Origin of the sequence: Paraburkholderia podalyriae, from assembly GCF_014397785.1 — a bacterium.
Taxonomy (GTDB): Bacteria; Pseudomonadota; Gammaproteobacteria; order Burkholderiales; family Burkholderiaceae; genus Paraburkholderia; species Paraburkholderia podalyriae.
Genome location: NZ_VZQQ01000005.1, coordinates 1 through 115,343, shown reverse-complemented (window position 1 = coordinate 115,343; position 115,343 = coordinate 1). Strand labels below are relative to the sequence as shown.

Annotated in this window: 98 protein-coding genes and 4 pseudogenes (1 of these 102 running past the window's edge); 69 read left to right on the top strand and 33 right to left on the bottom strand. The window is 61.1% G+C overall.

Features of this window, described 5'->3' with window-relative positions; translation table 11 throughout:
- From F6X42_RS07545 to F6X42_RS07525, 5 genes are all read left to right on the top strand, one after another.
- Positions 1-660, top strand: partial view of an enoyl-CoA hydratase gene (locus F6X42_RS07545; protein WP_187633591.1) — the 3' portion only. 147 nt of this gene lie to the left of the window's left edge; the window shows 660 of its 807 coding nt (coding positions 148-807); its start codon lies off the left edge, out of view; the stop codon is at positions 658-660.
- 19 nt (positions 661-679) lie between these two features.
- Entirely contained in the window at positions 680-1,549 is an 870-nt protein-coding gene (locus F6X42_RS07540) for a MaoC/PaaZ C-terminal domain-containing protein (protein ID WP_187633590.1), read from the top strand.
- A gap of 54 nt (positions 1,550-1,603) precedes the next feature.
- Entirely contained in the window at positions 1,604-2,812 is a 1,209-nt protein-coding gene (locus F6X42_RS07535; protein WP_187633589.1) for an acyl-CoA dehydrogenase family protein, read from the top strand.
- Between the two features lie 9 nt (positions 2,813-2,821).
- Positions 2,822-3,955, top strand: a complete 1,134-nt coding sequence (locus F6X42_RS07530) for an acyl-CoA dehydrogenase family protein (protein ID WP_187633588.1) — start codon at positions 2,822-2,824, stop codon at positions 3,953-3,955.
- A 71-nt stretch (positions 3,956-4,026) separates the two neighbouring features.
- Positions 4,027-5,256, top strand: a complete 1,230-nt coding sequence (locus F6X42_RS07525; protein ID WP_187633587.1) for a cytochrome P450 — start codon at positions 4,027-4,029, stop codon at positions 5,254-5,256.
- Between the two features lie 143 nt (positions 5,257-5,399).
- Here the strand turns inward: F6X42_RS07525 and F6X42_RS07520 are convergent, their stop codons facing one another.
- Positions 5,400-6,059: a TetR/AcrR family transcriptional regulator gene (locus tag F6X42_RS07520; RefSeq protein WP_187633586.1), complete on the bottom strand. Its 660-nt coding sequence runs from the start codon at positions 6,057-6,059 to the stop codon at positions 5,400-5,402.
- Positions 6,060-7,367: 1,308 nt separating this feature from the next.
- Here F6X42_RS07520 and F6X42_RS07515 point away from each other — a divergent pair.
- The 4 genes from F6X42_RS07515 to F6X42_RS07500 all read left to right on the top strand — a co-directional run bounded on the left by F6X42_RS07515 (position 7,368) and on the right by F6X42_RS07500 (position 14,290).
- On the top strand, positions 7,368-9,065 hold the full coding sequence (locus F6X42_RS07515; protein ID WP_246530007.1) for a DUF1302 domain-containing protein: 1,698 nt from the start codon (positions 7,368-7,370) through the stop codon (positions 9,063-9,065).
- Between the two features lie 14 nt (positions 9,066-9,079).
- A complete protein-coding gene (locus tag F6X42_RS07510; protein ID WP_312892538.1) occupies positions 9,080-10,429 on the top strand; it encodes a DUF1329 domain-containing protein in 1,350 nt (449 codons plus the stop codon).
- A gap of 303 nt (positions 10,430-10,732) precedes the next feature.
- Positions 10,733-11,797, top strand: a complete 1,065-nt coding sequence (locus tag F6X42_RS07505; RefSeq protein ID WP_187633585.1) for a WD40/YVTN/BNR-like repeat-containing protein — start codon at positions 10,733-10,735, stop codon at positions 11,795-11,797.
- Positions 11,798-11,809: 12 nt separating this feature from the next.
- A complete protein-coding gene (locus F6X42_RS07500) occupies positions 11,810-14,290 on the top strand; it encodes an efflux RND transporter permease subunit (protein WP_187633584.1) in 2,481 nt (826 codons plus the stop codon).
- Between the two features lie 134 nt (positions 14,291-14,424).
- Here F6X42_RS07500 and F6X42_RS07495 read toward each other — a convergent pair whose 3' ends face one another.
- The gene (locus tag F6X42_RS07495) at positions 14,425-15,207 is read right to left on the bottom strand and encodes an SDR family oxidoreductase (RefSeq protein ID WP_187633583.1); all 783 of its coding nucleotides are present in this window, start codon (positions 15,205-15,207) and stop codon (positions 14,425-14,427) included.
- Positions 15,208-15,238: 31 nt separating this feature from the next.
- Positions 15,239-16,249: a zinc-dependent alcohol dehydrogenase family protein gene (locus tag F6X42_RS07490; RefSeq protein WP_187633582.1), complete on the bottom strand. Its 1,011-nt coding sequence runs from the start codon at positions 16,247-16,249 to the stop codon at positions 15,239-15,241.
- A 137-nt stretch (positions 16,250-16,386) separates the two neighbouring features.
- On the opposite strand from F6X42_RS07490, the gene F6X42_RS07485 reads away from it, so the two are divergent.
- The 15 genes from F6X42_RS07485 to F6X42_RS07415 all read left to right on the top strand — a co-directional run bounded on the left by F6X42_RS07485 (position 16,387) and on the right by F6X42_RS07415 (position 31,601).
- A complete protein-coding gene (locus F6X42_RS07485; protein ID WP_187633581.1) occupies positions 16,387-17,136 on the top strand; it encodes an electron transfer flavoprotein subunit beta/FixA family protein in 750 nt (249 codons plus the stop codon).
- Between the two features lie 2 nt (positions 17,137-17,138).
- A complete protein-coding gene (locus F6X42_RS07480; protein WP_187633580.1) occupies positions 17,139-18,071 on the top strand; it encodes an electron transfer flavoprotein subunit alpha/FixB family protein in 933 nt (310 codons plus the stop codon).
- 159 nt (positions 18,072-18,230) lie between these two features.
- Complete coding sequence (locus F6X42_RS07475) at positions 18,231-19,589, top strand: aromatic ring-hydroxylating oxygenase subunit alpha (protein WP_187633579.1); 1,359 nt, start codon at positions 18,231-18,233, stop codon at positions 19,587-19,589.
- On the top strand, positions 19,589-21,298 hold the full coding sequence (locus F6X42_RS07470) for an FAD-binding protein (RefSeq protein WP_187633578.1): 1,710 nt from the start codon (positions 19,589-19,591) through the stop codon (positions 21,296-21,298). Before F6X42_RS07475 ends, F6X42_RS07470 begins: the two co-directional genes overlap by 1 nt.
- A 16-nt stretch (positions 21,299-21,314) precedes the next feature.
- A complete protein-coding gene (locus F6X42_RS07465; protein WP_187633577.1) occupies positions 21,315-22,301 on the top strand; it encodes a thiamine pyrophosphate-dependent dehydrogenase E1 component subunit alpha in 987 nt (328 codons plus the stop codon).
- Entirely contained in the window at positions 22,298-23,290 is a 993-nt protein-coding gene (locus F6X42_RS07460) for an alpha-ketoacid dehydrogenase subunit beta (protein ID WP_187633576.1), read from the top strand. Before F6X42_RS07465 ends, F6X42_RS07460 begins: the two co-directional genes overlap by 4 nt.
- Positions 23,291-23,333: 43 nt before the next feature.
- Complete coding sequence (locus F6X42_RS07455; RefSeq protein ID WP_018425497.1) at positions 23,334-23,564, top strand: biotin/lipoyl-containing protein; 231 nt, start codon at positions 23,334-23,336, stop codon at positions 23,562-23,564.
- 51 nt (positions 23,565-23,615) lie between these two features.
- Complete coding sequence (locus F6X42_RS07450) at positions 23,616-24,431, top strand: 2-oxo acid dehydrogenase subunit E2 (protein ID WP_187633575.1); 816 nt, start codon at positions 23,616-23,618, stop codon at positions 24,429-24,431.
- Positions 24,432-24,464: 33 nt separating this feature from the next.
- Positions 24,465-25,997, top strand: a complete 1,533-nt coding sequence (locus F6X42_RS07445; protein WP_187633574.1) for a class I adenylate-forming enzyme family protein — start codon at positions 24,465-24,467, stop codon at positions 25,995-25,997.
- 32 nt (positions 25,998-26,029) lie between these two features.
- Positions 26,030-26,923 carry a crotonase/enoyl-CoA hydratase family protein gene (locus F6X42_RS07440; protein WP_187633573.1) on the top strand — a complete coding sequence of 298 codons (894 nt, stop codon included), beginning with the start codon at positions 26,030-26,032 and terminating at the stop codon, positions 26,921-26,923.
- A gap of 48 nt (positions 26,924-26,971) precedes the next feature.
- Positions 26,972-27,751, top strand: a complete 780-nt coding sequence (locus F6X42_RS07435; protein WP_187633572.1) for an enoyl-CoA hydratase/isomerase family protein — start codon at positions 26,972-26,974, stop codon at positions 27,749-27,751.
- A gap of 78 nt (positions 27,752-27,829) precedes the next feature.
- A complete protein-coding gene (locus tag F6X42_RS07430) occupies positions 27,830-29,032 on the top strand; it encodes an acyl-CoA dehydrogenase family protein (protein ID WP_187633571.1) in 1,203 nt (400 codons plus the stop codon).
- Positions 29,033-29,034: 2 nt separating this feature from the next.
- Complete coding sequence (locus tag F6X42_RS07425; protein ID WP_187633570.1) at positions 29,035-30,177, top strand: acyl-CoA dehydrogenase family protein; 1,143 nt, start codon at positions 29,035-29,037, stop codon at positions 30,175-30,177.
- 15 nt (positions 30,178-30,192) lie between these two features.
- The gene (locus tag F6X42_RS07420) at positions 30,193-31,026 is read left to right on the top strand and encodes an SDR family oxidoreductase (protein ID WP_187633569.1); all 834 of its coding nucleotides are present in this window, start codon (positions 30,193-30,195) and stop codon (positions 31,024-31,026) included.
- A complete protein-coding gene (locus F6X42_RS07415) occupies positions 31,023-31,601 on the top strand; it encodes a nuclear transport factor 2 family protein (RefSeq protein WP_187633568.1) in 579 nt (192 codons plus the stop codon). The genes F6X42_RS07420 and F6X42_RS07415 overlap by 4 nt, the downstream gene beginning before the upstream one ends.
- A gap of 28 nt (positions 31,602-31,629) precedes the next feature.
- On the opposite strand, the gene F6X42_RS07410 is transcribed toward F6X42_RS07415, so the two are convergent.
- The 4 genes from F6X42_RS07410 to F6X42_RS07395 all read right to left on the bottom strand — a co-directional run bounded on the left by F6X42_RS07410 (position 31,630) and on the right by F6X42_RS07395 (position 34,986).
- Complete coding sequence (locus F6X42_RS07410; RefSeq protein WP_187633567.1) at positions 31,630-32,406, bottom strand: SDR family oxidoreductase; 777 nt, start codon at positions 32,404-32,406, stop codon at positions 31,630-31,632.
- A 5-nt stretch (positions 32,407-32,411) separates the two neighbouring features.
- Positions 32,412-32,732 (bottom strand): 2Fe-2S iron-sulfur cluster-binding protein, encoded by a 321-nt coding sequence (locus F6X42_RS07405; RefSeq protein WP_187633566.1) that lies wholly within the window; start codon positions 32,730-32,732, stop codon positions 32,412-32,414.
- Positions 32,733-32,762: 30 nt separating this feature from the next.
- On the bottom strand, positions 32,763-34,016 hold the full coding sequence (locus F6X42_RS07400) for an NAD(P)/FAD-dependent oxidoreductase (RefSeq protein WP_187633565.1): 1,254 nt from the start codon (positions 34,014-34,016) through the stop codon (positions 32,763-32,765).
- Positions 34,017-34,116: 100 nt separating this feature from the next.
- Positions 34,117-34,986, bottom strand: coding sequence for a TetR/AcrR family transcriptional regulator (locus F6X42_RS07395; RefSeq protein ID WP_246530006.1), 870 nt, complete (start codon positions 34,984-34,986; stop codon positions 34,117-34,119).
- Positions 34,987-35,012: 26 nt separating this feature from the next.
- Between F6X42_RS07395 and F6X42_RS07390 the strand changes: the two genes are divergently transcribed.
- The 6 genes from F6X42_RS07390 to F6X42_RS07365 all read left to right on the top strand — a co-directional run bounded on the left by F6X42_RS07390 (position 35,013) and on the right by F6X42_RS07365 (position 41,620).
- Entirely contained in the window at positions 35,013-36,257 is a 1,245-nt protein-coding gene (locus F6X42_RS07390) for a cytochrome P450 (protein WP_187633754.1), read from the top strand.
- 41 nt (positions 36,258-36,298) lie between these two features.
- Complete coding sequence (locus F6X42_RS07385; protein WP_187633564.1) at positions 36,299-37,900, top strand: GMC family oxidoreductase; 1,602 nt, start codon at positions 36,299-36,301, stop codon at positions 37,898-37,900.
- Positions 37,897-38,667 (top strand): enoyl-CoA hydratase/isomerase family protein, encoded by a 771-nt coding sequence (locus tag F6X42_RS07380; protein WP_187633563.1) that lies wholly within the window; start codon positions 37,897-37,899, stop codon positions 38,665-38,667. Before F6X42_RS07385 ends, F6X42_RS07380 begins: the two co-directional genes overlap by 4 nt.
- A 37-nt stretch (positions 38,668-38,704) precedes the next feature.
- Entirely contained in the window at positions 38,705-39,871 is a 1,167-nt protein-coding gene (locus F6X42_RS07375) for a serine hydrolase domain-containing protein (RefSeq protein WP_187633562.1), read from the top strand.
- Between the two features lie 14 nt (positions 39,872-39,885).
- A complete protein-coding gene (locus F6X42_RS07370) occupies positions 39,886-40,737 on the top strand; it encodes an HTD2 family dehydratase (protein WP_187633561.1) in 852 nt (283 codons plus the stop codon).
- Positions 40,738-40,798: 61 nt separating this feature from the next.
- Positions 40,799-41,620: an HpcH/HpaI aldolase/citrate lyase family protein gene (locus F6X42_RS07365; RefSeq protein ID WP_187633560.1), complete on the top strand. Its 822-nt coding sequence runs from the start codon at positions 40,799-40,801 to the stop codon at positions 41,618-41,620.
- 74 nt (positions 41,621-41,694) lie between these two features.
- Here F6X42_RS07365 and F6X42_RS07360 read toward each other — a convergent pair whose 3' ends face one another.
- A complete protein-coding gene (locus F6X42_RS07360) occupies positions 41,695-42,600 on the bottom strand; it encodes an SDR family NAD(P)-dependent oxidoreductase (protein ID WP_187633559.1) in 906 nt (301 codons plus the stop codon).
- 152 nt (positions 42,601-42,752) lie between these two features.
- Here F6X42_RS07360 and F6X42_RS07355 point away from each other — a divergent pair, with 152 nt between their 5' ends.
- The 5 genes from F6X42_RS07355 to F6X42_RS07335 all read left to right on the top strand — a co-directional run bounded on the left by F6X42_RS07355 (position 42,753) and on the right by F6X42_RS07335 (position 47,712).
- A complete protein-coding gene (locus F6X42_RS07355) occupies positions 42,753-43,955 on the top strand; it encodes a cytochrome P450 (RefSeq protein ID WP_187633558.1) in 1,203 nt (400 codons plus the stop codon).
- Between the two features lie 34 nt (positions 43,956-43,989).
- Positions 43,990-44,160 carry a rubredoxin gene (locus F6X42_RS07350; protein ID WP_027194316.1) on the top strand — a complete coding sequence of 57 codons (171 nt, stop codon included), beginning with the start codon at positions 43,990-43,992 and terminating at the stop codon, positions 44,158-44,160.
- 515 nt (positions 44,161-44,675) lie between these two features.
- Positions 44,676-45,740 carry a hypothetical protein gene (locus F6X42_RS07345; protein WP_222945508.1) on the top strand — a complete coding sequence of 355 codons (1,065 nt, stop codon included), beginning with the start codon at positions 44,676-44,678 and terminating at the stop codon, positions 45,738-45,740.
- A gap of 29 nt (positions 45,741-45,769) precedes the next feature.
- Positions 45,770-46,825 carry an NAD(P)-dependent alcohol dehydrogenase gene (locus F6X42_RS07340; RefSeq protein WP_187633556.1) on the top strand — a complete coding sequence of 352 codons (1,056 nt, stop codon included), beginning with the start codon at positions 45,770-45,772 and terminating at the stop codon, positions 46,823-46,825.
- A 17-nt stretch (positions 46,826-46,842) separates the two neighbouring features.
- On the top strand, positions 46,843-47,712 hold the full coding sequence (locus tag F6X42_RS07335; protein ID WP_187633555.1) for a tyrosine-protein phosphatase: 870 nt from the start codon (positions 46,843-46,845) through the stop codon (positions 47,710-47,712).
- Positions 47,713-47,981: 269 nt separating this feature from the next.
- Here the strand turns inward: F6X42_RS07335 and F6X42_RS07330 are convergent, their stop codons facing one another.
- The 5 genes from F6X42_RS07330 to F6X42_RS07310 all read right to left on the bottom strand — a co-directional run bounded on the left by F6X42_RS07330 (position 47,982) and on the right by F6X42_RS07310 (position 53,591).
- Positions 47,982-49,178: an acetyl-CoA C-acetyltransferase gene (locus F6X42_RS07330; RefSeq protein WP_187633554.1), complete on the bottom strand. Its 1,197-nt coding sequence runs from the start codon at positions 49,176-49,178 to the stop codon at positions 47,982-47,984.
- Between the two features lie 50 nt (positions 49,179-49,228).
- Entirely contained in the window at positions 49,229-50,521 is a 1,293-nt protein-coding gene (locus tag F6X42_RS07325) for an acetyl-CoA hydrolase/transferase family protein (RefSeq protein ID WP_187633553.1), read from the bottom strand.
- Positions 50,522-50,535: 14 nt separating this feature from the next.
- Entirely contained in the window at positions 50,536-51,723 is a 1,188-nt protein-coding gene (locus F6X42_RS07320; RefSeq protein WP_187633552.1) for a CaiB/BaiF CoA transferase family protein, read from the bottom strand.
- Positions 51,720-52,706 carry an NAD(P)H-dependent flavin oxidoreductase gene (locus F6X42_RS07315; protein ID WP_187633551.1) on the bottom strand — a complete coding sequence of 329 codons (987 nt, stop codon included), beginning with the start codon at positions 52,704-52,706 and terminating at the stop codon, positions 51,720-51,722. The genes F6X42_RS07320 and F6X42_RS07315 overlap by 4 nt, the downstream gene beginning before the upstream one ends.
- Positions 52,707-52,814: 108 nt before the next feature.
- On the bottom strand, positions 52,815-53,591 hold the full coding sequence (locus tag F6X42_RS07310; RefSeq protein ID WP_187633550.1) for an enoyl-CoA hydratase: 777 nt from the start codon (positions 53,589-53,591) through the stop codon (positions 52,815-52,817).
- Between the two features lie 218 nt (positions 53,592-53,809).
- Here F6X42_RS07310 and F6X42_RS07305 point away from each other — a divergent pair, with 218 nt between their 5' ends.
- On the top strand, positions 53,810-54,604 hold the full coding sequence (locus F6X42_RS07305) for a crotonase/enoyl-CoA hydratase family protein (RefSeq protein ID WP_187633549.1): 795 nt from the start codon (positions 53,810-53,812) through the stop codon (positions 54,602-54,604).
- Between the two features lie 48 nt (positions 54,605-54,652).
- Positions 54,653-55,894, top strand: coding sequence for a CaiB/BaiF CoA transferase family protein (locus F6X42_RS07300; RefSeq protein ID WP_187633548.1), 1,242 nt, complete (start codon positions 54,653-54,655; stop codon positions 55,892-55,894).
- 566 nt (positions 55,895-56,460) lie between these two features.
- Here the strand turns inward: F6X42_RS07300 and F6X42_RS07295 are convergent.
- Positions 56,461-57,225: an SDR family NAD(P)-dependent oxidoreductase gene (locus tag F6X42_RS07295; RefSeq protein ID WP_187633547.1), complete on the bottom strand. Its 765-nt coding sequence runs from the start codon at positions 57,223-57,225 to the stop codon at positions 56,461-56,463.
- A 247-nt stretch (positions 57,226-57,472) separates the two neighbouring features.
- On the opposite strand from F6X42_RS07295, the gene F6X42_RS07290 reads away from it, so the two are divergent.
- The gene (locus tag F6X42_RS07290) at positions 57,473-58,267 is read left to right on the top strand and encodes an IclR family transcriptional regulator (protein WP_187633546.1); all 795 of its coding nucleotides are present in this window, start codon (positions 57,473-57,475) and stop codon (positions 58,265-58,267) included.
- A gap of 109 nt (positions 58,268-58,376) precedes the next feature.
- Here the strand turns inward: F6X42_RS07290 and F6X42_RS07285 are convergent, their stop codons facing one another.
- Positions 58,377-59,798 (bottom strand): MFS transporter, encoded by a 1,422-nt coding sequence (locus F6X42_RS07285; RefSeq protein ID WP_246530004.1) that lies wholly within the window; start codon positions 59,796-59,798, stop codon positions 58,377-58,379.
- 237 nt (positions 59,799-60,035) lie between these two features.
- Here F6X42_RS07285 and F6X42_RS07280 point away from each other — a divergent pair, with 237 nt between their 5' ends.
- The 3 genes from F6X42_RS07280 (at position 60,036) to F6X42_RS07270 (ending at position 62,860) form a co-directional block, all read left to right on the top strand.
- A complete protein-coding gene (locus F6X42_RS07280; protein ID WP_187633545.1) occupies positions 60,036-61,232 on the top strand; it encodes an amidohydrolase family protein in 1,197 nt (398 codons plus the stop codon).
- A gap of 74 nt (positions 61,233-61,306) precedes the next feature.
- Positions 61,307-62,101 (top strand): enoyl-CoA hydratase/isomerase family protein, encoded by a 795-nt coding sequence (locus tag F6X42_RS07275; RefSeq protein ID WP_187633544.1) that lies wholly within the window; start codon positions 61,307-61,309, stop codon positions 62,099-62,101.
- A gap of 63 nt (positions 62,102-62,164) precedes the next feature.
- A complete protein-coding gene (locus F6X42_RS07270) occupies positions 62,165-62,860 on the top strand; it encodes an SDR family NAD(P)-dependent oxidoreductase (RefSeq protein WP_187633543.1) in 696 nt (231 codons plus the stop codon).
- Positions 62,861-62,922: 62 nt separating this feature from the next.
- Here F6X42_RS07270 and F6X42_RS07265 read toward each other — a convergent pair whose 3' ends face one another.
- Complete coding sequence (locus F6X42_RS07265; protein WP_187633542.1) at positions 62,923-64,074, bottom strand: NADH:flavin oxidoreductase; 1,152 nt, start codon at positions 64,072-64,074, stop codon at positions 62,923-62,925.
- A gap of 110 nt (positions 64,075-64,184) precedes the next feature.
- Between F6X42_RS07265 and F6X42_RS07260 the strand changes: the two genes are divergently transcribed.
- The gene (locus F6X42_RS07260) at positions 64,185-64,649 is read left to right on the top strand and encodes a PaaI family thioesterase (protein ID WP_187633541.1); all 465 of its coding nucleotides are present in this window, start codon (positions 64,185-64,187) and stop codon (positions 64,647-64,649) included.
- A gap of 32 nt (positions 64,650-64,681) precedes the next feature.
- On the opposite strand, the gene F6X42_RS07255 is transcribed toward F6X42_RS07260, so the two are convergent.
- The 6 genes from F6X42_RS07255 to F6X42_RS07230 form a co-directional block, all read right to left on the bottom strand.
- The gene (locus F6X42_RS07255) at positions 64,682-65,287 is read right to left on the bottom strand and encodes a TetR/AcrR family transcriptional regulator (protein ID WP_246530003.1); all 606 of its coding nucleotides are present in this window, start codon (positions 65,285-65,287) and stop codon (positions 64,682-64,684) included.
- Positions 65,288-65,493: 206 nt separating this feature from the next.
- Positions 65,494-66,858 (bottom strand): hypothetical protein, encoded by a 1,365-nt coding sequence (locus tag F6X42_RS07250; protein ID WP_187633539.1) that lies wholly within the window; start codon positions 66,856-66,858, stop codon positions 65,494-65,496.
- 30 nt (positions 66,859-66,888) lie between these two features.
- Positions 66,889-67,740, bottom strand: coding sequence for an oxidoreductase (locus tag F6X42_RS07245; protein ID WP_187633538.1), 852 nt, complete (start codon positions 67,738-67,740; stop codon positions 66,889-66,891).
- A gap of 37 nt (positions 67,741-67,777) precedes the next feature.
- On the bottom strand, positions 67,778-69,163 hold the full coding sequence (locus tag F6X42_RS07240) for a hypothetical protein (protein WP_187633537.1): 1,386 nt from the start codon (positions 69,161-69,163) through the stop codon (positions 67,778-67,780).
- Positions 69,163-70,500, bottom strand: a complete 1,338-nt coding sequence (locus tag F6X42_RS07235) for an acyl-CoA reductase (RefSeq protein ID WP_312892532.1) — start codon at positions 70,498-70,500, stop codon at positions 69,163-69,165. Before F6X42_RS07235 ends, F6X42_RS07240 begins: the two co-directional genes overlap by 1 nt.
- 200 nt (positions 70,501-70,700) lie before the next feature.
- Positions 70,701-71,198, bottom strand: coding sequence for a MarR family winged helix-turn-helix transcriptional regulator (locus tag F6X42_RS07230; protein ID WP_187633535.1), 498 nt, complete (start codon positions 71,196-71,198; stop codon positions 70,701-70,703).
- Positions 71,199-71,361: 163 nt separating this feature from the next.
- Between F6X42_RS07230 and F6X42_RS07225 the strand changes: the two genes are divergently transcribed.
- From F6X42_RS07225 to F6X42_RS07175, 11 genes are all read left to right on the top strand, one after another.
- Positions 71,362-72,450 (top strand): phosphotransferase, encoded by a 1,089-nt coding sequence (locus F6X42_RS07225; protein ID WP_312892531.1) that lies wholly within the window; start codon positions 71,362-71,364, stop codon positions 72,448-72,450.
- 157 nt (positions 72,451-72,607) lie between these two features.
- Positions 72,608-73,426, top strand: coding sequence for an SDR family NAD(P)-dependent oxidoreductase (locus F6X42_RS07220; RefSeq protein ID WP_187633534.1), 819 nt, complete (start codon positions 72,608-72,610; stop codon positions 73,424-73,426).
- Positions 73,427-73,655: 229 nt separating this feature from the next.
- The gene (locus F6X42_RS07215; RefSeq protein WP_187633533.1) at positions 73,656-74,465 is read left to right on the top strand and encodes a MarR family transcriptional regulator; all 810 of its coding nucleotides are present in this window, start codon (positions 73,656-73,658) and stop codon (positions 74,463-74,465) included.
- 433 nt (positions 74,466-74,898) lie between these two features.
- Positions 74,899-75,837 carry an alcohol dehydrogenase catalytic domain-containing protein gene (locus tag F6X42_RS07210; RefSeq protein WP_312892530.1) on the top strand — a complete coding sequence of 313 codons (939 nt, stop codon included), beginning with the start codon at positions 74,899-74,901 and terminating at the stop codon, positions 75,835-75,837.
- Positions 75,825-76,991, top strand: a complete 1,167-nt coding sequence (locus tag F6X42_RS07205) for a DUF1214 domain-containing protein (RefSeq protein WP_187633531.1) — start codon at positions 75,825-75,827, stop codon at positions 76,989-76,991. The genes F6X42_RS07210 and F6X42_RS07205 overlap by 13 nt, the downstream gene beginning before the upstream one ends.
- Positions 76,992-77,140: 149 nt before the next feature.
- The gene (locus F6X42_RS07200) at positions 77,141-78,190 is read left to right on the top strand and encodes a sulfotransferase family protein (protein ID WP_246530002.1); all 1,050 of its coding nucleotides are present in this window, start codon (positions 77,141-77,143) and stop codon (positions 78,188-78,190) included.
- A complete protein-coding gene (locus F6X42_RS07195) occupies positions 78,190-78,699 on the top strand; it encodes a VOC family protein (protein ID WP_187633530.1) in 510 nt (169 codons plus the stop codon). The genes F6X42_RS07200 and F6X42_RS07195 overlap by 1 nt, the downstream gene beginning before the upstream one ends.
- Complete coding sequence (locus F6X42_RS07190; protein ID WP_187633529.1) at positions 78,696-79,469, top strand: 3'(2'),5'-bisphosphate nucleotidase CysQ; 774 nt, start codon at positions 78,696-78,698, stop codon at positions 79,467-79,469. Before F6X42_RS07195 ends, F6X42_RS07190 begins: the two co-directional genes overlap by 4 nt.
- Positions 79,470-79,493: 24 nt before the next feature.
- The gene (gene cysD / locus F6X42_RS07185) at positions 79,494-80,396 is read left to right on the top strand and encodes a sulfate adenylyltransferase subunit CysD (protein ID WP_187633528.1); all 903 of its coding nucleotides are present in this window, start codon (positions 79,494-79,496) and stop codon (positions 80,394-80,396) included.
- Positions 80,396-82,321 (top strand): sulfate adenylyltransferase subunit CysN, encoded by a 1,926-nt coding sequence (gene cysN / locus F6X42_RS07180; protein WP_187633527.1) that lies wholly within the window; start codon positions 80,396-80,398, stop codon positions 82,319-82,321. The genes cysD and cysN overlap by 1 nt, the downstream gene beginning before the upstream one ends.
- A 208-nt stretch (positions 82,322-82,529) precedes the next feature.
- The gene (locus tag F6X42_RS07175; protein ID WP_187633526.1) at positions 82,530-84,200 is read left to right on the top strand and encodes an electron transfer flavoprotein-ubiquinone oxidoreductase; all 1,671 of its coding nucleotides are present in this window, start codon (positions 82,530-82,532) and stop codon (positions 84,198-84,200) included.
- A 132-nt stretch (positions 84,201-84,332) separates the two neighbouring features.
- Here F6X42_RS07175 and F6X42_RS07170 read toward each other — a convergent pair.
- Positions 84,333-85,833, bottom strand: a pseudogene (locus tag F6X42_RS07170) (sensor domain-containing diguanylate cyclase).
- Between the two features lie 2 nt (positions 85,834-85,835).
- Entirely contained in the window at positions 85,836-86,459 is a 624-nt protein-coding gene (locus F6X42_RS07165; protein ID WP_187633525.1) for a recombinase family protein, read from the bottom strand.
- Between the two features lie 324 nt (positions 86,460-86,783).
- Between F6X42_RS07165 and F6X42_RS07160 the strand changes: the two genes are divergently transcribed.
- Positions 86,784-87,044, top strand: coding sequence for a hypothetical protein (locus tag F6X42_RS07160; RefSeq protein ID WP_187633524.1), 261 nt, complete (start codon positions 86,784-86,786; stop codon positions 87,042-87,044).
- A gap of 180 nt (positions 87,045-87,224) precedes the next feature.
- On the opposite strand, the gene F6X42_RS07155 is transcribed toward F6X42_RS07160, so the two are convergent.
- Entirely contained in the window at positions 87,225-88,508 is a 1,284-nt protein-coding gene (locus F6X42_RS07155) for an MFS transporter (RefSeq protein WP_246530001.1), read from the bottom strand.
- Positions 88,509-88,712: 204 nt separating this feature from the next.
- Between F6X42_RS07155 and F6X42_RS07150 the strand changes: the two genes are divergently transcribed.
- Positions 88,713-89,375 (top strand): dihydrofolate reductase family protein, encoded by a 663-nt coding sequence (locus tag F6X42_RS07150; RefSeq protein ID WP_187633522.1) that lies wholly within the window; start codon positions 88,713-88,715, stop codon positions 89,373-89,375.
- 85 nt (positions 89,376-89,460) lie between these two features.
- On the opposite strand, the gene F6X42_RS07145 is transcribed toward F6X42_RS07150, so the two are convergent.
- Positions 89,461-90,603: a branched-chain amino acid ABC transporter substrate-binding protein gene (locus F6X42_RS07145; RefSeq protein WP_187633521.1), complete on the bottom strand. Its 1,143-nt coding sequence runs from the start codon at positions 90,601-90,603 to the stop codon at positions 89,461-89,463.
- A 378-nt stretch (positions 90,604-90,981) separates the two neighbouring features.
- Here F6X42_RS07145 and F6X42_RS07140 point away from each other — a divergent pair, with 378 nt between their 5' ends.
- Both F6X42_RS07140 and F6X42_RS07135 read left to right on the top strand, forming a co-directional pair.
- Positions 90,982-92,310, top strand: a complete 1,329-nt coding sequence (locus F6X42_RS07140) for an ABC transporter substrate-binding protein (RefSeq protein WP_187633520.1) — start codon at positions 90,982-90,984, stop codon at positions 92,308-92,310.
- Complete coding sequence (locus F6X42_RS07135) at positions 92,307-95,249, top strand: bifunctional diguanylate cyclase/phosphodiesterase (RefSeq protein ID WP_187633519.1); 2,943 nt, start codon at positions 92,307-92,309, stop codon at positions 95,247-95,249. Before F6X42_RS07140 ends, F6X42_RS07135 begins: the two co-directional genes overlap by 4 nt.
- A 13-nt stretch (positions 95,250-95,262) precedes the next feature.
- Here the strand turns inward: F6X42_RS07135 and F6X42_RS07130 are convergent, their stop codons facing one another.
- Complete coding sequence (locus tag F6X42_RS07130) at positions 95,263-95,790, bottom strand: hypothetical protein (protein ID WP_187633518.1); 528 nt, start codon at positions 95,788-95,790, stop codon at positions 95,263-95,265.
- A 458-nt stretch (positions 95,791-96,248) separates the two neighbouring features.
- Here F6X42_RS07130 and F6X42_RS07125 point away from each other — a divergent pair, with 458 nt between their 5' ends.
- Both F6X42_RS07125 and F6X42_RS07120 read left to right on the top strand, forming a co-directional pair.
- Entirely contained in the window at positions 96,249-98,516 is a 2,268-nt protein-coding gene (locus F6X42_RS07125; protein WP_187633517.1) for a two-partner secretion domain-containing protein, read from the top strand.
- Positions 98,517-98,639: 123 nt separating this feature from the next.
- Positions 98,640-100,361 (top strand): ShlB/FhaC/HecB family hemolysin secretion/activation protein, encoded by a 1,722-nt coding sequence (locus F6X42_RS07120; RefSeq protein WP_187633516.1) that lies wholly within the window; start codon positions 98,640-98,642, stop codon positions 100,359-100,361.
- A gap of 100 nt (positions 100,362-100,461) precedes the next feature.
- On the opposite strand, the gene F6X42_RS07115 is transcribed toward F6X42_RS07120, so the two are convergent.
- A complete protein-coding gene (locus F6X42_RS07115; RefSeq protein WP_187633515.1) occupies positions 100,462-102,243 on the bottom strand; it encodes a Rieske (2Fe-2S) protein in 1,782 nt (593 codons plus the stop codon).
- Positions 102,244-102,620: 377 nt separating this feature from the next.
- Between F6X42_RS07115 and F6X42_RS07110 the strand changes: the two genes are divergently transcribed.
- Positions 102,621-103,688 carry a purine-nucleoside phosphorylase gene (locus tag F6X42_RS07110; protein WP_187633514.1) on the top strand — a complete coding sequence of 356 codons (1,068 nt, stop codon included), beginning with the start codon at positions 102,621-102,623 and terminating at the stop codon, positions 103,686-103,688.
- A gap of 14 nt (positions 103,689-103,702) precedes the next feature.
- Here the strand turns inward: F6X42_RS07110 and F6X42_RS07105 are convergent, their stop codons facing one another.
- Complete coding sequence (locus F6X42_RS07105) at positions 103,703-104,110, bottom strand: OsmC family protein (RefSeq protein WP_187633513.1); 408 nt, start codon at positions 104,108-104,110, stop codon at positions 103,703-103,705.
- 1,215 nt (positions 104,111-105,325) lie between these two features.
- Between F6X42_RS07105 and F6X42_RS07100 the strand changes: the two genes are divergently transcribed.
- The 7 genes from F6X42_RS07100 to F6X42_RS07070 all read left to right on the top strand — a co-directional run bounded on the left by F6X42_RS07100 (position 105,326) and on the right by F6X42_RS07070 (position 110,015).
- The gene (locus F6X42_RS07100) at positions 105,326-105,556 is read left to right on the top strand and encodes an NHL domain-containing protein (RefSeq protein WP_246530000.1); all 231 of its coding nucleotides are present in this window, start codon (positions 105,326-105,328) and stop codon (positions 105,554-105,556) included.
- Between the two features lie 8 nt (positions 105,557-105,564).
- Positions 105,565-105,879: a hypothetical protein gene (locus F6X42_RS07095; RefSeq protein ID WP_246529999.1), complete on the top strand. Its 315-nt coding sequence runs from the start codon at positions 105,565-105,567 to the stop codon at positions 105,877-105,879.
- Positions 105,880-106,089: 210 nt separating this feature from the next.
- Positions 106,090-107,355: a flippase gene (locus F6X42_RS07090; protein WP_187633512.1), complete on the top strand. Its 1,266-nt coding sequence runs from the start codon at positions 106,090-106,092 to the stop codon at positions 107,353-107,355.
- Complete coding sequence (glf, locus tag F6X42_RS07085; protein WP_187633511.1) at positions 107,345-108,457, top strand: UDP-galactopyranose mutase; 1,113 nt, start codon at positions 107,345-107,347, stop codon at positions 108,455-108,457. Before F6X42_RS07090 ends, glf begins: the two co-directional genes overlap by 11 nt.
- A 266-nt stretch (positions 108,458-108,723) precedes the next feature.
- Positions 108,724-108,987: a DUF707 domain-containing protein gene (locus F6X42_RS07080; protein WP_187633775.1), complete on the top strand. Its 264-nt coding sequence runs from the start codon at positions 108,724-108,726 to the stop codon at positions 108,985-108,987.
- 138 nt (positions 108,988-109,125) lie between these two features.
- Entirely contained in the window at positions 109,126-109,647 is a 522-nt protein-coding gene (locus F6X42_RS07075) for a trehalase family glycosidase (protein ID WP_187633750.1), read from the top strand.
- A gap of 41 nt (positions 109,648-109,688) precedes the next feature.
- Positions 109,689-110,015, top strand: coding sequence for a recombinase family protein (locus F6X42_RS07070; protein ID WP_187633510.1), 327 nt, complete (start codon positions 109,689-109,691; stop codon positions 110,013-110,015).
- Here the strand turns inward: F6X42_RS07070 and F6X42_RS07065 are convergent.
- The 4 genes and pseudogenes from F6X42_RS07065 to F6X42_RS07050 form a co-directional block, all read right to left on the bottom strand.
- A pseudogene (locus F6X42_RS07065) lies at positions 110,003-110,143 on the bottom strand (UDP-galactopyranose mutase); the annotation flags it as partial. The gene F6X42_RS07070 and the pseudogene F6X42_RS07065 sit on opposite strands and share 13 nt — an antisense overlap.
- 151 nt (positions 110,144-110,294) lie before the next feature.
- Positions 110,295-111,461: a hypothetical protein gene (locus F6X42_RS07060; protein WP_187633509.1), complete on the bottom strand. Its 1,167-nt coding sequence runs from the start codon at positions 111,459-111,461 to the stop codon at positions 110,295-110,297.
- Positions 111,462-111,902: 441 nt separating this feature from the next.
- Positions 111,903-112,244, bottom strand: a pseudogene (locus tag F6X42_RS07055) (alpha/beta fold hydrolase); the annotation flags it as partial.
- A gap of 362 nt (positions 112,245-112,606) precedes the next feature.
- Entirely contained in the window at positions 112,607-114,400 is a 1,794-nt protein-coding gene (locus F6X42_RS07050; RefSeq protein WP_187633508.1) for an outer membrane protein assembly factor BamB family protein, read from the bottom strand.
- 269 nt (positions 114,401-114,669) lie between these two features.
- Here F6X42_RS07050 and F6X42_RS07045 point away from each other — a divergent pair.
- Positions 114,670-114,894 (top strand): annotated as a pseudogene (locus F6X42_RS07045) (trehalase family glycosidase); the annotation flags it as partial.
- A 118-nt stretch (positions 114,895-115,012) separates the two neighbouring features.
- Positions 115,013-115,343 (top strand): MFS transporter (locus F6X42_RS07040; protein ID WP_376776332.1); only part of this gene is annotated, 331 nt, incomplete at its 3' end.

The window sequence follows — 115,343 nt, the reverse complement described above, 5'->3', positions numbered from 1 at the left end:
CGCGTGATCGTTTTCACCGGCGCGGGCAAGGCGTTTTGCGCGGGCGGCGATATCCACAGCTTCGGCGGCGACCCCGCCGCGCTGATGACGAAGTTGCCGCGCCCGTTCGACATGCGCAAGCGCGCCGACTGGCAGACGCGCTGCTCGTATTACCCGGCCATACCGAAGCCGGTGATCGCGATGCTCAACGGCGCGACCGTCGGCATTGGGCTGATTCACGCGCTCTTCTGCGACATCCGGTTTGCGTCGGAAGACGCCACCATGACGACAGCATTCGCGCGCCGCGGTCTGAGCGCGGAGTACGGCATGGCCTGGATACTCGCACGCCACGTAGGCCAGGCGCATGCGCTCGACCTGCTGCTGTCGGGACGCAAGATCAAGGGGCGCGAAGCCGAACGGATGGGACTCGTGAATCGGGCAATTCCGGCGGACAAACTGGCCGAGCAGACCTACGCCTACGCGCGAGAAATGGCCGAGTACTGCTCACCGCGCTCGATGCGCATCATGAAGGAACAGGTCTGGGAGGTGCCGTTCCAGACGCCCCATGAGGCGGTGATGCACGCCGGGTTGGACATGCCGATCGCCAACCAGGGCGATGACTACAAGGAAGGCATGGCGAGCTTCCTGGAGAAGCGCAAGCCCAACTTCACCGACTACTGAGCACATACAGGACTGCCTCATGCTGAACTACGAAGTCGTCAAGAACTGGCCTATCGAAGATGTCACGCAGACGTACAGCGAGCGCGACGTGATGCTGTACTCGCTGGGTCTCGGACTGGGCGCAGACCCGCTGGACGCCGAACAACTGCGCTACGTTTACGAAAAGGACCTGCAAGCGATGCCGACCTGCGCGGCCGCGTTCGCGTGGCCGAAATCGTGGATGCGCGATCCGCGCACGGGCATCGACTACCTGAAGCTCGTGCACGGTGAGCAGGACGTTCGTTTCGTGCGTCCGATGCCGGTTGCAGCGACCATCGTCAGCAAGACGCGCGTGAGCCGCATCTCGGACAAGGGCGCAGGCAAGGGCGCGATCGTCGAGCTCAAGCGTGACATCATCGACGCCTCGACGGGCGAGCAACTCGCCGAAGTGCGACAGGTGTCCTTTCTGCGCGGCGACGGCGGGTTCAGTGCGGAGTCGGGCACGAGCGATGCGCCGCCCGAAGCGCTTCCCGCTGTGCCGGAGCGCGCACCGGATGCGGAGTACGTCTTTTCGACCGGTGCCCACGCTGCGTTGATCTATCGCCTGTCGGGTGATGCCAACCCGCTGCATGCGGACCCGGAGGTGGCGTCGAAGGCCGGCTTCAGCCGGCCCATTCTTCACGGCCTCGCGACCTACGGTATGGCGGGTTATGCGGCGATCCGCACGTTCGCGGGCAACGATGCAGCGCGTCTGAAGCGACTCGCCTTGCGGTTGACTTCGCCGGTATACCCGGGCGAAGAAGTGCGTTTTCAGTTCTGGCGGGACAGTGACACGCGCCTGCATCTGCGCGCGCGCGTCGACGCACGCGATGTGGCAGTGCTGAACAACGGTATCGTGGAAATCGCCTGAATCCGCGCCCGGCGGCGCCAATGCGCTTTGCCGGGCCGCGACTGGAGCCTGACGATGGACCTGAAAGAGAGTCCCGCCGACAAGGAATTTCGCGCCACGGTGCGCGAATTCGTCGCGACACATTTGCCCGACGAGATTCGTGAACGGGTGCTGAACTTCCGCCATGTGCCACGCGAAGACTATGTGCGCTGGCAACGCATTCTGGCTGACAACGGATGGGGCGCCCCGGCGTGGCCGGCGCAGTTCGGCGGCGCCGCGTGGAACGCCGCGCAGCGCAACATTTTCGACGAGGAATGCTTCACCGCCGGCGCGCCGCGCCAGATGCCGTTCGGCCTTTCGATGGTTGGACCCGTGATCCAGAAATTCGGCACCGACGCACAGCGCGAACGGTTCCTGCCGCGCATCATCTCGATGGCAGACTGGTGGTGTCAGGGTTACTCCGAGCCGGGAGCGGGGTCCGATCTGGCGTCGCTCAAGACTCGTGCGGACCGGGTCGAGCGCGACAGTCAATCGTTTTACGTCGTCAACGGCCAGAAGATCTGGACCTCGTTCGCGCAATGGGCGAACTGGATTTTCTGCCTTGTCCGCACCGATGGCAGCGGCCGGCCACAGGAGGGTATCTCGTTCCTGCTGATCGATATGGCGACGCCGGGTATCACTGTCAGACCCATCCGCACGCTCGATGGCGGCCACGACGTCAACGAAGTGTTCTTCGACAATGTGGAAGTGCCGGTGAGCAATCTCGTCGGCGAAGAGCATCGCGGCTGGTCGATCGCCAAGTATCTGCTCGGGCACGAGCGAACCAACATCGCCGGGCTTGGCAACTGCAAGCGTTTCATGCGGCGTCTGAAGGAGATTGCCAGCACCGAGCGTAAGCACGGCAAGCCGCTCATCGAGGACCTCCGCTTTCGCGATCGCATTGCCAGGGTGGAAATCGATTTGATCGCTCACGAATGGTCGCTTCTGCGCGTCGTCTCGGCCGAGACCGCGGGACGTCCTATCGGACCGGAAGCTTCGGTGCTGAAGATCCGCGGGTCCGAGATTCAGCAGGAGTTGACGGAGCTGATCATGGAGTGCGCAGGCCCCTATGCGGTGCCCTTTGTGAGCGCAGCGCTGGAGGCCGACTGGCGCGGCGAAACCGCGAACGGCGAGCTGCTCAACGCGCTGGCCGCGCATTATCTGGACTGGCGGAAGATTTCGATCTACGGCGGTTCGACGGAAGTGCAGAAAAACATCATCGCCAAACAGGCGCTCGGCATCTGAGGACACGCCATGGACTTCACGCTGGTTGAAGAGCAACAGATGCTGGCCGACGTCGTCGGCCGTTTCGTCGAAAAGGAGTACGACTTCGAGGCGAGGCGCCGTCTCGCCGCCACTCCCGAGGGCTGGTCGACTGCGCACTGGTCTACGCTCGCCGAAATGGGCGTGTTGGCGCTGAACGTGCCGCAGGATCATGGCGGCCTCGACACGGGCCCGGTCGAGACCATGCTCGTGATGGAGGCCTTCGGGCGTGGACTCGTACTGGAGCCGTTCGTTTCGACGGCCGTAATCGGCGCGAAGCTGATCGGGCGCGCGGGACACGAGGCGCGCAAGGCGGCGTGGCTGGCTGGTATCGCGGACGGCAGCCTGAAGACCGCGCTGGCGACGCTTGAACCGGGCGCGCGTTTCGATTTGTGGAATGTTGCGATGAGGGCCGAGCCAACGCCCGACGGGTTCATCCTGAATGGGCGCAAAGGCGTCGTACTGCATGGCGATAGCGCGGACCTTCTGCTGGTTTCGGCGCGCACCGCAGGCGAGCAGACCGACAAGCACGGCATCACGCTGTTCGCGGTCGATGCGCGAACGCAAGGCGTCAGCGTCAAAGGTTTTCCGGCACTCGACGGGCAGCGTGTCGCCGAGGTGGTGCTGGACGGCGTGCGCGTCGATGCACAGGCTGTGATCGGCGCCATCGATCAGGGCTATCCCTTGCTCGAGTGGACCGTCGATCAAGGCATTTTCGCGCTGTGCGCGGAAGCGGTGGGCGCGATGTCGCGGCTGACCGATCTGACCTTTGAATACCTGCGCACGCGAAAGCAGTTCGGTTCGCCGATCGGCAAGTTCCAGGCGCTGCAGCATCGCGCCGCCGATATTTTGACGGCCGTAGAGCAGGCGAGATCGATGGTCTACTTTGCCGCGGCGAAACTTGGCGATGACGACGAGCTGGAAGCCCATCGTGCTGTGACTGCCGCAAAGGCGCTGATTGGCCGTAGTGCACGCTTCGTCGCGCAGCAAGCGGTGCAACTGCACGGCGGGATGGGCATGACGGACGAACTGGCGGTGGGGTGGTACGTGAAGCGGCTCACCTGCATCGACATGACTTGGGGAAACACCGAACACCATATCGAGCTGTACGGCGCGTTCCTCTAATTGCAGTTAAGCAAACCAGAACAACGGTTACGACGGCCCATACCGGTCGATTTGAAGAAAGGAGACAACTGATGTCAGTAGCTGATCATGGCGCGACTCCGGAGCTGACGCCGGTTCCCGCGCACGTATCGCCTGAGCGAGTGTTCGACATCGATATCTACAATCCGCCGGGTGCTGAAGACGACTACCATCTGTCGCTCAAGCGATTGCATGCCGAAGGCATTCCCGACATTCTGTGGACACCCCGCAACGGCGGACACTGGGTCGCGACGCGCGGTGATGACATCTATCACATCCTCAAGGACTACGAGAATTTCTCGTCGAAGCAGCTCACGGTGCCGCTGGTCGAGCATCAACCGTTGCCGCCGATCTTCTTCGATCCTCCGCAGCACACTGCCTATCGCGCGCTGATCGCGCCAGCGTTCATGCCGCAGGCGATCGGCAAGCTCGAGGAGAAGGCGCGCGAAATGGCGATCGAACTGATCGAGGGCTTTTATCCCAACGGCGAGGTGGAATTCGTATCGGGCTTTGCGCAGCATCTGCCGATCGGCATTTTCATGAACATGGTTGCGTTGCCCGTTGAGGATCGCGAGTACTTGCTCGGCCTCGCCGACAAGATGGTCCGACCGGTCGATGCCAACGAGAAGCTCCAGGCGCTGGGTGCGATTTTCCAGTACCTGGGAGTGAAGATTGCGGAACGCCGCGCGAACCCGGGTGACGACCTGATCAGCAAGATCGTCCATTCGAAAATAGACGGGCGCTCGCTCACCGACGAAGAAGTGCGCGGGCTTTGTGGTCTCGTGCTGATCGGCGGCCTCGACACGGTTGCCTCGGCAATGGGCTTTATCGCGCGGTTCCTCGCCGGCAGCCCGGCCCACCGCAAGCAGCTCATCGACAACCCTGATCTGACGCAGAAGGCCGTGGACGAGCTTCTGCGACGTTTCCCGGTGGTCAATCAAGGGCGGCGAATCACACACGATTTCGAGTACAAGGGCGTACCTATGAAGGCGGGCGACATGATCATCATGCCGACTACGCTGCACGGTCTGGACGACCGAAAGTTCGACGATCCGCTGAACGTCGATTTCACTCGCCCCACGCCGATTCATTCGACGTTCGGAAATGGTGCGCATCGTTGTCCCGGCTCGTTCCTTGCACGCGTGGAGTTGAAGGTTTTCCTTCAAGAGTGGCTCAAACGCATTCCGGATTTCCAGATCAAGCCTGGCGAGAAGGCGGGTGTGCACGGAGGTGTGAACGGCACGCTGTACCACTTGCCCCTTGTCTGGGAGGTGGTCCGCTGACGATCGGTCGCCATGGCCTGAGTGAGCCGTTGCGCCTACGTGCGGCGCTGGAAGGCGGTCAGCGGCTCGGTGCGCGCGTCAGATGGCGCGCGCCGACCGCTCCATTTGGGCGCGACCCTGGCCCAGGCACCTGCCCTGCAGTTTTATGGAGACGCTTTGCTCATCGCTCGCCAGACGACCTTCATGGCGTGACGGAACGAGTCCGCATTAACTGTGTCAGCGTCGGACCGGCGAAGAAAGACGACCAGACCTTGCAGATGTGAAAGGAGTAGGGCGCCGCGCAACGTGCATTCTCCCGAGGGCAAGGTTGGGTTGATCTGCGCGATCAGTTCCGCCAGGAGACCCTGAAAATCCGCAGTAGATTTCGCCATCAGGGCATGCAGAAAGGGCTCATGCTCTGCCAGACTCCAGGATTCCAGCACAAAGGCGCTAACGCGATTTCCGCCGTTTGCCGTCAGTACAGAGAACGCCTCGTCGACGATGACATCCAGTCGCGCCTCCGGTGGCCGGGATCTGTCTTCGGCGATCGTCCGATAGTGCTCGAAATAGCGGTCCGTGTATGCCTCGATCGTGGCCCGCAATAGTTCTTCGCGGGTGCTGAAGTAGTGCTGCAAGGTCCTCAGTCGAATCCCTGCCTCGCTGGCGATGCGGCGTTGAGTGAAACCAGCGTTACCTTCGGATGCGAAGACCTCGATCGCCACTTCGATGATGGCGGGCACGCGGGTCGTTCTGTTCCCGCGCCGTTTGGGCCCGTCTGCTGCGGTGTTGCCGAGGTCTGCCGATGAGATGGTCAGGTCTTTCATCTGTTGTGCTCTCCTTGGCGTCTGCTGTCCTCGCGCTTGTTTGCCAGTCCGGGATGTGTATCTGCGGGCTATGCCCTACGTGATACGAGCGACGTTCGATCCTGATCGGGCAGCGCCGGCATTAATCTGATGATAGTCAGATGACGAATAAATATGCGTCTTCCGACTAATTAGCTTTTAGATAAAGTCTGATCACGTCACTCGCGACATCACACATCCTACCGGAATAAAGGGTAGGTTTGTCCATACCAGCATTTCCCCTGGTGTCATCTGGGCTTGATAATGGGTCGGCTGACTACTAGTATTTAGTCAACCGACACATTACGTCGGAACCCGGCCATTCCCGCTGTGTCGCGAGCCGAAGCAGCAAATACGCAGGGTTTGGGGTTGGCTGGTTAGCGTCGCCAATATGCGTTCGCGGTTGTGATGTCAGCAGCGCGCACAGGGCGGTAGAAGGAGCTGGACATGAAGCTTGGGGAAAGTTCTTTGCGTTCGCTGATCGACAAGTGGATTGCGCCCACTGCAACCACCTCGGTGCACATCACCCGATGCACTTTCGCAAATTCAGGCCAGACGAAATGTGTACTTGCGCGGTCGTCCGCCGCTGAGAACGCTTTCGCGATATTCTTCTTTCGGCACGACGACGGGGCATGGCGCGTGTTCCCGCCTCCTCCCCGCAAACCAGAAAGGCACTTCTACGCAGCAACGGGATAAGGGATTCGTCTGATCGCGGTCCATGACCAGCCTGTACAAAAGGACTGCCAAGGAAACTGATCCGATCGCACAAGCGTTTTCGGCTGCTTCCGCGATTCGTCCTGCTTTCGCGCTGCGTCCTGCTTTCGCGCTGCGTCCGGCCTGCCTATCGATTCATCATCCGCTCTGACGGTTTTCCGAAAGCCATCCATGGTTTGCATCGCCAATCTGCGCAGTCGAAGCGGACACCTCGCCAATGGAAGCGTCACCACTGTCTCGTCAGCGTCACGCACTCTGCACGCATTGGGCACCAGTGCGATTCTGGCCATGCGCGGACCGCTTCGAGTTCATCAACGAACTCAAATCCACGTTTACCCCGCATTTAGAAAGTCGTTCGGAAAATTGCATCACTTAGGGGTGAGCGAGCGTTGACAGTCGAGTTTCGAGCGTTTATCTTTCCGAACAGCATTCGCATTCTGGTGACGCGGTTGGAAGGATCTGAGACGCGATGCTGACGAGGTAGGGAGGCCGGTTTCGCTTCATTGCAAAAGTCTGCGGCAGTCCAACGGCCTTGGGCCCTTCCTGCGGCAGCTCGACAAAGACAAGAGGAGACGCATGAAACAGAAGACTCTAAAGCCAAGTGCGATCAGCCTTGGCGTGCACGCGACCTGCATCGCTGCAGCGTGCGGGTTGTGGAGCGCGAACGCCAACGCCTTCCACTTCGATGTGCCGAACCCGGACATCGACATGGAATGGGACAACACGTTGCGTGCGGACTACGACATCCGGCTTCAGAACCCGAGCCACTTCTACACGAACAGCCCGACCTACGACGAAGGCGATCTGTCGACACCGAAGTTCAGCACGATCCAGTCGATGCTGAACCTCTACAGCGAATTCGATTTCAAGTACAAGGAAACGACCGGCTTCCGCATCAGTATGGACGCGTGGTACGACCCGACGTTCAAGAATCACAATACGAGCAATCCTGCATTTCCTCCGAACTATCCGAATAACGAGTACACCAGCTACGTCAAGAAGTACTACCAGGGGCCGAGCGCCGAGCTGCGTGATGCGTTCGTGTTCCACACGTTTGACCTCGGTGGTCACTCGGTCAACGTCAAGCTCGGCCGGACTGCGGTCACCTGGGGGCAGTCGGCGTTTGCCACGCTGGGGGGCGCGAACTCGGTGGCCATCGGTCAGCAGCCGCTCGACCTGATGAAACTGACGCAAAGCCCGAGCGCTTCGCTGAAGGAAATCGTGTTGCCGACGGCTCAGGCCAACGTGACGACGAACATTACCGACACGTTCTCCCTCGGCGCACAGTACACGTTCGAATGGAATCACGATCGGCTGCCTGAAGGCGGCACGTATTTCGGCGGCGCGGATCCTATTCTTTACGGCCCTCCGATCGCCAGCTACCAAAACATTCCGGGGCTGGGCACATTCGCGATTCCGCGCATCGCGCCGACCAAAGGCCAGATCGGCGATTTCGGCATCGACGGCAAGTGGCGCGTCGATTCGATCGCAACGACCTATGAATTCACGTACCGCCACTTCGCGATGAAGATGCCATGGGCGGCGGTGCTACTCCCGGGTGCCGGACCGGAACTCTTCCCAGGCACCAACCTTCCTGGTGTTACGGCGAAGTACGGCAACGACGTGAACCTGATCGGCGCTGGCTTCAACAGTGCGATCGGCAGCGCGGCAGTGGCAGGCGAGCTGTCGTATCGCTGGAATATGCCACTGAACGCCGTGAACACGACGACCGTCAATGATGCGCCGACGGGTCGCACGCTGCACGGCCTGCTGAACGTCACGCAGTCGTTCGGCAAGACGCCCGTGTGGGACAACATGTTCCTGCAGGCGGAATTCGCGTTCAACCAGCTGCTAAGCGTGCAATCGAATGCGCGGAACTTTGCCAATTCCAGCTATGACACCACGGGCCAATGTTCGGCATCGGGCAACTCCGCGTTTAACAACTGCTCGACGCGCTTCTGGGCCGGGATCGGCATTGGTGCGAGCCCGCAGTGGTATCAGGTTTTCCCTGGGGTTGATTTGACGATGCCACTGTTCGTTAATCTGAATCTGAAGGGCTACTCATCTGTCATCGCGCCAGCGGCCGAAGCACAGGGGCAGAACACCTTCGTGATCGGGCTTGATTTCACGATCTACAACAAGCATGAGGTGGACATTACCTACACCTACTACCTGAACAAGAAGGGGTACTCAACGGCGGGAGCCGCGACGGCGCTCGGTGCACCGTACAGCGACAAGTCGTGGATCGGCATCACCTATCAGACAACGTTTTGATGATGGAGGCACGTGTGAAAAGATTCCCAAAGCTTCTTAAGGCGCTGGCGATACTCGCCGCGGTTTGGGCCTCACCGTATACGCTGGCAATCGAGAGTGGGACCACGCCGTTCGGAGCGGAAATTGCCGGCAACAAGGACGGCACGATTCCCGCATACACGGGGGGCATCAAGGACTTTCCGACCGGGTTCAAGGCCGACTCCGGAAAATGGGCCGACCCGTTTCCTGGTGAAAAGCCGGTTCTGCAAATCACGGCTCAGAACTATCAGCAATACACCGACAAACTGAGCGCCGCCTCGATCGAGCTGTTCAAGCGCTATCCGACTTACCGGATGGACATTTACCCGACGCACCGCTCGGTTTCGTATCCGGACTGGTACCTTCAGAACTCGGAAAAGGACGCGGAAAGTGCCAAGCTCGAAAAAAATGGCCTTTATGTCGATGGGGCGTTCGGCGGCAAGCCGTTCCCGGTGCCGAAAAACGGACAGGAGGCGCTGTGGGACTGGGAAATGCGCTACGTCGGAACGGCCCAGAAAAACAACGTGAAGACGTGGCTCGTCGATTCGAGCGGCACGCCGATTCTTGCTGCGCAGTTCAAGAGCTCGCTGCAGTTTCCGTATTTCGAGCCGAAGTACGAAGCGGAGTTTCGCAAGAAGGGTCCCCTCGCGATCTGGTATCAGGTATATAACGACTACGCGTCACCGGCCCGCCTGATTGGCGACACGTCGCTCTTCTGGTACTTCACGGATTCGGCCGATCACGATCAGCAATCATGGGAATACAACCCAGGCCAACGCCGCGTGCGCGTGGCGCCCGATCTCGCCTACGACACGCCGAACCCCGGCTATTCCGGCGCGATCACGATGGACGACATCCAGTTGTTCTACGGCAAGATCGATCGCTGGAACGCGAAGCTGGTCGGCAAGAAGGAAATGTACATTCCGTACAACGACTACAAGCAGCAGTACGACACGCCGGCCAGCAAGATCACCACGCCGCATTTCGTGAATCCCGATTATGTCCGGTGGGAGCTGCACCGCGTATGGGTCGTGGAGTTGACGCTCAAGCCGGGTGCGCGTCACATCTACAGCAAGAAGACGCTGTACTTCGACGAGGATGGCGGCGGGGGAATGATGGATGCCTATGACCAGTCCGGCAAGCTCTATCGCGCCGGCTTTGAGACCACGGTTCCAGCGTATGACTACAAGGTGCCGTATTCGCTCGGCAACTGGTTCTACGACTTCAACAGCGGCATTTATATCTTCGGCAGCCATCCGGCGGACTCGCCCGGGATTTTCTTCAACGTGAACTTCTCGAACGACTACTTCACGCCGGAGCGTATGCAATCCGCGGGTGTGCGCTAATTGCGCGCCGAGTTGAGGATGAGGTATTGAGTGATGCGTCCCGCCCGGCTTGCCTGGCGGGACGCATCACCAGCAGGGGCGGGTTTGAGTCGTGCGCATCGAAAGTAGTGTTGTTCGCTTTTGGTATTGGATCAATCTGGAAACGGAGACAGTTTTGAAGAAGCACCGGATATTGATTAAGGGCACGAGGAAGGAGCGCAGCACGTGCGCCGTGCCGGCTATGGCACGGCGCACAAAGAAGTTTTCATAAAAAGCTCAGGACTGTTCGCGTGATCGATCGCCAGTTACTGTGAAGGAGACACAATGCGCAAGACCCTGTTTCGCTGGCTGGCACTCGCCGCCGCGGCATGCGCCGCGAGCGGGTCGGTCTATGCCGAATTCGCCGACCCGATGCGCTCGCCCGCCGTCATCAACCCGCAGGCCGCGCATGAACCGCTGATGGCGCTGGCGCAGGCCGGACAGCGCCTGGTCGCGGTGGGTCCGCGCGGAGCAATTCTCGTATCGGACGACGCGGCCATGCACTGGCGCCAGGTACAGGTGCCGGTGAGTTCCGATCTGGTGGCCGTTACGTTCAAGTCGGCCGCGCTGGGCTGGGCCGTCGGACACGACGGCGAGGTGCTCCATACCACCGACGGTGGCAATAGCTGGGCGCGACAGCTCGACGGCCAGCAGGCGGCCAGGCTGATGAGCGAGTACTACGCGAAGCAACAGGGCGATTCACCCGATCTCAAGGCATCGCGCGAAGAGGCCGAGCGCTTCGAAGCAGACCATGGAGGCCGTCCGTTCCTCGACGTCTGGTTCGATGACGAGCGTTCCGGCTGGGTCATCGGTTCGTTCAACATCATTTTTCACACCGACGACGGTGGCAAGAGCTGGGTGCCCTGGTTCGATCGAGTTGACAATCCCAACGCGTTGAACCTGCATGCGATGCGCCGTATCAACGGCACGCTTTATATCGCGGGCGAACAGGGGCTGCTGCTCAAGCTCGATGCCGACAAGCAGCGTTTCGTCGCGGTGCCTACACCGTCGAAGGGTAGCTTCTTCGGTCTCGCTTCCACGCACAACGCGATGATCGTCTACGGTCTGCTCGGCAACGCGTATCGCTCCACCGACGGCGGCGCGACCTGGGACAAGATCACGCTGCCGACCGGCGCGAGCATTCTCGCTTCGGCTGAACTGCCGAACGGTCACCTTATTCTCGCGACCCAGGCGGGCGAGCTGCTCGAGAGCGTCGACCAGGGGGCAACGTTTCATACACTCGGCGCGAGCCAGCCGGGCGGCATCTTCGCCATGGCGCTGCGCGGCGACACCGCGGTGCTGGCCGGCGCGGCCGGCCTGTCGCGGATCACATTGTCGAAGTCGCACTAAGGGGGAGCAGACATGGCTGGCGGTAACAATGCCCAATTCGACAAGATGCCCGTCGTGGCAGATCTTGCCCAGTTCGATTCACAGTCAGGCAACGCGCTTGAACGGTTGATCTTCAACCGCCGTCCCTGGCTCATCGTCATATGCGCGATCATCACCGCGGTGCTAGGGTTCCAGGCGCTGCGGCTCGAGGTGAATGCGAGCTTCGAGAAGATGATTCCGCTGTCGCATCCGTACATCAGGAACTATCTCGCCAACAAGGCGGACCTGAAAGGCCTCGGCAATTCGCTTCGGATCGTCGTCGAGAATCCCTCGGGCGACATTTATGATCCGAAGTATCTCGCCGCGCTGCGGCGTATCAATGATGCGTTGTTCCTGATTCCGGGCGTCGATCGTCCTGGCGTGAAGTCGATCTGGATGCCGATTGTTCGCTGGAATGTGGTCACCGAGCGCGGCTTTGCGGGCGGACCGGTGATGCCGGACGGGTTCGACGCGTCCGCGCAGGCTATCGGACAGCTACGAACGAACGTCGCGCGCGCCAACATCGTGGGCAGCATCGTATCGAATGATCTGCATTCGAGCATGATCCAGCTACCGCTGCTCGATCATTATGCCGATACCGGCAAACCGCTCGACTACGCCAAGCTTTCACACCAGATCGACGAGGTCATCAAGAACGAGGGTCACGGCGAGGTGCACGTGCACGTGGTGGGCTTCGCGAAGCTGATCGGCGACCTGATCGACGGTCTCAAGCTGGTGGCGATGTACTTCGGCGTGGCCGCGGCGATCGCCCTCGGCGTGATCTTTCTCTACACGCGCTGCTATCGCAGCACATTGCTAGTGGTGGCGTGTTCGCTGATTGCGGTGATCTGGCAGCTCGGCATCATTCGCACGCTCGGCTATGTGCTGGATCCCTATTCGGTGCTGGTGCCGTTCCTCGTTTTCGCTATCGGCGTGTCGCATGGCGCACAGAAGATGAACGGGATCACGCAGGACATTGGGCGCGGAACGCATCGCTATGTAGCGGCGCGCTACACGTTCCGGCGGCTCTTTCTCGCCGGTCTTACGGCGTTGCTCGCGGACGTGGTTGGCTTCGCCGTGCTGATGGTCATCGACATTCCGGTGATCAAGGATCTTGCGTTCACGGCGAGCGTTGGCGTGGGCGTGCTGGTGTTCACGAATCTGCTGCTACTGCCGGTACTACTCTCCTATGTTGGCGTAAGTCCCTCGGCTGCACGACGTAGTGTGCGCGGCGAACAGAACGACGCACGCGGCACCTCGTCGGCGGGCGCGCTGTGGAATCTGCTCGACCGCTTCACTGAACGGCGCTGGGCCGTGGGTGCGATCGTTTGCGCTGCGGCACTCACGGTGGCCGGCTGGTCGATCAGCCAGCATCTGCAGATCGGCGACCTCGATTCGGGCGCGCCGGAACTCAGGCCGGACTCGCGCTACAACCTCGACAACGCGTACACCAATGCGCATTTCGGCCTGTCGAGCGACCTTTTCGTCGTGGTCGGCAAGTCGTCGCACGGCACTTGCGACGCCAACAACTTCCCGCTCGTGCTCGAAGCCGACCGACTCGAAACCACACTACGCGGGGTACCGGGCGTGCAGACGACGACGTCGGTCGGCGGCCTCGCGCGCTGGGTAACGGCGGGCTTTTACGAGGGCTACCCGAAGTGGTACACGATAGACCGCGTGCCTTCGATCGTAAATAAGACGGTGTGGCAAATCCTGCTCGATCATCCCGATCTGCTGAGCCAAACTTGCGGCACGGCGCCCGTCATTGCCTATCTGACCGATCACAAAGCCGCGACGCTGTCGCGCGTCATGGAGGCCGCGGAAGCATTCGCGAAAGCCCACAGCGACGCCGATCACCAGTTCCTGATGGTTGCCGGCTCGGCGGGTATCGATGCGGTGACGAACGTGGTCGTCGCGAAAGCGAATCGCACCATGCTGTTCATGGTGTATGCGGCGGTGATTTTGCTGTGCTTCATCACATTCCGCAGCTGGCGCGCTGTCGTGGTCGCCGTCGTGCCGCTCGGGATCACTTCGGTGCTGTGCGAGGCGCTGATGGTCAAGCTCGGCATCGGCGTGAAAGTGGCGACGCTGCCTGTGATTGCATTGGGCGTGGGGATTGGCGTCGACTATGCACTCTATCTGCTGAGCGTGCAGCTCGCGTATCAGCGTGCCGGGCAACCGCTGCGCGTAGCTTATCGCCATGCGGTGCAGTTCACGGGCAAGGTCGTGGCGCTGGTCGGCGTAACGCTGGCTGCCGGCGTCGTGACATGGACGTTCTCCCCGATCAAGTTCCAGGCCGACATGGGCATCTTGCTCACGTTCATGTTCCTGTGGAACATGATCGGCGCGCTGATCCTCATTCCGGCGCTGTCGCATTTCCTGTTGCAAGGAATATCGCGTAAGGCGGTGGCGAAGAGCGCCGCGGCCGGTCCCGCGAACGTCGAAGCCCGTAACGGCGAGGTGACGCTGCGGTAGCGGTGCTGTAACGCGTGCCGCTTTGCGCGCGGCACCGTCCGCGGTACAAAAGAACTGGCCCGCGATCCGCCGGGATAGCGGGCCAGTCTGTGTTCAACTCAATCGGCGCGTTAGGGCGAGCGCCTCTCGCTTTTCTACACGACGGACATCGGGAAGCTCAGGATCTCCGAAACCCCGCCGTCGACCATCAGCATTTGCCCGTTCATGTAGGAGCTTGCCTCGGAGGCGAGAAACACGGCGACGCCACCGAGTTCTTCGGGGTTTCCCCAGCGGCCAACGGAGATATGCGAGCGCACGATCTCCTTCATTTGCGGATTCGACGTGACGGGCTCGGCCATATCGGTGAGGAAGTAGCCGGGGCAGATGCCGTTGCAACGAACGCCGTGCCGACCCAGCTCTGCGCCGAGCGATTTCGTGAGTCCGGCAACGGCGTGTTTGCTCGCCACATACGCTTGAAGCTTCTCGCGGCCGAGCACCGACACATAGGACCCGACGTTGATGATGCGTCCGTGTCCGCGTTCGATCATGGGGCGCGCCACTTCCTGCGCGAGCAGGTATGCGGCCGTGACGTTGGTATCCATCGTTCGTTGCCACATGTCTACGTTCGACTCGAAAAAATCGCTCCACTCGCAAATGCCCGCGTTGTTGAGCAGTACGTCGATGCGTCCGTGGCGCGCAAGGACGTTGCGAACGCCGTTTCGGATTGCGTTCTGATCGGTGAGGTCGAACGGTTCGATATCGACGTCGCCGCCCGCTTTGCGAATCGATTCCGCGGCGGTTTCGAGGCTTGTGCGCGAACGCGCGCAGAGGATGACGGTCGCACCGGCCGATGCCAACGCGGACGCCATGGCAAAGCCGAGACCGCGCGACGCGCCGGTGACGAGCGCAATCTGTCCTTCCAGTGAAAACAGTTTCATAGTCTGACTCCGTGGATCATGCGAAGGCTGGTTACTGGTGGCGAATGACGATCTTGCCGAAATGCTTCTGGCTTTCGAGGTGCCGCAGCGCATCCGGCACATGCGCAAAGTCGTAAGCAGAGTCGATGACCGGCCTGAGTTCGTGCAATGCGATTGCGCGATTCATCGATTCGAAATCCTGACGGGAGCCGACGCGGATCGGCGCGATCGATACTCCGCGTGTGAAGAACCCTTCGCCGGCAGAAGGGGCGCCGGTCAGCAGCCCCACGACGCTGATCCGCCCGCCGTCCCGTGTGGCGGCAATGGACTTGCCGAATGTTTGCGCGCCGCCCACCTCGACGACCAGATCGACTCCACGGCCATCGGTCAGGCTCAGCACGGCGTCGTCCCAATTCGGCGTGTCGCGGTAGTTGATCGTGGCGTCGGCACCGAGCTCGGTCAGGCGCTTGAGCTTCGTTTCGCTTGACGAGGTAGCGATCACGCGCGCGCCGAACAGTCGTGCCAGTTGCAGAGCGAAGATCGATACGCCGCCGGAGCCTTGCACGAGGACGGCTTGGCCCGGCAGCAGGGGCGCATGCTGGCATAGCGCGTTCCAGGCGGTGACGGCGGCGCAGGGCAGCGTTGCGGCTTCCTCGTCGGAAAGATGAGGCGGAACACCAACCAGCTCCTCCTCGCTTAGTACGACCTTGTCGCGGAGCATGCCTTCGACAATAGCGCCGCGGCCCAGGGTATCTGCGTGTTGCGGGCGCGCGCCGCCGTGCCAGTTCTCCGCGAAATTGCCGATCACCCGGTCGCCGGGCTTGAAGCGCCGTACGCCCGGACCGACGGCAAGCACGACGCCGGCGCCGTCCGAGGCCGGAATGAAGTTGGGTGCCATCCAGTCGCGAAACGCACCGTTCATCAGCAGCAACTCGCGAAAATTCAGCGAACTTGCATTGACCTGCACCAGTACCTGATGAGCGCCGGGCGGCGCCGGATCGGGTTCCTCGCATAACGCCAGGCCCGCAATGCCTTCAAAACGCTCGCATCGATAAAGCTTCATTTGTCGTCTCCATGGTTTTGAACGAGAGCGTCGAATTCGTTGTCGAGCGACGCTTTCCTCACTCTTCTCGTTGACAGGGGCAAAAAGATGAGTTCAGAATATGGAACATTGTTCAACAAAGCGTTCGGAGCGTCAAATTGAAGATACTGGTCGCGGTGAAGCGCGTGATCGACTACAACGTGAAACCCCGGGTGAAATCAGACGGCTCGGGCGTCGATCTGGCCAACGTGAAAATGGCCATGAACCCGTTCGACGAGATCGCGGTGGAGGAGGCGGTGCGCCTGAAGGAAGCGGGCGTGGCGAGTGAAGTCGTCGTGGTATCGGCGGGAACCGCGCAATCACAGGAGGTACTGCGTACCGCACTCGCCATGGGGGCGGATCGCGCCGTGCTCGTGGAGAGCAATGAAGGTCTGCAGCCGCTCGCAGTCGCCAAGCTGCTGGCCGCCGTGGCCGCACGGGAAACCCCGCAACTGGTGTTGCTCGGCAAGCAGGCCATCGACAACGACGCTGGCCAAACCGGGCAGAAGCTCGCCGCAATCCTCGGCTGGCCGCAAGCGACGTTCGCGTTCAAGACGGAAGTGGACGGTCAACAACTACTCGTCACGCGTGAGATCGATGGCGGGCTCGAACGCGTCGCGCTCGATCTGCCGGCCGTGGTCACGACGGATTTGCGCCTCAATAGTCCGCGCTATGTGACGCTGCCCAACATCATGAAAGCCAAGAAGAAGCCTCTGGAGACGCTGAGCCCCGAGGCGTTGGGCGTAGACGTCGCGCCTCGACTGAAAGTTCTCGAAGTGACCGAGCCGCCGGCGCGTAAGGGCGGCGTGATGGTTCCGGACGTTGCAGCGCTGATTGAAAAGCTTCGAAACGAAGCGAAGGTGATCTGATCATGACGACTCTCGTAATCGCCGAACACGACAACGCAACCCTCAAGCGCGCCACGCTCAACGCCATCACGGCGGCGGGCGCAGCGGGCGGCGAGATTCATGTACTGGTGGCGGGCCACGGCGCGTCGGCCGTCGCGCAACAAGCTGCGAACGTCGCCGGCGTCGCCGAAGTGCTCGTCGCGGATGCACCCGAATACGCGCACGGGTTGCCGGAAAATCTCGCCGCACTAGTCGTTTCACTGGCCCGCACCTATACACATGTGATCGCAGCGTCCACGGCCGTGGGCAAAAACTTCATGCCCCGGGTGGCCGCGTTGCTCGACAGCGCGCAGATTTCCGATGTCGTTTCGTTCAAGGCACCTGATATTTTCGTGCGCCCGATCTATGCCGGCAATGCACTCGCAACGGTGCAATCCTCCGACCCGATCAAGGTCATCACGATTCGTCCGACCGCGTTCGATGCCGCATCCACCGGCTCGGCCACCGCGCCGCTACGCGCGGTTGCGTCGGCACCGGCTTTCGACAAGGCCCGTTTTGTCGGGCAGGAACTCACGAAGTCGAGCCGGCCGGAGCTTGCCGCGGCGAACATTGTGGTGTCGGGCGGCCGCGGCATGCAGAACGGCGACAACTTCAGGCTGCTCGACGCGCTTGCGGACAAGCTTGGCGCCGCGGTCGGAGCGTCGCGTGCGGCGGTCGACGCGGGCTTCGTGCCGAACGACTATCAGGTCGGTCAGACGGGCAAGATCGTCGCGCCTCAGTTGTATATCGCGGTGGGCATATCGGGGGCCATTCAGCACCTCGCCGGCATGAAGGACTCGAAAGTCATCGTCGCGATCAACAAGGACGCCGAGGCACCGATCTTTCAGGTCGCCGACTACGGTCTCACCGCCGATCTCTTCGACGCTGTCCCGGCGCTGACCGCTGCGCTCGATTGACGTTCGCCCGGATTGACAGCAATCCGCGCGTCAGCCTAGCATCTGAACGCCGTTCATAGAAATTGAACATATAGTTGCATATAGACCGCCAACCGCGCGGCCGCCAGATAAAAAGCCGGAACCGGCGCCTACGCCGGCCACATCACGAAGGAGATATCAATGGGTAACAGAGGTCCCAATTCGGGTGAACACATTGTCCGCCTCGATTTTGTCCCGAAGGACAGTTACCTGTCGAAGCAATTTCTCGAGCGGGAGAACGAGCGCCTTTGGCCGCACGTGTGGCAGGTTGCCTGCCGGCTGGAAGAGATTCCCAACGCCGGCGACTACGTTACCTTCGACGTGGCCGGCGAGTCGATCATTGTGGTGCGAACGGCGGCGGACCAGATCAAGGCCTTTTTCAACGTCTGCCAGCATCGTGGCCGCCGCTTGACCAACGGCTGCGGCAAGGCCGCAAAATTTCACTGCGCCTATCACGGCTGGCAGTGGAATCTGGATGGCAGCGTGGCGCGCGTGCTCGATCGCGATGACTGGGCCGGCTGCCCGGAAATGACCGACGGCGATCTGCATCTCACCGATGTTCAGGTGGACACGTGGGGCGGTTTCGTTTTCATCAACATGGATCCGAACGCCGAGCCGCTCGCTAAATTTCTCGATCCGGTGCCGGAAATCACGAACTGCTTCGAGTTCGAGAAGATGCGCTACCGCTGGTACAAGTCGATTCGTCTGCCGTGTAACTGGAAGGTCGCACTCGAAGCGTTCAACGAGGGTTATCACGTAGCGGCAACCCATCCTCAACTGCTGGACGTCGCCGGAGACGACGTCACGCGCAGCTTCGCCTACGGCCGTCACGGCATGTTCGGCTACGCGACGGCCACGCGGATGATCGGCGCGCCTTCGCCGAGAACCGGCAAGCCGATGCCAGAGGACGTACGCCAAGGTCTCGTGAACTTTTTTCGTGTCATGGAAGAAACGCTGAAGGCGATCAATACCGCGCGCGACTACGAAGCGGCGAAGCGGCTGATGACCGAGATGTCTCCATCGGGTAACCAGTTCGAAGTCCTCGCAAAGGCGATGGATTTTCAGCGCGAAGCGGCCATCGCGGAAGGCGCGGGCTGGCCCGAGGTCTCTTTCGAGCAACTGGGTCGCGCGGGAGCGGACTGGCACGTCTTCCCGAACCTCATATTTCTGCCGTATCCAGACGGCGCGCTGTTTTACCGCGCACGGCCGGATGGCGATAACCCCGATTCGTGCATCTATGACATCTGGTCGCTGCAGCGCTTCGCGCCGGGCGCGGAGCCGCCGCTAAAGCGTGAGTTCTATTACGGCGTGGATGACTGGAAGGAGAACGCACATGAGAACTTCGGCCTGATCCTGTGGCAGGACTTCCAGAACATGACCAACGTGCAGCAGGGCATGAAGTCGCGCGGCTTCAAGGGTTCGCGCACGAATCCGCTGCAGGAAACGTCGGTATCGAACTTCCATCGCGCGCTGCGCGATTTCATCGCGCGGGAGGAGTGATGTCGACGAGCTGGGACGCAACCTACGACTTCGTGGTGGTCGGCAGCGGCGGCGGTTCGATGTGTGCGGCGCTTGCTTGCAGGTCGGTGGGCAAGGAAGTGCTCATCATCGAGAAGCAGGCGAAGGTCGGTGGCTCGACCGGATATTCGGGCGGCGTCTGGTGGCTCCCGAACAATCACGTGATGAAGCGCCACGGCGTAAGCGATTCATATGAGCGCGCACGCCAGTACTTCGACGCCGCGGTAACGTATCAAGGCCCGGGTACGTCGAATGCGCGACGCGAGGCTTACTTGCGCACCGGGCCGAAGATGGCTGAGTTTCTCGAACAGCAGGGGATGCAGTTCGTGTACGCGGACGGCTGGTCCGACTACTACGACACGCTGCCCGGCGGCGAGCCGCGTGGTCGTTCGCTGCTGGCAAAGCTGTTCGACGTGAAGGAGTTGGGCGAGTGGGCGCCGCGTTTGTCGCGCTACAAGGGCCCGTCGATGCCTGCCAGCTCGGACGAGTACCCGACACTGTTTCTGATGAAGCGGACGTGGGGCGGCAAGCGCAAGGCGATGCAACTGGGTGGCCGCATGCTCTACCAGAAGATCACCGGCAAGGAGCTCGTGGCCAACGGCGCGGCGATTCAGGGACGCATGCTCCAGATGGCGCTCCGCGCGAACGTGCCGATCTGGACGGACACGCCGGTGCGAGAGTTTATCGTTGAAGAAGGGCGCGTGGTCGGCATCGTCGCGGTGCGCAGCGGCCGCGAGTTGCGCGTGCGCGCTCGCCAGGGCGTGCTGCTCAATACCGGCGGCTTTTCACACAACGCAGAAATGCGCCGCAAGTACCAGCCGCAGCCGTCGTCCGCGGACTGGACCAATGCGAATCCGGGCGATACCGGTGAAATCCTGCAAGCCGCGATTGCGCTCGGCGGCGCAGTGGATTGCATGGAGGAAGCGTGGTGGGTCGTGACGTCGCTCGGTCCCAACGAGGAACTGCCCGAAGGTGCACGCGCGCCGGATGGCTCGCCGCTGCCGTTCATGCATCACCTCGACCTGTCGCTGCCGTTTTCGATCATGGTCGATCAGGACGGCGAGCGCTTTTGCGACGAAGCGGGAGCGTACATGGAAATCGGTCAACGCATGTACCAGCGTCACAGGCAGACGGGTAAGGCCGTTCCCGCGTGGGTCGTGATGGACAGCCGGCAGCGTAAGTACTACCCGTGGGGCACGGCGATGCCGGGCCAGATTCCGCAGAAGTGGCTCGACAGTGGATACATGATCAAGGCTGACACGCTCGAAGAACTGGCCGCGAAATGCAGTATCGACCGGGCTGGGCTGCTCGAGACCGTCAAGCGCTTCAACGGCTTCTGCGAAACGGGCGTCGACGAAGATTACGGTCGCGGCTCGCGCGCATTCGATCGCTGTCACGGGGACCCGACCATCAAACCGAACCCCAATCTCGGGCCGATCGAGGAAGGGCCGTTCTACGCCGTGCGCATGTATCCAGGGGATGTGGGCACGGCAGGCGGTCTCGTGACCGACGAGTTCGGACGTGTGCTGAAGGACGACGGTTCGCAAATCCCTGGGCTGTACGCCACCGGCAACTGCACGGCATCCGTGGTTGGCCGCTGTTATCCGGGCGCCGGCAGCAGCATCGGCGCATCGTTCGTGTTCGGTTACATCGCGGCGCTGCATGCGAGCGGCGCGCAAAAGATCTGGTGACACAGGAGAGTGACGAATGAATGCCTATCAGCCGCCCAGCAGCGAAGTCCTGGTCGACATCTACAGGCGCATGGCGCTCATCAAGCAAAACGATGAGCGCTTTCGTGCCGTTATCAAGGCCGGCAAGCTGGTGATGCCGTACTACTCGCCGCGCGGCCAGGAAGTGATTCCGTCGGCGATGTCGGTGTGTCTCACCGACGACGACTACATCTGCACGATCTACCGCGGCATTCACGACATGATCGCCAAGGGCGTGCCGCTCAAGGAACTCTGGGCTGAGCTCGGAGGGCGAGTAACGGGCACGTGCAAAGGCAAGGGCGGCCCGATGCACGTCACGCATCCCGCGTCGGGCGTCATGGTGACGACCGGCATTGTCGGCAGTTCGATGCCGATCGCAAATGGGCTTGCGCTCGCGGCGCAGATTCGTGGTGAGCCGCGCGTGACCGTGGCCTACTTCGGTGACGGCGCGTCGAACATTGGTGCCTTCCACGAGTCGCTGAACATGGCGTCCGTGTGGAAGTTGCCGGTGATTTTCGTCTGCCAGAACAACGGCTATGCCGAGCACACCAAATACGCGTATGGGACGTCCGCGCCGAACATCGCCCAGCGCGCCGTCGCGTACCAGATGCCGGGCATCACGGTGAACGGCAACGATCCGATTCAGATGCACAGGGCGGCGCATGAGGCGGTCGAGCGCGCGCGCAACGGCGGCGGCCCGACGCTGATCGAAGCGAACACGTTCCGCTTTCAGGGGCACGTGTTCGGCGACCCGGACGCCTATATGGACAAGCACGAAAAGGCCGCCTGGGTCGCGAAGGATCCCGTGCCGCTGTTCCGTCAGTGGCTCATCGATGCGAAGCATGCGACCGAGGAGCAACTGGTTGCGACGGAAGCCGAACACGAGGCGCAGATCGACGCTGCGGTCGAATTCACGCTGTCGAGCGAATATCCCGATGTCGCGGAGCTTCGGCGCGACATCTTCAAGGACGAGGTGCTTGCATGAGCCAGCAGCCAACCAACATCAACACCATCCAGGCGGTCAACTTCGCGCTCGACGACGCGATGGCCGCCGACGCCAACGTCATCGTGCTGGGTGAAGACGTTGCCGACGGCCAGGAGGGCGGCATTGTCGGCGTAACGAAGGGACTGTCGTCGAAATACGGCACGTCGCGGGTGCGTTCGACGCCGATTTCGGAGCAGGCCATCATCGGTGCGGCAATCGGCGCTTCGATCGTCGGGATGCGTCCTGTGGCGGAAATCATGCTGATGAACTTCACGACCGTCGCGATGGACATGATCGTGAATCACGCCGCGAAGCTGCGGTTCATGTCGGGCGGACAGACCCATGTGCCGATCGTCATCCGCACCATGACGGGTGCTGGCTTCGGCACGGGTGGCCAGCACGCCGACTACCTCGAGGCCTGGTTTGCGCACGTTGCCGGCATCAAGGTCGTCACACCGTCGAATCCTGCCGATGCGTATGGCCTGATGCTGTCCTGCATCCGCGATGACGACCCCTGCCTTTTCATCGAGAACATGCCGTCCTACTGGAACCCGGGCAGTGCGCCGGAGCGCGGCGTGGCGATTCCGCTTGGCAAAGCCAACGTCATTCGCGCGGGTACCGACGTGACGGTGATCAGCTACAGCCGCCGCGTGCAGGAAGCCATGGCTGCTGCCGAAGTGCTGGCGAAAGAGGGTGTCGCCTGCGAAGTGATCGATTTGCGCACTGTCTCTCCGTTGGATACCGACACTATCCTGACTTCGGTTGCAAAAACCGGGCGTGCCGTTGTCGTGCACGAAGCCGTCAAACCGTTCGGCGTGGGTGCGGAAATCGCATCCCGTATCTACGAAGCCCTCTTTCGCGAGCTCAAGGCGCCCGTGCAGCGAGTGGGCGCGCAATTCTGCCCGGTGCCGTTCTCGAAGCCACTCGAAGATGCGTTCGTACCGGGCGTGGCCGAAATCGAATCGGCGGTTCGCGCGACGCTGAAATGACAAGCACGAACACCCGGAATTCCATCATCAATAGAGCAAGGTCATGACCACACAAGTTCTGCTTCCCAAACTGGGCTTTTCCATGAACGAAGGCACGCTAGCCGAATGGCTGGCGGACGACGGCGCAACCGTGAGCGAAGGGCAGATTCTCTACGCGCTCGAGAGCGACAAATCGATTCAGGAAGTCGAGTCGCCCGCATCGGGCACGCTGCGCATCGTTGCCCAGGTTGGCGAGGTGTATCCCGTCGGCACGGTGCTGGCGGAAATCGTCTGATTGGCCGCAGGCCGTCACGCTATCCAACAGTCGTTCGAAGAGGCATCCGCGATGAGTGTCGAATCCGTTACTACGCGAGCGCAGTCCAATGTGAATACCGGCCCCGGCGAGGCCGCAGTCCCCGCGTTAGGCGCGAATCTGCCGCCTTGGCCGCAGGTCGATTTCGCCGAATTCGGCGAGGTGGAAATCAAGCCGGTGTCGCGCATGCAGAAGCTCACAGGAGCCTTCCTGTCGCGCAACTGGCTGACGATCCCGCATGTGACTCACCACGACGACGCTGATATTACGTCGCTCGAAACCTATCGCAAGGCCCGCAACGAGGCGGGCACGGCGGTTAAGCTGACGCCGCTCGTCTTCCTTATCAAAGCCGTGGTGCGGGCGTTGCAGGAGTTCCCGCAATTCAACGCGTCGCTCGACGGTGACGGCAAGAACATCGTTCTGAAGAAGTACTTCCACATCGGGGTCGCCGTGGACACGCGCTTCGGATTGCTCGTGCCGGTGCTGCGCGATTGCGACAGGAAAAGCGTCGAAGAAATCGCGGTGGAACTTGCAGCAATTTCGCAGAAGGCGCGCGAAAAGGGTTTATCGATGGCAGAGATGTCGGGCGGGTGCTTTTCCATTAGTTCGCTCGGCGGCTTTGGCGGGACTGGTTTTACGCCTATCGTCAATGCGCCGGAGGTGGCGATTCTCGGCGTGACTAAAACCCGGCTGGCAGCCGCGCCGGCGGACGACGGCGGCGTCAGCTGGCGCAAGATGCTGCCCCTGTCGCTCAGCTACGACCATCGCGTGATCAACGGAGCCGACGCGGCGCGGTTCGCCGCATTCATTGGAACCGTGCTGGCCGATCCGCAGACGCTCGCTGGCTAACAGTCGATCTGACAAAACAACGACGGGATTGAGATGAGAACCCTTGGCGAGATGATCGAGCGAAACGCTCGCTTGCATGCCGATCACACGGCGCTCGTATACGCCGACCGGCGTCTGACGCACAGTCAGTTGGCGGAGCGTGCACGCCGCTTTTCGGGAGCGCTATACCAGCGCGGCCTGCGGCGCCAGGACCGGGTTGCGATCCTCGCGATGAATTGCGCGGAGTACTACGAGAGTTACCGTGCATGCGAGTGGGCCGGCTTCATTCTGGCAACCGTCAATTTCAGGCTGGCTCCCGCGGAGATTCTTTATATTCTTCAGGATGCGGCGCCTAAAGCGCTCGTATTCGAAGCTCAGTATGCCGATGTCGTGAACGGACTGCGTTCGCAACTGCCGGAAATCGAGCAGTACATCTGCATTGGCGACGCGCCGGAATGGGCCGTTTCGTTCGAGGCGGTGATGAAAGCCGGCCCAGTGCAAGGGCCGCCGATCCGTTCGAAACCGGAAGACTACGCGTACCTGATGTACACGAGCGGCACCACGGGGCGTCCCAAGGGCGTCGTGCGCACGCACCATGCCATGTGCGTCACTGCGGAAAGCTGTGCGCTCGTGACGGAGTTTTCGGGCAATACCCGTGTGCTACAGACGACGCCGGCGTTCCACGTCGGTGGGATTGGCTTCGTTAATTCAGTGGCCTGGATGGGCGGCACGACGGTCGTACATCGCGCGTTCGAGCCGAAGCAAATGCTCGAGACGATCGCGGAAGAACGCATCACCTTCACGTTCATGGTTGCCGCGATGCTTCAGGCGGTCCTCGATGTGCCCGAACTGTCGAGCTATGACGTGTCCAGCATCGAGAATATCGTCACGGCGGCAGCGCCGGTGCCTGCGCCGCTGCTGTCGCGCGGAATTCAGGCGCTCGGCCCGGTGTTTTCGGTCCAGTACGGCATGACCGAGAGCAACGCCTGCTGGTTGCCCGCGCATGAGGTCAAGCCGCTCGGGTCCCCGGAACAGGTAAGGCGTCTCGCATCAGTGGGGCGCCCGTGCCCCGGCATCGACCTGCGCATCGTCGACGATCACGGCAACGATCTGCCGCAAGGCCAGACCGGCGAGGTCTGGCTGCGCTCGCAGACGCAGTTGAGTGGCTACTGGAACAACAGCGTGGCGACGGTGGAAGCACTGCGCGATGGCTGGTATCGCTCGGGCGACATGGGCTACCAGGACAAGGACGGCTACATTTTCCTCGTCGACCGCAAGAAGGACATGATCATTTCCGGCGGCGAGAACATCTACAGCCGTGAAGTCGAAGATGCGCTGCTCCAGCATCCGGCAGTCATCGACGTGGCGGTGATCGGCGCGCCGCACGAGAAGTGGGGAGAGTGCGTCAAGGCGATCGTCGTTTTACGCCGTGGCGAGCAAGCGGGCGAAGCCGAATTGATCGAGTTCTGCCGCGGCTTGATTGCGAGCTACAAATGTCCGAAAGCGATTGTATTCGTCGACGAATTGCCGAGGCTGCCGACGGGAAAGATCAGCAAGGTAAGTCTGCGCAAGCAGTTTGCCCAGTGAACGGCAATCGCCTCAATTGGAGAGAATCGACCATGGCCAAATGGCTGAAAACTTCGGAATGCGTGAAGTTTGAAGTGGCGGAACGCATTGCGCGTATCACGCTGAGTCGTCCGGACAAGCGCAACGCCATCAACAATCCGCTTCTGCAGGAACTCAAGGCGGCGTTGCTCGAAGCCGACGACCTCAAATCGGTGAACGTGATCGTGCTGTCGGGAGCTGGCCGCGATTTCTGCGCGGGCTACGATCTGGTGACGACGTATTCGGATCGGGTCGCGGACGCCGCTGATCCGGGGGACTATCGTGGAACGATTCGCAGCTTCGACGACGACTGCTGGTCGATGGAGCGGCAGTCGGAGACGGTCAATCTGATGGCCGATATCCACAAGCCGATCATCGCGCAGGTGCATGGCAACTGTCTTGCGGGCGGCACGGATCTCGCGCTGGCGTGCGACATGGTGATCGCCGCCGACAACGCGAGGATCGGCTTTCCCGCCACACGCGCGAACGGCTCGCCGCCTGCGCATATGTGGTTCTATCACGTCGGCCCGCAGTGGGCGAAGCGCCTGCTGCTGTCTGGCGACTCGCTGACGGGCCGCGACGCCGCGAAGGTCGGGCTCGTGATGGATGCGGTGCCGGCAGAGCAGCTTGAAGCGGAGGTGGGCGAGTTGGCACGCCGTCTGTCGTTTGTCGATGCCGATCTGCTTGCGGCCAACAAGCGCATTGTCAACATCGGGCTGGAGCTGGCCGGTTCGCGCACGCTTCAGCGGCTCGCGGTGGAAAACGACTCGCGGGCCCACCAGAGCCAGGGGCCGCGCCGCTCGCAGTTCAAGGCGGACATGGAAGCGGTTGGCCTGAAAGAAGCGCTCAAGCGCCGCGACGAGCCGTTCGGCGACGGGATGATCCGCCTGCATGCTCGGGGCAGCTGACCAGACCGTCGAACGGACGAACCAAACTCAAACGAAGATCCGAACATCATGGATGTTGAACTCACATTGAACGGCGCGGTTGCGACGCTGTGTCTGAACCGCCCAGAGAAGCTCAACGCGCTGACGCCGGAAATGCTTGATCTGATTTTCGGCCACCTCGATGGCATCGAAAACGATCCGGAGATTCGCGCGGTGATTCTCACGGGCGCAGGCCGCGCATTTTGCGCCGGCGCCGACATCAAGGGCAGCGGCGCCGCGCCACCGCAGATGAGCGTGGCGCACGCGCGCGCATCGATGGCGGTGTATCAGAAGATCGCGCTTCGGTTGTACAACCTGAACAAGCCAATGGTCGCGGCGGTGCGCGGGGTTGCCGTGGGAATTGCATGGAGCTTTGCGCTGTGCGCGGACCAGCTGATCGTTTCCGATACCGCGCAGTTCATTCCCGCCTTCCTGATGCGCGCCACCTTGCCTGAAGGGGGCATGGTGCATCTGCTTGCGCGTCATTGCGGCGAGTTTCGCGCCAAGGAAATCATGTATCTGAATCGCCGGCTGAGCGGCAAGGAAGCACTCGATATGGGTCTTGCCAGTCATCTCGTCGAGGACGGCGAGCTTGACGCGGCCGCCGAAAAGCTGGCTGGCGAGCTGGCCGCCGGCCCGACTTTCTCGCTCGGGCTGACCAAGCAGTTGTTCAGGTTGAACACCGGTGGCATGGAAGAGTTTCTTGCGCAGGAACTGAACGCGGTGGCGCTCGCGGTGAACTCCGAGGACGCGGCGGAGGGCCGGCTCGCCGCGAGAGAAAAACGCGCCCCAGCTTTCAGAGGCCGCTAGGCGGAGCACCCGCACGAGCGCGGCGCAGTGGCGCGACGGAGCAGACCAACGAAGGCGCATGAGATTCAGGAGTCAGGCATGCATTTCGGCTATAGCGAGGAAGACGAATCATTTCGTCGGGAAGTCAGAACGTTTTTCAGTGAGCATGCGCCGGCCGACATTTCACGCCGCTGGCGCGTTGGCGTGCATCCGCCTGCGCGCGATGACATCCGCAGATGGCAGCGCATTCTGTACGAGCGCGGCTGGGGTGCGCCCCATTGGCCCGTCGAACATGGCGGCACCGGCTGGAGCGCGCTTCGCAAGCATATCTTCATGGAAGAGCTGTACAACGCCGATGCCATGGACTATGGGTGGCAGTCGACGCAGATGGTGGCACCCGTCATCATCGCGTTCGGCTCGGACTGGCAGAGGGAGCGTTTTCTCGGGCCTATTCTGCGTGGCGACGAGTTCTGGTGCCAGGGCTTTTCGGAGCCGAACGCGGGCTCGGATCTGGCTGGACTGAAGACCACGGCCGTGCTCGACGGTGACGAGTACGTGATCAACGGCCAGAAGATCTGGACCAGCGACGCAACGATTGCCGATTGGGGATTCTTCCTCGTCAAGACCGATACGACCGTCAAGCCGCAACGAGGCATTTCCTTCCTGCTGGTCAAAATGGACACACCGGGTATCACGGTGCGTCCGATCGTTTCGATCGAGGGCGGCAAGGGCCTGAATGAAGTGTTCCTCGAGAACGTGCGCGTGCCGAAGTCGCATCTCGTGGGCGAGGCCGGCATGGGTTGGACCTATGCGAAGTATCTCCTCGAGAAGGAGCGCACGGCGAGCGCGTTCCTGTACTTCAACAAACGCGAGCTGCAACGCGCGAAAGACATCGCGGGGCAGGAGCGGGTGGACGGCGTGCGGCTCATCGATACACCGGGGTTCGCGCGCAAGGTCGCGGAGGTCGAAGCGGACCTGTTGGCGCTCGAATGGTCGGTGCTCCGCATCCTTGCGGAAGAGAAGAGCGAGCGCAATCTCGATGCGGTCGTCTCCGCGCTGAAGATCAGCGGCTCGGAAATGCAACAGCGCGTGACGCAGCTGCAAATGGACGCACTCGGTCCTCGCGTGATGCGTTTCGACGACCACGGCGAGCCGCAGGGTGATCTGGCGGTCGATGAAAGCTGGCCGGACTACATCGGCGGCCGCACGTCGGGCTATCTGATCGCTCGCGCGTCCACGATCTATGGCGGCGCGCGCGAAGTGCAGAAGAACATCATTGCCAAGCTGGTTTTTGGACTGTAGCCATGGACTTCAACTTCTCTGAAGAACAATTGATGCTGAAAGACGGCGCAGAGCGCTACGTTCAGCAGGAATATGGATTCGAGGCGCGCACGCGCATCGCGGCGGGGCAAGAGGGGTTCAGCCGCGAACATTGGCGCGCCTATGCCGAGCTTGGCTGGCTCGGGCTGACGATGCCGGAAGACGTCGGCGGTCTCGGGTGCTCGTTCGTTGAAACGGCGATCGTGATGGAGGCGCTCGGCCGCGGTATGGCGCTCGAGCCGGTCGTGCAGACGGCGCTGCTTTGCGCCACGACCGTCGAACGAGGCGATGCGCCGCGCCAGCGTGAGACGCTGCTGCCCGCCGTCATCGACGGCACGCTGCTGCTGTCGCTCGCGGACAGCGAAGCGGGCAGCCGATACAAGCTGGGATGCCACGCGCAAACGCACGCGCTCAAGAGCGCCTCGGGTTACCTGATCAGCGGCGCGAAGACGCTGGTGATCGCCGGCGCGTCGGCGGACCAGTTGCTCGTGACCGCGCGAGTCGAAGGCGCGTCGCAAGGCGTGGGCGTTTTTCTTGTCGATCGCCGGGCCGCGGGCGTGACGTGCCGGTCGTACCGCTTACTCGATGGATCGCGTGCCGCGGATATCGACCTGCACAACGTCGAGCTCAGCGAAGATGCATTGATCGTCGGACCTGAACGCTCGCTGCAGGTGCTCGCGCAGGCAACGGAACTCGCCAGTCTCGCGAGCGTGGCCGAGAGCCTTGGCATGATGGAAGCCGTGATGGCGATCACCTCGGAGTACATCAAGGGACGCTCGCAGTTCGGCCAGCCTATCGGCAAGTTCCAGGCGTTGCAGCATCGCATGGCTGAGATGTTCGTCGCCACGCAGGAGGCGCGTTCGATGCTGTACTGCGGGATCGCGCACCTGAACGGCCCGGCGGCCGAACGCAGCCGCGTCATCTCGGCGGCCAAAGCCGTTGCCGCGCGCGCCAATCGCTTCGTTTGCGCGCAGGGCATCCAGTTGCACGGTGGCATGGGGCTCACCGAGGAATACCCAATAGGCCACTACTTCCGCAAGATGACGATGATGGAGAAGATGTTCGGCGATATCGACTTTCATCTCGACCGCGTTGCGGCAGGCGGCCAGACACCGATAACGGGCTGAGACGGAGAGCAGATCATGCAACGCGTGAAGCAAAAGATTGCCATCGTGACGGGGGCCGCATCCGGTATCGGCGCTGCCTGTGCCGCCAGGCTCGCGCAGGAGGGCGCCTTGCTCGTCGTGGCGGACCTGAATCTCGAAGGCGCGCAGGAACAGGTTCGTCGTATTAACGAAGCGGGGGGCCACGCGGTCCCGGCGCAGGTCGATATCGGCGACGAAAGTTCGATCGATGCATTGTTCGATCTGACGCTCAAGACTTGGGGCGGGCTCGATATCCTGCATAACAACGCCGCGGCCACATCGCTTTCCAGTACTGCCGATGCGGCAGTCGAGGCACTCGACGTCGGGGTCTGGGACGACACGATGCGCATCAATCTTCGCGGCACCATGCTGGCTTCGCGGTGCGCGCTGCCGCTGATGCGCGCACGAGGCGGCGGTTCGATTATCAATACCTCTTCCGGTGCCGCTCAGGCGGGCGCGCTGGGGTATAGCGCATACGGCGTCTGCAAGGCCGGTATCGAGGCGCTGACGCGCTACGTCGCCGCGCAGCACGGCAAGGAAGGGATACGCTGCAACGCGATCGCTCCGGGCCTGATCGTCACGCCGGTGACCCAGGCGTACTACGCGGGGGAGACCGGCGAGATGATGCTGAGCCACCATCTCACGCCTCGCCTCGGGCAGCCCGAAGACATTGCACACGCGGTGGTGTATCTCGCTTCGGATGAGGCGGCGTTCGTCACGGGCCAGGTGTTCAACGTCGATGGCGGATTGCTTTCACACCAGCCTTACTATGCCGACGAAATCCGCGCGCGCGCGGCCGCGATGGCCAACGCTACGAAGGGGAAGCCATGACGACGGATTCAGCGCTGCTTGCGCGCATCGAGCGCATCGAGGCGCAGCTCGCCATCCAGCAGTTGCCGGTCCGATACGCGCTCGCGGTCGATTCGCGCGATCTGGACAGCCTGGTGCAACTGTTCGCCGAAGACGTCGATTGCGGCCGATGGGGCGTCGGGCGCGCGGCATTGAAGACGTTCTACGGGTCCGAGCATATTCTGCGCGGCTTTTATCGCAGCATTCACCAGATCTGCGGCCACGTCGTCGATTTCATCGATGCCGACCATGCGACGGGAAGCGTCTATTGTCGCGCGGAGCACGAGGACAACGGAGCGTGGGTGGTGATGGCGATCTGCTACTTCGATCACTATGTGCGGCGCGACGGCCAGTGGTGCTTCGAGCGTCGCGACGAACAGCATTGGTATTCGACGGACTGGCTCGCTCGCCCCGGTGCGCCGCGCTTCCAGCACTGGCCCGGCAAGTATGAAGGCGACCGGTATCAGCCGCGCCTTCCGCAGGGATTTCCGACATGGGCGGCGTTCTGGAGCACGAGCGAACAGCACGCGATCGACGCGTTGACGAAGGTGCCGTAAGCTCGGTCTCGTCTTTGACTCTTGCCTGCTACAGCGCCGCTTCCCCACGCAAGAGCACGTCGGCACCCCCATCGACGAACGGGACTTGGCCCACCATGTAGCCATTGGCGGAACTGGCGAGGAATGCGAGGAGCGGCACGATCTGCTCAGCGGTTGCATAGTCGTGCACGGCCGTGGGTACACCGGCGGCAAGCACCTCGCGTCCCTCGGCCGTTTCCAGCAGCGGTGCGACCATCGGCGTCTTCACGGTGCCCGGCGCGACGCCGTTTAGCAACACGCCCCCGTCGGCCCACCCGGGCAGCACCGCCGTGCGCCGTATCCATTGCGTCAGCGCGCGTTTGGATGACGCATAGCTTTGAGCGCCGATCTTTCCAGCCCGTTCGCGTGCGGCGGCTTCGTCGCCGTCGAGGCACAACTCGACGAGGCGCGCATCGACGGGATGAAGCGAGGCGAGCGATGAGATCACCACGACGCGTGGCTCGCTGGCGAGACGCAGGAGCGGCAACAGACGCGGCAGCAGATCGGTAACGCCGAAGTAATTTACCGACACCAGCGTGTCGCCGGACACGGGGGGCGACACTCCGGCGCAGGCGACCACCGCATCGATCGACGACGTGAGGCGCTGCACGCGCTCGACGAGCGCCGCGCGCTCCGCCGGGACAGTGAGGTCCGCGCAAACATCCGCATCGTGGAGATCGACGCCGATCACCCGTTCGCCGAGCGTCGTCAGATGCCGGGCCAGCGCCGCGCCCATGCCTGAGGCAGCGCCGGTGATCAGCGTCGTGCGGGGGGCATCTGTGCCCATTGCGCTCACCCCGCCGAACCGGGCAGACGCACCACCAGCCCGTCCAGTTCCGGCGTCATGAAGATCTGGCATGTCAGACGGCTGTTTTCGCGCACGTCCATCGCGCAGGTGAGCATGTCGACTTCATAGGATTCCGCCGCCGGCATGTGGCTGCTCCAGGTGTCGTCGACATACGCGTGACAGGTTGCGCAACTGCAGCTGCCGCCGCAATCGCCGAGAATGCCTGGGATCTGATTGTTCACCGCCGTTTGCATGACTGAATCGCCAACGTTGGCGCTTACCGCGGCCTCGCTGCCGTCAGGCTGGATGAATCGAATGAGCGGCATGGCTTCTGAACCTCTGAAAAATGGGTTGGACTAGGGAAGCAGACTTTTCAACGGGATCGATTCGTTGGCGAGATCGGCGGCGCGGACCGGTATTTTCTCGGCAACGAAACGCTTGGCCAGCACGAATTCGGGTACACGGCTGACCGTATCGGCTGCGAGCATGACGCCGTCCTTGAGATAAAACGCCGAGAAAGAGCGGGCTTTGGGGTCGCCGCGCAGCACGAACTCGTCGTAGCCGACGGACAAGCCGACCATCTTGAGCTTCAGATCGTATTGGTCGGACCAGAACCACGGCACGCTGTTGTAGACACGCTGCTTGCCGCACAACGACGCAGCGGCGGTGCGGGCCTGCTCCAGCGCGTTAGGGACCGACTCGAGACGCAGGCGCCGACCGAGCGAAGGGTTGGGGTGGTTGGTGCAATCCCCGACCGCAAAAATGTCCGGGTCGGACGTGCGCGTGTGTTCGTCGACCATGATGCCGTTGTCGACAGCAAGGCCGGCCGCTTGCGCGAGTTCGGTGGCGGGCTCCAGTCCCACGCCGACGATGACGAGATCCGCGGCGACGCGCGTGCCGTCAGCGCAGCACACGGCGGCAACGGCGTCGCCGGATGCGTCGAGTTCGAACTCACTCACGATCGCGTTGGTACGGATGTCGACTCCGGCTTCGCGGTGAACTTCCTCGTAGAACGTGGAAAGCTCGGGAGCCGTGACACGCGCGAGGACGCGCGGCAACGCTTCGAGCACGGTGACGCGCAAGCCGCGCTTCACGGCTACCGCAGCCACCTCCAGCCCGACATATCCACCGCCGATGATCACGAGGCGCGAGCCGGCATGAAACTGGTTCCGAATGCGCGCGACGTGATCGAGCGTGCGAAGGTAGTGAAAATTCTGCAGCTTCTCGATCGCTTCGATACCCGGCAACGCGAGGCGCCGCGCGCGGCCGCCGGTGGCCAGAACCAGTTTCGTATAGCTGATTTCGCTGCCGTTGGACAGCGTGACCCGTTTCGCGTCACGGTCGATGCGCTGCACGCGCGTGTTCGGGATGAACTCGACACGCGCTTTGTCGTACGTCGACAGCGGTTTCAGGTACAGCTGCTCGGCGGTCGATTCGCCCGACAGGAATGCCTTGGAGAGCGGCGGCCGTTGGTAGGGCAAATGCGGTTCTTCTCCTACCATCACGATGCGTCCCGTCCATCCCTGGTCGCGGATCGTGGTCGCGCATTCTCCCGCTGCGTGACCCGCCCCGACGATCAGCGCGGTGTTCTCTGCGTCTCCAGCTGTCATGAGGCTAACTCCATCTCGCACAGCCGCAGGCTCGCTGCGGCCACAGTAAGTCTGAATAATGTTCTAAATTGTGAACGACGGTCGCTGCGACTGTCAATGCTCATGAACCCCGTTGGGCCGAGGCCGAGCTGACCATCGCCTCGATGCCGCCAACCGCGAAACGAATCAAATAGGTGCGCATGCGCTCGATATGTGCTGTCGTGAGTGCCTTCGCTCCGGAGCGTGCTTCCTGCGCGTAAAGCTCGTTGAGCACCAGATGAAACACCGACTCGACGAAATGCTGCACCAGTTCGACGGTCTCCCGCGTGACGCGGGGAAGTGCGTTGGCGAAGGCGTCACCGTAGCGCGCGGCCGCAGGCGCGTATTGGTCATAAAACGGCGCCGTGAGATCGGGGCGCTCCAGAAGACAGCCAATCTGGGTTAGCAGGCGCAGGTAATTTCGCCACCCCGGATCGCCGCTCTCCAGATGCGCGAAGGCCGGTGCGGAAAGTGCGGTCACGATTGCTTCCACGTCGGGACGCTTGCCTTGCAGCGCTGCCAGTTCGGCCTCGAGCGATTCGATGACCTGCCGGCTGATCACCGCTGCGCGGCGGCCGATCGCCTGCTGAAACAGCGCGTCTTTGCTGCCGAAGTGGTACCGCGCGAGGCTCAGCTCCATGCCACAGCTTTGCATGATGTCGCGAATCGACGTGCCGAAGTAGCCGTGCATCGCGAACAGCCGCTCGGCGGTATCGAGAATGCGCTCTGGCGTCGTGCTGCGCGCCGTGGCGCGCGGTTCATTGATGGCAGTCGCCCGTCTGCTGGCGGCGTGCGTGGTGCTGGACGGCATGGTTTCCCTTTGATGGCGGGGCGCGAGCCAGAAAGCGCGCGACATCCCTTTCCGCGAATGATAGATCGATCTTGCACAGTTGTGCAAAATAGAACATAGTTCAAGTATTGGTACTTCGCGCAAAACCAGAGGTGCCTGCAAACAAACGATTGATGGAGACAGCAACCATGGCCGGCGCGCTGCAACTCGAGGACTTCGACGATGCTAAGTTCAACCCTTTTTTCGAGGATTCACTCGCTTACGGTGCCGATGCGGACCCTTATCCACGCATTGCGGAACTGCGGGAAAAGGCTGCGGTTCAGCAGGGTGACTACCGTGTGCTGATGGGCGGCGCCGCGGACCTGACGATGTCCGACGTCGCGCACTATTCCGTATTCGGATACGACGAGGTCTCGAAGGTGCTTGGCGACCCGGCAACGTTTTCGAACAAGTCGTACGAGCGCAATCTCGGCATCAGCTTCGGGCGCAGTATCTCGACGATGGATGCGCCCGAACACTCGCGCTACCGCCGCATCTTCCAGAAGGCCTTTTTGCCGAATACCGTCGCGGCATGGGGCGATACGCTGGTCGACCCAGTGGTGAGCGAGCTGATGTCGAAATTCATGGATCGCGGACATGCGGATCTCGTCAACGAGTTCACGCTTCACTACCCGTTCAATATCATCTATCGGCAACTGGCATTGCCGCCGGAGGATGTGAAGATCTTTCACAAGCTAGCAATCGCACAGACGCTGGTTTCGATCGATGTCGAGCATGGCGTGGAGGCATCGACGAAGCTGGGCACCTATTTCGCGCGGCTTGTCGACGAGCGCCGCAGTCATCCTGGCGACGATCTGGTGAGCTCGCTGGCCACCGCGGAGGTGGACGGCGAGCGGCTACCGGACGAGGTCGTCATTTCATTTCTTCGCCAGTTGGTGAATGCGGGCGGCGACACGACCTATCGCGCGACCAGCGTACTGTTGCTTGCGTTGCTGCGCGATCCGGTACAGCTCGAAGCGGTGCGCCAGGATCGCACGCTGGTCGCGGCGGCGATCGAAGAGGCTCTGCGCTGGGACGGCCCCGTGCTGATGCAGTCGCGTATGGCGACGCGTGATGTCACGCTCGGCGGTGTCGAGATTCCTGCCGGCGCATTTCTCGACGTGCTGGCGGGCAGCGCCAATCGCGACCCCAGCCGCTTCGCCGATCCGGACAGGTTCGACATCTATCGCAAGGCTGGTCACCGGCACTTTGCATTCGCCTATGGCCCGCACGTGTGCATCGGCCAGCACCTGGCGCGCGTGGAAATGACGCGTGCGCTCAACGCGATTCTCGATCGCCTGCCCAATCTTCGGCTCGATCCGGCCGCGCCAGCTCCACAGATCAACGGGATCATGATGCGCGTTCCGCATTCGATTCCCGTCATCTTCGGCTAATAAGGTAGCGCTGGTCTGCACGCACGGTGGAGAACGCATAGATGACCGAGTTTGACTTTATCGTGATTGGCGCGGGTGCGGCGGGTTGCGTGCTAGCCAATCGTATTTCGGAGAGCGGGCACCATACCGTGCTACTCATCGAGGCAGGTCCGGAAGATCGCAATCCGTTGATCCGGATGCCGAAAGGCTTTGGCAAGCTGCTGGGCGATCCAGCTCATGCCTGGTTCATTCCGGTGCAGCCCGATCACGGAAACGGGCATCGCAACGAAATCTGGCTTCGCGGCAAGATGCTCGGCGGTTCCAGCAGCATCAACGGCATGGTGTATATGCGAGGTCATCCCGAGGACTACGACGGCTGGGCCGAACTGGGTGTCGAGGGCTGGAGCTGGCAGAACCTGGCGCCTTGCTTCAGGCGGATCGAAGATCACGCGCTCGGCGCCGATGAGCTGCGTGGAGAGGGCGGCCCGCTGAAAGTGTCACCGTACCCGCAGCGCAATCGTATTGGCGACGCCGTACTCGAGGCGTGCCGGTCGCTCGGCGTGCGGCGCGTTGAAGATATCAACAGGCTCGATCATGAGGGCGTCGCCTACCTGATCTATACGATACGCAACGGTCGTCGGCAAAGCTCGGCCGAAGCCTTTCTGAAGCCCGCGAGGGCGCGCAAGAACCTCACGGTCGTGACCGGCACACAAGCCGCGCGAATCGTGTTTGACGGGACGCGCGCGGTCGGCGTGCAGTGCGAAAGCGCTGGGCAGCAGATCGCTTACCGTGCGCGCCGCGAGGTCGTGCTGTCGGCGGGCGCGATCGAGTCGCCGCGGCTTTTGCAGCTGTCGGGCGTTGGCGATCCCGGCCATCTGCAGTCGCTTGGCATTCCTGTCGTGGCGGCGAATCCGGGGGTCGGACGGAACCTGCGCGAGCACTATCTATATATGCTTCAAGCCCGCCTGCGGCATTGGCGCGATTCGCAGAACCGCCAGTTCGGCGGCATGCGCTTATGGCGCAACGCGATGCAGTATCTGCTGTTCCGCCGTGGCGTGATGTCGCTCGGCTCGTACCAGGTGGGCGGCTTCGTCAAGACCGCGGCGGATGCGATGCGTCCCGACGTTCAACTGATGATGGCGCCGTACTCGATGGATTTCGGCGCGGCCGGTTACGCGTTCGAGTCTTTCCCAGGCATGCAGCTCTTCAGCTATCCGCTGCGCCCGCGCAGCGAAGGGCACGTCAGGATCCAGTCCGCGGACCCCCGCGTGCCGCCCCAAGTCGTCGCGAACTACCTTGCCGATCCGTACGACCGGCAGATGGCTGTCAACGCCTTCCGGTTCATGCGCAGCGTGCTGGCCGCCGAGCCGCTTGCCAGCCTGCTGGCAGGGGAGACACGCCCAGGCCCCGCCGTCCAGACCGATGACGAGATTCTCGACCTCTACCGGCGTGAAGGCCAATCCGGCTATCACGCCTGCGGTACCTGCAAGATGGGATCGGACACGCTTGCCGTGCTCGATTCGCGGCTGCGCGTGCGCGGTGTCGAACGCCTGCGCGTGATGGATCTCTCCGTCACACCCACGATGATCTCCGGCAACACGAATGGCCCCATGATGGCGATGGCATGGAGCGCCGCCGGCCTGATCCTGGAGGACGCGCGATGAGCCGCCTCGAAGATTACAGCGGGCGTTTTACGAACATCGATTTCGAGCGACGCGACGGAGTTTTGCAAGTGCGCTTGCATACGGAGGGTGGCCCGCTCAAGTGGGGCGCGCTCGATCGCAGCATTCACAGCCAGCTAGGCGAGGCGTTCTACCAGATCGCACGCGACCTCGACAATCGCGTAGTGATCCTGACCGGCACCGGCGATTCGTTCTGCGACGCGATGAATTACGCCGAGTTGCCGACGGAGCCGCTTGCGCAAGCCTGGCCGCGCCTGCAGCGCGAAGGGCAGGACCTGCTGATGCAACTGCTGGACATTCCGGTTCCAGTTATCGGCGCGATCAACGGGCCGGCACTCATTCATGCCGAGTTGCTCGTGCTGTCGGATATCGTGCTGGCATCCAGTCGCGCCGAAATCTCGGACCAGGCGCACTTCGTTCACGGCGTCGTGCCGGCGGACGGCGTGCAGATCGTCTGGCCGATGCTGATTGGCCACAACCGCGCCCGCTACTTTCTTCTCAGCGGCGAGCGCATCACGGCGCAGCGTGCGTGGGAGCTTGGCGTCGTCGGCGAAGTCGTCGCGCACGACACGTTGCTCGAACGTGCGTGGCAAATGGCGCACGAACTCGCGGCGAAGCCGATCGAAACGCTGCGATACACGCGCGCGGTCTTCACGCAGCCGTTCAAGCGCCGCGTGCTCGACGAACTGGGCTACGGGCTCGCGCTAGAAGGGCTCGCCGGTATTGCCGCGCAGTCCGGCAAGACATAGTCGGTCAACGCGAATGTTCACGAATGGGAGACACGATATGACCTTGGTAGTGCAAGCATCGACGGAGCGCAACGCGATCGTTCAGCAGGCGCTCGACCGTGCCACACGGGAAGGCGGTGAGATCGGCGTGCAGGTGGCGGCCTATCTGAACGGCAAGCTTATGATCGACGCATGGAGCGGCGTGGCCGATCCGTCCACCGGCCGTCTGGTCGATGGCGAAACGCTGTTCAATGTGTATTCGGTGACGAAGGCCGTTGCTGCAACGGCGTTGCATATCCTGGCCGACCGCGGGCTGATCGAATACGACGCGCCGGTGACGCGCTACTGGCCAGAGTACGGTGCGCACGGCAAGCAGAACACGACGGTGCGCGATGTGCTGACGCATCGCGCGTGTGTGCCGCAAATGCCCGAAGGCGTCACGCCGGAGCTGATGTGTGACTGGCAGTGGATGACCGGCGCCATCGCCAACCTTGAGCCGCTTGCGGAGCCGGGGACGAAAACGCTGTACCTGTCGATGACGTTCGGCTGGATCGTTGGCGAGCTGGTGCGGCGCGCCGATCCGAAGAAGCGCTCGCTGGGCCGTTTTGTCCGGGAAGAGATTGCGATGCCGCTCGGCATCGACGATCTGTGGATCGGCATTCCCGACGAAGTCGAACCGCGCATCGCACGTCTGACCGATGCAATGGTGCCGGTTCCCGCGGCATACCTGCCGCCGCTGTTCTTGCGCTCGATGCCGCAACAGGTCGCATTGACGCCGCAAGTGTTCGAGCGCCCGGACGTGCGGCGCGCGGAAGTGGCGGGCGTTGGCGGGATCTTCAACGCGCGCAGCGAGGCGCGCTTCTGGGCAATGCTGGCATGCGGCGGCGAGTTGGACGGCGTGAGGATACTCTCGAAGGAACTCGTTGCCACGCTGAACACGCCACGCGCCAATAGCGAGGAGCCCGACCCGGTGATGTTCGGCTTTCCGATTCCCATCACGATCGGTGGCTTCTGGTTCGGCGGCAACCATCCGCCGGTGACGGCGGCACGTTCGCCGCGCGCTTTGTGCCATCCGGGGCAGGGCAATTCGATCGGCTGGGCCGATCCGGATACCGGGCTCGCCGTCGCGATCTGCCATAACAAGCTGTTCAACCCGGCCACGCCGGAAGAAGATCCGCTGCTTCCGATCGCTGCGGCGATTCGCGACGCACTGGATCTGAAGTGATTGGCACGACGCTCATGGATATCGAGTATTTGCAGCAATGGACCGGGCGCACTGAGCAAGTGCAGGACCAGGTCACCTCCACGCCGATGGCGGCTCTGAGCGCCATGCTTGACCACGATGACGCGCCTTCAGCACGTGGCGATGACTTGCCGCCATTGTGGCACTGGCTTTATTTTCTGCCGGTTCATCGCCAGTCGATGGTGGGGACGGACGGTCATCCGAAACGCGGCGGCTTTCTGCCGCCGGTCGATTTGCCTCGCCGCATGTGGGCGGGCAGTCAACTCGAGTTTCTACGGCCGCTGAAAGCGGGTAGCGCGGTCACGCGTCTTTCATGCATCGAGAGTGTTGCGCACAAGCATGGACGTACCGGCGATCTCGTGTTCGTGAAGGTCAAGCACGAGGTCAGCGACGCTGCTGGCCTTGCCATCGTCGAACGCCAGGATATCGTGTATCGCGATCATCCGGCTGCCAGCGAAAAGCCTGCAGCACTACAGGTCGCGACCATGGGCGCTCAATGGACACGCGAGATCAATCCTGATCCGGTGCTGCTGTTTCGCTACTCAGCGCTTACGTTGAATGGTCATCGCATTCACTACGATCGGCCTTACGCGATCGGCGAAGAGGGATACGAGGGACTCGTCGTGCATGGCCCGCTGCTCGCCACCCTTCTGATGGACTCGCTCGGATCGGAGCTGCCGGGCGCTCGCGTCGGAGCGTTTTCGTTCCGCGCGATCAAACCGGTGGTGGACACTGCGCCTTTCTATGTTTGCGGAAAGCAGGACGAATCGGACCAAAACAAGGTGAGCTTGTGGATCGCCGGCAGCGACGGATCGTTGCGCATGGAAGCCACGGCTACTCTGGTCTGATCGTCGAGCCGGTCCGCTGGCGGGGTCGCCGTAGCCGGACCGGACGCTGAATGGGAGACTTATGCGTTCGTTTCTTTTTGTGCCGGGCAGCAAGCCCGAACGATTCGCCAAGGCACTCGCGGCAGGCGCGGATGCGGTGATCGTGGACCTGGAGGACGCTGTCGCAGATTCGGACAAAGCGTCGGCGCGTGCACATGTTGCCGGTGCGGTACGAACATTTTCGGCATCGCCGGTTCGCGTACTGTTGCGCATCAATGGAGCGGGTACGCAGTGGTTCCAGCAGGACCTCTCACTCGCAGCGTTCGATGGTATCGATGGCGTCGTGTTGCCCAAGGCGGAGAAACCGGCTGCTTTGACCGCTGTCGCGGCGGCAACGGCGAAACCCATCTTGCCGATCATCGAATCTGCCGAGGGCGTCTGGAACGCACTGGACGTGGCGCGCATGCCCGGCGTCGAGCGACTCATATTCGGTTCGGTTGACTTCGAGCTTGATCTGGATTGTGACGGTTCATGGGACGCGTTGCTGCTCGCGCGTTCGCGTATCGTGCTGGCCTCGCGTGTAGCTGGAATCCTGTCCCCGGTGGACGGCGTTACGGTAGCGATCGATGACGAACAGCAACTCGCGGGGGATTCGTCGAAGGCGCGATCGCTGGGCTTTGGCGGGAAGCTGTGCATTCATCCGCGCCAGGTTGCAGCGGTCAATGCGACGTTCAGCCCGAGCGCGGATGAAATTGCCAAGGCGCAGCGAATCGTCGACGCGTATGAGCGGGCAGAAGGCGGGGCGGTGTCCGTAGATGGACGGATGGTGGACTTGCCGGTATTGCTCAAGGCAAGACGCATCGTTGGCGTGTCTGAGAGCGTGCGCGGTTCAGAGGAAGGGTAAGTGGTGTGGCGGGTGAGCGCCGCACCGCCCGCGCCACCACCGCATCAGGTGGCGCGGGCGTGACGAGGTATCGCTTACACCGGATCCCAGGGCGTGAGCGCCATCGAGGGCACGTTCGGGAAGAAGCTCGCTTCGAACGCCGGCATCACCTGCTCGGCAATCGCCTCGGGCGTCCAGCCGCCGTCGCGATGCAGCGAGCGGATCATGCGGATCTGGTTGAAGAAGTAGATCTCGTTGGCGCGCACGCCGAAGATCTGACCCGAAACCTTTGCGGCCTGGTCGGACGCGAGGTAGACCGCGAGCGGCGCGATCTTGCGCGATTCCATGCGCTTGAGAATTTCGACCCGTGCTTTTTGCTCAGGCGTCTCCGAGGGGATCGAGGCCGTCATCGCGGTCCATGCCCACGGCGCGATGCAGTTCGAGCGCACGTTGAATTTCGCCATGTCGAGGGCAATCGACTTCGACAGACCGACGACCCCCATCTTGGCGGCGGAGTAGTTGGCCTGTCCGATGTTGCCGATCAGACCCGAGGTGGAGGTCATATGAACGAAGCTGCCGCCGTTTTGTGCCTTGAAATGCGGAGCCGCCGCGCGTGCCACGAAAAACGATCCGTTCAGATGCACGTCGACGACGGCCTTCCACTCGTCGAGGCTCATGTTGAAGAACATGCGGTCACGCACGATGCCGGCGTTGTTGACCACACAGTCGATGCGGCCGAACGTGTCCAGCGCGGCCTGCACGATCTTCTGCGCGGAATCCCATTCAGCGACGCTATCCGTCGAAGCAAGCGCTTGCCCGCCGGTCTCCTTGATTTCTTCGACCACGCGCTCCGCGGCGAATTGGCCGGTTTCGGCGTTGCGACCAAGGTCGTTGACGATGACCTTTGCGCCGTTCGCCGCGAATTGCAACGCGAAATCGCGCCCGATGCCGGCACCCGCACCCGTTACCACTACCACCTTGTCCTTGACGAAATCGCTCACTCTTGTCTCCGTTCGATAGGCGTTGATGTAAAAAAGCTCGCTTCGGTATAATATCAAAACTGAACGGCGTTGCATAATATGAACGCTAGCACGTTGATGCAAACTGTGACGACTCATCCATTTGTAGACGACTAAATGATAGGAGACGCGAGATGAACCCTACGAAAGACTGGACCGTGCCGGACCATGTTCCCCGAGAACTCGTGGTCGATTTCGACTATATGAATCCGCCAGGCGTGCAAGACGATGTTCATATCGCGTGGATGACGCTGCACACCGGGCCCGATATCGTCTGGTCTCCGTACCATGGCGGCCACTGGATCGCGACGCGAGGAGAAGACATCGAGGCGATGCAGAGGGACCATACCCGCTTTTCGCATCGCAGCGTCAACATCCCGCCGCTCAACGAGACGCGGCTCGTGCCGCTCGAACTCGACCCGCCCGAACATACCGCGTACCGTAACCTGATCACGCCCGCTTTCCTGCCGCAAGCGATCGCCTCGCTGGAGAACGACGTGCGCAACCTCGCAATCGAGCTGATCGAAAAGCTCGCTCCGCGGGGCGAATGCGAGTTCGTGTCGGAGTTCTCGAAGATCCTGCCGATCGTGATTTTCCTGCGGCTGGCAGATCTTCCGTTGAGCGATCGCGAGCAACTGCTCGAATGGGCGGAGTGGGCCGTGCGTGGCAACGTCGAAGAGCGCAACGAATCGCAGCACCGGCTCATCGGGTATATCTCCACCTGGGTGGAAAAGCGTCAGGCAGAGGCGGGCGGCGATCTCGTCAGCCTCGTCGCCAACGCGCAGATCGAAGGCAAGCCGATCAGCCCCGAGCGCATGTTTGGGATGTTTATCGTCGTGCTGTTCGGCGGCCTCGATACCGTCGCATCGATGATGGGTTTCATCGCGCGCTTTCTCGCCGAGAATCCGGCGCATCGGAGGCAACTGATTGAGAATCCCGATCTGATGGTTTCGTCGGTCGACGAACTGATTCGGCGCTTTGGCGTGGCGAATACCGCGCGGCTCATCACACAGGACATGGAATACAAGGGCATCCAGTTCAGGAAGGGCGACCAGATCCAGTTGCCGAACTCCCTGTTCGGCCTCGACGACCGCAAGTTCAGCGATCCGCTCGCCGTTGACCTGACACGCAAGCCGGTGATTCACGCGGCTTTCGGCAACGGACCGCATCGCTGCCCCGGTTCGTTTCTCGCGCGCACGGAGATCAAGGTGTTCCTGCAGGAATGGCTCAAGCGCATTCCCGATTTCCGCATCCGCGAGGGCGAAAAGCCGCGCTGCGGTTCGGGCTCCGTCAACGGCATGCTTTATCTGCCGCTCGTCTGGGACGTAGCGCGCTGAAAGATCCCCCACCCTCAACGACTCATCGACGACTATGAAAAAGTGGCAATGCATTTTTTGCGGTTTCTACTACGACGAAGCAACGGGACTTCCCGCGGAGGGCATCGCGCCTGGCACTCGTTGGGAAGACATCCCGGATGACTGGGCATGCCCCGAGTGCGGTGCCACCAAGGCCGACTTCGTGATGGTCGAAGTGGCGGCCTGAGCGTGCGGGCAGGGTCTATCTACTCCAGCCACGTCCTGATGCCCGCAATATAGGTCGCCACTGCGTTCGGCGCGCCAGCAGGGTGCCTGTCTTCGAGATGCTTATTACGGCGCTGCGCCGCGAACTGGTTGAACAGGGCAACGTCGGCCGCGGGGACGACAACGGGACAACGTGACCATGCCCTGAGCTTTCTTGCGGGCACGATAGTCGGCAACTCGCTCAGCGGACGACTTCGGCATATCCCGACGCGGTCCGAGGTTAGAAATAGAACGATGTTCAGCATATCGCACAGACGGCGTTACAGGTAACGAACTTGCGCCACGCCAAAACGATGCAGGAATCCGCATCGAAAAGGATGCCGACAAATCAATGCATTAGCTGCCGATGGAGGTTTCTGGCTTCGTGGCAGGCATGCTTCTGTTCAAGCCCACGAATCGAGCGATTTTTCCTGGGAACGGGAGAGGCCTATAGTGAACCGCACCAACAATTCCATCATCGTGACGAGTACCTCCATCATGAGCGACACAAACCCCAAACTCCCGCGCCGTGGCGACTTCGGCTGGCAACCGCTGGTCAGCGCTTTCGAGCCAACCATCGAGGACATGATGTCCAACCGGGCCTACTTCGGCATGCCGCCCGAAGCGCTCTACCTGTGGGGAACCTTTCGAGACGAGGATGGCGAGATCTACTGTCCGATGCGCCGGATACCCGCAGGGCTGTCGACGGACGGCAAGGACACACGTCGTCGCTTTTATCTTTGCTCGACGCTTGGTCACGACGACGGTATGCATATGCACGCGGTCGGCAAGGAATCCGCGCCGAACGACGGCTTCTCGAGAACGTTGGAAGGCGAGCGCATCCACTGGCGAAGCCATCCGCAGGCACCTGGCAACGGCTTTCACGTGACATGGACGCCCGACGAATGCAGCTGGTACGAAGACAATGGCATCAACATCAAGGGCAAGCTCGTCAAGCCGGGTATGCATTGGTATCTGCCAGGGCGCGACGCCGGCATGTATTACGTCGCGAACATCTTCGAGATGGAAGGCACGATCCTCGGCAAGAAAGTACGCGGCATGATTGGGTTCGATCCGATCTATATGTACGAGGGCGGCGAGATCTACAAGACGAAAGACGCACTCGTGCAAGAGAAGCTGGAACTCGTCTGGTACACGTGGGCCACGCGTTACAAGGATGGCAGCATCGATTTTGGCCACTTCACACTCGGCAACGACATGTTCGGCTTTGCCATTCTTGGCAATGAGAAGGGCGAGGTGCGCTACACGTATGACGTGACCGGCGAGGTCGATTTCGGCGCCAACGGTTATTGGCAAGAAGGCATCAAGTACTCGGCCTTCGGTGAACAATGGGAGTTCATGCCCGATCCGAACGGACGTTTGGTCGGTCTCGGGACGCTGAAAAATCCACAGGTAGACGGTCGCTGGCGCCGAGTCGGCGACACGCGCGAGCCCGACGTTTGGTTCGCATGGGGCGAGGCGGCGCCTGAGCATGGAAGCCGTCCCGTGAATCGTCTGCCAGCAATGGGTGCGCGCATTGGCGTGAACTTCCGGAAATATTGAAGTGGACGAACGCCTCCCTCGGAGCTTTTATGACAGATGTGATCAATGGCTACGCGGCGGCGGCCTCAGACGCCGACCTCGCGCCCTTCCAGTTCACCCGGCGTCATCCGCGGGCCGACGACGTAGTGATCGATATCCAGTACTGCGGCGTGTGCCACTCGGATCTTCATCAGGCGCGTAATGACTGGGGCAATACGCGTTACCCGGTCGTACCGGGGCACGAGATCATTGGGCGGGTTATCAGTGTGGGCGAGTCCGTGACCCGTTTCAAAGCGGGAGATGTGGTCGGCGTCGGTTGCCTCGTCGATTCCTGCGGCGAATGCGCCCCGTGCTGTGAAGGCGAAGAGCAGTATTGCGTCAACCAACCGACGCCCACTTACAACGGCATCGACCGTCACGATGGATTAGCTACCTACGGCGGCTATTCGGAGCGTATCGTTGTCGCCGAGAGATTCGTTCTGCGCGTTCCCGACGGTCTGGACGCTAAAGCAGCGGCTCCTTTGCTCTGCGCTGGCATCACAAGCTATTCGCCGCTGCGGCACTGGAACGTAGGGCAGGGCGATAAGGTCGCGGTAGTGGGTCTTGGCGGCCTCGGCCATATGGGATTGAAATTCGCCAGGGCGATGGGAGCCGAAGTCACGCTGATTACGCGCAATCGGGACAAGGAACAGGAGGCGCGACGCCTCGGTGCCGAGCATGTGCTCGTATCCAGCGATGCAGCGCAGATGGCTGCGGCCGCCGGGCGATTCGATGTCATCCTCGATACAGTACCGACCGCGCACGATCTAAATCCTTATCTCGCGATGTTGCATTTGAATGGCACGCTGGTCCTGGTCGGGATGATTGGGCCCATCGCACCGCCTGTGCACAGCGGCGTGCTCGTCACCGGTCGCAGATCCATCGCAGGATCGGCGATTGGCGGGGTGGAGGAGATGCAGGAAATGCTGGATTTCTGCGCCGCCCACGGTATCTGCTGCGACGTCGAGATGATCGAGATGCAGGACATTAACGGCGCGTACGAGCGGTTGCTCAAAAGTGACGTCCGCTATCGCTTCGTGATCGATATGACAACGCTTAAGCGCTGATGATATTTGTACGGGCGATGGCACCGTTGCCCGTCGCACGAAGGTTCCATAATGCGATTCACAGACTCGCGGAACGCTGGCTCGCGGTTATCAAGCAATGCGTTTCCGCCTTCGATATGAATACCAACCTTATGCTCGACGGTGCTCCGAATTTTCGTCATTTGGGCGGAATGCCCACACGGGATGGTCGTCGCATCCGCAGCGGACGCCTCTTCCGTTCCGGCAGTCTTGCAGCGCTGACGGTGCGCGACCGCGACATTGTCGCCAAACTCGGGATCCGCCTGATTTGCGATCTGCGCAGCGATGGTGAGCGCACAGCGGCGCCGAACCGGTGGCGCCATGACCAAGGCGTGGAAGAGATGCACATGGACATCAGCGCCGATTTGCGTGCAGGCGACAGCACACTACTCGAAATTCTGAAGCGCGAGCCTAACGCGCAGGGCGCGCGTCGCATGATGCTGCAAACTTACCGAAACTTGCCCGCGGCGTTTGCGCGCCCACTGCGGGGACTGTTTACAAGGCTTGCCGATGACGACTGTTTGCCGGTGATCTTCCATTGCACGGCGGGCAAGGACCGAACCGGTTTTCTGGTGGCGATCATCCTTCATGCGCTGGGAGTCTCGCGCGAGACGATCTATCGCGACTACCTGTCGGGGGCTGGGAGCGAACGGCTGCGTGAATCCGCTGCGCAGGCGATGACGATCCATTTCGGCCTTATTCTCGATGCATCGATCATCGATGTGCTCGCCGGTGTCGACGAGCGCTACCTGGATGAGGCGTTCGCGGCGATGGCAGCAAGCCACGGCTCGGTCGATCGTTATCTCGAACATACGGCCGGGCTTGATCGGTCGCAACTATGCCGGTTGCGCGATATCTTGCTGGAATGAACCGAACGTCCGATCACTGATAGATGTCCGCTTGCCCTTCAACCTCGTTCCCGGCGCGTGCAGCCTCGATGGCTGGAAGGTTTGTCTCGGCCCCAAGAGGAAAGCATGTTCACGGTGGATCAACTCCGTGCCGGCTTGGCGCAAGCGGGTCTGCCGGAGCCGATCCTCGATGCGATGACGGAGATCAAAGACCGCCTTCATCGGATCGCCGAAACACGTTGTCCCTTGGGCGCGCGCACGGCGCAAGGCCGTGCGCTCATCGCTCAGGATCAGGCGCGCTCGAACACGGCGGCAATACCCTGGCCACCGCCGATGCACATGGTCTCGAGCGCATAACGTCCTTTCCGGCGCGTCAACTCGTGCAACAGCGTTGTCATGATGCGCACGCCCGTTGCGCCAATCGGGTGGCCGAGCGATATGCCAGAGCCGTTCACGTTGAGCCGGTCGGTATCGTGCCAGTTCCAGCCTTTGAGGACTGCCAGCACCTGACACGCGAAGGCTTCGTTTACTTCGACAAGATCCATCTGATCGAGCGTCCGACCGATTCGCGTCATCAGCTTCTGCACCGCGGGCACGGGCCCAATGCCCATGCGTGATGGCTCGCATCCGGCTGCGGCCCAGCCGGTCAGCCAGGCCATGGGTTCGAGTCCAAGCGCTTCGAGGCGGTCTTCCGCGACGACGAGGCAAGCGGCAGCGGCATCGTTTTGCTGGCTGGAGTTGCCTGCGGTGACTGTGCCGCCCGGCATCAACGCGCGAAGCTTGCCGAGGCTTTCCATGCTGGCGTCGGCGCGGAATCCTTCATCTTTGGAAAACAGAAGCGGCTGGCCTTTTTTCTGAGGAACGCTGACTGCCGCGACCTCTTCGGCCATATGGCCAGACTCCCATGCGGCGGCCGCGCGCTGATGGCTGCGCAGCGCGAACTCGTCGGCGGCCTCGCGGCTGATGCCATAGTCGGTGGCCAGATTTTCCGCGGTCTCGATCATGCCGGAGATAAGGCCGAAGCGCGATTCCGGCTGTGAGCGCTCGCGGCCTCGCGCGAGCCGGTCGTGAAACTGGACGGAACCCGACCGGGCGCCCCAGCGCATGTCCGTGCTGTAGTACTCGATATTGCTCATGCTTTCCACGCCTCCGGCCAACACCACGTCGGCGGCGCCGGTCTGCACCATCATCGCGGCGGTGACGAGCGCCTGCAGGCCGCCGCCGCAACGTCGGTCAAGCTGCATGCCCGGCACCTCCACCGGCAGGCCCGCCTGCAGCGCAATCCAGCGGCCCACGCAAGGTGTTTCGCTGTTCGCGTACGCTTGCGCGAAGACGACGTCGTCGATGCGAGCGGGATCGAGTCCTGCGCGCCGGATCGTTTCATTCGCGACGAGCGCGCCGAGGTCTTCGACGCAAACGCCGCGCAGACTACCGCCAAAGGTGCCGACGGGCGTTCGTACAGGGGAGACAATTGCCGCACGTTTCATCGGACGTTTCCTTGCAAAGTTTGAAAGTTCTGATTCGGGCGCGGTTGCACTCAGCCAATGAGCGTCGCGCTTGCGCAGCGATTGGAAGGCGGGATGCCCACCATCTGGTCGAGAGCGCTGCGATGATCCGGATGGGCGATTGCCAGCATGCGTTCGCGCCTTTGGCGCAGCGTCAGGCCGCGCAAATCGGCCACGCCGTATTCGGTCACCACGATGGCGGCGTCGCTGCGTGGCGTGCTGACCGGTCCGGTCAACGACGCGACGATGCGGGTCGCGCCCTTGCCCGCTGTGGACGGCAATGCGATGACAGGAACGCCGCCACGCGAGCGCCGCGCGCCGCGCAGGAAATCCAGCGCGCCGCCCACCGCGCCCACATACACGCCACCGGCGATCTCGGCGTTGATCTGGCCACTCAGATCGACTTCGACCGCCGAGTTGATGGCGACGAAGCGGTCGATGCTTGCGAGCACGTTCGGATCGTGCGTGTAGCGGGTCGAACGAAACTGCACGGCGTCGTTTCGATGCGCGAACTCGTGTATGCGGCGCCCCCCCATCATCACGCCAGCAATGGTCTTGCCTGCGTCGATGGTCTTGCGCACATTGTTGATCACGCCGCTTTCCATCAGATCGGCGACTTTGTCCCCGATCGTGCCGGAATGGATGCCAAGGTCTCGCCGATCGCCGAGGCAAGCGAGGATCGCTTCTGGAATCGCGCCGAGACCGAGTTGAATGGTGGCGCCGTCTTCGATCAAACCGGCCGTGTGCTGTGCAATCGCCAGCTCCGTCGGGTTGACGGCGCTGGGCGAACTCTCGGGCAAAGTGCGCGACGTCGGGACGATGAAGTCGATGTCGTTGTCGCGCAGATATCGCTCGCCGTAGGTCCAGGGTGCCTGTTCGTTGACTTCCGCAATGATGACGCCCGCGCGCCTGAGCGCCGGGATCAGATACTCATGCGCGACGGACAAGCTGTAGCGGCCATGCGCGTCGGGTGGCGCCAACTGCAGCAGCAGGACGTCGATCGATAGCTGACCCGACTCCATCATCTCTGGCAACTGCGAATAATGGCAGGGCAGGATATCAAGCGCGCCAGCCTTGGCCAGTGCGCGGTTGGAGCCGCTCCCGCAGTACGAAACGAAATCGATGCAGTCCGCGTGCTCAGGCCGGCACGTGTCGTAGTTGCTGGCGCCTAGAAAGACCCGGAACGCGCCGATGCTGTGCCGCTGCTGAAGTAGATTGCGCGTGAGCGCAAGGGGCTCTGCGTTCGATTGGCCCCATGCGACGGTATCGCCGGGGCGGATGATGGACGCGAAATCGACGGCGTCCGCCTCTAGCAGTAAGGGCATGATGTTTGTTTGCCTCAAGTGGCGGGTTGCGCAAGGGCCAGGGCTTCGTCGTGCTGCCCACGTACTGCGCCTGTCGCGACGAGTTCCGCAATCCGTTCGTCGCTGTAGCCGATGCTCCGCAGCACGAGTTCTGTGTGCTCACCAAGGTGCGGAACGGCGAGCGGTGGCGACCCAGGCTCCAAACGGAAGTGAATCGGGCTTGCAACGTGGTTGCGCCCGGACGGATCCGTCTGGACCATCCCGCGCTCGTGCGCATGCGGATGGTCGAGCGCTTCGGCGAGCGAGAGCACCGGCGCCACACTGATGTTTCGGCCTTCGAACCAGCAGAGCCATTCATCGAGTGTGCGAGTCAGGAAGATTTGCGTCAGGAACGTCCGGACGCGTAACTGGCCTTCACCGGCTGGGCCGATCGCGTCGGCGACGAGATCCGGACGGCCCAGTGGTGTAAGCAGGTTGGTTGCGAAGCTGTGTTCCCGGCCGCCAAGGCAGAGCCACTTCGAATCGGCGGTCTCATAAGTGTCGAGCAACGCGAGCCCGCTGTCGCCTTCAGTCGGCCCAGGCAATTGGCTATCCGGCGCGTTGAGCAAGCGGCCGCTCAGATACGGCTGCGATGTGAGTGCCGCATCGAAAAGCGCCATGTCGATGTAGTCGCCGCGCCCCGTTTCCCGCGCGCGCAGCAGCGCTATCAACACGGCGGACAACGCCGTCAATGAACCGGCCAGCGCGGCGAGCGACGGCCCCGTGGCAATTGGGATTCCCCGGCCGTCGCGCGGCAGCGTACCCGCAAGCGATTGAACTACCGGATCGTGTGCGGGCAATTGACAGAGCGGGCCGGTTTGGCCGAATGCGGTAATCGCACAATAAACGACTCCCGGGTTCGTCCGGCTGATCGTGTCGTAGTCGATGCCAAGGCGAGCGGCCACGCCCGGCCTCGACGATTCGATCACGACGTCGGCCTCGTTCATCAGCTTGAGCGCGACCTCGCGTCCGTCCGGATGCTTCAGATCGAGCGCGATGCTGCGCTTGCCGCGGTTGATCGCGGCGAAGAACGCGCCGTCGGTGCCCGGTGCGCCGCGGGTGGGGTCGCCGGTGACCGGTTCGATCTTGACGACGTGCGCGCCGTGCTCGGCGAGGTTGACGGCGAGGTACGGACCCGGCATGAATTGCGACAGGTCCACGACGCGAAGGCCGGTCAGTTTCATGCCAGAGCAGAGCTGAAGCCGAGCTGGCGTTGCGCAATCGCGGCGGCTTCCTTCACGATGCGGCCGATCAATTCCGCACAGGTCGGCAAGTCGTGAATGAGGCCGGTCACGATACCGGCGGGGAAGGCGCCGCCTTCCACTTCTCCTGTCACGAATGCGTCCATCCAGCGCTGTGCTCCGGTCAGCGCGTAGAGGTCCGAGCGCGTCACGTTGCCGGCGCGCTCGAGTTCAAGCGCGGCGAGACTCACGCTGTTCTTGACCACCCGGCTTGAATCGCCGATCGAGCGGCCAACCAGCAGCGTATCGCGCTCGCTCGCTTCCAGCAGCCGTTGCTTGATCGCAGGGTGGACGGGGGACTCCTGCGTGAGCATGAATCGGGTTCCCATGTTGATGCCGTCTGCGCCGAGCGCGAGAGCCGCCATCAGCCCGCGCCCATCGGCAAATCCGCCAGACGCGAGAATCGGCACCTTCAGCTTGTCGGCGGCCGCGGGAATCAGGATCAGTCCAGGGATGTCGTCTTCGCCGGGATGCCCCGCGCATTCGAATCCGTCGATGCTGACGGCGTCCGCGCCGAGCGATTCGGCCTTCACCGCGTGGCGAACCGTCACGCACTTGTGCACGACCTTGACGCCCTGCGCCTTGAACTCGGCGATGTACTTCGCCGGATTGCTGCCTGCTGTCTCGACGACCTGGACGCCTTGAGACACGATCGTGCGCACATACGCGTCATAGTCGAGACCGACATTGGCGCCGAGAACGGTCAGGTTGACTCCAAAGGGCTTGTCGGTGAGCGAACGCACCCTGTCGATTTCGCGCGCGAGTGCATCGGCGCTTGCATGGGTGTGCGCGGAGATGAAGCCGAGACCGCCCGCATTGCCCACGGCCGCCGCCAGTTCGGCTCGCGCCACCCAGCGCATGCCGCCTTGAATGATGGGATATTGAATGCCGAGTAATTCAGTAATGCGATTGACATACGGTTTCATCGCGCGCCTGTAGCCTGGATAGGAAGTATGGGTGCCAGAGAAATGCGCGTGACGCGCGTGACCTGGCGGGCTCTGTTCGCCACGACTGCGTGGCGCTTTTTTTGCAATTCAACAATCGCGAAACTGAGGTTTGCGCTTTTCGGCGAAGGCTGCCATGCCTTCCTTTCGATCTTCTGTGGCGAAGGTCGAATACGCCATACGCCGCTCGAACAGGATGCCTTCTGCCAGGCTCGATTCGTAGGCGCGGTTGACGCACTCTTTGGCCATCGCTACGACGGGTTGCGAGTATCGCGCGATCTCATCGGCCGTTTTCAGCGCTTCCTCGACGAGCGTGTCGACGGGCACGATGCGGCTCACGAGGCCGCATCGTTCGGCTTCGGTGGCGTCCATCCTGCGGCCGGTGAGGATCATTTCCATCGCCTTCGATTTGCCGAGCGCGCGCGTCAGGCGCTGCGTGCCGCCGGCGCCGGGAATGGTCGCCAGCGTGATTTCGGGCAGGGCGAAGCGGGCGTTGTCGGCGGCGAGAATGAAGTCGCACATCATGGCGAGTTCGCAGCCTCCGCCTAACGCAAGACCCGCGACCGCGGCGATGACCGGCTTGCGGCAACGCGCGGTGCGTTCCCAGTTCGACGTGATGAACTGATTCTTGTACACGTCCATGTACGTCCATTCGTTCATCATCTTGATGTCGGCTCCGGCGGCGAACGCCTTTTCGCTACCGGTCATCACGATGGCGCCGATGGCGGGGTCGGTTTCGAGGGCGTCGAGTGCCGCCGTTAGCTCGTCCATCAACTGGTTGTTCAGTGCGTTGTAGGCTTGCGGACGGTTCAACCTGATCAAGCCGGTCTTGCCGTGCGTTTCGACGATGATCGTCTCGTAGGCCATGGTTCTTCCTTGAACGAATGAGGGTGAACACCTAGGCCCGGATGGAGCCTGCTCGCCGATGATTTACGTGTCTGCGGTGCGCCGTTCGACAGCGTCAGAGCGGATCGTGCGTTGCCAATTTTGTGAACGACGTTTATGATTCTGAATGTGCGACCCGGCTTTGTCAATTGAGCGCGAGGTCAGAATTGCTAACGGAAAACACCGCGAGGAGACACTGCATGACCACTCGTCACGAGGATGGACAGATTCGCGTTGAGCAGCGTGGGAACCTGCTCTTGATGGGCATCGACCGGCCGGAAAAGCGCAATGGTTTCACGCCGAAAATGTTCAGCGAGCTTGCCATGGCTTACACGCAACTCGAGAAGAGCAGCGATATTTTTTGCGGGCTGGTATACGCCGAAGGCGATCACTTTACGGCGGGGCTCGACATGCCGAAGATCGCGCCGTTGCGGCGCGAAGGGAAACCGCTGCTTCCTGAAGGCGAGATCGATCCGTTCAACTTGCGCGCGCCGCTGCGTACCAAGCCGGTCGTCATTGCCCTGAAGGGAATCTGCTTCACGGTCGCGGTCGAATTGATGCTCGCATCGGAAGTGGCAGTTGCAGCCGATAACTGCCGTTTCTCCCAGCTTGAAGTCAAGCGGGGGATCATGGCAGGTTGTGGTGCGACGTTCCGCATGGTGCAGCGAGCCGGCTGGGGCAACGCCATGAAGGTACTGCTTACCGGTGACGAATTCACCGCAGACGAGGCGCGGCACATGAACTTCGTGCAGGATGTCGTGCCTGCGGGGCAGGAGTTCGACCAGGCGCTCGCGATCGCCGAGCGAATCGCGGCGCAGGCACCGCTAGCCGTGCAGGCCACGATGCAGAACGCGCGCGTTTCGCTGGGACAAGGCTGGCAGGATGCTTACGCGACGATTCAGTCGACCCAGCAGTTTCTGTACAACACCGAAGACGCGAAGGAAGGCGTTCAATCCTTCGTCGAAAAACGTACGGCGAAGTTCGTCGGACGCTGATGCAAGGCTTCCGGCGCAGCCGGTGCGAATTCAAAGGGACCGTTTGCTATGACAAAAGGCGCATTGGCGGGTGTTCGCGTACTCGACCTGAGCCGCATCCTCGCGGGGCCTTGGGGGGCTCAGATGCTGGCGGATCTCGGCGCGGAGGTCATCAAGGTCGAGCGTCCGGGCAAGGGCGACGATTCGCGGCAATTCGGCCCGCCGTTCCTGATGGATCGGGAGGGAAAGGTCACGCGCGAGTCGACGTTTTTTATCAGCGCGAACCGAGGCAAGAAGTCGATCACGTGCGATATCTCCACGGCCGAAGGCCAGGCGCTGATCCGCTCGTTGGCGGCGCACTGCGACGTGTTGATCGAGAACTATAAGGTTGGCGACCTCAAGCGTTACGGGCTCGACTACGACAGCCTCAAGCTGGTCAATCCGCGCCTGATCTACTGTTCGATAACCGGGTTCGGTCAGACCGGACCGTATAGCCCGCGTCCTGGCTACGACTCGATTTTCCAGGCGATGGGTGGCCTGATGAGCGTTACCGGAAACGGCGACGACGTGCCGGGCGGTGGTCCAATGAAAACCGGGCCCAGTCTTGCGGACATCCTTTGTGGCCAGTACGCCGCTTCGGCGATCATCGCAGCGCTTTATCATCGCGACGCGGCGCAAGGCAGTACCGGGCAGGGGCAGTACATCGACCTGGCGTTGCTGGACGCGATGATTGCTGCCACATCGCACTATGCAAGCCAGTATCTCGTTTCCGGCCAGATTCCCGTCCGGCGCGGTACCGAGGGTAACGGTGGTATGCCGTCCCGCATGTTCCGCTGCGCCGATCGCGACATCATGATCGTGGCGGGCAACAACGAGCAATACGCGCGGATGTGTAACGTTCTGGGGCACCCCGAGCTCGCCAGCGATCCACGATTCAGCGAGATTGCGCTGCGCGTGAAGAATCGTCGCGCGCTGGGCGAAGTGTTCGAACCGCTGATCGTTGAATGGCAGAGCGATGAACTGCTCGCGGCACTCGACGCCGCCGGGGTGCCGGCCGGACCGATCAATAATCTGGAGCAGGTGTTCGCAGATCCGCATGTGCAGGCACGCGCGATGTGCGTCGAAGTTGCCCACCCGCTCACAGATAAGGCGGTTCGAATGGTCGCCAATCCGGTCAAGATGTCGGGCACGCCTATCGATTCGTACGGGGCGCCGCCGATGCTCGGACAACATACGGACGACGTGCTGCGTGATGTGCTGGGTATGTCGCAGTCGGATATCGATATCCTGCGCGAAAAGAAAGTTCTCTAGAAAGGACATCAACAGCGAGTTCGGCCAGACCGACGTCGATGATGGTGTTCGGCGATGCGAAAAAGGTGATCGACGAGATGGTGAAAGTTGCAGCTAAGGGGGAGTCGTGACGACTGAGAGAAGCAACAGCCGTATCGTATGTACAGACCACGCAGAAGTCGGGTGTATCCACTCCGGTAGGGACGCCGCAAATATCTCGCGTCCGCATCAACGTTCGGACACTCCCGCGCGCAGCGGAAAGTCACCTCATTGGGCGTGGGCGAACTGCCGCAGCGAGTTCGACTGGATGGACGTGCACTTACCGTTCTTCACGTCTGAATGGTCTTAAGAAACTTCTGAACAGGCGCGATCGAGTCCCAAAGGTAACGACGAAAAAACGCCTTGGCTCGGTGTTCCGCAGCCAAGGCCAAACTCTACACGCTCTCGCGAAGTGTGTGAGAGGAGAAACACCTGATCGCTCTTCAAGCTTCGTGGTACGCGCCTGGCGGGAAGCTCACTCCTCGGATCGAGGCTCGCGAAAATGCAACTGACCGTTTCATATATCGCACCGTGTTCAAAAAGACGCACTAAAGCATTGACTGTCCGCCGTCCACACTGATAGTCTGCCCGGTTATGAAATTAGCGTCGTCACTACATAGAAATGCAACTGTTCGTCCAATATCGAGTTGAGGATCGCCGAAGCGGCCAAGCGCAATCTCAGAGAGATAGCGAGTGCGTTCCTGAGGATTGGCTTCGAGGTAGGCTTCGGCGGCAGGCGTGAGCGCTGCCGGGCAAATGACGTTGACGGTAATGCCGTAGACGCCCCATTCGCGCGCGGCAACACGCGAAAGCCCACGAATGCCCTCCTTGGTTGCGGCGTACGCGCCGAATCCCTTGAGGCCTTCGATGCCGGTGCGCGAGCCGAAGTTGATGATGGCGCCGCGGCCCTGCAACTTCATCCGCGGCAATGCGGCCTGCATGAAGTACAGCGTGCCGTACAAGCCCGATTCGAGCGTGTTGCTCCAGTCATCGTCGGTAACAGACTCGAGCGGCACCCCCGGGCTGCTGCTTTGTGCGTTGTTGATGAGTGCGTCCACACGTCCGAATCGCTCGACGGCAAGCTCGACTGTCCGCACGGCGTCGGCACGATTGCGCGTATCACCGGGCACGACCAGCACTTGCGAACCGAGGGCGCTCAATTCCTCAGCAGCCCGCGTGAGTTTGGCCTCCGTGCGACCAGTGAGGACCAGATTCGCCCCCTCGGTAGCAAGCGCAAGGGCGATGCCGAGTCCTACGCCTTGCCCGCCTCCGGTCACGATGGCGACCTTTTCTGCCAGTTTTTTCGTGTACATGAGTAAATCCAGAAGTGAAGGTTGATGTTGCTGTTCGACACGCGAGCGTATTGCGTAAATGGTCTGGAAGACGATGCTTCTTCATTGCAGATTTTCGAACGACGTTCAAATATATCGCAAGCTGTGTGAGAGAGCGCCCTGGCGTATTCCCGAATTCGGGGGTGCAAAGGTGTGCCAAACTACGATCGATGTAAAACTATGTGAATAGTTCCCGTATAATCGATACGGTCAATTCATGGGGAAAATCATGTTGAAAGAGACCTCAGCGCCGGCGGACCGGGACGTGAGCGGGCCACGCTCGCTGACCCGACTCCTCGGAATTTTCGATGTGCTGGCGAAGTCTCCGGACGGGATGTCGCTAGCAGAACTGAATGTCGCTCTCGAGTCACCGAAGAGCAGCCTGCTCAATCTGCTGCGACCTCTGGTGGCGGAAGGGTACTTGATGCACGACGTAGGCCGCTATCGCCTGGGGCCGTCGATCTTCCGGTTGTCGGCGGGCGTGATGGCCTCGTGGAATTTTTCGAAGGTGCTGCACCCATTCCTGGTGGATCTCTCGAAGAGCACCAATGAAACCGTGTATGTCGGTGTCCTTGACGCCGAACACAAAGAGATCACCTATGTCGACGTGATCGAGAGCGAGCAATCGGTGCGCTATTCAATGCACATCGGCTTGCGTCGCCCGCTCTACTGCACGGCTGCGGGCCGCGTGCTGCTCGCCCATGCACCGGACACTTTCGTTACCGACTACATGAAGACGGTCAAATTCGAGCGCCGCACGCCGCAAACGATCGCAACGAAGAAGGCGTTGCGTGACGAACTCGATCACATCCTCGAAAGCGGCCTGTCGGTGAGTCGCGGTGAACTACTGCCGGATTCGGCCGGCGTGTCGTCGCCGATCTTCGGGCCGAATGGCAGTGTCATCGCGGCGATGGCAATTGGTGCGCCGCTCGAACGCTTCGACCGCGAACGTCACCGGCTGGAAGAGAACATGGTCAGAGTCGCCCAGCGGGCGTCTGCGTTGGGTCAAGCAGAAGAGGAGTGACTCGCCAGTCGGTCGGCGGCGCAGTGAAGCGGGTGCTTCACTGCGCCGCGGTCGCGGTGCGGTCGAAGAAGCGTTGCACCCACGCGCAACGGATGGGTCGCAACGACCGTCAGTGTGTACGACGCTTCGGCAGCATGGAGGCGACCAGCAGTCCGGCGATCGAACTACAGGCGATGTAGACGAATACCGAAACATAGCCACTATCGGCCGGAAACGATGCGCCGTCGTGTGCGGCCGTCGCGCTGCGCAGCAGCGCGAATACCGCCTGGGCGCCTACCGCGAAGAAACACGAGAAGAAAACGTAGAGCATGCCCGTTGCCTCGCCTGTCCGATGCGCAGGCGTCGCCTCCACGATCTGGTTGTACAGCGCCGTGCTTGCGAAAGCGAGGCCGAACGAGCACAGCACCGCACCTGGAACGAAGAGCAGCAGGCTGCGATGAAGCACGATCAGCGAGGCCCAGCCCAAGGCCAGTATGAGCATGCCAATCAAGGCAGCGGGCCGGGCCTTGTAGCGGGCCGCAACCCGGCCGCTCCATGGGCTCGCGACCAACGCGACGATGTTGATGCTGAACATCAGTAATCCGGCTGCCGTCGCGCTCAACCCGAATCCGGCGTGCGTGCCGGCTGGTTGTTGGGCGAGCAGCGAGAAGACCTGTCCTAGTTGCATGCCGCCTGCCGCGAGGAATGCCATGCATGCATTGGCCAACACGACTTCGCGCGTCTTCAGCAGACGCACATTGATGAGCGGATGACGCGCCCCGTGTTGATGGCGTGCCCAGAGTCCGAGCACGATCATCCCGCCAGCGATCAAGCCCCACAGCCGCAGATCGCCGAGCCCCCACGTGCGGATTTGCTGCACGGCGAAGAGGATGGCGCAAAGTGCTGGAGCGAACGCGAGACCTCGAACGTAGTCGATCCGTACGCCGGGATTCGGTGGCGACGGCGGTGCCCACGCACGTACCGCCGCGACGGCCACGACGCAAAGCGCGACTTTGAACCAGAAGCCGCCCTGCCACGAATAGCGATCCACGACAACGCCCGCGCAGATGTAGATCAGCCCCGCCGACACCATTCCTGCCGCGCTGATCAACCCCACCGCGGCAGGCAGCCTGGCGGGTGGCAGATTCTCACGAACCAGACCGATGGAGAGTGGCGTAATGCCTGCCGCGATTGATTGCATCGCACACCCCGCGACGAGCATGCCGACATCGGTCGCGCATGCGGCCACGATTGCGCCCGCCGCAGCGACCGACATCACCGCGAGCAGGATGCGGCGATAGCCCAACAGGTCGCCGAGTCGCCCGCTCACCGCGGCAAAGACGGCCGAGCCGAGCCAGTACGCGGTGACGGTCCAACTCACCGAGTTCGACGCAGGAAAGGCCTTGTAGAGCGTGACCAGCACGGTGTAGATGACGGTGATGCCGGACGAGGCCGCTACCGCGGCAAGCAGGATCGCCATCGTGAACCCGCGCGGTGGACCCGCTACGGGGTGCGCCCGGTGTGCCGGCTGGGAGAGTACTTCGGCTTGCATAAACGTCTCCGGTTGCGTGTGTTCGTTTCAATTATACTTATATGCGAACGTCGTTCGTATAGATGTTTATTGAAGAATCCGATGCGGGTCGCTAGCGTCGCGAGGCCATCGCCCGATATCGAATCGATATCGACAGTTTCGAGTTCGATATGAAAGTTTTTGGGTCGATGGCTTGACCCGATACTTCTCTCGAGGGCGCACGCTTTGCAGCGCTCCCCCACAATCAGGAGACAGATCATGCAAACGTATCAAGGGAAGATCTACGACGCCGACACGCACTTCTACGAAGTCGAGGACGCATTCAACCGTCATTTGCCCGAGAAGTTCAGGAAGGACTGGTCTTTTACAAGCCGTATCACGGCAGACGGCAACCGCTGCATGTATGTGGGCGACCGGAAGGTGGAAATCAGCGAGGGATACACATCGGCCGAGGGGCACGTTCCGCCGCCGGGCAAGCTGCATGAATGGCTGCGCGCGATGAAGGATGGCAAGGATAACGTCGATATGCGGGTTTCGCCGACGCCGGACATGTTCAACCGCGACGCGCGCCTGAAGAAGATGGACGATTTCGGTGTTGAAGCCTGCACGATGTACATCGGCGAAATGGTCGCGTGTATTTCCTACCTCGACGAGCCCGTTGCGGCAAACGCGGTGTTACATGCGTATAACCAGTGGATGCTTGACGACTGGAGCTTCAACTACAAAGACCGCATCTACACGACGCCGGTCGTCACGCTCGACGATCTCGATGCGGCTGTCGCCGAGGCCAAGTGGCTGGTTGCGAACGGTGTGCGGGTGATCCTGATGCCGATGGGGCCGTTCAATGGCCGTGCACCTGCGGATCCGTACTTCGATCCGTTCTGGTCCATCCTCAACGAAGCGGGCGTACGTGTCACCTTCCATGTGTCGGAAGCGATCTACATGAAGGATCATATGGCGGTGTGGGGCGAGCCCGTGCAGCAGTCGCGCCAGCGTCAAACGGCCTTTGTCTGGATGCACGGTTACGGCGAGCGGCCGGTCATGGAAACGCTGTCGTCGTTCATCTTCTACAACTTCTTCGAGCGTTTCCCGCGCGTTAAGCTGTGCAGCGCCGAAAACGGTGCCGAGTGGGTGCCTTCGCTGCTCGTCAAAATGGACAAGTGCCGGGGAATGGCGAAGAATGGCTACTGGCCGTGCGGTCAGCTGAAGAAACGCCCGAGCCAGATCTTCAAGGAAAATGTCTTCGTGGTCGCGTATCCGGAGGACGACATCGCCCAGATCATCGCTCAAACGGGATCGTCGGACTTCCTGTTGATGGGCTCCGACTATCCGCACGCGGAAGGCGTGCCGGAACCGAAGGACTTCGCGTCGGAAGCATGCAATCGGCTCTCGGAAGAAGACACGCGCAAGATCATGTACGACAACGGCCGCCGGTTCATTCCGCTGCACGTGTAATCGGCCTTGCACCGGTCGACGCGGCAGACGGTCTTTCCGTCCCACGCGATTTCTTCATTATGAACAGGTTAGCCATGAATATTTCGGACTATAAGGCGCTATTGCTCGAACGCGAAGGCGGCGTCTTGACCGTTACGCTGAACCGCCCGGAAACGTTGAACGCGTTCGACGAGCAAATGGACATTGAGATGTCACGGCTCTTTCTCGATGTCGCCGAGGACGTCGAGACCCGCGTCGTGGTGTTGACGGGCGCAGGGCGGGCTTTTAGCGCGGGCGGCGATATCGAACATATGCAGCAGGTCATCGACAATCCCACGCTGTTTCTCGAAGGCATGCAGCGTGCAAAGAAAATTGTCTTCTCGATGCTGGATTGTCCGAAGCCGGTCATCGCCAAGATCAACGGTCATGCAATTGGTCTCGGCGCGACGATCGCGCTGTTCTCGGATCTGAGCTACGCGGCCAATCACGCAAAGATTGGCGATCCGCACGTGAAAGTCGGCTTCGTGGCGGGCGATGGCGGCGCGGTGATCTGGCCGCAGCTCGTGGGCTATGCGAAGGCCAAGGAATACCTGTTGACCGGGGATCTCGTCACCGCGGAAGAGGCGGCACGACTGGGTCTCATCAATCATGCCGTACCGGCCGACCAGCTGGATGCCGTGGTCGACGCGATGGCGAAGCGTCTCGCAAGCGGCGCTTCGCGCGCCATCCAGTGGACCAAGGCGTCGATCAACATCGGCCTGAAGCAACTTGCGCATTCCATTCTCGACGCGTCGATTGCATACGAGGCGCTGTCGAACCTGACGGAAGACCATCAAGAGGCGGTCAACGCGTTTCGCGAGAAACGCGAGCCGGTGTTCAACGGACGTTGAGCTTTTACAATGTCCGGCGCCAGCGGTACAGGCGGCGCCGGGCGCGGCGAGGGAGTGATGCACATGCAACGGGTAGTGGCGATAACGGGTGGATTCGGCTCGCTTGGGCGCACGGTTGGTCGCGTGTTTGCCGAGAACGGCTGGAAGGTCGCGCTGATCGACAAGGCGCTCGAGCCGGAGAACGCGAGCGCGGAGCAGCTGCACGCATCCTGGTGGCGAGGAGGCGTCGAGCTAACTGATCTCGATGCGGCGCGCTCGGCGCTCTCCGCGGTCGTCGAGCAGCTTGGCAAGCTCGACGCGATCGTCAACATAGCGGGAGGCTTCCGCTGGGAAACGCTGGCGGACGGCAGTCTCGACACATGGGATCTGATGTACCGGACGAACGTGCGCACGGCGGCGACTGCGTCGAAAGCGGCACTCGACCACATTGCCGGCAGCGCGGAGGGCGGCCGCATCATCAATATTGGAGCCGGCGCTGCGCTGAAGGCGGGCGCGGGCATGGGAGCGTATGCGGCCTCGAAGTCGGGGGTGATGCGTTTGACTGAGGCGCTGGCCGAAGAACTCAAAGGCCGTTCCATTACCGTCAACGCAATCTTGCCAGGCATCATCGATACGCCACAGAACCGCAAGGATATGCCCGACGCTGACTTTTCCCGCTGGGTGCGGCCTGAAGAAATCGCCGACGTGATTCTCTTTCTGGCGTCTGGCGCCGCGTCGGGGGTGACCGGTGCGTTGATTCCTGTCACCGGGCGTACGTAAAGATCCCGAACCGGAAATAGCAGTTGACGCCCGAGTCAAGGGCGCCAACTGCAAATCGCGTTTCAGGTGAGGTGTTCGAGAGAGTCGTTGCTGAACCCGAGGAACGGCTCGCCAAGCCGTACGCGCCGCGCCCAGTTCGGATCATGTAGAAGCGAGCGTCCCACGCCAATAAGATCGAACTCGCTGCGTGAGAAACGATCGAGCAGGGCAGTGAGGTCGGGCTGCGCCGATGTCGCGGCCCCGGCCATTGAATCGTAGTAGCCCTTGTTAATGCCGATCCCACCAACAGTCATCGAAAGCTTGCCGGTTACCTTCTTCACCCAACCGGCGAGATTCATCTCTGAACCCGCGAATTCCGCCCGGTTGAAATAGCGGGTGCTCGCCTCGAAGACGTCGACGCCAGCATCCGCGAGCGGCGCGAGAATGTGCTCGAGTTCGTGCGGGTCGTTGGCGAGACGCGCGCGGAAATCCTGCTGCTTCCACTGGGAGAAGCGGAACGTGATAGGCATCGTCGCGCCGATCGCTTCGCGGATTGCACGGACAACTTCTGCGGCGAAGCGGCTGCGCGCCGTGAGATCCTTACCCCATCGATCCGTGCGTTGATTGGTTTCTGCCCACAGAAAAGCGTCGATCAGATAGCCGTGAGCTCCGTGAATCGCGATGCCATCGAAGCCGGCGGCCGCCGCATAGCGCGCGCTTCGACCATAGGCTGCAATGACGTCCGCGATCTCGGCATCGGTCATCGGGCGCGTTGGCGGCATGACGCGCTCCATGTAACCTGCGTTGAGCGATGTCGTTCGTCCTTCCGGTCCCCACAGTCCCGATGGGCGCAGTGGCGAGGCGGCCGGGAAGGGGCCCGTATTCGCCTCTTTCATGGGTCCCATATGCCACAACTGAGGAAAGATGATTCCGCCGCTAGCGTGAACTTCGTCCGTCACGCGTCGCCACGCGGCAACTGATTCCTCTCCGGCAAGCACTGGAATCGAATTTTCTCCGAGTCCGGCTTCGCCGAGCGCCGCCGGATGATCGACGCCAACGCCTTCCGTGATGATCAGGCCTGTCTCGCCCTGCGCACGCCGCTTGTAGTAGGCGGCGACGTCAATACCGGGCAATCCGTTCGGCGAAAAGCCACGAGTCATGGGTGACATGACGATACGGTTGGCAAGCGTGACCCCGCGCACGGTGAGGGGCGAAAAGAGTGAAGCGGTATCCATAGTGGCATTCACATATTTGACTTGTGTGCGAATAATGATACGCTATGTTCTATCGATGAAAAAGCAATATTGGCGTCGTCGCGCAGGCGGCGTTGAACAGGAGGATTGCATTGGAGCAAGCAGACTCATTGGCGGTAGACGTGCTCGAAGACAGCGGCGCAAAGCTCATCCCGGAGGGCTTCGCATTGATGCCGGAGTTCGGTCCCTTCCATCGGATGTTCGGACCTACCTACTTTCGCAAGAGCGAGCGCGGACACGTCGTCGGCATGTACGTTCGCGAGGCGCATCGAAACCTTGGCCAGATGATGCACGGGGGCGCTGTTTGCATGCTGGCAGACACCGCCATCACGTGGGCGAGCAAGTATTCGCGTCAACCAGCCGTCAGGGTGTTGACGACGGGCTTGACGGTCAATTTCATGGGAAACGCGGAGCCGGGCGACTGGGTGGAAGCACACGTCGACGTTCTACGTTCGGGAAAGCGGGTGATTTTCTCCGACTGCCGGATCTGGGCGAATGCAAAATGCATCGCCCAGGCGTCGGGGCAATTCCAGGTGATGGGTGAAATTGACAGCTAGTGCGTCGACGATACCCGGATGCCGCGCGAACGTTACGGCATTGACCGGGCTCGAACCTTATCCAGTGCCGCACGGTACTTCCACGCTGTCAACAGAAGCCGATGAATCCGCTCAGCCCGGCGTTTCCGTTCGGAACGGGTGGTCTGAACCGCGAGATGCACTTCGGGCGCACCTGTGACCAATGTGAGAAGATCGCGCGCCGCGCTCGAGGGATCGTCGATGGCGATCACGCCGCTGACCGCGGCGGCTTCCAGAACGCCGGTTAGCGGCTCCAGCATCGTCACCACGAACCGCAGAAACTGCTTTGCGACATCGGGAAAGCGAATCGCCTCGCCAATGACCATGCGTGAAGTGTGCATGCTGTCCGGTATGGCCATGTGTTCGACGAGCGCATCGATAAGGGATGCCAGGTTCGTCGAGAAATCGCGGCCCGGTTCCAGGTGCTCCGAGATCTTGCCGCGTAGATCGGCCATCCCGCGCCAGACGATGGAGCGAAAAAGCTCCTCCTTCGTGCCGAACTGGCGATAGACGGTCGTTTTGCTGACGCCAGCCAGCGATGCGATCTCCTCGACCCTGGCGGCGCCGAAACCCTCTCTGATGAACACGGATTTGGCGGCCTCGAGCAGCCGCTCGCGCAACTGAACTGCATCGTCGTGGGTGGGCCGGCCAGCCGTTCGAGGTTTGTCCGCCGCAGCGAGCCGCGAGGCTCCGTTGGGAGCCTGAACTGACATAGATTTGTACATCGGGGAGTGTTTGATGACGGAATCAGGACATCAGTATACTCATGAGCCCCAGGGGGCGCCAGTGATGGCGCCCCTGGGGCTCGGACCGCGCGCAGCAGGGCTCAAACGTTGATCATGCCACGTACATACGACTCCATCGTGCCGGCGCACGAGAGCTTGTCTTCGCCTTCTTCGAGATCGGCGTAGCGGCCGACCTGACGAACCAGCGGCCCTTGCAGGCCGTCGGTGTTCCCCGCCGGTGAAAAGTCGACCACGACCTTGTCGCCAGTGATGAAGCCACCCCAGTAGCCTTCGGCCAGCAGGTCGAAAAACGCGAAGCGCCCCTCAACAACGCCCAGTCCATCCGAAGGATTCAGCAATTGCTCTCCCGCCTTGTCGAGGACGAACGGGACGATCCACGGGCAGATTGCATAGCCTTGCGCAACTTCCGACCAGGGGCCGGTTCCGATCATCTCGGACATGCCATAACTATTCTGGACGTTCTCGGCACGAATGCCGTAGAAGCGGATGATCTGCTCCCGATAGTCGGCGGGGGCCGAGGTGCCCTTCAATCCGCCACCGGTGGTGATCACTGTATCCGGATGGCAGATGCCATCGGCAATGCCGCGCTGGCGGGCGCGCTCCACGAGCGTCCAGTGCAACGACCAGTTGCCCTGGACGAGCACCGGAACTTCGCGCTGCGCGGTTAGCTTGTCGAGAAACCGGTCGATCATCCTGCCGGTATGGCGCTGGCGCGCCACCGCCTGCTCCTGAAACGCCGCGACCTCGCTCGGTTTCGCGGAGCCGTCGGCCATTGCGCGGCGCATGCGGCCCATCGAAATCGTTGCGGATGCGAGCACCGGTTCGTCGAACATCAGCGTGGTTTCCGCGCCGAGCCGTTGCGCTGCGTTCAGTACCGGTTCGATATGCCGATGCGCGCCGGCAGGCGGCATCATAAGGAAAGCCGGGCGCTTGCCGAAATCTCTTCGGATCATTGCGTTGCCGTAGACCCCCAGTTTCACGCACGACTCGGTGACATTGTCGAGATCGGCTTGCGTCTGACTGATGAAGCTGCACTTGCCGGATGTGCCGCTCGAGCTGAAAACATGGTGTCCTGCTGTGCGCAGACGGTCCATCCATGCGTCGACATTGTCCGCGCCGTCCAGATCGACTTCAGCCACCCGTTTGCTCGATAGCGTTTGCAGCCATGCCGAAAGATGCTTCCAGCGGCCGGCATCGATGAATGACTCGGGGTAGCTCTTGTAGATCTGATGCGCGAACAGCAGAGGCACCATATCTTGATGGCGGGCAACCTCGTTGACGCCGACATCTTCCGCTCTGCGGCGCAGTAGCCTGATCTGTTCGCGGCGCTCGGCGAAGCGCTCTTTCATGGCAACGAGCTGAAGGTCGCGAAGGTTCTCGGGGTGATCGCGAAACGGGTCGCTTTCACCGCGCAGCATTGCGTAGAACGGGTCCAAAGCGGACATGTCGTCTCCAGGGCTATGAGTTGCCAGGCGTCAGTGGTCGAAGCTGGTGGAACTCGACACGTCGAGCCACGCTTCGAGGTTCTCTTGCACGGACGAAAGTTTCTTCCGAACGACGTCGACGGCGTCCGGACCAAGTGGTAGCCGCAGCGGTGGGACGTCTGCGGAAACCGCGCGCACGATGGCGTCGGCAGCCTTGGCCGGATCGCCCGTCTGCGTGCCGTGGTAGCTGCTCATGTAACGGCGCATCTTGCCCACGGTCTCCGTATAGACGGGTGATTCGACCTCGCTCCACTTCAGCGATCCGCCTGCGAAATTGGTGCGGAAGCCACCCGGCTCGACCACGGTCACACGAATCCCGAACGGACTCAGTTCCTGAGCGAGCGATTCCGAAAGCCCTTCGATCGCGTGCTTCGAAGCGCAATAGAAACTGCAGCCCGCGATGCCGATCACGCCCGCGACCGACGAGAAGTTCACGATATGACCGCGATTGCGCTCGCGAAAATGAGGCAGTACGGCGCGTATCACGTTGACCGTTCCAAACACGTTGGTATCGAACAGCTGACGTGCTTGCGCGTCGGAGACCTCTTCGAGTGCGCCGAACAGACCGTAGCCGGCATTGTTGACGAGTACGTCGATGGCGCCCGCGCGCTCGATGGCCTGCGCGACGGCGCGAGGCACCGCTGCCGCGTCGGTCACGTCAAGCAGCACGCCGTGCGCGCGTCCGGGTGCGAGATTGTCGAACGGCGTGATCTGTGCGTCATTCCGAACGGTCCCGACCACTTTGTCCCCACCGGCGAGGACCGCCTGCGCAAGGGAACGGCCGAAGCCGGACGAAACGCCGGTAATGAACCACACGGCTGGGTGTGTCTTGGTTTCAGTCATTGTCGAATTGGGTTTCAGATCAGTAGGAAACATCGATTTAGTTGACGGTCCGGGCCTCGGTCATGTCGGCGATCTCTCCGCGGACGTAGGCGTCGATCGTTCCCGCGCAGGACAGCTTGTCGTCGCCGCCCGGCAAATCCTTGTAGCGCATCACGTCGCGAATGATGGGCGTGCGCACGCCGTCGATGCCGTGACCGAACTCCACGGTGACCTTGTCGCCGCTGATCACGCCGCCCCAGCGCCCATCCGCGAGCAGGTCGATCACGCCGAGCCGTCCCTCGACGATGCCTTTCCCGTCCGCAGGATTAAGCAGTTGTTCGCCGGTCGAGTCGAGCACCAGCGGGACGAGCCACGGCGGGACCGTCCACGCCTTCGCTTCATGAAACCACGGGCAAAAGCCCGATACTTCGCCCATGCCGTAGCCGTCGTTGAAGTTGGTCGCGTTGAAGTTGAAGAAGCGCTCGCACTGTTGCTGGAAGTCTTCCGGCAGGTTTGCACCTTTCTTGCCGCCGCCGATACTGATGATCGTGTCGGGGTGAAAGTCGGCGTCGGGAATGCCACGCTGGCGCGCCGTGGCGACGATCTGGTAAAGCATGCCCATCATGCCCATGATGAACATGGGCTCGTGACGGCGTTGGAGCAGTTGGTCGATGAACTGCCGGAAATCGGCTTGTACGCGTTCGCTGCGTTCTCGACTTTCATTCTGGAAGGCTTCGATTTCACTGGGGAGCGCGGTGCCGTCCGCGATGGCCCGCCGCATGCGTGCCATGCGCGTGGTGTGCGCGGCGCTTTGCGGCACATCCGACATGTAGTGAATGTCTCCCGGCATCGCAATCGATTCGGCGAATTTCGCCATGCGCTCCGTTCCGGTGTAAGAGCCGGAGGAGGGCGTCAGAAGGAACACGGGATAGCGACGCGACGGATCGCGCATGCCGCTCGCCGCCCAGCGAATGCCTTGGGAGAGGAGGCGCCAGCCGAGTTCGCGGTCGGCTTCGCTCTGGTAAATAAAGGACTGCTTGCCCGAGGTTCCGCTCGAGCTCATCACGTAGTGGCCGTTTCGACGCAGCGCATTGATCCAGTCGTCGAGATCGGCAATCGTGCCGTAGTCGACTCCGTCGATCTTGCGGGTTGTGAGCGTTTGAAGCCACGCTGTGAGGTGGCGCCATTTTCCCTGCTCGATGAACGAATCGGGATAGCTCTTGTAGACGGAGTCGGCAAAAAGCAATGGCACGGCGTCACTCATGCTCTTCACTTCCGTCACGCCGGCTTCGCTGGCCCGCCTGTCGAGAATGCGAATCTGCTGCCGACGCTGCATGAAGCGCTCGCGCACGGCTTGCAGTTGCGCGGCATGGAGGTTTTCCGGCGCGTTGCGGAAGGGGTCTCGAAGATCCGTGAGTTGGAGCAGCGCGGAAAGGGCTTGCATTATTGCGTCTCCTCCGGATTCGGGCCCGATTCCTCCGAGACCCATTTCATGAATCGATGGATCGGGAACATGCCGTCATGCGGATAGCCGCCAACCCCATCTGAAATAGACTCGCCCAGCGCCACGATGCGTTGCACGCCAGCGCACGCGAGCGCGTCGCGCACCTCTGTGACCCGGTGCGGCGGATAGATGCCGACCGTTTGCGTGGCGACGGTCGCATAGCGCGCACCGTCGCGCAGGCTTGCCACGGGAACGACGTTGACGGTCTTGCAAATGGGATGAAAATCGACCATTTCTTCCGACCGAATGACGAGCCCCTTGCCGTCGTATCCGCCGAACACCCGGTAGAGCGGCTCCATCTCACGCAGCACATCGACCGCTTCGCGAATATCGCTGGGCACCAGCGGGCCCTGACCGTCGCCATAGCGAAAGTCCTGGCCGAGTGCCAGCGCCAGTTGCTCGGCATAGCGGTCGGCGTCGTCCTCGTCGCCTTCGATGAATTGATACCGGCTCGCATTGCACGCGTCCTGGTTGAACGACAGCACATCGGCTGCGCCGGCACGCGCGACGTCGCGCAGTATCTCGTCGGATGCAAAGGCTTCACGGCCGACCAGCGAGATAGATACCTTCGGATCGAACGCGACCAGTTCGAGCCCGGGGCCAGCGTAGCGCATCACATGCCGAACCGCGCTGTCGCCGCCCCACACGACAATCTTGTCGAAGTACTGCGGACGATAAAGAATCGACTCGACATTTTCGTCTCCACCGCGCCAATACGCAGCCGAAAACGACTGGGTGACGGGATGATCCGGGTCGATGTCGGCCATCGTGCGCAGAATTGCCGTGGCCGTGAAAAGATCGTTCGAAGGCAGCTTGAGCAGATGGACGCCTTTCGTCAGCGCCGCGCGCATGACCGTCATGGCTGCGACCATCGGCGAGTTGCCTGCGAGAACATGTACGAGGCGCGGTGGAAACGCGCGTAGACGACTCGGGCGCCCGCGCAGCGTGCGTGCCACCCAACCGTCGACGAGGCGCGCGTCGCCAAGACTTACGCGCAGCTCGTCCTCGATCACCTCGCGTGCGAAAAGGTTGGGAATGTCGCGATAGCAGTTTTCGAGAATCCGTCGCCCGAGCGGACTCACTTTGATCATTGACTCGAGCGCGGCCTGCATCAGCGGATTGACGTCCAGATGCAAACGCGGCCCCAGTTCGACGAGAAAGTCGATGACCTTCGCAATCGGAATATCGAAAGCGGGACCGGGCTGGGCTCGCGGCCACACGAGGTCGTCAAGGTCGATCCTGGGGGTGCAGAAACCTTGGCCAAGATCACGCGACACGTGCCTGATGGCGCTTCCGTTGACAGTGCGACCGCGGTATACGTGAGGAACCGGCAGCGGCGCGAGGCCTGGCTCTTGCGCCGGATTCCCGTGTTGCCTTTCTGTTGTTTCGGGGTGCTCCATAAACGCTCCTTTTCAAATTTCGATACGCGTTGACTTGCGGCGCAGACGCTGGTCGATTCCGAGGTTGCTGTCGCTAGTCAGCTTAGGTTGACGATCATCCGATCGAGTAAATGTTTGACGGTTCGGACTTCTTCGACGGTGAAGCCGCGAAGCTGCCGATTACTTGCATCGACGATGTGCGGCAGGGTTCCGCGCAACAACTGGCGGCCGTTTGCAGTCAGTGTGAGCTCGACACAGCGTCGGTCGGAAGTGCTGCGAATTCGTTCAATCAATTCTCTTTTTTCAAGCGAATCGAGCTTGCGGGTCATGATGCTGCTGTCAGCGAGCAGCACCCGGCACAAGGCGGTAGGTGTGCGAACACGTCCGTCGTACAGTGCTTTCAGGATTCCCCACTGTATTGCTGAAAGCCCGCTCGCAGCGAGCTTTCCGTCGATCTCCGCGCCAAGCAGAAGACGAACCAGATTCATCTTGAACGCGACGCTCTCTTCAGTACGGTATTCCTCGGGGGCAAGCCTCTGTGCGAGTTCGGCGCCAGCCGGTTCTCGCTCGAGCGTGATGGAGTCGGGTAGATTCATCGATTTCCTGCCAAAAAAGTAGCTGCATTTGCAAGCAACTATATGCACGCCATTCGAAATATGCAACGATAGGCGAGGTGTGGTTTTCCCCATGTTGCGACGGGGAGCAGGTATGCGCGACGATGCGCACGCGTCTTTTTGTTTGCAATCTTCGGGAGGAACCGTGTCGGAATCTGGTGTGGTAAGTGACATGGCGTTGCCTGTCGCTGTTGAGGAAGTGACCGCAAAGTGGCTAACCTCCGCGATCGCGTTCCGCTTTCCCGGCGCCGAAGTAACTTCGTGCAGGCACGTGGAGGTATTGCCGGGTACGTCGACCAAGGTACGCGTCGCACTCGAGTACAACGACGCGGGACAGGCAATGGCGCTGCCGGCGCGCATGATCGTCAAGGGCGGTTTCGAGGATCACAGTCCTTCGATGAGCGACATGTATCGCAACGAAATGCGCTTTTATCGCGACGTACTACCGTTCATCAATATGAACGCGCCTAGATGCTTTTTTGCAGGCACGGATCCTGACGCCTGGCAATCGGTCGTAGTGATGGAAGACCTGAGCGAGCGTAACGTTCAGTTTTGCCGTGCCCAGCAATCGCAGGGCTACGAACAAGTCGCCCTGCGGTTGAGTGCGATGGCGCGCTATCACGCGCAAACATGGAACAGCCGGGAGTTCGACAAGGGCGGTCGGCTCGAATGGGTGGGAGAGCGCTTTTCGGACTGGTCGCTGGAATACCAGAACCGATACCTCGAACCGGACGTCTGGGCCCACTACATATCGCTGCCGAGAGGAGCGGCAGTAAGCCGGTATCTGCACGATCGGGACTGGATGATGGCATCTCTCGCGCGCATTGCGCGCGAACATAAGAGCAAACCGGTATGCCTTATTCACGGCGATACGCATCTGGGAAATCTGTACGTCGAAGCTGACGGGACGCCAGGTTTTTTCGATGCCCAGGTCAGTCGGGCGCCTTGGAGCCTCGAGGTCGCCTACCACATAGGGTGTGCACTCGATATCGAAGACCGTCGCTCATGGGAGCGGTCGCTGCTCGAACACTATCTTTCGCAGCTGGCGATTGGCGGGGTCGAGGCGCCCGATTTCGACGAAGCGTGGAACGACTATCGACGCGATCTCGCGTATGGATACTTCATCTTTGCGATTAACGAAACCCGCTTCCAGACCGAAGCAGTGAACACCGCGTATGCGGCACGCTTTGGCGCGGCATTGGTGGATCACCGCACGGTGGGCGAATCGACATGATCTAAGCCAATAATGCAACCGTATGTTGCATTATTGGCTTCGCGAGACTAAGCTCGACCATCGGCAGCCACCTGGCGAGTTATGGCTTGAACGTGAACGAGCAGGTGCTCGCTCGAACGTTCAAGATGACAATCGACTTTCATCAACCGATTACAGCATGCCTGCTCCGAAAATCTTTCATCAACGTTTGAGCGGCAAGATCGCGATCGTGACCGGCGCAGGATCGCTCGGTCAGGGTTTTGGCACAGGCAAGGCAATTGCCTGTCTTTTTGCGGCGGAGGGCGCGTCCGTCTGTCTCGTCGATCAGCAGTACGAGCGGGCGGCGCAAACGCTCGCGCTGATCACGGAAGCGGGCGGCAGAGCGTTCGTATCGACCGGCGATGTCACCGACGGCGCTGTCTGTGCGCGCATTGTCGAAGAGACCGTACAGCGGTACGGAGGCCTGGACATTCTCATCAACAACGTCGGTATCTCAGGCGCGCCGGGGCGATTGCAGGACGTCGACGAAGCGTCCTGGGACCGTGTGATCGACGTCAATCTGAAAAGTGCGTTCTTGATGAGCCGAAGTGCGGTGCCGAAGATCGTGGCGCGCGGGGGCGGGGCCATCGTCAACATCGGTTCGGTCGCAGGCATCCGCAGCCACGGGTCGGCCGCGTATGGCTCGTCAAAGGCGGCAATGGTCGGCTTTACGCGTGAACTCGCGGTGATGTACGGCCGCGACCATGTTCGTGCCAACGCGATTGCTCCGGGGCATATTTTCACGCCAATGGTGGAAAGCATGCTTGACGATAAGGCTCGCGAACGTCGCCGCAAGATCGCGCCCCTCCCATTGGAGGGAGATGCATGGGACGTCGCGGCCGCCGCGCTGTTTCTCGCCAGCGACGAATCGCGATTCATTACTGGCACGTGCTTACCCGTGGATGGTGGCGTGACGCAGGTTGCGGCGCTTGCGGCGTACGATCTGGTCCAGCAATAGCTACCGTATCGGGCGGGGTACCTCGGGCAGCAAAGCGTCACTTCCCGTTGTGCTTTGCTGGCCTGATTTTCTGGTAACTTAGCGTGGCCGAATTTGACCCGCGTTACAGGAAACGGCACCTGTCTGGCACTGGCATGGCCGTCGAATTGCGGTTCATGCCAATCGCCCCTTTGCTCGGCACGCGTTTTTGCTATCCGAGAGGCGAGGGTCTCCACCGATCGATGATGGCATGACTGCTCGCAAGGCCGCAGATTCGCTTTTTGCCGCGTTAGCGGACGCTTCCAGACGACAACTGTTGACGCTGCTGAGCAAGGGAGCGCAAAGTGCAGCCGCGTTGGCGCGTGAACTGAACATGTCACGTGCGGGGGTGACGGGTCACCTGAATGCGCTTGACGAGGCTGGCTGGATCGATGTTGCTGTCGATGACAATGGCGAGGCGTTCTATTCGAGACGTTCTCAGGCTGACGCACAATTCCTGACGGAATGCGTAGCGTTGCAGAGGTCAGCATGCTCCGAGGATGGCGATGCGTTGGACCAGCAGGCGGTAGTGTGGGCGCGCGAGTGGCCAGCGGAGGATGCGAACATTTATCTGATCGGGCAACGACTTCTACGGCTATCTGCGCACATCGACCGGGCGCTCAAGGAAGCCGCTGCGAGTCAGGGACTGCTGGCAGCCGAACTATTGCTACTGGACGCGCTCCTGGTTTCAGGGCCGCCTTACTCCCAGTCTCCAACGCAACTTCAAAAGCCGCTGGCGATGACGCTCGGCGGCATCACCAAGTGCGTCAGCAGACTTGAGCAGATCGGCTTGGTGGAGCGCTTGCCGGATCCGGCGGATGGGCGTGGAATTCTCGTGCGAATGAAGTCACGGGCGCGCAAGGTTTTAAGGAACATTCTCCATGAGGGGGCGTACGGCACCGACTGGGTGGCATCCAGTCATATGACGCCTGAGCGGCGAGCTGCACTGTCGATCTTGTTGCGGGAACTGCATCTCTTTGCAGATGCTGAGGCCGAACGTCGGAGTACCGAGCGCGGCTGACATGGTTGCGGTGGTCACCGCCTCGATAGCAACGCCTAACTCATCACCATCGCCATCTCGGCTGGCAACAAGCGCGCAAGGCGCAAGACGCAAGACCCGTCACAGGCGGGCGTTCTCAGCTGGCCTTCTCCTCCGTCTTTTGTTGCCTCCGACGCATCCGGTGGCAATCGACCACTGCCGCACAACGATATCTTCCCGATCGATAGCTCCGCAACAACGCATTGGAGCGCTCGCTTCTCGTGCCCGCTCGGTACAAACACCAGGATTAACCAAGATACTTTCCCAGTAAAGTACATTGACAGATGCTTGATGACGAGCAGGACATTCACGCCAAACGGAGATCCGAGCGATGAGGGCCGCGTATTTCACGAGGGTAGGTTTACCGCTGGAAGTTAGGAGTGTTGCCGATCCGAGTCCAGCATCCGGAGAAGTCGTGCTGAAGATTCACCGCTGCGGTATTTGCGGATCGGATCTTCACATGACGGATGGGCACGCTCCGCATTTCACGCTTCCAGAAAATTCGACACTTGGCCACGAATTCGCTGGCGAGGTGATTGCCGTGGGAAAGGGTGTAGAGAAGCTGAAGGTCGGCGATGCAGTTACCGCGCTGCCGTTTGTCGGATGCGGGCACTGCGCGACTTGTCTTTCCGGCAAGCCCAACTTTTGCGCGGATTTCAAGGGCGCCGCCGCTGGATTCGCTCAGTATGCAGTCGTGGCCGAGCGCGTAACGACCAGGCTCCCGAAGACGCTGAGCATGGAGGACGGCGCACTGATCGAGCCAATGGCGGTTGGCTTGCACGGCGTTGTGCTGGCAAAACTCACGCCGGGTGCGAACGCGCTCGTGATCGGCGCGGGTCCCGTCGGGCTTGCAGCGACGTTCTGGGCCCGCCGCCTCGGCGCCGGACGCATCGTCGTCACCGCTTCCTCACAGCGTCGCGAAGCGCTTGCACGGCACATGGGTGCGGACGAGTTTGTGGTTCCGGAGGACGGGCAGGATCTGGCGGCGCTGGCTGGCGATGCGCTTAAGGGTTCACCAGACGTCGTTTTCGAATGCGCAGGGCAAAAGGATCTGATTGCGAAGGCGATTCATTGCGTCAAGCCACGGGGCGACGTCGTAGTGCTCGGCTTTTGCACGGTGCCAGATCAATTTATCCCCGCGGTAGCGGTATGGAAGGAAGTGCGAATTCAGTTCGCTGTCACCTACAGTATGCAAGAGTTCACTCATGTTGCTAACGTGTTCGACGCGGGCTCTGTCGAACCGCGCGCGATGATCACGGATCGCGTCTCTCTCGACGCGTTACCCGAGATGTTCGAGACTCTGCGCAATCGCTCGACGCAATGCAAGGTAATGGTGAATCCATGGCTGAGCTGAAATCCTGGCGCGACTATCTGTCCCAGTTGGCAAGCGCAGACAGTCTGCTCGAATTGACTGAAACACCCAGCGATCCTCAAACACGCGCGGAGCTGTATCGGCAGTTGCAGATGAATCTTTCGCTGGCCTACTTCATCTACTTCCAATCCGATCCGCTTCATCCTGACTGGCTGCCCTTCCTTAACTCAGTTTTCATGCTGCAGCCGAATCCCGACGATACCTATTTCGTCGCACCGTTGCGAGGAGACTTGCGATACCGGATTGTCGGAGAGCGCGGCAGCGTGCATTTGCTGACGCTCGACATCGGCCGCGGGATCATGGGCACTACCGATGAAGTCCACCCGCCGCTCGGTCAGTTCGATCTCGACGACGTAGAAATTGGCGATGACGGCAGCTTCGAAATTTTGTTGAGCGCGCAGCGTCATGCCGGGTACGACGGCAACTGGATCGAGCTGCATAGCGAGGCTGACTTCGCGATGCTGCGCCAGCGCTCTTATGCATGGGGAAGGGAGCATGACGCGCGAATCGCTATCGAGTGCCTCGATGCCCCGCCGTTGAAGCCGTCGATGGGCCACGAGGAGATCGCCAGGCGTACCGGCGAGTTGATGGACTACGCGAAGCGCTTGTCACGTCGCTGGCTCACGCATATGCAGCAACTGCGCACGCGAATCAATGTGAACGAGTTCGAGTTTTTCGCTTTCAGTGGTGGGCTCGCGAAGCAGGCGTACTGGCAGGCGATTTTCGATTTCGGTGATGACGAAGCGCTCATTCTCGAAACCGTGCTGCCGCAGACGCGCCGCTACTGGAACGTGCAATTGAACGACACACTATTCAACGCGCTTGACTATATCGATCACCAAAGCAGCCTCAATGGGCATCAGGCACACGTCGACGACGACGGCCATTTTCGCGCGGTGATTGCTCATCGCGATCCCGGTGTCCTGAACTGGCTGGATACATGCGGCGTCAACCGTGGGACTGCGATAGGCAGATGGTATGGGTGCAGCTCGGAGCCGGTTCCGACGCTCAAACGTGCGCCGCTTTGCGAGTTGCGCAATCACTTGCCGGCAGGAACTCGATTCGTAGACGAAAGCGAGCGCCACAGACTTCTGCGCGACAGACGCATAGGTGCGCAGTTGAGACGGCGGTGGTAGGGACAGAAATGGATTTCGGGAGACAACAGATGTCAGTATCGAAACGATTCACGGGTGCGGAGGACGAACTTCACGCGAGCGCGAGTGCGGCCGCTGGCCTGACGGATTTCGGCTCCAGCGGTGAGTACAGGCCGGGCCTGACACAACTTTTGAACGCGCTCGACGAAGATGGTCCGCGCTTCGCGCCGGGTGGACGGGAATTTGCGTGGAACGCAGTGGTCGGTGCTTTGATTTCGCGCCTGACGCTGGTAGAGGGGCTGCGCAAGCATGCCGATGTGTTGTCGCGGACGCCGCGGCGCCCACTCGTCATCACCGGCATACCGAGAACCGGTACGACCGCGCTGCACAAGCTGCTTTCGGTTGATCCACAATTTCAGGGTTTGGAAAAATGGCTGACCGTCTTTCCGCAGCCGCGGCCTCCGCGCGATACGTGGACCAGCCATGTTCAGTTCCAGGCGACCGCGGCCGGGCTCGAGGCCTTTTTCAGGTCAGCGCCAGAGATGCGCGCGGCACACAATATCGTGGCTGACGAGGTAGATGAATGCCTCGAAATACTCAAGCAAGGCTTTTGCAGCAATCTGTGGGGCTCGTCGTTCCGTGTACCTCAATACGATCGCTGGTGGCGTCAACAGAGCGAATTGCCTGCATATCGTTACTTGGCAAAGACGATCAGCCTCATCGGTGCGCGCGACAGCGAAAAGACGTGGCTCTTGAAGAATCCAGGACACCTGATGCAGTTACCGGCGCTGTTCGAGGTCTTTCCGGATGCATGCGTGGTACAGACACATCGAGATCCAGTGGAGGCGCTGCCTTCGCTCGCGAGCGTGCTGGTGATGGCGCGTCGGATTTCTGAGGGCGAACAGGTCGACAGGCACGAGATCGGCAGGCGCGAACTGGATAACTGGGCGCACGCCAGCGAAGCGTCAATTGCGGCGCGCGCGTCCTTGCCCAACAGGCAGTTCCTCGATATCAGGCAGGCCGACTTCCACGCCGATCCGATTGGCGCAATCACGCGTATCTACGATCACTTCGGCTTCAGACTGACCGCCGAAACGGTGGAAGCGATGCGCCGACGCGTCAAGCAGAGTCCCGAACGCGCTTATGGCGCGCATCGATATACGCAGGATGAATTCGGCCTTGTACCGGCAGCGATCAGGGAGCGCTTCTCCCGCTATATGACCACTTATGGATTGCACTGATGAAAACGCCGTCGCTTTCCCCGTTTTCCGGCTTTCTGCAGATCGCGTACGTCACCACCGATGTGGACGAGGCCATTGAGCGCTTTCGCAGAGAACAGAAGGTGCCGACGTGGGCGCGCTTGCAGGGTATTGAAATAGAGTCCATCGCGGGACGTCGCTGCAAGCTGAACATCGCGCTCGCGTTCGTCGGGGCGGTTCAGCTGGAACTGATCGAGCCGCTGTGCGGCGACGACCGCGTGTATCGCGATGCCCTGCCTCGAGACGGCTTCGCGATTCGCCATCATCACATAGCGCAGCTGATCGAGAGCGAAGCGGCTTTCGAAACACAGCGTGAGGAAATGGCTGCCGCGGGCGTGCCTATCGTCATCGACGGCCAGTCGCATGGCGCCGCCCGGTACTTCTATACGGATCACCGGGGGACGCTCGGGCACTATATCGAGCATATCTGGTACACCCCTGCCGGTCTCGCTGTGATGGAACAGGTGCCTCGCAATGGAGTGGTCCAATGAACGCTGCCAGCACGGCGCTTTCGGTTGACGACGATCACCGTCTCGCAGTGCTCATCGCTACGGCGGCCGGCGGCGCCTTGAACGCGATGCGCGCGTCGGCCGTGCTTGCGGGCAAACCGTTGGGCGCAGCCGGCGATGCCACGGCGAACGAGCTGATTACAGAGATTCTCGCTCGCACCCGACCAGACGACGGCTTTCTGTCGGAAGAATCCGCGCCGGATCCAAAGCGGCTCGCTCTCGATCGTGTATGGATCATCGACCCGCTCGATGGCACGCGCGAGTATGGGGAACGACTCGAGGGGCGCGAGGACTGGGCGGTCCATGTGGCACTAACGGTTTGCGGCGAACCCCGCGCTTGCGCCGTGGCGCTTCCGGCTCGTGGGGTGACATTCGGAACGTTATCGCCGCCGGAGCTGCCGCCAGCGCCCGAAGGGCGGCTGAAAATTCTCGTGAGCCGTTCCCGCGCTCCGGAACTGGCGCTGAGGGTCGCCCAGCGACTGAACGCTGAACTGGTCCCCATGGGCTCGGCAGGCGCAAAGGCAATGGCGGTGCTGCGTGGCGAGGCTCACGCGTATCTGCACGCAGGCGGACAATACGAGTGGGATTCGTGCGCTCCAGTAGGCGTCGCGCTCGCGGCTGGACTTCACGCCAGCCGCATAGACGGGAGCCCGTGCATCTATAACGGAACGGACGTCTGGATGCCCGATTTACTCGTATGTCGGCACGAGATCGCCGAATCGATACTGACCGCCATCGCGGCCGCGCAGTGAATCTGCTTTGTAAAAGGATGTGCTATGCCGACGTTGACTCATCTGCGGCGACTTGAAGCCGAGAGCATTCATATCATGCGGGAAATCGTCGCTGAGGCACAGCGTCCAGTGATGCTTTACTCCATCGGCAAGGACAGCGCCTGCATGCTCCACCTGGCAAAAAAGGCCTTTTACCCGGCGCGCCCGCCGTTTCCGCTTCTGCATGTGGATACCACCTGGAAGTTCCGCGACATGTACGCGATGCGGGACCGGATGGCTCGCGAGACCGGAATGGAGCTGATCGTTCACCAGAATCCGGAAGCGAAAGAACTGGGCATCAACCCGTTCGATCATGGTTCGCAGGTTCACACCGACATGTGGAAGACGCAGGGCCTGAAGCAGGCGCTCGACAAGTACGGCTTCGATGCCGCTTTCGGGGGCGCTCGCAGAGACGAAGAGAAATCGCGTGCAAAAGAGCGAATCTTTTCATTCCGTACGGCTACCCACCAGTGGGACCCCAAGAATCAGCGACCCGAACTGTGGCGCCTATATAGCGCGCGAAAGAACAACGACGAGTCGATCCGCGTGTTTCCCCTCTCTAACTGGACCGAGCTGGACATCTGGCAGTACATCTACCTCGAGAATATCCCCATCGTGTCACTCTATTTCGCGGCGAGGCGACCCGTGGTGAATCGGGACGGCACGCTAGTGATGGTGGATGATGACCGCATGCCACTCAAGCCGCACGAGAAGGTAGAAGAGAAAATGGTGCGCTTTCGCACGCTTGGTTGCTATCCGCTTACCGGTGCAGTCGAGTCGAACGCCACGACATTGCCGCAAATCATTCAGGAAATGCTCTTGACGACGACCTCCGAGCGGCAGGGGCGCGTGATCGATCATGACGGCGCCGCATCCATGGAGAGGAAGAAACAGGAGGGGTACTTCTAATGGCACACGTCTCTGAGCTGATCGGGACCGATATTGAGCGGTACCTGAAGCAGCACGAAAGAAAGAGCCTTCTGCGTTTCATTACATGCGGGAGCGTGGATGACGGCAAGAGCACGTTGATCGGCCGATTACTTTACGAATCCAGGATGCTGTTCGAGGACCAGCTTGCCGCGCTCGAAGCCGATTCGAAGAAGGTCGGTACGCGTGGCGGGGAAATAGACTACGCGCTGCTGCTGGACGGTCTCGCTGCGGAGCGCGAGCAGGGCATCACCATCGACGTCGCCTACCGGTTTTTTTCGACCGACCGGCGCAAGTTCATCGTTGCTGATACGCCCGGGCATGAGCAGTACACCCGCAATATGATAACGGGTGCTTCTACGGCCGATCTCGCCATCATTCTGGTCGATGCTCGCAAGGGCATTTTGCGGCAAACGCGGCGGCACAGCTATCTTGTGTCGTTGATCGGCATTCGCAACGTTGTTCTCGCGGTCAATAAGATGGACCTGGTCGAGTACTCGCGTGAACGATTCGACGAAATTTCCCGCGAGTATTGCGAATTCGCCAGCAAGATTGGCATCCATAGTGTGACGGCAATGCCGATTTCGGGCGTAAATGGCGACAACATTGTTGAAAGGAGCACGAAGACGCCGTGGTATGAAGGGCCGTCCTTGATGCATCACCTCGAGACTGTCGAGATCGACGAAACGCATTTGCAGACGCAGCCATTTCGTTTCCCGGTGCAGTGGGTCAACCGTCCCAATCTTGATTTCCGTGGGTTTGCAGGCACTATTGCGTCCGGTGTGGTGCGGGTTGGTCAGCGTATACAGGTACAGCCATCAGGACGGGAAAGCACTGTCGCAAGAATCGTGACGGCGGATGGCGATCTCGACGAGGCGTTCGCGGAACAATCTGTGACGCTCCTGCTCGCCGACGAAGTGGATGTCTGTCGTGGAGATCTGATTTCAACGGCCGATTCGCCTGCGCAGGTTGCCGACCAGTTCGAAGCAACGCTCGTATGGATGAGCGACCAACCCATGCTACGGGGGCGCAGTTACTTGCTGAAAATTGGCACCCGGACCGTCACGGCAACGATATTGCCGCTCAAATACAAACTGAATGTCGATACGCTTGAACGGGTGGCGAGTGAGACTCTCGCGTTGAACGAGATCGGTGTCGCGGAACTGGAGTTTGATCGCGCGATTGCTTTCGATCCGTACGAGCAAAACCACGAGACGGGCGGTTTCATAGTCATTGACCGTATGACCAACAGTACGGTCGGTGCCGGTATGCTGCGCTTCGCACTGCGCCGTGCGAACAATATTCGCTGGCAGACGCTGGAGGTCGACAAACGCGCGCGGCGGGTGCTGAACGGGCACCAGAGCGGTGTCGTATGGCTGACAGGGCTTTCAGGTGCGGGAAAATCGGCAATTGCAAATCTGCTCGAGAAGCGTTTGCACGCGATGGGCAAGCGAACCTATCTGCTCGACGGGGACAATGTTCGTCACGGGTTGAACAAGGATCTCGGATTCACGGCCGAGGACCGGGTGGAAAATATCCGACGCATTGCCGAGGTGGCGAAATTGATGGCAGATGCGGGCGTGATCGTCATTACTGCGTTCATTTCTCCGTTTCGCGCAGAGCGCGCCCTGGCACGCGAGCTGATGGAGGAGGGTGAATTTATCGAGGTCTTCATCGACACGCCACTCGAAGTGGCCGAGGAGCGCGATCCGAAAGGACTTTATAAGAAAGCGCGTAGCGGCGAGTTAAAGAACTTCACAGGCATCGATTCGCCCTACGAGATGCCGCAGAATCCTGAGATCCATATCAACACTCTGACCGTTTCTCCTCAAATGGCCGTAGAGGTGATCTTCGAGAAACTCCAGACCGCGGGATTCCTTGACGTGTCGAGGGGTGCGCCGCTCTGAGAGGGCGCGGGGCGCTGCGCTTCGCCCGTTGGTGCCGTGCCATTGTTGGTCCTTTGCGTTCATATTGTTATACGACATTCATTTATGTATACTCCTCACTGTCGGCTACGGGAGATGCTGAACGCAATTCTCGTGTCGACGGCGCCCTCGACGGGCGACAGTCCAACGAGTGTGTCGGCGTTTCGAGGCGTCAGGGAGGCAGTGGGGGATGGCGGAAAACAATCAGCAAGATCATGGACCGCGCGAGTCGATGGAATACGACGTAGTGATCGTCGGCGGCGGTCCCGCGGGACTCTCCGCGGCGATCCGCCTGAAGCAGCTGGCAGCCGAAAAAAGCGTCGAGATTGGCGTCTGCGTGCTGGAAAAAGGCTCGGAGATCGGGGCGCATATCGTCTCCGGCGCTGTCATGGATCCGCGCGCGCTCAATGAACTGATGCCCGACTGGAAAGAGCGGGACGCGCCGTTGAACGTGCCCGTGACCGAAGACAGATTCCTTTTCCTTTCCGAAACGCGTGCGACGTCGGTGCCGAACTGGGCATTGCCGGACAACTTCAAGAACCACGGCAACTACGTGATCAGCCTCGCGAACGTGACGCGCTGGCTGGGTCAGCAGGCCGAGGCGCTGGGCGTGGAGATCTTCCCGGGCTTTCCGGCGGCCGAAGTGCTGTACAACGGCGACGGCTCTGTCAAGGGCGTCGCGACCGGCAACATGGGCATTGGCAAAGACGGCGAGCCCACCGGGAACTTCCAACTCGGGATGGAGCTGCACGCGAAGTACACGCTGTTCTGCGAAGGCTGCCGCGGTCACCTCGGCCGCCAGCTCAACGAAAATTTCAAACTCGGCAAGAACGCCGACCCGCAGGTCTACGGCATCGGCATCAAGGAGCTGTGGGAGATCGATCCTGCGAAACATCAGCCGGGTCTGGTGATCCACACTGCCGGCTGGCCTTTGCAGTCGGACACCTATGGTGGCTCATTTTTGTACCACATCGACAACAACCAGGTGATGGTGGGCTTCGTCGTTGGTCTCGCTTATCAGAACCCGTACCTTTCGCCGTTCGAGGAGTTCCAGCGCTACAAGACGCACCCGGAAATTCGCAAATTTCTGGAAGGCGGCAAGCGTGTGTCGTATGGTGCGCGCGCAATCACCGCCGGCGGCCTGATGTCATTGCCGAAGCTCGTGTTTCCGGGCGGCGCGCTGGTCGGCGACGACGCGGGCTTCCTGAACGCGTCGCGCATCAAGGGTTCGCACGCGGCGATCAAGACCGGGATGCTCGCGGCCGATGCCGCGTTCGATGCGCTGCACAATGGCCGCCAGCACGATGAACTGGCGGCCTACCCGGAAGCGTTCAAACAGTCGTGGCTCTACAGGGAACTGTACAAGGCGCGCAACTTCAAGCAGTGGATGAGCAAAGGCTTATATCTCGGCACGCTGATGGTGGGTATCGAGCAGAAGGTTCTCGCCGGCAATGTGCCTTGGACGCTGCGTCACCGGCATCGCGATCACGAAATGCTCAAGCCCGCGTCGCAGTGTAAGCCGATCGAGTATCCAAGGCCTGATGGCAAACTCACGTTCGATCGACTGTCGTCTGTTTTCATTTCGAATACAAACCACGAGGAGAATCAGCCGGCGCACCTCACGCTCAGGGACGCGAGTGTGCCGGTGAACGTGAACCTGCGAACGTATGCGGGCCCCGAATCCCGCTTCTGTCCAGCAGGCGTCTACGAGTATGTGAAAGACGATCAGCAGCAGGACCGTCTGCAAATCAACGCGCAGAATTGCGTGCACTGCAAGACCTGCGATATCAAGGACCCGACACAAAACATCGTGTGGGTCACGCCGGAAGGCGGCGGTGGGCCGAACTATCCAAACATGTGAGTAGATGATAGCTGCTGCGCGAGGATGCGATGTGGCGGTGCATTACCACGAGGCGAAACAGGCCGGCACGATGCGCGCCGTCGTTTCAGCAGCCTTACGTTTTCCGATCCGTCGCCGGCCCCTGGCCGCAACTTAGGCGAGGCTCGTCGCCACCTTGTTTCGGCCTGTCGCCTTGGCGTTGTACAAAGCCTCGTCGGCTGCCTTGATGATTGTCGTTACATCGACATCCTGCTCTGGAGCCCAGCTCGCGGAACCGATGCTGGCCGTTACGCGTCCGTATTCACTGCCTGCGTGTTCGATGGCGAGTTCACTAATGGCCGAACGGATCTTCTCGGCAATCACGGACGCGCCGTCCGGCGGAGTGTCGGGCAGGACAACGATGAACTCTTCGCCGCCGTAGCGGGCTGCGGTGTCGGCCGGTCGCCGAATGTTGTCGCCGATACAGCGGGCTACGGCAGCCAGTGCATCATCGCCTGCCTGGTGGCCGTATGTGTCGTTGTATGCCTTGAAACGGTCAATATCAACAAACAGCAGTGAGAACACGCTTCGCGTGCGCTTTGCCCTGCGCCACTCCTGTTCGAGAATCTCCCCCAAGGGTGCGCCGGTTGTTGAGACCGGTGAGGCTGTCAGTTCTAGCGAGCAACTGCAACTCCGACTCGGCACGCAGGCGACGCTGGAGCTGTGTACCGAGTAGGAATGAGAGCGCGATGAATCCTAACGCGAACGCGCCCATCAGTGAACCTATCGTGAGCGCCCGCCGGTGCCACGCGGCATAAATATCCGGCTCCGCTTCGGCAACCATGATGATCAGCGGCAGATGCGGGAAGTTCTTGAAATAGTAAAGGCGGCGCACCCCATCGATCGACGCGGTGTCGGAAAAACTGCCTTCCGGCGCGGACCTGAACTGCCTGAAGGTGCTGGCCCTGCTGATGTCGCGCCCGACAATCTTCGAATCGTAGGGCTGACGCATGATCATGAGGCCATTGCCGGCGATCAGCGAAATGGCTCCGTGAGAGCCAAGCGACAGTCCTCCGAACAGATCGTGAAAATACTCCAGGTTAATCGCCATCAGCACGATGCCGGCGAATGAGCCGTCCGGGTGCGATACCCGGCGACTCAACGCGATGCTTGGTGAACCGTTGCGCAGGCGGGAGCGGAACGGGGCGCTCACGTAGAGGCCGGCGTCTGGATTGTCGCGCTGGACCTTGAAGTAGTCCCGGTCGGCGAAGTTGCCCTTGCGCGGTGTATCGTTGCCGGCGTCGATGACGACGTTGCCCGACGCATCTAGCACCAGCATCGAACCCAGATTTTTTGCGGTCGCGGCCCGATCGAACAGGATCTGTCCTCGCAGATCAGGCGGCAAGGCCATCACCTTCCGATTGCCGAGCCCATCGACAACGGCCTGCAGTGAAAGCGCGTAAAGCTCGAAATTGCGCTCGATATCGCGTTCCGCGATGAGCGCGACGTTTCGCGAAGTTTCGCGCGCCCGGGCCAGTGCATCCTGCCGACTCTCGTATAGGGAGGTGGCGCATAGCGAGATCATAACAACAGCAATGATCAAGCCGCCCCAAAAAAGAGCGTGCGGTCCGATCAGCCATCCGAGCAAGTTTTTCTTATTGGGCAGTGACGGCATGTTTACCTTGTCTTTGCAGAGTCGGAGCGCTGCGACAGGAGGCGAAAGAGGGTAGATCGGTGAATGCCGAAGAATGCCGCGATTTCCTGCATACCGGTATTGCCCTCATCGGCCAGACGATAGATATGGTCAAGCTGCGTCGGCGTGAGCGTCGGCTTACGGCCGAACTTGGTGCCGCGCGCCTTAGCCGCGGCCCGACCGCTGCTCGTGCGCTCGACGATCAGGCTGCGCTCGAACTCGGCCATACCGCCGAACACCGTCAACACCATGCTGCCGGCCGGCGTCGTCGTGTCGGCCCACAGCTCGGCAAGACTGCGAAGACCGGCGCCGGCCTCGCGGATGCGTTCAACAATGTCGAGCAAGTCGCGGATGCTGCGCGCGAGCCGATCGAGGCGAGTTACAACGATAACGTCGCCGGACCGCAAGTGGTCGAGCATGCGATCGAGCTGCGGACGCGCGCGGCTGGTGCCGGTAATTTTCTCGGCAAAAATCCGGCCGCAGCCGGCTGCACGTAACTGCGCTTCCTGGTTGCCGAGGTCCTGGTCGTCCGTCGAGACGCGCGCATAACCAATCAGGAATGCGCCTGTCTCAATATCGCGCGTGGCGATGTCGGCCGGGTCTCTCACTGGCGCTCTCGCGATTCAAGCCACGACATGGCTTGGTTAAGGGCGTCATCGTGCGCGGACTGCTTCGTGAAGTCTTGGTGTTGATAGATCCTCACCATTCAATCCTCCCGTATCGTTGGTCAAAAACACTTGTCGATGGGCCGCTTATTGGGCGGCAGGGTGCACAGCGACGGCACGCCCATTTACCGCGCACTGCGTTGCAAATTATAGTCGCGTATGTGCACGTATACAAGACTATATTTTGCAACATATCCTCCGGGCACGCCGCGTGCGCCGGCATGCACGGAGGCAGTGCGCAAAGCGCTCCCCGAACCGGAGACGATCATGAAGTGGATAGTGGCAGTAACGAGCGCAATATTTGTCATTGCTGGCACCTGCGCATTCGCGCAGACCGGTGCCGGCAACGCGAACACGGGAAACCAGGCCACTCAAAGTCCGCAGCCGGGAACGGCCGGACAGAGCATGGGTCGCGCTGCAGACGTTGGCGGCAAGCCTGCGAGTGGGACCTTGATGCAGAAGCGCGAAAAAGGCATGTCGCCCCAAGGCGCGTCAGATACCAACGCAACGGGCAAGATCAAACAGTGACGGCCGAACGCCAGGAGTGTCATCGCGGGCCGGGCTTCTTGCCAGGTTTGTGGAGGATGAGGCCTTGCTCGCCAGGACGATCAGGAAGCGCGCGCAGCACGCCCAGTTTGTTGCGAAACTGGTGGAGTAGTCCGCCTAAAATCGCCAGCATCGACAAGATCCACGCCGCTCAAGACCGTCTCAACAAGAGCTGGAGCGAGCAATCCTGATACGCGAGACGAGCGACGCCGCCAGTACGAACCACCCAGCCGCGACGACGAACGCGGCGACGTAGGCGGGTCCGGCACCGGCAAACGACTTGACCCATGACAGCATCCACCCGGTTGCGGCAGGGCCGAGGATCTGCGGTAGCACCATCGACACCTGCCAGATGCCCATGTCCTTGCCGCTGGACGCACCGTCCGGCAGCACTTGCAATGCGAGCGCCCAGTCGACGGCTTGATAGCTGCCATACGCGGCGCAAAAGACGAGCCCGACCGTGATCACCAGCCATAGGTTCGGATACAACGCCAACAGCACAAAGCCGATTGCGGCACCGGCCATGATCCAGCTTGTCAGGCGGACGACTGGAACGACGCCGTGTTGGTCGGCAAGCCGTGCGCCGAGCAGGCTGGCCGGGATCGCGAGCACCACGCCGACACCAAGCAGCCCGTTCAGCAGACCGGTCGGATGACGAATGCCGATCACGTCCTGCAGGTAGTACAACAGGAAGGTGAAGATTGACCAGATTCCCATGTTCCCGAACAGGCGGGTCACGAGCACCCAGTAGAAGTTCTGGTGGAGGCGTGGATCGAGATAGAACGAGCGGACGAACGCGAACAGCTCGAACCGTTCGCGGAATCCGGCGGGCGTCGGCTCGCGCGAGCCGCTAATCGTCAGCCAGAGACACAGCAACATGATCGCAATGAACGTGGCCACCGTGGGATAAAGGTGGCCCGGAGAGTAAAGCGCTACCAGCACCACGTTGCCAGTGATGGTACCGAGTACGGTCATCACGTTGAGCCACGCGCTCGCGCGATTCGCTTGCTGTTTCGGCACGACATCGGGAACCAGCCCGGCGTACGGACCCGCTGCCCAGTTCCACCAGAATTGGAGATGCAGGAACGCGAGCGTATAGAGCCATACGCTCCCCGCGCCGTTGAATGAAGCAAGCCATAGTAGTGCGGCCGAGGTACCGAACACGCCGGTGATCAGAAACGGTCGCCTACGTCCATGCTTTGCGGAGCAGCGATCTGAAAGTGCCCCGGCCAGTGGCGCCACGACCATCGCAACGAATGCGCCGCACGCAATGACCGAGCCGGCCACAGCTTCCTTTAACGCGGCGTTGTGTCCGAGCATTTCCGCAACCTGTGCCGGCACGAGCACCGGGACGACCGTCATCCATTGGGTAAAGAGCGCAAACCACAGCGACGCGATCTGTACGTGACTGAGCGTCGACAGACGACGGGCCGGCCGTATGGTCAATCCGTTCCGGGCTGGACTGGATAGGGTCATGTCAGAAGTTGATGAGCTTCGCGGGCCGGTGCATGCTTTCTTCCTGGCGAGACTATCGAGAAAAATTAGAACACTGCAAGCAAAATAATCTGCTGCCAGAATATTTCACGTAGTTCGTGCAAACCATGCAGATTGCTGTCCACATTACGTTAGGCGTCTAAACGGAGGCAAACGATGACACGAGTTCGCGTTAACGGCTTCACCATTTCGCTCGACGGATACGGAGCAGGCCCGAGTCAGGACATCAACAATCCGCTCGGCGTTGGTGGGACGGAACTGCACCAGTGGCTAGTCCCAACACGCACGTTCCAGCGGGCCCTGTTCGGCAAGGACGGCGGAACGACCGGGGTTGACGATGATTTCGCCGCCCGTGGCTTTCAGAATGTTGGGGCCTGGATTCTTGGGAGGAATATGTTCGGACCCATTCGTGGGGACTGGCCGGACACAAACTGGAAAGGCTGGTGGGGAGACAATCCACCGTATCATGTTCCGGTCTTCATCTTGACCCATCATGCTCGTCCGTCCATCGAGATGGAAGGCGGCACGACGTTCCACTTCATAACAGCAGGCATTCGCGAGGCGCTCGACCGTGCACGCGAGGCCGCTGCCGGAATGGACGTGCGGATCGGCGGTGGTCCGGACACGATCAAGCAGTACCTTCGTGAGCGCCTCATTGATGAACTGCACATTGCTGTCGCGCCGGTCCTGCTCGGCCGGGGAGAATCGCTGTTCGACGGGGTCGACTTGCGGGCTCTGGGATACGAATGCGTTGAATCCGTAGCGTCGGAGAAGGCCACGCATGTGGTCCTACGGCGCCAAGGGCACACCGACGCCTAACCCCTCGCTGAAGGCCGACGTCTCACATTGAAAGCACGACGAGGACGGCGCACGTCCCGCCAGCAGAGGTGCGCCGCGCGCTCGATCAGAGGCCGCTTACAGTCTTGACCGTCACCCACTGGCCGTTCTTGACCTGATAGACAGTGGAGGAGCCGTTCTTAAGCGAGCCGTTCGGATTGAATTCGATATGGCCGGTGATGCCGTCAAAACTGATGCTTTGCAGCTTCGGGCGATAGTCGTCGGGCTTCGTCGAATTGGCTGCTTGCATCGCCTTGATGGCGGTCCATGCCGCGTCATAGCCGAACGGCGCGTATGACAGAACGTCCGCGCCATATTTCTGCTTGAAACGTTCGGCGAACTTCGCACCGACCGGCGTGCTGTCGAGCGGACGGCCGTATTCCCATGCCATCGCGCCCTCGGACACGTCGCCCGCGAGCTTGATGAAGTCGACGTCCTTGACGCCGCCGCCGCCCACGTATTGCGCTTTGAGGCCGAGCTGGCTCATCTGCTTCATGATGCCGGCCGCCTGCGGATTGAGGGCACCCACGAAAATGAGATCGGGGTTCTTGCCCTTGAGATTCGTGAGTTGCGTCTTGAAGTCCGATGCCTGATTAGTCGTGTATTCGCGATCGATGATGTCACCGCCGTGCGCTTTGACCGCCTTCACGAACTCGTCGGCTTCGCCTTGGCCGAACGCAGTCCGGTCGTCGATGACGGCGATGCGCTTGGCCTTCGTCGTCGTGACCGCATAGGCGCCCGCGGTGCCCGCGTTTTGCGCGTCGCTCGAGATCACCATGAAGATGTTCTTGAAGCCGCGGCCGCTGATGGTCGGATTGGTGGCGGCCGGATCGATGTCGGGCAGCCCTGCCTTCTCGTAGAGATCCGACGCGGGGATGGTCGTGCCAGAATTAAAGTGGCCGACGACGACCGACACGCCTTCGTCGACGAGTTTTTGCGCGACTTGCACGCCGACGCGCGGGTCAGCCTGGTCATCTTCGGCGACGAGTTCGAACGAGACGGGCTGTCCGTTGATTTTGACGCCTTGCGCCTTCGCGTCGTCGAGCGCCATCTTTACGCCGTTTTCCAGGTCTTTTCCGTAACTGGCGTTAGGTCCGGTGAGCGGCGCGGCAAAACCTATCTTGACCACCGTATCCGCGCGAGCGGCGAGCGGTGCGATAGCGAGAAGTGCACCAACTGCAATAGGACTTAGAGTTTTCGCAAAACGCATGTTGGTTTCCTTTGTCGGCAAGCGTGAGTTCACTACTATGGCGCGCGTGCCGGCCTTGCTCGCCCTGCGCGCTTCGGACGGCGGCCGGTGCAGCTCTGGGTTCGTATCGACTGCTTCAGGTTCCTCCTGAACGGGCTCGACATCGATAGCAGATCGCCGAAAGCCACTATAGGGAGCCGAAATTGCTCCGTCTTGTCGTTTCCCGACGAATCCCATGCGCATTTCGGCACAAAAGGGTCGATGGAGGCAATCAGGACAAATACGGCCGTCTGGGCGCGACACGCCAGTCAACGCGCGCGTCGTGACAATTAAAGGATTCATGATTTCTGCCGATAGGCAGAGTCAGGTCTATTGCGTTCAATCTCCCTATCCGTCGTCATGGCCAACTATCCGCGTTCTGGGTCTCACACGGGGTTCCCGGTTCGGTCCGCGGCTCGCTGGCTGCTATCCGGCCTGACCGGTTTGCTGCTGCTGTGTGGTTGCCACACGCAAGACGCCTCTGACGCCAGTGCGGCCCCGGCGCATCGAACCAGCATTACGGCATTGATATGGGCGCCGGACTGGCCCGAACAGATGCTTCAGATCGCTGCCGAGTTCAGCAAGCGCAATCCCGATGTGCACGTGGACGTTCAGTTCATGATCGGCAATTCGGTCGAAGAAAACATCAAACCCCGCGTCGCCGCCGGCACGCTGCCCGATCTGGTCAGCGTTAACCCCAACGCCTATTCGGCCGAGCTGGCCGATCAGGGCGTCCTCGCCGACGTCAGCCGGACATCGGCGTGGAGCAATATGCTCGCACCGCTCAAGCGGGACTGGACCAGCCGTGGCGGCAAAGGGTTCGGTATTTCGGGCGGGGTCGCGACAACCATGATCTATTACAACCGGGACATGTTCGCCAAGGCGGGGATCGACAAGCTGCCGACGAATTTCGACGAGTTCCTGCGCGTTTGCGCGCAGCTCAAGCGCGCGGGGTTCACGCCGATCATGTTGAACGGCGCTTTTCCGAACATGCTCGGAAATGGGCCGTTCGCTTCGGGCTTCGCCAACGGTGTGGTGGCGCACGAGCCGGACTGGAAAAGCAAACTGGCCGTCGGCACGCTGGATCTCGATACGCCCGAGGTCGCCGATATCTTCGCCAGGATCGCGCTGCTGCCTGAACGCGGCTACGTCCAGGCGGCGTTCATGACGACCGGCTACGACGACGGCATGCGTCTTTTCAAGGATGGCAAGGCGGCGATGGCTTTTCAAGGCAGCTGGTCGGCCGGTCTTCTGCTGCATGGCAATCGCTTTGCGGTCGGTGTGTTCATTCCGCCATGGAATGCGCGCGGCGAGCCGGTGGTGCCCGTGCTCGGCAGCGAGACGGGCTTTGCCGTATGCGAGACGCCCAACAAGGCGGCAGCGATGCGCTTTCTGGAATTCATCGCCGGTCAAGGCTTTCCAATTCTGCAGCGAAAGCGCCACAACATCTCCCCGTTTCGGAGCAATGCGGGAATGGCCGTCAGCGACCCGGAAATCGTCGGCTACACGAACGCAGTCAGCCGCTATTCGATAACCGCGAGCCCGTACTATTCGACGCTGCCCTCGAACACGCTCGAGTCGCTGCATGGCTTGATGCAGGACGTGCTGTTGAAAAAAATGACCGCCAGGGAGGCAGCGAAGCGCCTCGATAAATCGATCAAGAATGAAGCGAAGATGCACTACAAATGAACTCGATCCCGGCGTTGCTACGACGCGCTTCCGACTACTTGTCACAGGACTTGCTTCGCCGTATCGAGATCCGGTATCGGCTGATTGCCGCTTTCATTCTGCTCGCACTGCTGCCGATCTTCATTTCGGGTTGCATTTCTTATGTGAAGTCGATCGCGGCGATCAAGGAAAACGCGCAGATATTCTCGAAGGAAGTGGTCAAGCAGGTATCGAGAAACATCGAGCTACGCATGCAGCAGATCGAGACGGAAAGCAATCTGCTGGTGCTCTCCAACCGGGTTCAAGCCGCGCTGGCGAAGGCAGCGAGCGGCAACGCCAAGGAGCAAAGCGAGGCGCGCCAGGACATGGCGCGGCTACTCCTCGAGCATTATGGTTCGGTTGATTTCATTAACCAGAAATATCTGATCGACAGGAACAACCGGATCCTGGACACGCAGGCGTTCGCGCAATTGACCGGCGGCGTGACGAGCTTCGTCAAGCGGGCTCAGGGCGCGCATCAACGCGCTTACTGGGGTAGTTACGAGGACGGCGCCGGGCAACAGAACATCGGGATGGTGCGCGCCATCATCGACAAGAGCAGCAACGAGCAACTCGGTAACCTGGTTCTGATCGTTCGCCCAGAGTATTTCTCGACGATATTCACCGACGCGGCCACGGGCAGCGGCACGCAAATCTACATTCTCGATGCGAGCGGCGGCAGGGTGATCATCCGGGCCGACGACGCATCGGCCAGCGCCGACGCGACGCCCGAACCCGGCCTCATCGACAACATCGCGCACAACGCGGCATCGGACGAGGCGCGAAGCTTCGTCGCGTTCGTCGGGAAGCGGGGAGAACGTTACCTGGCCGCGTACGCGAGAATCCCCGGCACGACGTGGTTCGTGGTCAGCACCATTGCAGAAAGAAAACTGACGGTCGAGGCGCAAGCGGTACGAAACCAGATCGTGCTGGTCGGCATCTCGGGGTTCCTGCTGTCGATCTTCGTCGCCTACTTCATATCGCACAGCATTACTGCGCCGCTCAGGGAACTGGTGCGCAAGGTGCACGATACCGGCGACGATGCCGGCGCCCACCTGGAAGACGGGCAAGCGCAAGCAGCAGGCGGCGCCCAGGACGAATTGGGCCGGCTCGCGCAGCGCTTCGAAATCATGCGCGGCGCGATCGGGCAGAAGATTCAGAAGATCAATGAGATCAACGCTTCGCTGGAACAGACCGTCATCGAACGAACGGCGGAACTCGTCGCGCGGGAGCGCGAGTCGCGCACGCTGATCGAGAACTCGCCCGATACCATTGCCCGCTACGATCGCGAGTCTCGCCGCATTTACGCCAATCCCGCGTTCTGTGCCGCGGCGGGGTGCAGTGTCGCCGAAGCGCTCGGCAAGCGGCCCTCGGAGCTTCCGGGCGGCCCCAACGCGCTCGTCTACGAAAAGATCATCGGCGAAGTCATTGCCGGCGGGAAAAGCGCGCAATTCGAGCTGAAATGGGCCGGCAAGGACGGACAGCAACAATGCACGCACATCCGCATTACGCCGGAGGTCGATCGTTGCGGCAACGTGAGCTCCGTGTTGGCCGTCGGTCGCGATCTGTCCGACCGCATGGCGTTCGAGGCAACTATCTGGAAACAGGCCAATTTCGACGCACTGACCGGGCTTCCGAATCGCCAGATGTTCCATGAGCGTCTCGCTCGTGAAGCGAGGCAGTCGAGCCGCTGCAAGCAGCGCATGGCGTTGATGCTGATCGACCTCGACCGCTTCAAGGAGGTCAACGACTCCCTGGGTCACGACATGGGGGATATTTTGCTGATCGAGGCCGGCAAGCGGATCGGTTCGTGCGTGCGCCAATCGGATACGGTCGCCCGTCTTGGCGGCGATGAGTTCACGGTCATTTTTCCCAATCTGGACGACACCGCAACCATCGAACGGATCGCGAGGACCATCAACGGCAAACTGGCCGAGCCGTTCAAGCTGGGTGCGGACGAGGCTTTCATATCCGCCAGCGTCGGCGTCACAGTCTACCCGGACGACGCTAGCGATCTCGACGTGCTGTTCAAGAACGTCGATCAGGCGATGTATACGGCCAAGAACGCCGGGCGCGATGGCTTCAGCTACTTCACGCCCGATATGCAGGTGCAGGCCGAAAGGCGGCTGCGGCTGACCAACGATTTACGCATCGCGTTGCCCGGCAAGCAGTTTCAGCTCTGTTACCAGCCCATTGTCGACCTCGCGACGGGGCAGGTCTGCAAAGCCGAGGCGCTGATCCGCTGGCTGCATCCGGAGCGCGGCACGATCAGCCCGCTCGATTTCATTTCTCTCGCCGAAGACACGGGTCTCATCGTGCCTATCGGCGATTGGGTGTTCCGGCAAGCCGTGCAGCAAGCCCGGCAATGGCGCGAGCGTTTCCATCCGTCTTTCCAGATCAGCGTCAACATGTCTCCGGTCCAGGTTCGTCAAGACAGTCTGCTGTGCGCGCGGTGGTCCGACTACCTCGCACGCGAAGGAATGCCGGGTCAGAGCGTGGCGGTGGAAATCACGGAGGGGCTGCTATTGCAGGCCGAATCGAAGATCGACGAGAAGCTGCTGACCTTCCGCCGCTCGGGCATTGCGATCTCGATCGACGACTTCGGGACCGGTTACTCGTCGCTCGCCTACCTGAAGCGCTTCGATATCGATTACCTGAAGATCGATCGTTCATTCGTCCACAACCTGAGCTTTGACGAAGACAACCAGGCGCTTTGCGAGGCGATGGTCGTGCTCGCGCACAAACTGGGACTCCAGGTCATTGCCGAAGGGGTGGAGACCGCCGAGCAACGGGATTTTCTCAAGGCCGTGGGTTGCGATTATGCTCAGGGCTTTCTTTATTCGACGCCGCTTGCGCCGGATGACTTCGAACTGCTGGTGTGGCCGCTGATCGTGGAGGGAGCCGCTAATGCTCAAGCGTGAGGGCAGGGCTCGCCTATGGGTTCAGTTGCCATCGCAGGAGGGGATGCGTGGCACCAGCCGGTATGATCCACGCGTCGGTCGGGCTGAAGTCCCATGATGCGTCGAAGCTGGCAGGGTTGCCCATCTGCGCAGTCGTCAGGCCATTTGACGGGGGCAGTTGTGGCATATCGCCGGTGTCCACCGTCCGCGTCGTCGTTTGCTTGTCCCAATACACGTTCGGCGCAATCGTTCCGCCGCCGTTGTACGCCGCGATCCCGCCGTAAGTGCCGTAGTCGGGACCTCGAAACGACGGTCCTTGAACCAGGCCGGATTCGAATGACTGCTCGATCCGGCCGCCATTGACGTACACCAATCCACCAGCCGCAAACGGCCCGTAGACCGTACCGGCCGAGTACGACTGCGATATGGTGCCCCCGTTGATGCCAACGAGGCCACCACCGATGCCGTGCTCGTTGGGACTGACGCTCCCGGTGGCAAAGGACTGGCTGATGGTGCCGTTGTTAGTGCCGACGAGCCCGCCGAGCACGCCGCCGGTACCCACCGCCGCGCTGCTCCACGACCTTTCGATCAGACCGTCATTCGCCCCACGAGTCCGCCGACCGTCGCTCCCTCGAACGAGCTGGAGTTTCGTCCGCCAGTGGTGTAAGCGTAGACAATCAGGCCCTCGTTTGCCCCGGCGCGTATCAACAAGAGTAGCAGTTGATGTCGCGGCGGCGCGACCGCAAATCTCAATCTTTCGCACCCCTCCAATACCTGCAGCGGGTATGGCTGGCGAGCAACATCTCGTCGTGGCCATTAGCGTGGAACTTTAGACCGAAAGTGCTGATACGCGATGCGGCACAGCGGTGTTCGCCGGCTGTAAGCGTCTGCGACAATGCCTGTGACCGCGAGCGCACCGGCATGCCATCAATGACCGCCATCTGTGATTCAGCGACCACCCCACCGTACCAAGGCACGATTGACTGCGGACGGTACCGGCAGCCAATCACAGGAGTCGTCATGAAAAATAGCTGGCTGAGGTCGCAGCGTCGATGGCATGACTCGCGGGCAGTGGCGCGCTTCGCACTGCCTGCCGCCGCGCTCGTCATGTATTGCTTCACGCCATTGCGCGCGCATGCGCAAGCAGCGGGCGCGTTGCCGGGCGGTGGGCATTTCGTTGCCGGGAACGGCTCCATCGTCGCGAGCGGATCGACGCTGACGATCAACCAGTCGTCGGGGCGCGGCGTTATCAACTGGGACCGCTTTTCGATCGGCAGTAGCAATCGGGTCGTGTTCGCCAACGGCGGTGGCGCGACGCTGAACCGCGTCACCGGTGGCGTGCCGTCAGCCATTGCCGGTACGCTCACGGCAAGCGGGACGGTCTATCTGATCAACCCGCAAGGCATCGTGATAGGCCCCAGGGGCGTCGTTACCACCACGGGGCGCTTCGTCGCATCGACACTCGATGCCGATCCCGCCACGTTCATGAATGGCCAGCCGCTCGTGCTCGCGGGCAATTCGGATTCACGCGTCGTCAATCTCGGCAACATTGCGTCGACGGGCGGCGACGTGTTTCTGATTGCCCGCAACAGCGTCGTCAATGACGGCACGATCAGCGCGCCCGCCGGCACAGCCGAGCTGGCCGTGGGCAAGCAGGTATTGCTGCAGGATTCCGCGTCGGGCAAACAGGTATTCGTTCAGGCCGGAGCAGGGGGCGCTGTGACCAATCGTGGCGTGATTCAGGCAGCGCAGATCAGCCTGCAAGCCGTGGATGGCAACATCTATGCGCTCGCGGGCAACCACGACGCGATTCGCGCGACGGGCACGGCCACGCGCGACGGGCATGTGTGGCTCGTCGCCGACACAGGAAGTGTCGCGCAACGCGGCGCCATTGCCGCAAGCAATGCGGACGGCAGCGGCGCAACCGTGGAGACGCAAGCGGCGCAACTGAGCTTCGGCAAGCATGCAGTGGTTCGGGCGGCTCAGTGGAATCTGTCGACGCCCAAGTTCACGATCGATGGCGCCGCCGCGCGCGCATTGCGGCGCAGCCTGAATGCAGGCACGTCCGTGAACGTGCGGACGACGGGCGCTAACGGCAACACCGGCGACCTCGACGTCGCTTCGCCGATCAACTGGCAAGGCGGCGCATCGCTGACGCTCGCGGCGTTCCGCACGCTGACGGTGGGCCAGCATGTCACGCTCGCGAATCACGGCAGTGGCAACCTGACGTTGCGCGCGGATGCGTCGAGCGTCGACAACTCGGGCTCGATCACCAACGAGGGTGTGATCGACTGGTCGCACGGATCGGGCATCGTCAACGTGCTTTACGACATGAACGGCACCTATAGCGCCGGGACGATGCTGGTCAATCCATCATGGACGCCCGCGCCGGCGAGCGGCCAGCTCACGCAGATCACCGCGTACAGGCTCGTCAACAACGTGGCCGATCTGGAGAGTGTCCGCCAGGATCTCGGCGGCAATTACGCGCTTGGCACGGACATCGACGCCACTGGCCACGCACTGACGCCGATAGGCAACCATACGACGCCGTTCACGGGCCAGTTCGACGGCATGTGGCATACCGTGTCGAACGCCACGATCAATATCGACGATTTCAGCACGGATTACTCATCGGGACTCTTCGGCGTGGTCGGACATGGCGGTGTGCTGCGCGATGTCGGTGTCGACAACGCTTCGGTCTCGACGAGCTTGCAGGGCAGCGGCATTCTGGCTGGCGTCAATCAAGGCGTGATCGCGTACGCGCACACGACGGGTCTTGCCGGCGAACAGACCCAGGAGGGCACCACGTTCGGCGGACTTGTGGGCAGAAACGACGGGACCATCGAGCGCTCATCGAGCAGCGCGACGATTTCGGGCTCCGACGCGAACGGCGGTCTTGTCGGTCGCAACGTCGGCTCGATTTCGCAATCGTATGCGACGGGTGCCGTCGATCCGGTGTACTCGACGGGGTACGGCGGGGGCCTTATCGGCGTCAATGAGGGTATGGTCAGCCAGTCCTTTGCGACGGGGCCTGTGCAAACCCAATTGATGCCAACGCATGGCGTCATCGGCTTCGGCTCAGGCACGCTCGCGTCGGACGTGTACTGGAACACGCAGACGACCGGGCAGGCGATCAGCGGCGGAAATCTGCCGCTGGCGAACGGCCTGACCACCGCGCAGATGAGCGACCCTGCGAGCTTTGCCGGTTACGACTTCGGGCCGAACGGCGCATGGATTATGCCGGCGGGCGCGACGCATCCGGTGTTGAGGGGGCCTGCCGGTCAATAGTCTGCGACGGCCCGTGGCCACGTCGCAACCGAATAAAGAAGGCGCGATATGCGGAGATCAGACTCATCCGCAACCGCACCGTCACGCAGACGGCGCGCTGCGTTGGGCGGTATCGATTGCCTGATGATCGCGTCGTGCGCGGCGGCAGTGACGCTATCCGCGCCCGCCGGAGCCCAGGCATGGCGCGATGTCGCGCCGCAACCCGCGCCGCGGTCGCCGCCAGGCGCGCAGCCGAAGCCGCCCGCGCAGACGCAGGCCGACGCGACACGGATAGCGGTCGAGCGGCTCACCGGGCTGGTCTTCGAACCCAGTGGCGCGTCCACAGCGGTCTCGCCGGACGAGCAGCAACGCATCGTTGCGCAAGGGCTGCCCGTTCTCGATGCGAGCTTCCTGGGGATTTTCGCGGCGGACCTGGACAAGCCGCTGACCTTCGGACGGCTTGCCGAGATACGCCGCGCCGTCGTCGAGCGATATAGGGCGGCGGGAAAACCGCTCGTCGACGTGTATGTGCCGGAACAGGATGTCAGTTCGGGGGTTGTGCATATCGTCGTCGCGGAATTCAGGCTGGGCCGCGTTCGCACGAGCGGCAACCGTTATTTTTCCAGCGGACTGCTGGAGCGTGAGATGCCGCTCGAGCCAGGCGGACCGATCCCGCAATCGGCGGTTTCGTTGGGGCTCGCCGTGCTCAACGCGAATCCTTATCGAGCGGTCGATGCCGTCTTTGCCCCCGGCGAAGCAGCGAACACGACGGATGTCGTGTTGCAAACGGAGGACCGGCTGCCATTTCGCGCTACCGTGGGCTTCGACAATGCGGGCGTGCCGGACCTTGGGCGGGAACGATTTTTTGCGGGGCTTGGTTACGGCAACCTGTTCGGTCTCGATCAGCAAGTCGCCTATCAATTCACCGCCAGCAACGATTTTTTCAGCGGCAATCCGGATTCCGAAGGCCGCCCGAACCGTGCACGCTTCATCGCGCATGCGCTCAGCTACACGGCGCCGTTGCCCTGGCTCGACAGTATCGAGTTGTTTGGCGTCTATGCGCAGAGCACGCCGCGGCTGCCCGATACGTACGGGCAGACGGGCATTTCGGCGCAGATGAGTTTCCGCTACGACTGGCGTCTGCCGGCCATCAACGACACGACGCAGATGGTCCAGTTCGGATACGACTTCAAGCGAAGCAACAACGATCTGGAATTCGGCGGCTTTCAGGTATTCAATTCCAACACTCACATTCACCAGTTTCTGCTGGTCTACGACATCAGCAAGCCCATCGAGGCCGGCACGGCCCACGCATCGGCGACACTCGTCGCGAGTCCGGGCGGTCTGGACGGCAACAACGACGACGCCGCTTTCAATGCGGCGCGACAGGGCGCGACGGCTCGCTACGTGTACATGCAACTGACTGCGTCGCGCGCCTTCGCGCTCGGCAGCGGCTTCACGTTGGCGGCCAACGGCACGTTCCAGTGGACCCCGAACACATTGCTGCCGAGTGAGGAGATCGGCCTGGGCGGAGAATCCAGCGTGCGAGGCTACGACCCTTACGTCGTGCTGGGCGACCGAGGCTGGAACGTGCAGACCGAGCTACGCACGCCGGCGATTGCATTTGGCGCGAGCAATGCGCTCGTGCAACCCTTCGTTTTCTTCGATGCCGGACGTGTGTGGACTCGTATCGACCAGCCAGCGGAGAACAACCCGGGCCTGCTCGCTGCCATCGGTGCGGGCGTGCGCTTCAAATGGTCGCGTTTCGTCGATTTCCGTTGCTCGTATGCGGCGCCTTTGCGCGCCGCGACGCCGAACGGCTCGAAGGCGCCGATGGTGCTTGTGTACGTGTCGATCGGGACCTGAACCGTCGATGGTCGAGCGCACGGGGCCGTCGTCGTTCGTCCATGTGCTCAATGTAGAAGCCCTGGGTGCAGTTCAATCAACTCCATTGCACTGGCAGCCGTCACGTCGCTGCCGCTCCCTGATGTATTTCGCCGCCCCGCATCAAACGTTGCGCGATATCGGCCGTCTGCAGCGTCGCGCGTTCAGTCGGTGAATGGGCCGCGAGATAGCGGACGGCCGCAATCAGAATATGCCGGCCCTCGTCCGTATTGCCCCACACAGTAAACTGCCGGACGCCGGCCTCCAGCATCTGATAGGCATGGAACCCCGCATCTTCGCGCAGCACCGCCCGCGCAAGCGTGGCGATCAACGCCTGTGGCGGATAGCCGAGCGTGAGATGGCGCGCTACCAGCCTTGCCGCAAGATCGACCTGTCGCTGCCGGTCAAAGGCGTCGAGTAACGCGGTGTGGATCGACTTCTCATCGGTAGGGAGGTCGTCTAGCTGATCGTTGCCTTCGCCCGGGATGCAAGCCGGTGGCATATTCAGATAGCGAGCAAGGTAGAGCGCCATGGCGCCGTGCAAGATGCCGCGCGCGGTCGCGACGTTACCGTCGATGCCTTCGGTCCCGATCCGCCTGAACATCTGGTGGACCGCGTTGGCATGGGTGAAGACGTGGTGCGCCGTTTCCCAGTCGGCGTGCTCGTTAGCATTGCCGAACCGGGCCACGCGCAGCGCCGCGCCATAAGCAAGTGACTGTCCCAGGTCTGCAGGAGTGGCGCCGGCATGGATCGCTCCCTTCAACGCATCAATGATCTTCGCCGGGTCGTCGTCGAGCAGTTCCCGGGCGAGCGCTGCGTGGTTGGACCAGCTTTGCAAGGTGTGACTGTCAGCCAGAAGTTGCGCCATCTGGCCGGCTGATTCCTCACACAGCTCGACGAGATCAACGGGCTGGCGCCAGGCGGTCGACTCCTCGGCGCCACGGGCGCCGACCATCTGGGCGACGATCGTGGGCAGTAAAGCTGATGCGTGCTCCCAACCGATCCGGTCGAGGCACTCAAACGCCTTGTTGATGAAGTCGAGCGAATGACCCGTGTCGGCGAACGCCCGTTCTGTGCCGGCCGAAAGCAGGGCATCGGCGAGCACAGCGGGTGAAGCACCAGCGGCAATCGTCGTCAACAAAGTGCGCTCGGCCGCCTCGCGGTGCCGTACGGTCGTCCAAAGGCGTAGCCACCGCCGGAGCACGGCTGGCTCCGGCCGGCTGCCAAGCGGTGCACGTTCGCGCCGGGGCGCCTCGCCCTCGCAGTCCGCTGCCACACGGCGTGCGCCGTGGAACAGGGCGAGATAGACGTCGTCCGCGGGCAGCACAGGCAACAGGTTGGCGAGCGCCGTGAGTGTCGTGAGACCGACGCCCCAGCCGTCACGGTTTTGCACTCCGAACAGCGCCACCTGCCGAACGATATCGGTCACTGGTACGCCTGCCGTGAACTGACCATGCACGGCTTTCGCGATGACGAGTTCGAGGTCGTGTGCGAGACCGTCCGCAAGACGCTGACGCCAGTGCGCCGCGGGATCGGCGTGACCGAACTTGGTCGCCACCCAGACGTCGCCATTGCGCACCTCGACCGCGCAGCTCGGTACATCGTCCGCCCAGAGGTCGAAGGTGCAGCCGCTTTGCAGATCGAAGCGGGCATGGTGCCAGTGACAGGTCAGGATGCCATCCTCGACAGTGCCGCGCTCGAGCGGAAAGCCCATGTGCGGGCAACGATTGTCGAGCGCGAAGATGCGCCCGCGATCGTGGATGACGAGGATTGGACCATGGCCACCCTGCACAACGAGCCGCTCCTTCGCCCTCAGCTCTTCGAGGCTCCCCACGAGCACGAATTCGTTATTCGGCACATCCATGCGCGTCTCCCGCATTCGTCCCATCACGGGCGTGGCAGATACGCCCGCCCGCTAGAAACACCAGCATACTCCCGTGCAAGACACGAAGGCGCCGGTGGGGCGGCGATGCGCGCGTCGTTTCTTCGGCTTCGGTATTCGGCGGTTGTCCGTTGGTGGTCAGTCGCTGCACGTTGTCTCCGCCGTTGCCGTGTCGTGCGCGTCGAAATTCGCTGGCGCTTGCCCATTCACATTTTTCTCTGCCTATACTCACAGTCACCTGAACGGCTCACGCCCAGGTCCCACGCTGCACACCGACAAAAAGCCACGACGTCAGTCGAAAATTGGCACGCGAATCACATTCCGGAACCGCAGTTCTTACATATCAGGTGGGACCTCTTATGCTAAATCGTGCTTTTGGTGCTGCAATTTCATCGTTGCTCGTGGCAGGCGCAGCAGTTGCACCGGTCATCGCGCATGCCGACGACGGCTTCGCGCAGGACGACGGCGCGTCGCATGGCCGTCCGGTCAAGGTGATGATCATTTCGATGTTCGGTCCGGAAGGCCAGGTGTGGCTCGATCATCTCGGACCGTGGCAGGACATCTCGGTCGCGGGTCTGTCCCCTGACTACCCCGCCGTACACTGCAATCGCCAGGAGGTCTGCGTGATGACGACGGGCATGGGGCACGCGAATGCCGCCGCGTCGATCATGGCGCTGACGTTCTCGCCGCGTTTCGACTTGCGTCATACGTACTTCATGGTGGCGGGCATCGCTGGTATTGATCCGCTTCAGGGGACCGTCGGTTCGGCTGCATGGGCGAACTGGCTCGTCGACTTCGGGATTCAATGGGAGATCGACGGACGCGAAATTCCACCGGGCTGGAATACCGGCTATCTCGGCATCAACACGACGGGCCCGACGCAAAAGCCGCCGCTCGACTATCGCACCGAAGTATTCCAGCTCAATCCCGCGCTTTCGAACGCGGCATTCGCGCTGTCGCGCAACGTGACGCTCACCGACGACGCACAGGCGCAGGCTGCCCGTGCCAAATACAGCTATGCGCCCGCGAACCGTCCGCCGACCGTGATCCAGTGCGACACGCTGGCGGGTGATACCTGGTGGTCGGGCACCGAGCTCGGCGAGCGCGCGCGGCAATGGACGAAGATCCTGACCGACGGCAAGGGCACCTATTGCACGACGCAGCAGGAAGACAACGCCACCTTCGAGGCGCTGACGCGCGCGGCGAGCGCGCATCGCGTTGACCTGAAACGTGTAGCGGTGCTGCGCGCTGGCTCGGACTTCGACCGGCCGTATGCGGGCCAGTCGAGCGCGGACAATCTGCTCAACTACGCGTCGCAGGGCGGCTTCACCATCGCGATCAACAATCTGTTCCTCACAGGCAATCCGCTCGTGCAGGACATCGTCACGCATTGGGGCGAGTGGCGCGACCGCGTACCGCAGCGGTAGCGCGTTTTCGCCAGTCATGCAATGCGCAGTGTTGTGTCGATGCGCGTGCCGCGCTTGATGAAGAGCGTGACCGGCGTCTTTTCGCAGATTTCGGCAAGGCGCGCGCGTTGCGCCTCTTCAAGCGGTCCGTCGACGGCAACGCCGCGGCGGATGTACTGGGTCCCGTCGTGATCGGCATGCAGGCTGACCTCAACGGCGATCGTGGCGGCCGGCCACGTCTTGCGCTGCATGTACATGCGGAGTGTGGCGGCCGTGCACGCGGCAAGCCCGGACAGCACCAGAGCGAATGGCGCGGGACCGCGATCCTGGCCGCCTTCGTGCGGGCCTTCGTCGCCGGTCAGCGCGTGGTGGCCAGCCTCGATGGCGACGACGTAGTTGGGCGCGTCGGCGGCAAGGCGGGAAGTAGCGGAGGCGAGCGGCACAAGTTACTCCTCGGAGTGGTGCGATCTTGCGCGCGAAATCAGCGCGAAACGCCCATCAAGATCCGGCAGTTGAAGTTCTTGAACAATATCATCGAACAAGTCCACGCGCGATCAAGCTGCGTACTCCTGGCTGCTCGGGTTCAAGTATCTCGGGTGCGCGCAAGCCGGTGCCAATGGCATCTATCGGCGGTTCGATATTCACGCCCGGCGTATCGTTTTATACGGCATCGTGTTAGTCAGTATCACTGATGTAATGCTTATGGCGATCTTCGCGATACTCTCAGAGTGGCCGATTGTTCTCTTCTTTCTTGTGCAGCGGGACAATACACAACGTGCACATGCTTGCTCTGTGCGTTAGCCCACATGTGAACGCTTCGCTGTGAATAGGTTGCCGCACGTGTTGCGACACATCTACGCCGAACGTTTCAGAAGTGTTTTTGCGCACTCGTGCATCGAGATGTTCTGGCTTATTTCCGTTCAAGATCGATTTCATCCGGTTTTTTCGACCCGTAGAAATGGCGTCGAAGCGATGCGATGTTTTCGCCGTACGCATCATCATTGATACGTGGCTGGTGCGCTGTATCACCTTTGAAACACTCGGATCTCTATTTCAATTGCATAAGCAGGCCATTGCTGTGCATCGGTCTGCGTCGAGCGAGCCCTTCGTGCCAACTGGCTATTCGCGTCCCTGACGTTGATTTCACGTTCTTCGAACCGTTCATCGATGAAACGAATATAGCGGCGGATGCCACGGCCACGCGGACAACGCAGCGTCTTTTGCGCCCCCGTTGACAAGCCAGTATCTTCTCAGCGATACCCGCCGACGCGGCGGCCCGCCGAGTCGTTACGATTTGGGCTCGTTCTGCCGTGTCCTGAATGTCGGCGTCGATCCGACAGGAATCGTGCTGAAGAAAGCGATGCCGCAATACACGTTCAGCGATACAGAATGCGCAGGGCTTTGGAGCTTGGTCACCGCCCGGTAGGGCTTCGCCCGCTGGACATGTGAAGTTTTCTCGCATGGCTCATTGAACTGGATGACGCGTACACTCGAACAAACGCGCCAGATCTTCAGCGCTTCGGGTCAGTGTTTCAAATGCCCTCGCGCCAAGGACTATATTCAAACTTTGCCTTCCGGCTGATCGCCCGCTACGGGCGTCGACGGATCATTCCGTCGACTACTTGCGTCAGGACAGATCCAAGGGTGTGTGTCATGAGATGTCCCATTCGTGCATGGTTGGTGCGGCGGGCTACGCAGGTGACGGCGGTCTCGCGGTTCAGGCGATGCTGTCGGGTCCAAGGGGGCTCGCGTTCGGGCGTGACGGAGCGCTGTATGTCGCCGATGGTTTCAGGATCCGCAAGATCACCGGACTCCCAGGTCGTCACCGCTGGGATTGCCGGGACAAACGGCGCTACGGCCTTGACGGCAACGATGGTGACGAAGATTGAGGTCAGAGTTGCAGAGCAAAACAACGGGCATCGCTTGGCCCGGAGAAACCGAAGCTTCCAGGAGCCTGTCCGACTACAAACGTCTGTTGTTCCGGCTCAGATACATCTTCGGATACCGCACGATCGCGTTTCAGGCCGCTATGACCGCGCCGAGCTACGAGCTCGCGAGCCCGATCCTATATAGCGTTTCGAAGAAGCTGCGTGTGAAGCACCTGATCGGCATGTATGCGGACGGGCGGCCGAAGCTCTCCGTTGCGATGACCATGCTCAAGATCCATCCATGGATCTTCTATTGCTTCGTGAGACGCTTCAATCATCACTGATCCTGCGAAATGCGCCATCTGGCACATAACGCAGAGCGTGTTGGAAGTATCCGTTTAACCCTCTGAAAGGCACGGCGTTTGCGTACCCCAACGGGCCGCGCCTACTGACGACGAAATCTGGTGACCCTGTGCGTATGACATATATGATGGACTTATGCTTATGCCGCGCTTGTCCTGAACTTTCATCGAAGTATTGAAAACGGTCTAACCATGGCGAATCCACTCCGACAGAACATCGTCGCGCTGACCATCCTGCAGGCGGCTAACATGCTGCTGCCGCTTGCAACCGTTCCCTACCTGTTGCGCGTGCTGCGCCCGGAACACTTTGGCGCATACATCTTCGCACAAGCCATCATTGGCTACCTCGTACTGCTGACCGACTACGGTTTCAACTGGTCATCGACTGCCCACGTCGCACGGGTCCAGAATGACCGGTACGCGGTGTCGAAGATCTTCTGGGCGACGCAAGGCGCCAAGGCGCTGATCGCGGTGGTCTGCCTCGCGATGCTGCTGTTAGCGGCGTTGTTCGTGGCAAGACTGCGCGAATTGCTGCCGGTTCTGCTGGCGACCTATCCGGTCGTGATCGGAACGGTGCTGTTTCCGCAGTGGCTGTTCCAGGGCCTGGAGCAGATGACGCTGACTACCGTTTCGATGCTGAGCGCGCGGCTGCTGCTGCTTCCGCTCACGTTCGTCCTGGTGCACTCGCCGGCCGACACGTGGATCGCCTCGCTGATCAGCTCGATGAGCGTGGTTGCTGCCGGACTCGTCGCCTCGTTCCTGATCGTAAAAGACCGGATGATTGTCGCGATGGTGCCGGGCAAGGCGGAGATCCTGGAGACGCTTCGTGACGGCTGGCACACGTTCATTTCCACCGCAGCGATCAGTTTGTACACCACCACCAATAGCGTGGTGCTCGGATTTATTGCGGGGGATGCCGCTGTTGGCTTCTTTGGCGTCGCCGACAAGATCCGCAACGTCGCCCAGGCGCCGCTCGGACCGGTCGCCAACGCGGTGTACCCGCGCGTGACGGCGCTCTTTTCCGAAGACTCCGCCAAGGCGTTTGCGCTGGTGCGCAAGATGTTTTACCTGGCGGGCTCGTCCATGTTGCTGGCTTCGGTCGCGCTGTGGGGCGGCGCCGAGTTGATCGTTCGTATCGCGATGGGCTCCGGGTACGAACCGGCCGTGATCGTCCTGAAGTGGATGGCGCCGATGCCACTGCTCATCGGGCTGAGCGGTGTATTCGGCGTTCAGCTGATGCTGCCGCTCGGCATGAAGAAGAAGGTCAGCGAGATCCTGATCGTCGCCGGCCTGTTCAATCTTGCCATCCTCGTGCCGCTTGTATGGTTTTACGGCGCTCAGGGCGCGGCAATGTCAGCGCTGGCCACCGAGTTTCTCGTCACGGCCTCGATGGCGCTTTACCTGATCAAATGCAAGGTTCCGGCTTTCCAAACGAGGGTGCGCACAGATGAAATATGACTTCCTTATCGTAGGCGCCGGCTTTGCGGGCGCGGTCTGTGCCGAACGCCTCGCGGCAAGCGGAAAACGCGTGCTCGTCGTCGACAAACGGAATCATATAGGCGGCAACGCCTACGACCGGCACGATGAGAACGGCGTGCTGATCCATCCGTACGGTCCGCATATCTTTCATACCAACAGCAAGCGGATATTCGAATACCTGTCGGGTTTTACCGATTGGCGCTTCTACGAGCATCGCGTAAAGGCTTGTATAGACGGGGATCTCTATCCAATACCGATCAATCGCACGACGATCAACACGTTATACGGCCTCGGTCTGAACGAGCAGGCCACCGTGGCGTTTCTCGAGTCGGTACGTGAACCGCGAGAAACCATCTCCACCAGTGAGGACGCCGTGCTCGGTAGCGTTGGCCGCGATCTATGCGACAAGTTTTTCCGTGGCTACACGCGCAAGCAATGGGGACTCGATCTGTCTGAACTGTCCGCGGGTGTCGCTGCGAGAATCCCGACACGTTCGAACGACGACGACCGGTACTTCACCGATACGTATCAATTCATGCCGGCGCAAGGCTACACCGCGATGTTCGAAAGGATGCTTGGCAGTCCGGACATCGAGGTACGTCTGTCGACCGACTATAACGAGGTGAAAGCGAGTATCGAATGCGGACACCTTGTGTACACAGGACGGATTGACGCGTATTTCGGCTATCGCTTCGGCAAGCTGCCGTACCGCAGCCTGGATTTTCAGCACCAGCATCTGAGCGACGTGGAGCGCTTTCAGACGACAGGTACCGTCAACTATCCGAACGATCACGAATACACGAGGATTACGGAGTTCAAGCACCTCACCGGGCAGCAGCATCCGGGCACCTCGATCGTCAGGGAGTATCCGCGAGCCGAAGGTGAGCCGTACTACCCGATTCCACGCAAGGAAAACGAGGCATTGTTCCTGCGCTACAACGCGCTTGCGGAGACAGTTGCCGATATTACTTTTGTGGGCAGGCTCGCGCAGTATCGCTACTACAACATGGACCAGGTCGTTGGTGCGGCGCTTAAAGCTGCGGAAGGGCTCATCCAGGGCGCAGCAATCAGCGAGTGCTAGCGGGCAACCTGAGAGCTTTCCAGGGACTGACTGGAAGATTCGGAGCATCGCATAGGGAGAGTTCGGAAGATGGAAAAGTAGCTGGTCGTTCTGAGGTGTGGAGACCGCTCCTTGCATCCGCAATGGTTCAGCGGCGGAAAGACCCCGCGCTTTGACCTGATACTGAGTTACTACGGGAAAGACAAAAATTTTGCGGACGACTTTGCTAAAACCATACATCGATTCAAGGGATCAAAGTGGGAAGGTCTTCACGACTTCACGACTTCATGTTGCGAAACGCCGAATTGGTTTTGCAATACCGCTACATCTGGCTCCCGGACGACGATATCCTGACCGATGTTCAAACGCTCATCGAGTTCTTCGACTATATAGAACGGGAGAATTTCGCACTCGCGCAACCGTCTCTCGACCAGAGAAGCTACTTCAGTCACGCAACGACGTTGCAGAACAGGGCGTTCGAGTTTCGTGAAACCAATTTCGTGGAAGTGATGGTGCCATGTTTCTCGTCGAATGCCTTGCATGCGATATAGGACAGCTTTGGATGGACCAGCACAGGCTGGGGTCTGGATTACCTGTGGCCCAAACAGGTCGCCCCGCTAGGGAAGGTTGGCATTGTCGACTGTTTCGCCGTGTTGCATGCACGGCCGGTCGCCTCAGCGGACCACAGCATGGCGTGGTCGGAATTGCATCAGACGCTCGCGCAATACGGAATGCGCGCGTCGATCAAGGTTCTGCGGGGCAGAACACGCTACGTAGGCAAAACCGTGTATCCGCTCTACGCCGGCGTCGCGACACGCAACGACGCGCGTGAAGTGGCGCAGACGATCCGGCGCGATCTGCTGCGCCCGGGCGGCCTCGCGACGACGCGGACCAACACCGGCCAGCAGTGGGACGAACCGAACGGCTGGGCGCCGCTGCAATACCTCGCGGTGATCGGGCTGCGCCGCTATAGCGAGCCGGAACTCGCGCGCGATATCGCGACGCGCTGGATCCGCACCGACGTCGCGTACTACCAGCGCACCGGCAAGCTCGTTGGACCTCAAAGCACAATAGATGAATGCCCGCAGGGCTCCGTCCAGCAAGGGCTTCAGCCGAATGGAAGCGAAGGCTCGACCGCTGGTGTGCTACGCGTGCCGATGCAGTTCTATCCGGACGCGATGAGTTCGACGAAGCTCGATTGCCGCGAATAGATTTGCTGAATATAGCTAGTACGCCACAGGATAGATGAACCATGTCAACGAAAGCGCAAAGCGCGATAAGCAACACGCCACGAATCTATACATGCGCCCGTTTTTCGAGTTCACAGCAGGCAGACGGTAGCTCGATCGCGCGGCAGGATGCCTACGCGGAAGCGTGGGCCAAGCAGCACGGCCTGATACTCGATCGCTCTTTACGGATGGAGGACCGCGGCAAGTCCGCTCACAAGGGCGAGCACGTAAAGAAAGGCGGCGCGCTCGGCGCGTTCATCGAGCGTATCAAGGCCGGTGACGTCGTACCTGGCGATACGCTGATCGTCGAAAACCTTGACCGCCTGAGCCGCCAGAGTGGAATCGGATAGTACGACTCGCCTTCGGCTCGCGGATACTCCCTGACGATCGAGGTTCCCTGATGCTGCTGCCCGGTGAGGTACTTGAACTCCGTAATCCTCGTGTATTCGTGATCGTTCGGATAGTTGACGGCACCAGAGTCACCGCCATGAACAAGCGCAGTGCGCACTCGATTCGATAGATAGCAGCGCGCTCTGCGTTATGTGCCAGATGGCGCATTTCGCAGGGTCAGCGGCTATTGAGGCTTCTCACGAAGCAATAGAAGATCCGGGGATGGATCTTGCGCATCGTCATGGCGACGGAGAGCGTCGGCCGCTCGTCGCATCGCGCTTGCCAGTCACGACATACCACGCTCGGCGACCGTTTTTCCACAGCGCGCGCACTCGCCGATAGATCGCGCGGCTCACACGCTTCGACGCTTCAAGCGTCCCCTTGGTGGCCTGCGGCGGGTGATCTTCGAGCCAGCGCAGCCGTGCTTCGATATCGCGTTCACGGTCCGCGTAGAGTGCAATCGGGAAGGGATGGCCAAGCCTCGCGTCGTAAAGCGCGCGAGCGGCATCGACGATGTCGCGGTTCTCCTCGCGCTGGGAGAAGTACGCGATGTGCACGAATGGCACGCTGCGCGCACAGACGATTCGCAACCGGTTCCGCGCACAGTAGACATGCATCATGTGCTCGTCATCGAGCCCACCGTCGTCGATCATGTCCCATAACCGCTTGCGAAAAAGAATGCAGCCGATCGAATAGCGCGATTCTGACGGCACTTCGCAAGGTTCGAGGTCCCGCGTGGCAGCGATGAAAGCATCAGGCTGAAGCGTGGTCCGTTCATGCAGCCAGCGCGCGATGTGCGGATAGCCCCATATCGTGCCATTGGTGCCGATCTCGATCTGCTCCGCAGGGATGATTCGCATAGGAAAGCGCTTGTCCCCGTCGGCTCCGACGAAATGGGGATGCGCCTGGCTCGTGAAGTACTCGCGCTCCAGGTTCATCACACGCATCACCTCAGGGAAGCCCCAGTTGTTGTTGTTGATCAGCGGGGTGACGTAGGCAAGCTCGTTCGCGCTTTCATTTTCCGCCGCGTCGTACGTGGCGAGCATCTTGTCGAGCCACTCGCCGGCGATCGGGAACGCGTCGTCGTCCACCTTGCAGATCAAGTCGATTTCGGCGAGCGCCGGTTGCGAGAGTAGTTTTTTGATCGTGCGATAGGGTGGCCCAGGCGGAATGTCGTCGACGACCCGAACGATGCCCGGAAAAAGTCTTGCGTAGCGCCGCGCGACGGCAAGCGTGCGTTCCGCGTCATAGCCGCCCCGGCAGTTCTGAAGCAGGATGAACTCGACGCCTGTTGGCCGGTACGCCATGTGACTGGCGAGGGTGAGTTCGAGCGCTGCGTAGTCGCGACAGAGCAGGACCAGAATGGCGACTCGCCTCGATGCCACGTTAGAACCGGATGCAGTCATGCTACTCCTTCGTAGGTAGCGACGAGCACATTGCCCAAGGAACATACATGCGAATATCGGAAGGCACCGAACCTGGCATCACGTGCATCACGAATATGCCAACACCAACGGTGCCGATGCTAATAACCGCGCCTCCGGTCGCAGCACCGATCGCGACTACTCAAGAGACAGGACGGAACACACCGGTTCATCATAGTACAAGCGAAGATGAAGTGAAGCCGTATTCCATAGCGCGTCGCTGTTCTAAGCCAATCAACTGCGGGGAGGACGTTTTATGAATTATCGGACATTTCAGTGCGCTAAAATCCGCCAAACCATCATGGGCGGATGGCAGCAAACGCCGACTGCCGCCCGGAAAGCGTCGCCATGTGCCACCTCAACCGTTCCCGACCGCCTCCTACCCGTGATGCTACCCACGCTTCGGGCCGGCGACCCCTCCTGCAATCCGGATAGCAGACGCAACCCGATGTCAAAGGGCAAAAATCGATCTTCTCTACCCCAGACGATCAGTGTCGGCGCCTTGATCTCCGACAATCGCAGTTGGTAGTCTGTGAACTGCCTGGGGTTTGCTGCCATACTCGCCACCCAGTTTTCGACGTGGTGCTTGTTGGCTTGCAAGTTATTGACACGCTGTTGCAGCAGGTCATCGGTCAGTGCCGAAGGATCATAAACAAACACATTCATCATGCGTTTGACGTTTTCCAGCGTGGGCTCTCGATAAACGAAATTCAGTAGCTTGATCCCTTCTGTCGGCTGGGGAACGAACGTGCTGGTCCCACCGGTATCGGTTGGAGAAATTATCTTTTCAATCTGATTTTTAAGGAATGCAGTCAAATCTGCGACGCTATTATTCGTACATCGAAATATTTCTACCATTTTCATGGCAGCCACAAAGTGAGCTAAGACGATAGGCTCGTCGAACTCGATGTCAGGGCACTGTGAATAAAGGACCCGAGCGCGAAGGAACGCGCTGCTATCAACTATTAAAAAAGATTCGCGATGTCGTGAAGCGCTCGCGGCAATGCCTGCGTCGACGACATCGAATTGCGATGTGTCCGCAGGACGCGCGCAGCGGCGCGATACTGCGAATCACTGCGCGCAATAAGGGCAGAGTGGTTACTCTTGCGAAAAAGGTACCATATTAGTCAGAGGCCATAGGCATGAACCACGTGGTCGCTACCAGCGACGAAGACTTGCCCGTTCACGACCATCGGCGACGCGAAGTTACCCTCGCCGGTTTGAACTGGCGTGTATTGGCGGTGGAAAAGTATGGTCCCGTCCGCTGCATCCAATGCGTAAAAGTCGTTGCCCAAACCGTCTGCGTAATACACCACACCATTTGCGGCGACGGGCGGGATAGCCGGGTTGAACGAGGATCTGTTCAAGCCGACTTGCGCCTGCCACACGGGTTTGGGGTTCACAGTACAGTTGCTGTCGATCGACAGTGCAATGACCCCGTGTTGGTATAAGTTGTTGCTCCCCGAACCGCCAGGGGACACGACGTAAAGCCGATTTAGCACCGGGTCGAATACAGGAAGGCCTATGTTGCTGCCCTCGACTGAACTGAGGGAAATCGTCAACTTTTCAATGGGGCCCTGCTGCTGAATAGTGGCTCGGTTATAAATGAAGAGGTTGCCGGACTTGTTGTAGGCCGCGAGCATCGTCGGGCAGGTGGGACGCTGGAAGAGCAATGCTGTAGCGCCGAAGTCGGAGTCCGTGCTGGGCGGAGAAAGCGGCGAGTTCGACGCGGCTACCGCCAGGGTCGGCGTGAGCTTCACGACGTGCTCCGCGAACGCGGCATTTTCCGGATTGGCGAATGCGTTGCCCGTGAGTGCATAGACGACCGTCCCATCAGGCGGAATCGATACGCCTCCCGCACCCCATATACCGCCCCCGTCTGGCCCGCTTGCGCCGTCTGGGTACCAGCGTTGCAGAATCGCAGCTGGGTTGGTGGTGGACGCGCGGACGACCTGTCCATGGTACGGCTCCGTATCGCAGGGGTCGCCGGCTGTCGCCACGTATATCGACGAACTATCGGGACTGAGCGTCAAGCCGCCATAGACCATCGTTCTTGGAGAAGCGTTGGCTGCGTCTAGAAGTGGCAGGTTGAAGCCCGGGAGATCCACGCCGGTCTGGAGGTTGTACGCATGCAGGTAGCCTCGCCCGCTCGCAACGAAAATCCGGTTGTTGGCATGGTCGATGACGGGCGTGCCCTGCACCCCGATCTTGCCTTGGAACAGCCCGGTGCAGTTCGACGTCAAGATAGCTTGAGGGATAGGGGCGCTTTGCCAAATGACCTTCCCTGTCGCGGCATTCAGTGCCCATGTAGTGTTCCCCTCTGTCGCAACATAGACGATATCGGTTGGCATCCCGTTGATTATCACCCCGGTAGCCAGTACCGGCTGAGTCAGGATGGCACCGTCCAGGACAGGTGACGTCCAGTGCTCTTTCAACGTCGTCACGTTGGTCTGGGTGAGCACCGTCTCGACTGAGTTATACCCAGTCCGCTGCCTGTTCATGCCATACGTCGGCCAGTCGGTCGTCGTAAAGGTTGGCGCGGCGACGGCCCCTGGTGTCCGGCTCAATGTAGCTTTAGTCGCTGCTTCGGGAGCTTGGTACGGCGTATCCACCGCCGGCCCGGTATCGTCGCGGAATTTATTCGGATTGATCTTGTCTCCGCCGTTCTGTTTGTCTACGTCCGATCCATCGAGGGCGAAGGCTGGCGGCACTTTCGGTCCGACGCCAGACGGGTGCGTGCCATGAGGGAATGGGTTCAGTGCGTTTGACGACGCCTGAGCGGCTGTTGCAAGACCCGGCGCAGATGCCGCAGCCGGTGCCGCGTTCGAACTTTGCGCTTGTGCGCCCGAGGCCGCCATGCCGGCGAGGATCAAAGCTGCAACGAGCCGAGAAGCGTCGATAACGTTGTGTGCGTTATTCATGTAGCCACCTCTTGGAAATATTACTATTAGCATAACGTGAGGTTACTCCTAGGCCATCAAAAATCAAGCGCAAGAAATGTCCGCTAGGGACTACGATCTGGCGGACAAAGAACTGTCCCTATTGAGTAATGCAAGGCTCACACACCGTTCGGCTGCTTCATCCGAATGCGCGATTTCGCTGGAAGCAGATCGGCACACCCGGCGACCCCGTCCAGAGCGCTAGTCGCTAGCGCTTTTAAAGAAATGGGGCAATAAACACCCGCTTCGGCGGCGACGCGAGCGAAAAGTCCGCGGGCGGCGGCGAGTATCCGTTACAGGACGGTTTCGGCTGGACCAATGGCGTGCTGCGCGTGCTGATGCAGCTCTATCCGGATGCGGTGAGTTCGACGAAGCGGGCCGATCTGCCGGGCGGTGCGGTCGGGGTATCGGATGCGGCGGCATCGACGGCGGCCGCGCCGCAGACGTCGCACAGTACGTCGCGCGCGGGCCATTAGTTATGGAGGAGGTATTAGCGATACCAGGATGACGGGTTGACTGCCTGATGGCACCGCACGCCGTTACGATGCTTTCGATAGCTCGACCGGCTTCTAGTCAACCTGGAAACTCCCAAAGATGAATCGCAAGCTCGACGTCCCATCGGCGGAACCGCTGCCGCCGCAAGCGCAGGCCACGACGGCCGACGAAGCCACCGCGCACTGGCAGCGCAATCTTGGCGTATGCGTGTTCGGCTCGTTCACGACCATCGTCGCGATGACGCTGCTGCTGCCGTTCCTGCCGCTCTACGTCGAGCAGCTCGGCGTCAAGGATCACGCGGCAATCGTGCAGTGGTCCGGCGCCGCGTTCGGCGCGACCTTCTTCAGTGCCGCGCTCGTCGCGCCGCTGTGGGGCAAGCTCGCCGACCTCTACGGCCGCAAGCTGATGCTGATCCGCTCGAGCCTCGGCA

Bases quoted from the DNA above. Each gene is read 5' to 3' on its own strand.
- F6X42_RS07120 (WP_187633516.1), top strand. From the start codon at position 98,640: ATGATCGCGTCGTGCGCGGCGGCAGTGACGCTATCCGCGCCCGCCGGA.
- F6X42_RS07480 (WP_187633580.1), top strand. From the start codon at position 17,139: ATGACGACTCTCGTAATCGCCGAACACGACAACGCAACCCTCAAGCGC.
- F6X42_RS07090 (WP_187633512.1), top strand. From the start codon at position 106,090: ATGGCGAATCCACTCCGACAGAACATCGTCGCGCTGACCATCCTGCAG.
- F6X42_RS07325 (WP_187633553.1), bottom strand. From the start codon at position 50,521: ATGCCCTTACTGCTAGAGGCGGACGCCGTCGATTTCGCGTCCATCATC.
- F6X42_RS07345 (WP_222945508.1), top strand. From the start codon at position 44,676: ATGAGCGACACAAACCCCAAACTCCCGCGCCGTGGCGACTTCGGCTGG.
- F6X42_RS07410 (WP_187633567.1), bottom strand. From the start codon at position 32,406: ATGGGCACAGATGCCCCCCGCACGACGCTGATCACCGGCGCTGCCTCA.
- F6X42_RS07270 (WP_187633543.1), top strand. From the start codon at position 62,165: ATGCAACGGGTAGTGGCGATAACGGGTGGATTCGGCTCGCTTGGGCGC.
- F6X42_RS07445 (WP_187633574.1), top strand. From the start codon at position 24,465: ATGAGAACCCTTGGCGAGATGATCGAGCGAAACGCTCGCTTGCATGCC.
- F6X42_RS07050 (WP_187633508.1), bottom strand. From the start codon at position 114,400: ATGAATAACGCACACAACGTTATCGACGCTTCTCGGCTCGTTGCAGCT.
- F6X42_RS07390 (WP_187633754.1), top strand. From the start codon at position 35,013: ATGGCCGGCGCGCTGCAACTCGAGGACTTCGACGATGCTAAGTTCAAC.
- F6X42_RS07420 (WP_187633569.1), top strand. From the start codon at position 30,193: ATGCAACGCGTGAAGCAAAAGATTGCCATCGTGACGGGGGCCGCATCC.
- F6X42_RS07525 (WP_187633587.1), top strand. From the start codon at position 4,027: ATGTCAGTAGCTGATCATGGCGCGACTCCGGAGCTGACGCCGGTTCCC.
- F6X42_RS07150 (WP_187633522.1), top strand. From the start codon at position 88,713: ATGACACGAGTTCGCGTTAACGGCTTCACCATTTCGCTCGACGGATAC.
- F6X42_RS07370 (WP_187633561.1), top strand. From the start codon at position 39,886: ATGGATATCGAGTATTTGCAGCAATGGACCGGGCGCACTGAGCAAGTG.
- F6X42_RS07220 (WP_187633534.1), top strand. From the start codon at position 72,608: ATGCCTGCTCCGAAAATCTTTCATCAACGTTTGAGCGGCAAGATCGCG.
- F6X42_RS07320 (WP_187633552.1), bottom strand. From the start codon at position 51,723: ATGAAACTGACCGGCCTTCGCGTCGTGGACCTGTCGCAATTCATGCCG.
- F6X42_RS07385 (WP_187633564.1), top strand. From the start codon at position 36,299: ATGACCGAGTTTGACTTTATCGTGATTGGCGCGGGTGCGGCGGGTTGC.
- F6X42_RS07460 (WP_187633576.1), top strand. From the start codon at position 22,298: ATGAGCCAGCAGCCAACCAACATCAACACCATCCAGGCGGTCAACTTC.
- F6X42_RS07290 (WP_187633546.1), top strand. From the start codon at position 57,473: ATGTTGAAAGAGACCTCAGCGCCGGCGGACCGGGACGTGAGCGGGCCA.
- F6X42_RS07520 (WP_187633586.1), bottom strand. From the start codon at position 6,059: ATGAAAGACCTGACCATCTCATCGGCAGACCTCGGCAACACCGCAGCA.
- F6X42_RS07195 (WP_187633530.1), top strand. From the start codon at position 78,190: ATGAAAACGCCGTCGCTTTCCCCGTTTTCCGGCTTTCTGCAGATCGCG.
- F6X42_RS07335 (WP_187633555.1), top strand. From the start codon at position 46,843: ATGGCACCGTTGCCCGTCGCACGAAGGTTCCATAATGCGATTCACAGA.
- F6X42_RS07070 (WP_187633510.1), top strand. From the start codon at position 109,689: ATGTCAACGAAAGCGCAAAGCGCGATAAGCAACACGCCACGAATCTAT.
- F6X42_RS07495 (WP_187633583.1), bottom strand. From the start codon at position 15,207: ATGAAACTGTTTTCACTGGAAGGACAGATTGCGCTCGTCACCGGCGCG.
- F6X42_RS07215 (WP_187633533.1), top strand. From the start codon at position 73,656: ATGACTGCTCGCAAGGCCGCAGATTCGCTTTTTGCCGCGTTAGCGGAC.
- F6X42_RS07300 (WP_187633548.1), top strand. From the start codon at position 54,653: ATGACAAAAGGCGCATTGGCGGGTGTTCGCGTACTCGACCTGAGCCGC.
- F6X42_RS07060 (WP_187633509.1), bottom strand. From the start codon at position 111,461: ATGACTGCATCCGGTTCTAACGTGGCATCGAGGCGAGTCGCCATTCTG.
- F6X42_RS07125 (WP_187633517.1), top strand. From the start codon at position 96,249: ATGAAAAATAGCTGGCTGAGGTCGCAGCGTCGATGGCATGACTCGCGG.
- F6X42_RS07380 (WP_187633563.1), top strand. From the start codon at position 37,897: ATGAGCCGCCTCGAAGATTACAGCGGGCGTTTTACGAACATCGATTTC.
- F6X42_RS07490 (WP_187633582.1), bottom strand. From the start codon at position 16,249: ATGAAGCTTTATCGATGCGAGCGTTTTGAAGGCATTGCGGGCCTGGCG.
- F6X42_RS07435 (WP_187633572.1), top strand. From the start codon at position 26,972: ATGGATGTTGAACTCACATTGAACGGCGCGGTTGCGACGCTGTGTCTG.
- F6X42_RS07425 (WP_187633570.1), top strand. From the start codon at position 29,035: ATGGACTTCAACTTCTCTGAAGAACAATTGATGCTGAAAGACGGCGCA.
- F6X42_RS07265 (WP_187633542.1), bottom strand. From the start codon at position 64,074: ATGGATACCGCTTCACTCTTTTCGCCCCTCACCGTGCGCGGGGTCACG.
- F6X42_RS07245 (WP_187633538.1), bottom strand. From the start codon at position 67,740: ATGACTGAAACCAAGACACACCCAGCCGTGTGGTTCATTACCGGCGTT.
- cysN (WP_187633527.1), top strand. From the start codon at position 80,396: ATGGCACACGTCTCTGAGCTGATCGGGACCGATATTGAGCGGTACCTG.
- F6X42_RS07440 (WP_187633573.1), top strand. From the start codon at position 26,030: ATGGCCAAATGGCTGAAAACTTCGGAATGCGTGAAGTTTGAAGTGGCG.
- F6X42_RS07285 (WP_246530004.1), bottom strand. From the start codon at position 59,798: ATGCAAGCCGAAGTACTCTCCCAGCCGGCACACCGGGCGCACCCCGTA.
- F6X42_RS07505 (WP_187633585.1), top strand. From the start codon at position 10,733: ATGCGCAAGACCCTGTTTCGCTGGCTGGCACTCGCCGCCGCGGCATGC.
- F6X42_RS07135 (WP_187633519.1), top strand. From the start codon at position 92,307: ATGAACTCGATCCCGGCGTTGCTACGACGCGCTTCCGACTACTTGTCA.
- F6X42_RS07140 (WP_187633520.1), top strand. From the start codon at position 90,982: ATGGCCAACTATCCGCGTTCTGGGTCTCACACGGGGTTCCCGGTTCGG.
- F6X42_RS07275 (WP_187633544.1), top strand. From the start codon at position 61,307: ATGAATATTTCGGACTATAAGGCGCTATTGCTCGAACGCGAAGGCGGC.
- F6X42_RS07145 (WP_187633521.1), bottom strand. From the start codon at position 90,603: ATGCGTTTTGCGAAAACTCTAAGTCCTATTGCAGTTGGTGCACTTCTC.
- glf (WP_187633511.1), top strand. From the start codon at position 107,345: ATGAAATATGACTTCCTTATCGTAGGCGCCGGCTTTGCGGGCGCGGTC.
- F6X42_RS07530 (WP_187633588.1), top strand. From the start codon at position 2,822: ATGGACTTCACGCTGGTTGAAGAGCAACAGATGCTGGCCGACGTCGTC.
- F6X42_RS07355 (WP_187633558.1), top strand. From the start codon at position 42,753: ATGAACCCTACGAAAGACTGGACCGTGCCGGACCATGTTCCCCGAGAA.
- F6X42_RS07450 (WP_187633575.1), top strand. From the start codon at position 23,616: ATGAGTGTCGAATCCGTTACTACGCGAGCGCAGTCCAATGTGAATACC.
- F6X42_RS07230 (WP_187633535.1), bottom strand. From the start codon at position 71,198: ATGAATCTACCCGACTCCATCACGCTCGAGCGAGAACCGGCTGGCGCC.
- F6X42_RS07365 (WP_187633560.1), top strand. From the start codon at position 40,799: ATGCGTTCGTTTCTTTTTGTGCCGGGCAGCAAGCCCGAACGATTCGCC.
- F6X42_RS07500 (WP_187633584.1), top strand. From the start codon at position 11,810: ATGGCTGGCGGTAACAATGCCCAATTCGACAAGATGCCCGTCGTGGCA.
- F6X42_RS07475 (WP_187633579.1), top strand. From the start codon at position 18,231: ATGGGTAACAGAGGTCCCAATTCGGGTGAACACATTGTCCGCCTCGAT.
- F6X42_RS07250 (WP_187633539.1), bottom strand. From the start codon at position 66,858: ATGTCCGCTTTGGACCCGTTCTACGCAATGCTGCGCGGTGAAAGCGAC.
- F6X42_RS07405 (WP_187633566.1), bottom strand. From the start codon at position 32,732: ATGCCGCTCATTCGATTCATCCAGCCTGACGGCAGCGAGGCCGCGGTA.
- F6X42_RS07350 (WP_027194316.1), top strand. From the start codon at position 43,990: ATGAAAAAGTGGCAATGCATTTTTTGCGGTTTCTACTACGACGAAGCA.
- F6X42_RS07535 (WP_187633589.1), top strand. From the start codon at position 1,604: ATGGACCTGAAAGAGAGTCCCGCCGACAAGGAATTTCGCGCCACGGTG.
- F6X42_RS07330 (WP_187633554.1), bottom strand. From the start codon at position 49,178: ATGAAACGTGCGGCAATTGTCTCCCCTGTACGAACGCCCGTCGGCACC.
- F6X42_RS07080 (WP_187633775.1), top strand. From the start codon at position 108,724: ATGTTGCGAAACGCCGAATTGGTTTTGCAATACCGCTACATCTGGCTC.
- F6X42_RS07375 (WP_187633562.1), top strand. From the start codon at position 38,705: ATGACCTTGGTAGTGCAAGCATCGACGGAGCGCAACGCGATCGTTCAG.
- F6X42_RS07340 (WP_187633556.1), top strand. From the start codon at position 45,770: ATGACAGATGTGATCAATGGCTACGCGGCGGCGGCCTCAGACGCCGAC.
- F6X42_RS07455 (WP_018425497.1), top strand. From the start codon at position 23,334: ATGACCACACAAGTTCTGCTTCCCAAACTGGGCTTTTCCATGAACGAA.
- F6X42_RS07100 (WP_246530000.1), top strand. From the start codon at position 105,326: ATGTCCCATTCGTGCATGGTTGGTGCGGCGGGCTACGCAGGTGACGGC.
- F6X42_RS07415 (WP_187633568.1), top strand. From the start codon at position 31,023: ATGACGACGGATTCAGCGCTGCTTGCGCGCATCGAGCGCATCGAGGCG.
- F6X42_RS07430 (WP_187633571.1), top strand. From the start codon at position 27,830: ATGCATTTCGGCTATAGCGAGGAAGACGAATCATTTCGTCGGGAAGTC.
- F6X42_RS07190 (WP_187633529.1), top strand. From the start codon at position 78,696: ATGAACGCTGCCAGCACGGCGCTTTCGGTTGACGACGATCACCGTCTC.
- cysD (WP_187633528.1), top strand. From the start codon at position 79,494: ATGCCGACGTTGACTCATCTGCGGCGACTTGAAGCCGAGAGCATTCAT.
- F6X42_RS07240 (WP_187633537.1), bottom strand. From the start codon at position 69,163: ATGCAAGCCCTTTCCGCGCTGCTCCAACTCACGGATCTTCGAGACCCC.
- F6X42_RS07110 (WP_187633514.1), top strand. From the start codon at position 102,621: ATGCTAAATCGTGCTTTTGGTGCTGCAATTTCATCGTTGCTCGTGGCA.
- F6X42_RS07515 (WP_246530007.1), top strand. From the start codon at position 7,368: ATGAAACAGAAGACTCTAAAGCCAAGTGCGATCAGCCTTGGCGTGCAC.
- F6X42_RS07295 (WP_187633547.1), bottom strand. From the start codon at position 57,225: ATGTACACGAAAAAACTGGCAGAAAAGGTCGCCATCGTGACCGGAGGC.
- F6X42_RS07305 (WP_187633549.1), top strand. From the start codon at position 53,810: ATGACCACTCGTCACGAGGATGGACAGATTCGCGTTGAGCAGCGTGGG.
- F6X42_RS07115 (WP_187633515.1), bottom strand. From the start codon at position 102,243: ATGGATGTGCCGAATAACGAATTCGTGCTCGTGGGGAGCCTCGAAGAG.
- F6X42_RS07470 (WP_187633578.1), top strand. From the start codon at position 19,589: ATGTCGACGAGCTGGGACGCAACCTACGACTTCGTGGTGGTCGGCAGC.
- F6X42_RS07310 (WP_187633550.1), bottom strand. From the start codon at position 53,591: ATGGCCTACGAGACGATCATCGTCGAAACGCACGGCAAGACCGGCTTG.
- F6X42_RS07160 (WP_187633524.1), top strand. From the start codon at position 86,784: ATGAAGTGGATAGTGGCAGTAACGAGCGCAATATTTGTCATTGCTGGC.
- F6X42_RS07315 (WP_187633551.1), bottom strand. From the start codon at position 52,706: ATGAAACCGTATGTCAATCGCATTACTGAATTACTCGGCATTCAATAT.
- F6X42_RS07175 (WP_187633526.1), top strand. From the start codon at position 82,530: ATGGCGGAAAACAATCAGCAAGATCATGGACCGCGCGAGTCGATGGAA.
- F6X42_RS07075 (WP_187633750.1), top strand. From the start codon at position 109,126: ATGGCGTGGTCGGAATTGCATCAGACGCTCGCGCAATACGGAATGCGC.
- F6X42_RS07205 (WP_187633531.1), top strand. From the start codon at position 75,825: ATGGCTGAGCTGAAATCCTGGCGCGACTATCTGTCCCAGTTGGCAAGC.
- F6X42_RS07400 (WP_187633565.1), bottom strand. From the start codon at position 34,016: ATGACAGCTGGAGACGCAGAGAACACCGCGCTGATCGTCGGGGCGGGT.
- F6X42_RS07540 (WP_187633590.1), top strand. From the start codon at position 680: ATGCTGAACTACGAAGTCGTCAAGAACTGGCCTATCGAAGATGTCACG.
- F6X42_RS07280 (WP_187633545.1), top strand. From the start codon at position 60,036: ATGCAAACGTATCAAGGGAAGATCTACGACGCCGACACGCACTTCTAC.
- F6X42_RS07465 (WP_187633577.1), top strand. From the start codon at position 21,315: ATGAATGCCTATCAGCCGCCCAGCAGCGAAGTCCTGGTCGACATCTAC.